The organism is Amycolatopsis sp. NPDC051373 (assembly GCF_040689465.1).
GTDB lineage: Bacteria > Actinomycetota > Actinomycetes > Mycobacteriales > Pseudonocardiaceae > Amycolatopsis.
In genome coordinates this window covers 169009-282197 of record NZ_JBFBAE010000006.1, presented here as the reverse complement: position 1 = coordinate 282197, position 113189 = coordinate 169009, and the positions used below count along the sequence as shown (strand labels likewise).

Below are 113189 nucleotides of genomic sequence, written 5' to 3'. Positions count from 1 at the left end.
CGTCTTCGGGGTGACCGAGACGGGTTCGGCCGACGCGAGCGGCCTGGTCGCCGGGTTCGCCGACGCTACCGGCCGCTTCCTGCCGCTCACCGCCGCCCTCAACGCCGCCCGCGTGCTCACCGCGGGCGCGGCCATGCTCGGCGTCGACCTCGCCGAGTTCGACCGCCTCGCGCTCGCTGCCGAAGTGGGCGCCGGCGGGCTCACGCTCCTCCCGTACCTCGACGGCGAGCGCACCCCGAACCTGCCGGATGCCACGGGCTCGCTCTACGGCCTGACCAGGGAAAACATGACGCCGGAGAACCTGGCCCGCGCCACTGTCGAGGGCATGCTGTGCGGCCTGGCCGCGGGCCTCGACGCCGTGCGCGCGCAGGGCATGGACGTCCGGCGCGTGCTGCTGATCGGCGGCGGCGCGCAGTCGGCGGCCGTGCGGGCCGTGGCGCCGATCGTGCTCGGCGTGCCCGTGGTGATCCCCGAGACGGGCGAGTACGTCGCCCTCGGTGCCGCGCGCCAGGCCGCCTGGGCGCTGGCCGGCACCGCCGAACCACCCGCGTGGGTGGCCGAAGGACCTGGAAACCGGCTCGTGCTGGACGAGCCGGCCGAGGCGCAACGCGCCGCGGGCAAGGAGATCCAGCGACGCCACCTCGAAGCGCGCGAAGCCGCGCACGGGGTTCCCGCGAAATTCGGAGAGGACTGACCGATGGCCACCATCACCTACGACAAGGCGACCCGGCGCTACGCCGGCACCGACCGACCTGCCGTCGACGCACTCGAGCTGGAGATCGCCGACGGCGAGTTCCTCGTGCTGGTCGGCCCGTCGGGTTCGGGCAAGTCGACCGGGCTGCGCATGCTCGCGGGCCTGGAGGACGTCGACGAGGGCTCGATCTGGATCGGCGACCGCGACGTGACGCAGCTGCCGCCGCGTTCGCGCGACATCGCGATGGTGTTCCAGAACTACGCGCTGTACCCGCACATGACCGTCGCGCAGAACATGGGCTTCGCGCTGAAAATCGCGGGCCGTCCGGCGTCGGAGATCAAGCAGAAGGTGCTCGAGGCCGCGAAGCTGCTCGACATCGAGGATTACCTCGACCGCAAGCCGAAGGCCCTCTCCGGTGGCCAGCGCCAGCGCGTCGCGATGGGCCGCGCGATCGTGCGTGAGCCGCAGGTGTTCCTCATGGACGAGCCGCTGTCCAACCTGGACGCGAAGCTGCGTGTGTCCACGCGTACGCAGATCGCCGCGCTGCAGCGCCGCCTGGGCGTCACCACCGTGTACGTGACGCACGACCAGGTCGAGGCCATGACGATGGGCGACCGCGTGGCCGTGCTGTCCGACGGTCTGCTGCAGCAGTGCGACACCCCGCGCGCGCTCTACGACCACCCGGCCAACGTGTTCGTCGCCGGCTTCATCGGCTCGCCCGCCATGAACCTCGTCTCGGCGAAGCTCACCGCCGACGGCGCCGAGATCGGTGGCGCGAGCGTCCCGCTGGCGGCGTCGATCCGCTCGGCCGCCGACGGCGACACCGTGACCTTGGGCTTCCGTCCCGAGTCGCTCGAAGCCACCACCGACACCAACGGAACGCTGCCCATCAAGGTGGACCTGGTCGAGGAGCTGGGTTCCGACGCGTTCGTCTACGGCAAGCTCGCCGGCGGCGCGGGTGACCTGGCCGCCGAGGGCGCGTCGAAGAACGTCGTCGTGCGCGTGGACCCGCGCCAGACCCCGTCGATGGGCGACACGCTGCACCTGCGGATCCGTCCCGACGAGCTGCACGTGTTCTCGGGTACCAGCGGGCTCCGCCTGCCCTGACGCACAGCACTCTCGGACCCGCGTGGGAAACTGGCGGTCGCTATGACTGCCAGTTTCCCGCGCGCGGAGGTCGTGATCGACCTCGACGCCGTGCGCCACAACGTCGCCCTGCTGGCCGGCCGCGCCGCCGGTTCGGCCGTGATGGCCGTGGTCAAGGCCGATGCGTACGGGCACGGCGCGGTGCCCGTCGCGCGGGCTGCGGTGGAGGCCGGCGCCACCTGGCTGGGCACGTGCTCGCTCGGTGAGGCGCTGGACCTGCGCCGCGCCGGGCTGTCCGTGCGGCTGTTCAGCTGGCTCGACGTGCCGGAAGTCGACTTCGGGCCCGGCATTCTCGCCGACATCGACCTGGGTGTGAGCTCCGTCGACGAGCTTCGGCGGATTGTTTCGGCGGCGCGGCAGGTCGGTCGCCGCGCTCGGGTGCACCTCAAGATCGACACGGGCTTGTCGCGCAACGGTTGCCAGCCCGCCGAGTGGCCCGAGCTGGTCGCGGCCGCCGCGGCTTCGGCCGACGTGGACGTGGTCGCCGTGTGGTCGCACCTCGCGTGCGCCGACGAGCCGGGCCACCCGTCGATCGACATCCAGGCCAAGCGCTTCGCCGACGCGTACGACGCCGCGCGCGCCGCCGGTCTGGACCCGCTGCGGCACCTGGCGAACTCCGCGGCCGTGCTGACGCGGCCCGACTTGCACTTCGACCTCGTGCGGCCCGGCATCGCGATGTACGGGCTGAACCCCGTGCCACAGCACGAAGACCTGCGGCCGGCGATGACGTTCCGCGCGGCCGTGGCGCTCACGAAACGCCTGCCCGCCGGCGAGTCCGTCTCCTATGGACACACGTGGACGGCCGAGCGCGACACCACCGTGGCGCTCGTGCCCGCCGGATATGCCGACGGTGTGCCGCGGTCGCTGTCGGGCCGCATGGACGTGTGGCTGGGCGGGCGGCGCCGGGCGGTCGTCGGGCGCGTGTGCATGGACCAGCTCGTGGTCGACTGCGGTGACGACGCCCCGGCCGTCGGCGAAGAGGTCGTGTTGTTCGCTTCCGGTGCGAGCGGTGAGCCGACCGCGCGCGAGTGGGCCGACAAGCTGGGCACGATCGACTACGAGATCGTCACGTCGATGTACCGCCCGCGCGTGCAGCGGCGGTACCTGGGGGAGAGGCCGTGAGCCCTTCGGCTCGGTTGTGGGCCATCGTCGGCGGTCTCGGCGCGGTGGCCACGGGTACGGCCGCCGCGGCCCTCGTCGCGGCGCAACAGCGCAGGCAGAGTGAGGACCAGTACGTGGACGAGCAGCTGGGCGAGCTGAAGCCCGACCGCACGTCCACGGTCGCGGCCGAGGACGGCACGCCGCTTTCGGTGGAGGAGATCGACCCCGAGGACGGCGGCGAGCCCGAGCTGACGCTGGTCGGCGTGCACGGGTTCGCGTTGTCCCGCAAGTCCTGGCACTTCCAGCGCCGCGCGATCGCTTCGCTGCGGCTGCCGCGCGTGCGGCAGGTGTATTACGACCACCGCAGCCACGGCCTGTCCGGCGCGGCGACGGCCGAGACCAGCACCATCGAACAGCTGGCGCACGACCTCGACAGCGTGCTGCGCGCGATGGTGCCCGAAGGGCCGATCGTCCTCGTGGGACATTCCATGGGCGGCATGGTGATCATGGAGCTGGCCGCGGAGAACCCTTCGCTGTTCGAGGATCGCGTGTGTGGCGTCGCGTTCATCGCGACGGCTGCGGGCGAGGTGGGCGCGCGCGGGCTGCCGCGTTCGCTGCTGTCGAAGTACAACCCGTTGACGCGCGGCGTCGGCAACCTCGCGGGCTGGCAGCCGGGCCTGGTGGAGTTCGTGCGGGCGGCCGGTGGGCAGCTGGAACGGCAAGCCGTGCGGCGCCTCGCGTTCGGCAGCCGCGACGTCTCGCCGCGGCTGGTGGACTTCATGATCGAGATGCTCGCCGTGACGCCCGTGCGGGGCCTGGTGAACTTCGTCGACACGCTCGGCAGCCACAACCGCTACGCCGCCCTGGCGGGCCTCAAGCACACCCAGGTCCTCGTGATCGGCGGTGACTCCGACCGGTTCACGCCGTTCTCGCACGCCGAGCGCATCGCGGCCGAGCTGCCCGAGGCCGAGCTCGTGCGCGTGCGCGGCGCGGGCCACATGGTGCAGCTCGAACAGCCCGACCTCGTCACGGGCCGGCTCATCGATCTTCTGCAGCGCTGTTCCGGGAGCGCCGCACCCAACCGGCGGAACTGGTGGTGGACACGGTGACGTTCCTTCTCGCGACCCCCGACGACACGATGGCCTTCGGCAGGTCCCTGGGCGCGTCCCTGCGCGCGGGCGACCTGGTGCTGCTCGCGGGCCCCCTGGGCGCCGGCAAGACCACGCTCACGCGCGGCATCGCCGACGGCCTCGGCGTCGGCGGCCGCGTGAGCTCCCCGACGTTCGTCCTGGCCCGCGTCCACGCCGCGGGTCCCCTCGGCGTGCCCTTGATCCACGTCGACGCCTACCGCCTCGGCGGCGACCTCGCCCAGCTCGACGACCTGGACCTCGACACGGACCTGGAACGCTCCGCCGTCGTGGTGGAGTGGGGCGAGGGCTCGGCGGAACGACTGTCGTCCGACTACCTGGTGGTGCGGATGTCCCGTCGGGACGACGACGTGCGCGAGGTTTCGCTTGAGCCTCACGGATCTTGGGCGGCACGGATGTCGGCGTTGCCGTCGGCTTAGGTGGCTCCGGCTCCGGCTCCGGCTCCGGCCCCGGCTTCGGCTTCGGCCCGGCCCCGGCGCGCCGCCGCACGTCCGGCGAGGTGCCAGGCCAGGGGTGGGTGGCTTCGCCAGTGGCAAGGTGCCCGGCTTCGTGGCAAGGCTGCCAGTCGTGCGGCAAGGCCATACCGCGGATGGCAAATCTCATCGGTGATCGGCAAGTCTCGCTGGCGGGTGGCGTCTTGTCGCGCCGGTGGCAGGCCGGCTGCGGCTGCGCCGCGCCGCCGCACGTCCGGCGAGGTGCCAGGCCAGGGGTGGGTGCCTTCGCTGGTGGCAAGATGCCCCTAGCCGCACAGCACACCACGGCGTCGACCTGCGGCACCGCGCGGAACAGCGCCTCGATCGACGAGGTGTCCTCCAGATCCACCTGCACCGGCCCCCGCCGCGACGCTCGCACGACCCCGTGCCCGGCCGCCTCCAGCGCCGCGGCGACCGCGCTGCCGACGGTCCCGCTCGCCCCCACCGCGATGATCTTCACGCCCCCATTATCACCGCGGGCGCAACACCGTTTCAGGCTTCCACGATCCCCCGCGCCAAGCCGAGTTCGACGAGGTCCTGAGGCCGTAACCGCAGCTGGTCGGCCGTGGCCGGAACCTCCGTCATCGGGCGTTTGAGGATCGCGGCGGCAGCCTCGGGCGAGGTGACGGAGAAGTAGGCGTCCGGCGCGATCCACGTGTTGTCCGGTGCCGCGAAGGCCAGCGCGCCGCCGGAGCCGCCCTCGCCGATGACGAGGGTGGTGATCGGGACGGCCGCGGTGGCGATCGCCTCGAACAGCGACGCGATGGCAGGGCCGGCGCCGCCCTCTTCGGCGTCGGCGTCGTTGGCGGCGCCCGGGGTGTCGACGAGCGTCAGCACGGGAATGCCGAGCCGCGAAGCCAGGCGCACGAGGCGGGCGGCCGTGCGGAAGCCCGCCGGACGCGTGGCGGTGCCGCACTGCGCGGCGAAGGCCACCGCACGGCCCTCGCGCAGGCCGAAGCCGCAGAGGACGCCGTCGTCGACCGCGCCGGTACGGTCGCCGCGAAGGGTTTCGTGCCAGTCGAAGTACGCGTCCACGTACGAAGCCGCGCGGGGGCGGCGCGATGACCTCGCGGCGCGGACAGCGTCCCACCCCGTCTCCGGCAGCGGTACTGAACGCAACGCGCCCGGGGGAGCAGCCGCCGAGGAAGAACGGGAAGTCAGCAACACCAGCCACCGCTCCAGCACCGACGCCAGCGAAGACGGCGACACCAGCTGATCGACCTGCCCCCACTCGTACTTCGCCTCGACCGTGTAGGCCTCCGAAGGCGACGTCGCCGGCCGCACGCGCGAGCCCGCGAACCCCACCTGCGCCAGCGGCAGCCCCAGGACCACGTCGGCGCTCGCGCCCAGCGTCGCCCAGCCGCCGCCGGTCGTCGGGTCGCGCAGCACGGAGATCTGGGCGACGCCGTCCGCCCGCGCCGCCGCCGAAGCGCGCGCGATCCGCTGCAGCTGGGACAACGCGCGCATGCCGTGCTGCATGCGGCTGCCGCCCGTCGCGATCAACGCCACCACCGGCAGTTTCCGCGACCGCGCCCAGGAAAAAGCGGCCTCCACCCGGTCACCGGTCCGTCGCCCGATCGACCCGCCGAGGAACCCGAATTCCCACACCACCAGCACCGCGGGCGTCGCACCCACCAGCGCCTCGCCGACGACCACGGACTCCGTCTCACCCGTCCGCGCCACGGCCGCCGCGTGGGCCTCGCGGTAGCCGGGCCAATCGAGGGGGTCGTCCACACCACTATCCACATCGGACAACTCAGTGAACCCGGTCGACACCTGCGCGATGACCTCGCGGGCCGAGGGCCTCACCCCAGCGCTCGCTTCAGGATCTTGCCCATGTCGTTGCGCGGCAACGCGTCCAGGTATCGCACGACTCGTGGCCGCTTGTGCGGCGCCAGCAGTTTCGCCACGTGATCCGCCAGCTCCGAAGCCGACGGCCGCGCACCGGCAGGCACCACCCACGCCACGATGCGTTCACCGAGATCGTCGTCCGGCTCACCCGTCACGGCCGCCTCGGCGACGCCTGGGTGCTCCAGCAGCGCGTTCTCGATCTCGCCGGCGCCGATCTTGTACCCGCCGCTCTTGATCAGGTCGGTGGCCTTGCGCCCGACGATCTTCACGTAGCCGTCGGCGTCGCGCGTCGCCATGTCGCCGGTGCGAAACCAGCCGTCGGCGAGCGCGGCGGCCGTCGCGTCGGGGCGGTTGAGGTACTCGGTGAACAGGTTCGGCCCGCGCACGTGGATCTCGCCGACGGTCTCCAGCTCGGTGATTCGGGAGCCCGCCTCGTCGACCAGCCGCAGCTCGACGCCCGCCAGCGGCACGCCGACCGTGCCCGGCTTGCGCTCGCCGTCGGCGCGGACGCTGGTGTTCATCAGCGTCTCGGTCATCCCGTAGCGCTCCACGACCTGCTGCCCGGTCGCCGCCGTGATGCGCTGGTGGTCGTGCACGGGCAGCGCCGCCGACCCGGACACCAGCAGCCGCGCGCCGCGCAGGGCCGAGGCCAGCTCGGCGTCGCCCGCCACCGTCTCCGCGATCCGGTGGTACATCGTCGGGACGCCGAACATCATCGTCGCGCCGCTGGTCAGCTCACGGGCGACGCCCTCGGTCGAGAACCGCCCGAGGTGCCGCACCGAGCCGCCCCGGCGCAGCGGGCCGAGGATGCCGAGGATCAACCCGTGCACGTGGAACAGCGGCAGCCCGTGCACCAGCACGTCGTCGCCGGTCCACTCCCACGCGTCCTCCAGCGCGTCAAGCGTGGACGAGATCGCGCGGCGGGGGAGCACCACGCCCTTGGGCGGGCCGGTGGTGCCGGAGGTGTAGACGATGAACGCGGGCGCCTCGGCGTCCGGCTCGTCAGCGGGCACGGACCCCGACCCGGTGAGCGGGATGTCGCGCCGCTCGAGCCCGGCCAGCCCCTCAGGCAGCTCGGCGCCGGCCTCGGCCAGCACCAGCGCCGGCGTGCTGTCGGCCAAGATGTGAGTCAGCTCGCGTTCACCGATCTTCGGGTTCAGCGGCACCACGGGCACCCCCGCGAGCAGCGCGGCGACCACGGCGACGCTGGTGTGCAGCGTCGGCGTCGCCCACACCGCGACCCGGCCGGCGGGCAGCTCGTTCGCCAGGGAACCGGCGACCGCGCCCAGCTCGGCGTAGGTGAGCGCCTGGTCACCGAAGCGCACCGCCTCCTTGCCAGAGCCGTCGGTGATCGCGGGGAACAGCGGATCGGGCACGGTGAGGACCTCCTGCGGCGCGGCGTCGGCGGGCGTCTCACCGGCACCGTACCGCGCCGTGACCTCGGCCACCTGCGACGCGATTCACACGGTTGCGGGGTTGCCCCTTCGGCCCGCCAGCCTGTCACTTCGAGACTGGACGTAAGCTGGGAAACCGTGCTGGTACTGGCGATCGACACCTCGACCCCGGCCGTGACCGCGGGCATCGTCGCCGTGGACGAGTCGGAACTGACCACCCGGGCCGACCGCGTCACGGTCGACCCGCGAGCCCACGGCGAGCTCATCACGCCCCACGCCCTCGCGGCGGCCGAAGCAGCGGGGGTGACCCTGCGCGACCTCGACGCGATCGTGTGCGGCGTCGGCCCCGGCCCGTTCACGGGCCTGCGCGCCGGCATGGCCACGGCCGCGGCGTACGGCCACGCGCTCGGCATCCCCGTCTACCCGGTCGGCAGCCTCGACGCGATCGCCGCCGAGGTGGTGCGCACCGACAAGCCGTTCCTCGTGCTCACCGACGCCCGCCGTCGCGAGGTGTACTGGGCCGAGTACGACGCGGCCGGCACGCGCGTGAGTGGTCCCCACGTTCAGCGGCCCGCCGAGGTCGAGACCACTTCCCGCGTCGCCGCGGGTGACGGTGCGCTGCAGTACGCCGACGCGATCGGCGTGGTGCCCATCGAGCCGCGGTTCCCGTCGCCGTCCGGGCTGGTCCGCGTCGCCCGCGAAGCCCTGCTCGCCGGCGCGACGCCCGAGCCGCTGACGCCGCTGTACCTTCGCCGCCCCGACGCCGTCGAGCCGACGGCCCGCAAGCGGGTGACCTCGCCGTGAAGCTCGACCGCCTGCGCCGCAGCGACCTGAAGCGCTGCGCGGAAATCGAGCAGGTGCTCTTCCCCGGCGACGATCCGTGGAGCGCCCGCGCGTTCCACTCCGAGCTCGACCAGGGCCACTTCTACCTGGCCGCGCGCACCGACGACGGCACCGAGCTGCTCGGCTACGGCGGCGTCGCCGTGGTCGGCCGCCGCGGCGAGTACGAGGCGGAGATTCACACCATCGGTGTGGTGCCCGAGGCGCAGGGCCAGGGCATCGGCAAGGCGCTGCTGCGCGCCTTGCTGGACCGCGCCGACGAGGTGTCGGCGCCCGTGTTCCTCGAGGTGCGCACGGACAACGACACGGCCGTCGGCCTCTACGAACGGCACGGTTTCGAGAAGCTCGGCATCCGGAAGCGCTACTACCAGCCCTCCGGCGCCGACGCGTTCACCATGGCCCGCCCGGCGCGGACCCCGGCACGAGATGAGGTGGCCGGCTGATGTCGCGCGTCATCATGGGTATCGAGAGCTCCTGCGACGAGACCGGCGTCGGCCTCGTCCGCCTGCACGACGACGGCGCGGTGGAACTGCTCGCCGACGAGGTCGCCTCCAGCGTCGAGCAGCACGCTCGCTTCGGCGGTGTGGTGCCCGAGGTCGCCAGCCGGGCGCACCTCGAAGCGATGGTGCCCACGGCCGAGCGGGCGTTCGCGACGGCCGGGCTGAAGCTGTCCGATGTGGACGCCATCGCCGTGACGGCGGGGCCTGGGCTCGCCGGTGCGTTGCTGGTCGGGGTGTCGGCGGCGAAGGCCTACGCGTCGGCGCTCGACGTGCCGCTTTACGGCGTGAACCACCTGGCCGGGCACATCGCCGTGGACACGGTGCAGCACGGGCCGTTGCCGTCGCCGGTGCTCGCGCTGCTGGTGTCCGGCGGGCACACGCAGCTGCTGCGCGTGGACGACATCGCGTCGAAGATCACCGAAATCGGGTCCACTGTGGACGACGCCGCCGGTGAGGCCTACGACAAGGTCGCCCGCGTGCTGGACCTGCCCTACCCGGGTGGGCCGCCGATCGACAAGGCGGCTCGGCTGGGCAACGGCTCGGCCATCGCGTTCCCACGCGGGATGACCGGCCCACGCGACGCGAAGTTCGACTTCTCGTTCTCCGGCTTGAAGACCGCGGTGGCGCGGTGGGTGGAGAACGTCGAACGCGACGGTGGCGAGGTGCCGGTGAACGACGTTGCGGCTTCGTTCCAGGAGGCCGTGGCGGACGTGTTGACCGCGAAGGCCGTGAAGGCGGCGAAAGAACAGGGGATCGGGACCATCGTTATCTCCGGCGGCGTCGCGGCGAACTCACGGCTGTCGGAGCTGGCGGCCGAACGCTGTGCCGCGGCGGGCATCGAACTGCGCGTGCCGCGGCCCCGGCTGTGCACGGACAACGGCGCGATGATCGCGGCGCTGGGCGCCCACGTCGTCGCGGCCGGGCGGCCGACGGCGCCGTGGGAGTTCTCCGCCAACCCCGGGCTTTCGGTGGAGATCGTGTCACTCTAGTAATCCGGCCAAAAGCAGGCCGACCCCCACGCGGCAGGTAACTGTTGCTACGAAGCCATTCGGCCGTGACTGTGGTCGGATTACTAACGATCGGCACAGTAGGAGCGGGCCTGCTCCAGCGCGGTTTCGACGCCCAGCAGGCGCTCGATCGCGATGGTGGCCTTCTCGGCGGCATGGCCGTCGCCATAGGGGTTCGGCGTCTGCGCGGGGCACAGGCTCCCGGCCAGCAGCCGGGTCGCGGTGCCGATGATCTTCTCCGGATCCGTGCCCACCAGCCACGCGCACCCGGCGTCGACGGCCTCGCCGCGTTCCGTGACTTCGCGCAGCACCAGCACGGGCGTCCCGAACGTCGGCGCCTCCTCCTGGATGCCGCCTGAATCCGTGAGCACGAGCGACGCCAGCCGCAGCGCGCGCACGAGGTCGGGGTACTCGAGCGGCTCGGTGATCGTCACGCGCTCGACACCGCCGAGCGTCGCGGTGACCTGCGCCCGCACCGCCGGATTGGGGTGGACGGGGTACAACACCTGCACGTCCGGATGGGTTTCGACGATCCGCCGCACGGCGCTCAGGGTCTGGTTCAGCGGCTCACCCCAGGACTCCCTGCGGTGCGACGTCACCAGCACCAGCCGCTCCCCGGCCTCCGCGATCTCCATCTCCAGCAACGCCAGCGCCGGATCGTGCGCGGGCAGGTCGCGCGCGGTGATCGCCAGCACCGCGTCGACGACCGTGTTCCCGGTCAGCACGATCTTCTCCTCGGCGATGCCCTCCGCGCGCAACGCCTTCGCCGCGGCTTCGGTCGGCGCCAGGTGCAACGCCGCGATGCGTGCCACCATCTGCCGCGTGCCTTCTTCGGGGAACGGCGCGGTGAGATCGTTCGTCCGCAGCCCGGCCTCCAAGTGCACCACCGGGATCCTCAGCCAGAACGCCGCGAGCGCCCCCGCCAGCCCCGTCGTCGTGTCCCCCTGGACGACCACCGCCGCCGGCAGGAGGCTCCGCAACTGCGCGTCCAACGCCGGCAGCAGCCCGCTCACCAGCTCCGCCTGCGTCCCGCTCACCCGCGCCGGCACGTCCAGCCACGCGTCCACACCCAGCCCGAACGGCACCAGCGCCTGCTCCACCATCCCCTGGTGCTGGCCGCTGTGCACCAACACGGGCCGCACCCCGTCGCGCCCCTCGAGCGCCACAACCAGCGGCGCCAGCTTCACCGCCTCCGGCCGCGTGCCGGCCAGCAACATCACGTCCACGTGTCCCACACTTTCGAGTGTCCCGGAAACCCCAGCCCACCGACGTTCGAGCGAACGGCCGGGTCTTTCACCGCGCGCCACACACGCGTCGCAGCGAGGTGCGGCTGACGGGGGTTTTGTGCTGTTCGGTTGTGCGTCCTGCTGCCGCGCGCCCTGAGGCTCCGCGGTTCGCGCCGTTGCCGGGCGACCGGCGGGTGCCGGTCGCCCGGGTCCTGCCGGTTGCCTGCGCCCACGCTGCTTGCGACGACTGCGCCGGTGGTCGCCGAGGTGGCCTGGGAAGGTTCCCCAGGTTCGTATCCACCCCGGGACGATCGGCGCGTGCCGATAGTCGGCGCGCGGCGCCGGTCGATGGCGGCCACGGTGGTACCGCCGTTGCGATCACGTGCGGGCGTTAGTTGTGGTCTTCGGTTCGTTGCCGTCGCATCGGCCCGGGAGCGCCGCGTGGGTTGCGCCGGCTCTGCGCAGCCGACGGTGGCGCCGCGATTGCTGTCGCTTGTGGCCGGTCGCCCTCTTTTTGTAGCTCGGCCTGTGAAGTGGCGCCGGGCTGCCCGTGGGGGCGAGCAGCCCGGCGCACGTATCGCGCAACCGTGGGCCACCGGCTGGATCCGGTGGCCCACGGCGCTGCTAACCGCGGGCGAACCGCCGGTTGCGGCGGTAGGCGGCGATCACCGCGACGGTCCCGAGGACCACGAGGAGCGCGCCGACCGTGATCCACCAGCCGACGTCGGCGCCGGTGGCAGCGAGGGTGCCCACGCCGCCACCGGCGACGCCGACGCCCGCACCTGGCATCTTGTACATCAGTCGATCACCCCGGACCGGTCAGGCGACCGAGCGACGACGGGTGAACCGCAGGCCGACCGGCACGGCGACGGCCGCGAGCACGCCGAGGCCCACCCACAGGCCGGCGCCCGACGCGAGCGGCATCGGCGGAGCGGCCGGGCCGCAGGTCGCCGACGACACGATGACGTCGCCGCTGCCGAGGGCGCCGACGACGCCGCCCAGCAGCTTCAGGTGCAGCGCGTTGACGGTGAGGCTGCCGTCCTTGTTCTTGATCTGCTCGTTGAGGATCAGCGTCGCCACGTTGACCGGGCCGAGGCCGACCTTGATCTGCGTGTTCGGCGCCGGGTTCGAGTCGACGTCGCCGACGCTGCCCAGATCGGCTCCGACCAGCGTGGAGCTGCCCTTGACCCCTTCCTGGGTCGCGGTGCAGACGGCCTCCACGGCCTTGATCCCGACGTTGCCCAGAGCCGCCTTCAGCAGCGGCAGCCCGACGTTGGCGGTGCTCGCCTTCGCCGTGACCGCGCCCGAGTTGTCGTCGCGGACGGCCGAGGTGTTGATGACCCCGGCGGTGAGGATCCCGGCGGCGTTGGCGCTGACCGTGCTGTTGCTCGTCGGTCCGTCGGTGTTCGCCGCCGCCAGCGGGCCGAGCTTGACCGCGGACGCGCCGAGCAGCTTCACGTCGACGTTCACGCCGTAGGCGGAGCCGTCACCGGGCGCCGCCGAAGCCGGAACTGCTCCGGCGAGGGCGATGCTCGCCACCACAGCGGCGAGCATCCCGCCTCGTCGCAAGAGGTGTTTCTTCACTGGTCCTCCGATTTTTGTCAGGGCGAGCCGGTGCACGGACGAATCCCGCTGAACAAGAGTCGGCACGCTGACCGAATATCGGTGGCGTTGCCGGAAATGGCACACAATTCCGGGGAGACCACCGTATCGGGTGGTTTCGCCGGACCGGTCCCCACGTCGGTGCGGGCATCACCTGAACGGCCTAGCAAGGTTCTCGCCATTCGTGCCGAAAGGCGCTGGGAGATCCCTGATAAGGGGGATACCTGTCGAAAGTTCCGGCACCCCTGTCCTACGCTGGCGCCGGGGTCCGCCGTTCTTCCGAACGTTTCCGGCTGAGAGGGTCGTCGTGGCAGTAGCGAACACACCTGTGTCCCCCGTCTCCCCGTTTCCGCTGCGTATGGCGGTTCTCGGGGTGGTCGCGTTCGGCGTGGTCCTCGTGCTCGTGGAGCGGTCCTACCGCGAACTGGAAGTGCAGCTCGCGGGCGCGATACTGAGGGTCATCACCTCATCGGGTGTTTATGTGGCCGGTAGTCGCGAATCTGTGTACTTCGGGTTGACCGGCGCTACTCCGTTCGGGTTGAGAATGACCCCGGAATGCTCTTCTGTATTCCTCTTACTGCCACTTCTGCTCGTGACCGCGGTGCTCCTCTACTTCCGCCCGCAGAATGCGCGACGACTGTTTCTCTCGCTGGTAATTTCCGCGATCGCCGTCATTCTCGTGAATCAGTTGCGTATTCTCACCATCGTCGGTCTGGTCCACGCACTGGGCACCGACGAGGGCTACTACTGGGGCCACACCCTGCTCGGCTCGATGGTCAGCGTCCTCGGCGGCGCGGTGTCGCTCGTGCTGTTCGTCTGGCTCGCGACCCGCAGGACGAAGGCGGAGAAGAACCAGGGCACCGCCGCGTGAACGACACCGGCTTCAAGGTCCTGCTCTCGATCACCCAGGCGTTCGCGCTGACGATGAGCGTCGCGTTCGTCGTCTACGTCGCGATGATCGTGGTGCCCTACCTGCGCCGAAAACCGGCCCCGGTGGGCAACCCCGAAGCGTTCGCCTGGCACTTCTTCGTGCCGTGCCGCGACGAGGAAGCCGTGATTCGGGAGACCGTGCGCTACCTGCGCACCACCTTCCGCCGCGCGCACGTGTGGGTGGTCGACGACGACTCCGACGACCGCACCGCCCGCGTCGTCCGCTCGGTCTGGCGGCGCAACGGCGGCTACGACCCCAACCTGCACCTGGTGGCGCGCAAGCGCCCCGAGGCGCGCACGGGCAAGGGCGACGCCCTCAACGCCGCCTACCAGGCCCTCAACGAATGGCTCGAGCCCGGCACCGATCGCGACCGCGTGGTCGTGGTGGTCGTCGACGCCGACGGCCGCCCCGCCGCCAACTGCCTCGAAGTCTGCGCGGCCGAGCACCTCTTCGGCGACGAGAAGATCGGCGCGGTGCAGCTCGACGTGCGCATGAGCAACGTCCGCACCCGCCCGCCGGGGCACACCTGGTTCGCGCGCGCGTTCGGGCTCAAACTGGCGCAGCTGCAGGACCTGGAGTTCCGCACGGCGATCGCCGCGATCCAAACGTCCCGCGGCTTCACCGGCACGATCTCCATGGGCGGCAACGGCCAGTTCACCCGCCTCGCCGCCCTCGACTCCATCGGCGGCGACGAGCACCAGCCCTGGCGCGGCTCCCTGCTGGAGGACTTCGAGCTCGGCGTCCACCTGCTCACGGCCGGCTGGCGCACGGGCTTCACCCCGGATTCCCATGTGGCGCAGGAAGGCCTCTACAGCCTGCGGCGTTTCCTCGTGCAGCGCACACGCTGGGGCCAGGGCACGATGCAGTGCTCGCGGTACCTGCGCCGCATCTGGGACTCGCCGCACGTGTCCACTTTGGGCGCTGCGGAGATGATGTACTACCTGGCGCAGCCGTGGATGCAGCTGCTCGGCTCGCTGCTCTACCCGGTGCCGTTCATCCTCCTGCTGGTGACCACGGCCGGCGACCCGTCGCAGGTCTGGACCTGGTTCACCGGCGGCGCCTGGATCCTCTTCGCCATCTACGGCTCGTTCGGCCTGCTGCCGTTCGTGGTGTGGGGCCCGATCTACCAGATGAAATGCCTGGGCAGCACGAACATCTTCCGCGGCCTCGGCATGGGCCTGCTGTACGCGGCCTACATCTACACCTTCTACATCACGTCCTGGCGCGCCGTGATCCGCCTCGTGCGCGGCCGCAACGGCTGGTCCAAGACGCGGCGCAACACCGAGGTCACCAGCGGCGTGAAGGTGGCGCTGGACAGCTGAGACGAGAGAAGGGCCCCTCCGCGGAGGGGCCCTTCTTCGTTGTGCAGACTCAGAAAGCCGGCTTCAGCACCACGTCGTCGAGGTTCACGTACTCGACGCGGTGTCCGAACTGCACTTCCACGTACTTCATCTTGCCGCGCACCACCACGTGGTCCGACACGTCGAACGTCGTCGCCGAGTAGTACTCCGACGGAACGACGCCGCCGACGGAGTACTTCTGGCCCGCCGCGAACGTGTAAGGCATGGGCGCCAAGGCCTGCACCGCGACGTTCGCCGGGTAGGCCGACGCCTCCGGGAACGCCCGCCCGTACACGGGGATCGTCGCCTTGCCGGGTTTCGGCGTGGCCACGAGACCGCTCGCCGGGACCACGGTGTTGCTCGGCAGCCAGCCCTTCTGGCCCAGATACCAGATCGCGGTCCAGCCGCCCTGGCGTCCGGCCACGGCGTACTGCTGGCCGGTGGCCACGCGGCTGCCGACGTCGGAAACATCCATAGTGGACGGTCCGGTTCCGTGCAGCCCGGCGTCGGACAGCAGGGGAGACGCGGCGTCCGGCGCGGTGTGCAGCACCACGGCCTCCGAACCGCGCGCGGCGCACGGGGTGCCGGAGCCGATCTTGTCGCAGCCGGTGAACACGGGCTGGTTGGCGGCGAACTTCGGCGCGATCGTCACCATCGGCGAGCCGGCCCGGCCGGTGGCCTTGATCGGCGCGCCCAGCAGGTCGAAGTAGTGCGACCAGTCCCAGTAGGGGCCTGGGTCCCAGTGCATGCCGGCGATCGTGGCGGGCGTGGTGCCCGGCACGTTGTCGTGGCCGATGATGTGCGCGCGGTCGAGCGGCACGTCGTAGCGCTTCGCCAGGTAGCCGACGAGCTTCGCCGACGACCGGTACATCGCTTCGGTGTACCAAGTGCCCTGCGCGGCGAAGCCCTCGTGCTCGACGCCGATGGACTTCGCGTTGACGTACCAGTTGCCCGCGTGCCAGCCGACGTCCTTCGTCGGCACGTGCTGCGCGATCAGGCCGTCCTGCGAACGCACGGTGTAGTGCCACGCGAGGTAGGTCGGGTCCTGCGCCAGGGCGAGCGCGTCGTCCCAGTAGCCCTCGGTGTCGTGGATGACGATCGTGTTGATCTTCTGGCTCTGCGGGCGGTTCGCGATGTCGTGGTTGCCGTAGTCGCCGCCGGGCAGCTCCTGGTAGGGCGCCGGCACGGACTCGCAGGCCACGGACTTCGGGCATTCGGTGGCGGGCGGGGCGTCTGTGCGCAGGCCCAGCCGCTCGGCCTGTGCCTTGTCAGGTGCGACGCCGGGGGTCGCGGCGAGCGTGACGGCCTGGCCGTCGTCTGTCGTGCGCGTCTCGCCGGTGGCGATGGTGCTGTAGACCTCGTCGGCGAAGGTCTGTGCCGCCGTCACGTCCTCCGAGCCGCTGTACGCGGCGACGGCGCCATACCAGTCCTTCGCGTCTTCGCTGCGTACGCCGAGCTTGCGCTGGTACTCGGCCAGCAGGGCCGCGCCGCCGCGGACGTTCTGCTTCGGGTCGGTGCGCAGCGTCGCCGCGTCCGTGTGCAGCAGGGCCGCGGCCTGGTCCACGGTCTGCAGGCCGGGCGGGATGGCCGCGGGCTGCTGCGTCGGCTTCGGGTGCAGCGCCGGCCGGGCGTCGTCGCCGCGCGGGTCTTCGCCGTTCTGGTCGAACTCACTGGTCACGACGCCGGCCGTGCGCAGATCCGTGAGGTGCATCGGCCCGTAACCGGCGGCGGTGCTGGGCGTACCGGCGTTGTAATCCCAGCGAGACTCCAGGTACGAGACGCCGAGCAACACGTCCAGCGGGACGCCGAACTCCTGCGCGGCGCTCGCGAAGTCCTGCTGGCGCTGTTGGTTCGCTGGTTGGGCTTGGGCAGGTGCCGACGTCGCCAACGCGACCGCCAGCAACCCCGCCCCGCCCGCGACGGCCAGCCGCCGCGTAACGGAGTGGAACATCGGTGGGACCCCCAGGTGTCGGTGCTTTTCCGGCAAAACTTAACCAGAAACGGCGGCGCCTCGTAAGCCTCCGCGACGGCGGTTTCGCCCAGCGGTCGTCAGCGGCTGATCACGAGCACGAGGAAGCCGTCGAACGCGGGTTGCTCCTTGAGCGCGCCGTACTTCGCGGCCCAGGTCCCGTCGGCGAGATCGCTGGTCAGCTTGCGGGTGAAGCGCTCCTCGGCCGCTTCGTCGACAAAGCTCCACGCCGAACACGCCTGACGCGCCGCCGGCTCCAGCAGCATCTCCGGCCGCGCGAAGTACGCCTCGTTGAACCCGTCGACGCAGTCGTGCGGCACCGGCACGGGCACGACCACGGTGTCGCCCAGGTACTTCGCGATCTCGCCGATCGCCGGGTACCTTCGCGCCTCCGTGTCGAGTACTTCCGGGGCGTACTCGTACAACCAGAAGTCCCGCACCCGATCGGGATCGCAGGTCAGGATCACGACGGGACCCTTCGTGACGCGCCGGACCTCGCCCAGCCCCTTCGCGAGATCCGGCCACTGGTGCACGGTGAACGTCGCCATGGCCGCGTCGAAACTGTTGTCCTCGAACGGAAGATCCTCCGCCGTCGCATCCACCGCGGGCCGGTCCGCGCGCCGCAGTGCCCGCATCGACGCGGATGGCTCCACGGCGGTCACTCGGCGGTCGGCCGGCTCGTACGACCCCGCGCCGGCCCCGACGTTCAGCACGGTCTTCGCGGCCCCGAGCGACGCCAAGACCGCGGCGGCGATGCGGGGTCGGGGTTGCGGAACCCGGTGTAGACCTTGCCGATCTCGCCGTAGTCCGCGTCGCCGGCGCTGCCGTCGGCCAGCCTGCTGCTCACGGGCGCGAGCCTAGCGATCTTCGGCCGCGCTCAGGCGATATTCGTCCAACAGCCGGAAGAACACGTCCAGCGGGTCCGCGTCCCCGGCGTGCCTCTCGATCGCCGCGGCCCAGCCCAGTGACATCGACCAGCCGGTTCGCCCGCGCACCCACTCGGCGAACGGTCCCGTCGGCTCCATCACGAACTCCTCGTCCACCCCGTGCACGAACAGCGCCGCGCTGTACCCGACGAGGTAGGTCTGCAGCTCCTGCAACGACCCCTTCCGCACCCACATCCGCGGCCGCAACCGGACCTGGTCGAGCAGGTCCTGCGCGTTCCGGCACTCTTCGAGGAGCTTGGGCCGCCCGCCGCCGTAGGAAAGTTCCCGGACGAACGCCTTCACGCGGCTCCGGATCTCGTCGCGGATCACGCGGACCTCGGCGAGGGTTTTGCCCGCCGGATCGTCGAGTTCCCAATCGCGGTAGGACTTGCCGGGGAACACGGGGCAGGCGTCGCCGCAGCCCATGGTGATGACGACGTCGGACGCTTGCACCGCGTCGGCGGTGAGGACCTTCGGCGTCTCCGCGGTGAGGTCGATGCCGACCTCCGCCATGGCCTCGACCACGACGGGGTTGAGGCTGTCGGCCGGTGCGGACCCGGCCGAGCGCACCTCGACGAGGTCACCGCCGAGGTCCGCGAGGAACGCGGCGGCCATCTGCGACCGGCCCGCGTTGTGCACGCAGACGAACAGCACGGACCGAGTCATGACAGGGCCTCCTGAGGGGTACGGGCAACGCGGAACAACAGCGCGACGAGTCCGATGCCGACTGCGGCGCCGACGACTTGCGCGGCGACGAACGGACCCACCGAACCTGGCGCGATCCCGGCGAACGTGTCGGTGAAGGCGCGCCCCACGGTCACCGCCGGGTTCGCGAACGACGTGGACGAGGTGAACCAGTAAGCGGCGCCGATGAACGACGCCACCGCCACCGGTGCGTGGTGCCCGCGTCCGGTGCGGTCGAGCCCGAAGATCAGCACGAGCAGCCCCGCCGTCGCCACCACCTCGCCGAGCCACAGATTTCCGGTCGCACGGTCGTGCCCGGACCACTGAACGAGCGGGCGGGCGAACATCGCGTTGGCCAGGATCGCGCCGCCGATGCCGCCGGCAAGCTGCGCGGGCACGTAGGCCGCGACGTCGCGCAACGCGAACCCATCGCGACGGGTGAGCCAGGCCGCCAGCGAGACCAGCGGGTTGAAATGCGCGCCGGACACCGGCCCGAACAACGCGATCAGCACACCCAACCCGAAAACGGTGGCCAGCGAGTTCGCGAGCAGCTGCACACCGACGTCACGCGACAGCTCGGCGGCCTGGGCGCCGGAGCCGACGACGACGGCCGCCAGGGACGCCGTTCCGATGGCCTCGGCGACGGACCGCCGCCAGACCGACGTGGTCACCGTTGCGGCGCGCGCAGAACAGCCGCGAGACGCTCCATTGTGGACGGAAGAGCCCAGTAGTACACCCACGTCCCTCGTCGCTCGCAGTCGATCAAACCGGCCTGGCGCAACAGTTTCAGGTGGTGCGAGATCGTCGGCTGCGCAAGGTCGAACGCGGGCGTCAGCTCGCACACGCACATCTCGCCGCCCTCGCGGGAGGCGATCATCGACAGCAGCCGCAGCCGCACCGGGTCGCCGAGCGCCTTGAACACGCGGGCCAGCTCGGCGGCTTCGGCTTCGGCGAGCGGTGCGGAGGTCAGTCCCGCGCAACACCCCGCGGACTGGTCGACCAACTCCTGCATTGACATCTTTCTATATTGACATCCGCCGATCCAAGGCACAAGCTTATTTCCACAAACATCGATACAAGCTGATCCAGCAAGGAGAAGCACGATGACCGACCTGCGCGAAACCGTGCGACAGCGCTACGCCGCGGCCGCTCTCGAAGTCACCTCAGGTGGGGCCGGGTGCTGCGGCCCGTCGCCGGTCGAGGTGGACGAGAAGTTCGGCTCGACCCTCTACGCCGCCGACGAACGCGACGCACTTCCCGCCGATGCCGTCGCCGCCTCCCTGGGCTGCGGCAACCCGACCGCCGTGGCCGACCTCCGACCCGGCGACCACGTCCTCGACCTCGGCTCCGGCGGCGGCATCGACGTCCTGCTGTCGGCCCGCCGTGTCGGGCCCACCGGCAAGGCCTACGGGCTGGACCTGACCGACGAGATGCTGGCGCTGGCCACCGCCAACGCCGCCAAAGCCGGCGCCACGAACGTCGAGTTCCTGCGCGGCGCGATCGAGTCCATCCCGCTGCCCGCGAACACCATCGACGTCGTCATCTCCAACTGCGTGATCAACCTGTCCACCGACAAACCCGCCGTCTTCGCGGAAACCTTCCGCGTCCTCAAGCCCGGCGGACGGATCGGGGTGTCCGACGTCGTCTCCGACGACACCCTCAGCCCGACCCAGCGCGCCGAACGCGGCGACTACGTCGGCTGCATCGCGGGCGCCCTGTCCTTCGCCGAATACCGCCATGGCCTCGAAGCGGCCGGCTTCACCGGCATCGAGATCGCCCCGACCCACCCCATCGCCGACGGCATGCACTCCGCGATCATCCGCGCCACCAAACCCGCCTGACCGACCGGATCCTGGCACTGTCGCAAGGGTGAACCTGACCGTCGTCGGCCAGGCCGTGGGCCTGTTCGCCGTGACCAACGTCGACGACCTCCTGGTGCTGGCCCTGTTCTTCGCCCGCGGCGCGGGCCTTCCCGGCGCGACCCGAGCCGTCGCGATCGGCCAGTACCTCGGGTTCCTGGCGATCCTCGCCGTCGCCGTGGCGGCCGCATTCGGGGTGACGTTCCTGCCGGCCGGCTTCGACCCGTACCTCGGCCTGCTGCCGATCGCGCTGGGGATCCGCGCCGCCGTCCGAGCCTGGCGCCACCGCGGCGACGACGGGGAAACCAGCCGGCCCGGCCGCCCGCGGGCCCTCGAAGTCGCCGCCGTCACGTTCGCCAACGGCGGCGACAACATCGGCGTCTACGTCCCCGTCTTCGCCACCGCCGGACCGGGCGGCACGATCGTCTACGCGGTCGTGTTCCTCGTGCTGGTCGCCGCCTGGCTCGCCGCCGGCCGCCACCTCGCCACGCGCCCCGCCGTCGCACGGGCGCTCGCGCGCTGGGGCCACATCGTCCTGCCCGCCGTGCTGATCGGCATCGGCCTGCTCATCCTGACCGACGGCGCCTAGCCGCGGGTGGCGGAACCAGTGCGAAACAACCCCCGGTCAGCCCGCTTCGCCGAGGATTCCCCCACGTCAGATGGACCCTCCTTGCAATGCTGGCACTCCCATGGCTAGAGTGCTAATCGAACGGCCCGAACACGCCCGGCACCCGCGACGGCGGGGGTGGTAGGAGCCGTAAGTCATCCTGCCGACGCTTTCGACGACCGTGGAGGTCAACCCGGTGAGCGTGAACATCAAGCCGCTCGAGGACAAGATCGTTGTCCAGACGAGCGAGGCCGAGGAGACGACCGCTTCCGGCCTCGTCATCCCCGACACCGCCAAGGAAAAGCCCCAGGAGGGCAAGGTTCTGGCCGTGGGCCCGGGCCGGATCGACGACAAGGGCAACCGCGTGCCGCTCGACGTGGCCGTGGGCGACGTCGTGATCTACTCCAAGTACGGCGGCACCGAGGTCAAGTACAACGGCGAGGACTACCTCATCCTCTCCGCCCGCGACGTGCTGGCCGTCATCAACTGACGTCCGCTCGAAGCGCATGACGCCCCGGGCCCCGCACAAGCCGGGGGACGGGGCGTTCTTGCGTTCAAAAACCCCTGAAAGGTAAGCGGAACACGCTATGCCCAAGCAGATCAGTTTCGACGAGGACGCTCGTCGCGCGCTCGAGCGCGGGGTGAACAAGCTCGCCGACGCCGTCAAGGTGACCCTCGGCCCGCGTGGTCGCCACGTCGTTCTGGACAAGAAGTTCGGCGGCCCGACCATCACCCTCGACGGCGTGACCGTCGCCCGTGAGATCGAGCTCGACGACCCGTTCGAGAACCTCGGCGCGCAGCTGGCCAAGAACGTGGCCACGAAGACCAACGACGTTGCCGGTGACGGCACGACCACCGCCACGGTGCTCGCCCAGTCGCTGGTCAAGCACGGCCTTCGCAACGTCGCCGCCGGCGCCAACCCGACCTCGGTCGGCAAGGGCATCGAGGCCGCGGCCGAGAAGGTCATCGAGGTCCTCAAGTCCAAGGCCACCCCGGTCAAGGGCCGCGAGAACATCGCGCAGGTCGGCACCGTCACCTCCCGCGACGCCACGATCGGCCAGCTGCTCGGCGAGGCCGTCGAGCGCGTGGGCGAGGACGGCGTGATCACCATCGAGGAGTCGTCGACCCTGGCGACCGAGCTCGTGATCACCGAGGGCGTGCAGTTCGACAAGGGCTTCCTGTCGGCGCACTTCGCGACCAACCCCGAGGACCAGAAGGCGATCCTCGAGGACGCCTACATCCTGCTGTCCCGCGAGAAGATCTCGGCGCTGGCCGACCTGCTCCCGGTGCTGGAGAAGGTCGTCGAGGCCAAGAAGCCGCTGCTGATCATCGCCGAGGACGTCGACGGCGAGGCGCTGTCCACTCTCGTGGTGAACTCGCTGCGCAAGACGATCACCGCCGTCGCGGTCAAGGCGCCGTTCTTCGGCGACCGCCGCAAGGCGTTCCTGGACGACCTCGCGTTCATCACCGGCGGCGAGGTCGTGTCCGCCGAGATCGGCGTGAAGCTGTCCGAGATCGACCTCAGCTCGCTGGGTCGCGCGCGCCGGATCGTCGTCACCAAGGACGACACCACGATCGTCGACGGCGCGGGCTCCAAGGACGCCATCACCGGCCGGATCGCGCAGATCCGCAAGGAGATCGAGACCACCGACTCCGACTGGGACCGCGAAAAGCTGCAGGAGCGGCTCGCGAAGCTCGGCGGCGGCGTGGCCGTGATCAAGGTCGGCGCGGCCACCGAGACCGAGCTCAACGAGCGCAAGCACCGCATCGAGGACGCCGTGGCGTCCACGAAGGCGGCCGTCGAGGAGGGCATCCTCCCCGGCGGTGGCTCGGCTCTGGTCCACGCGGTCAAGGAGCTCGAGGGCGACCTCGGCCTGACCGGTGACGAGGCCACGGGCGTCCGCATCGTCCGCGACGCGCTCACCGCCCCGCTGTTCTGGATCGCGACCAACGCGGGCCACGAGGGCGCGGTCATCGTGAACAAGGTCCAGGAGCAGAGCTGGGGCCAGGGCTTCAACGCGGCCACCGGTGAGCTCACCGACCTGATCGCGGGCGGCATCGTCGACCCGGTCAAGGTGACCCGCTCCGCGGTCGCCAACGCCGCGTCCATCGCCCGGCTCGTGCTCACCACGGAGAGCGCCGTGGTCGAGAAGCCGGTCGACGAGGAACCCGACGCCGGCCACGGCCACGGTCACTCGCACTAGTTCCACCAGCACGCCGAACCGGGGCGGTACTCCCTTCCGAGGGGGTGCCGCCCCGGTTTCGTGTGCGCCAAGGGATCTGCCGTGAACCTCGCCACTTCGCTCGACGTCGACGGCGACCGCGCGACCTACGAGGTCCGCACGAATGTGCAGCTCTACCAAAATCGCTTGGTGCACCTGGGTTTCGCGCCCGCAGGCGACCGGTTCCTGCGCACGCTGTCCGCCACCGGCGACGTCCGGCGCACACACGCCAACTTCGCCCGCCACCTCGAGGAAATGCTGCTGCAGAGCGTCCGCCGCCGCCCGGTGCCGTGGGAGGACGCGCTGGAGATCTTCCTCGATCGCGTCGAAGGCAGCCGCCTGAGCTGGTTCCTCTACGGCTCCGGCGCCTTGGCCGTGCGCGGGATCGACGTCGGCCCCGGCGACCTCGACTTCTCCGTCGTCGACGCCCACCTCGCCGGCAGGCTCTTCGAAGACCTGCTCGTCGAGCCGGTCACCGAGTTCACGGGCTGGGTCGCCGACCGTGGCGGGCGGGCGTTCGCGGGCTGCGTGATCGAGTGGATCGCCGGCGTCCACGAGACGGGTGAGCCCCACGAGCAAAGCCCCACCGGTCGCCTCGACCACGTGCGCCGGCGCGGACACGACGTGCCGGTCGCGCCGCTCGACCTGCAGCTCGCCGTCAGCCGGCGCCGTGGCCTGACCGATCGCGTGCGGAAGATCCTGGCCGCCGGTTTTCCCGACGCCGTCCAGTAGTCTCAATGTAACTACTGGAGGCGCCGATGACTTCGGGAACGCGAGAGCTTTCCGCCACGGCCTACGTGGTGCTCGGCATGGTCGCCCAGCTCGGCGTGACCACGCCGTACGCGGTGAAGCAGGCGTTGCGCCGCTCGATCGGGCGGTACTGGCCCATCCCGCACGCGCAGCTGTACGCGATTTCCGGCCAGCTGCAGGAACAAGGCCTGCTCGAAGGTGCCCAGGAGACGTCCGGCCGCCGCCGCAAGACCTACTGCGTCACCGAAGCTGGCCATCGCGTGCTGCGGGAGTGGCTGAGCCGGCCCGACGCCGAGCCGGCCGAGATCCGCGGCGTGGCCTGGCTCAAGCTCGCGTTCAGCGACCTCGCCGACCCCGAGAGCCTTTCGCTGCTCGCGGCCGAACAGGCCGAGCAGCACCGCAGCCGCATCGCCCGGCACGGCGCCGCCGCGTCCGACCACGCCACGCAGCTGGCCCTCGAGCTGGACCGCGCCGCCCTCCGGTTCTGGACCGGACTGGCGGCGCGGCCACGGTGAGCGCCGGCCGGAACCGGCGCCCCGCGGCTCAGGCGGTGAACCCGCCGTCGACCGTGATCGCCGTGCCCGTCAGGTAGCGGCCGTCCGGGCCCGCCACGTGGGCCACGGTCGCGGCGACGTCCGCCGCTTCCGCGTAGTGACCGAGTGCGATGTGCGGCACCTGGGCCGCCGAAGCGGGACCGTCGACCGGGTTCATGTCGGTGTTGGTCGAGCCCGGGTGGACCACGGTGGCGGTGATGCCCCGCGGCCCGAGGTCGCGCGCCAGGCCGCGGGTGAAGCCGATCAGCGCCGCCTTGCTCGCCGAGTACAGGCTCATGCCGGGGAACGGCACGCGCTCGGCAAGGTCGCTGCCGATCGAGACCACGCGGCCGCCGCGGGGGAGGTGCTTCAGCGCCGCCTGCGTGGCGACCAGCACGGCGCGCACGTTCACCGAGAGCGTGCGGTCGATGTCGTCGAGCGAGAGCCCGTCGAGCGGCCCCGCGATGGAGATGCCCGCGTTGTTGACCAGGATGTCGAGCCCGCCGAGCTCCTCGGCGACACGGTCGACGGCCGAGGTCACCGCGGCGGCGTCCGCGGAGTCGGCCTGCAGCGCGAGGCCGCGCCGGCCCTGTTCCTCGACCTCGGTGACGACCTTGGCCGCCTTGTCCGCCGAGCGTTCGTAGGTGATGGCGACGTCGGCGCCGTCCGCGGCCAGCCGCTTCGCGATCGCCGCGCCGATGCCCCGGCTGCCGCCTGTCACCAGGGCGACCTTGCCGTCCAGCGTTCCCATCAGAAGGTTCCTTTCTGTATCGATGACTACATAAAAGACGCCGTACGATGGCGTCGTCAAGTTTTTCTGTATCGCTCACTAAAGAAGGTGGTCCATGTCACCGCGCGGCCGGCCGCGCGCGTTCGACCGGGAACGCGCGCTCACCGAGGCCATGTTCGTCTTCTGGGAGCGCGGCTACGAGGGCGCCTCGCTGGCCGACCTCACCGGCGCGATGGGCATCAACCCGCCCAGTCTGTACGCGGCCTTCGGTGGCAAGGAGGCGCTGTTCCGCGAAGCGGTGGAGCAGTACAGCGCCACCTACGGCAGCCACACGCCCCGCGCGCTCGCCGAAGAGCCGACGGCCCGCGCCGCCGTTGAAGCGATGCTGCGCGACAACGTCCGCGTGTACGTCGATCCTGCGCACCCCACCGGCTGCATGGTCGTGCTCGCCGCCACGAACTGCTCGCCCGCCAACCGGCCCGTGTGCGAGCTTCTCGGCGAGGCCCGCGCCCACGTCCGGGACCTGATCCGCACCCGGCTGAGGCGCGGCGTCGAGGCCGGCGAGCTGCCGGAGACCACCGACGTCGAAGCGCTCGGCGGCTACTACGCGACCGTCCTGTTCGGCCTGTCCGTGCAGGCCCGCGACGGTGCCGGCCTGCCGGAGCTCACGGCGGTCATCGACACCGCCCTCACGTGCTGGCCGGAAAACCCCGGAAACGACACCGGGGCGATGTCCGAAGTGGACACCGCCCCTGTCGCGAGTTCGTGATCGCGCTCAGCCGCCGGACATGCTCAGCACTCGTTTGTCCTGTTTGATCAGGTTCTCCCGCTCGGACTCGGACAGTCCGCCCCAGATCCCGTAGGGCTCGTGCACGGCCAGTGCGTGCCGCCGGCACATGTCCAGCACCGGGCAGGCCAGGCAGACCGCCTTCGCCCTGGCCTCGCGGCGTGCCCTAGCCGGCCCCCGCTCGCCGTCCGGGTGAAAGAACGCCGCGCTGTCCATCCCCCGACACGACCCCTCCAGCTGCCAGTCCCACATGTCCGCGTTGGGACCGGGAAGCCTGCGCGTGTCTGCCATCCTGACCGCCTCCGTCATCCGGTCGATGCCATTAGCTGCTCTGCTGTGGTGCCGATACTCCATTCGGTGCAACGGCGGTAACGTTAGAAGCGCGCCAATAGTTGTTCAAGGGCTTCGGGATGATTCAGCCGTTAGGCATCCCCCGGAATGGTGAGCAGGGGTTTTGGCTCCGGTTGCCGTGACTCTCGCGGGCCTGGATATTGGCCGGGTGGGATCCGGAGCGCGTGAAGGAGAACCCACCCTGCCGGTGGCCTCGGTCGCTCGCCGGCTCGGGGTCGCCCCGTCGACCCTCCGTACCTGGGACCGTCGCTACGGGCTGGGCCCCAGCCGCCACACCGACGGCCGGCACCGCCGCTACGGCAGCTCCGACATCGACCGCCTCGAGCTCATGCAGCGCGCCCTCCTCCGCGGCGCCTCGACGGCCGAAGCCGCCCGCTACGCGCTGCAGCAGATGCCGCGCGCGGAGATCGTCCAGCCCGCTGACGAACTCGCGACCCCGGCACACGCCGCGCCCGCCGACGGTGAGGTCCCGTCGCGCCTGGCCCGGCGCCTGAGCACGGCCGCGCTGGCCATGGACGTCGGCGCCGTGCAGCGCATGCTGGCCGAGGCGCTCGACGAGCTAGGCGTGCTCGCCGCGTGGTCGGGCGTGGTCGAGCCGGTGCTCACGGCGCTCGGCGCGCGCTGGCGCGGGGTCAGTGCCGGCGCCGAGGTCGAGTACCTGCTGGCCGAGTGCGTGTACGCGGCGCTCGTGCGCGCGACGCCCGTGCTCGACGCGCCGCTCAACCTGCGTCCGGTGCTGCTCGCGTGCGTGCCGGAGGAACGGGACACCATGCCGGTCTACGCGCTCGCGGCCGCGCTGGCCGGGCGGCGGATCGGCGCGCAGCTGTTCGGCGTGCCGCTGCCCGCGGAGGTCCTGGCGGTGGCCGTGCGACGCAGCGCGCCCGCCGCGGTGGTGCTGTGGGCGCACCGGCGCGATGTGGGGGACCCGCGGCTGTTCGCGCGGGTGTCGCGCGGCCGCCAGCGCAGCCGGTTGTTCGCGTGCGGGCCCGGCTGGGACGTCGCCACGCTGCCCGACAAGGTCGAGCTGCTCGCCGATCTGCCCGCCGCCGCGGGCCGCGTCGAGCACGTTCTTGTCGGGGCGGGGCGCTAGAAAGGTCCCGTGCTCCGAACCTCTCTCGTCGAGCTCGCGTTCGGCGATCTCGTGCCGCCGCTGGTGCCGGTCACGGCGCCGCGCTCCGCCGCGCCCCGGCACCGGCTGCTGGCCGCGGTCGTGCTCGGCGCCCAGGGCCGCTACGCCGCCGCGGCCACCGCGCTGGCCGACCTGCGCCGGGGTGCCGACCCGGTGGTGGCCTCGCTGGCCGCGACCACGCTGGCGTCGCACCGCCGTCAGCTCGGCGGGCACGTCGCCGCGCGGGCGCTGGACGGGGAGGCGCTGGTGGCCCTCGACGGTGCCGGCGCGACTCGCGTGGATCCGGACGGCCTCGACGCGGCCGGCGCGCGAGCCGACGCCCTGCTCGGCCTGGCCGCCGACAACCTCGCCCTGGGCCGCCTCGCCGCCGCCCGGCGTCTGGCGGCCCGCGCGGCGGAGGCCGACGACCGGTGGCGCGCGACCGTCCGCGGCGGCTGGGTCGGGGCCGAGATCGAGCTGGCCGCCGGCCGCCCGCGAGAAGCGATCGCGCCCGCGCGGCGAGCTGCGGAAACCGCGCGGGTGCGCGGCTCGTCTCGCCACGTCGTCAAATCCGACATCGTGCTCGGAGTCTCACTCGCGACGGCCGGGGAACCGGAGCAACGCGCTACTGCACTCGACGTCGTCACAAATGCCGCCATGGCCGCCGAGAAATACGAACTCCATTCACTTATTTGGGTGGCGACACGCGTGGCGGCCGATCTGGACCCCGGACACGCCGAGAAGTATCGATTCAGAAGCCTTGAGGTGTTGCACGCAGTGTTACGGCACGCAGATCCTTGCGTGATGCGGATCGCAGAGGATTCACCATGGGTGCCCGAGAGGCCGGGTTGAGCCCTCTGGAAACGCCGTTCCGGCATCCGGGCTAAGAAACTTCAAAAAAAGCCACCGGATCGTGTCAAGGTTCGGGCTAAAGCGTCCGATAGGGGAAGTGGAATGTCACCCGGCTGCAGGAAGGAAACCCCGTGACGACGGTCTTGATCTGCGACGACCGACGCAGTGTCCGCGAAGGGCTCACCCGTGTGATGTCCGCGGTCCCTGGGGTCAGTCGCATCGACTGCGTAGCGCACGGTGACGAGCTGTTGGCCCGGTACACCCGTCAGCCGGTCGACGTCGTGCTGGTCGGGACGCAGCGCGCGGTCCCGACGGGCGTCGAAGCCACTCGGCGGCTCGTCTCCGCGAACCCCCAGGCGAATGTCATCGTCTTCGGTGCCCCCGACGACGCCGGCAGCATCGCTGCCGCCATCGCCGGCGGTGCCCGCGGCTACCTCCGCTGGGACGCCTCGCGCCCCGAGCTGGTCGCCGCACTGGCCCACACGCTCGCCAGCACCTCGGTTCCGGCGCCGCGCCAGCCGTCGGACCCCGGCGTGCAGCTCACCGAGCGCGAGCTGCAGGTGCTGCGCGGCATGAGCCAGGGCAAGAGCAACGGCCAGATCGGCCGTGAGCTCTATCTGTCCGAGGACACGGTGAAGACGCACGCGCGGCGGCTGTTCCGCAAGCTCGGCGTCCGCGACCGCGCCCAGGCCGTGGCCCACGGTTTCCGCCGTGGCCTCGTGTCCTGAGCGCTGCGTCCTGAAATCAGTAACTGCTAAACCACGCTCCGCGTGACAGGTTGTCCGTTCTGACGCCACGGTGACGACGGGCCAGGGTTGCCGCCCTGGCCCGTACCTGTGTCCTCGGGTCTTGACCCGTGTCATCGGTGACAAATGTGTCACCTGTCACGTTCGTCGCCTTCGTCCCCACCGCTCGGGCAGGCTCCCCAGCCGGCGCCACCCTCCCGGGCAGCAAGCCGTACCCCGCAGGTCAGCCGCTCGTTGGTCTTCTGGTCGACATGTGCGGTGCGGCCGGGTCCACGGACGCGGCACACCGGTGACCACCTCTGGCGGTTGTCGGAAAGGTCGCCGACGGTACGGTAACTGTCACCGGCGGGCGGGGCACGATGACCACGCGCCGGATTCTTTGCACGCCTACACGTAACACTGGGACTGTTGTCTGCGATGGCCAATGTGGGGGACGGATTGGATGAGCCGGTCGCCGCTGCCGTGGAGGGAGACCCCCAGGCAGTCGATCGGCTGCTGGCGGCCATCCGCCCCCTGGTAGTGCGGTATTGCCGCGCTCGAGTTGGCAGGCAGGAGCGTTCGTTCGCTTCGGCAGACGATGTTGCGCAGGAGGTGTGTCTCGCGGTGCTCACGGCATTGCCTTCGTACCGTGAACAAGGCCGCCCGTTCCTGGCTTTCGTCTACGGCATCGCCCAGCACAAGGTCGCCGACGCGCACCGCGCGGCGGCCCGCAACCGGGCTGAACCGGTGGCCGAGGTCCCCGACGAGGTCGAGGTCGGCGTCGGTCCGGAACAGCGCGCGTTGCAGGGCGAGCTGAACGAACGGATGGCGCAGCTGCTGCAAGTGCTCCCCGACAAACAGCGCGAGATCGTCGTGCTGCGCGTCGTGGTGGGCTTGTCGGCGGAAGAGACCGCGGAGGCCGTCGGGTCGACCCCGGGTGCCGTTCGAGTGGCCCAGCACCGAGCGCTTGCTCGCCTGCGTAAGGTGCTCGCCGCCGAGGAGGTGATCTGAGTGACCGATCACGACGACGATCGTGACCTGTCGCCGTCCGCGTTCACGAGCGGCATGACGGCCTACGACCCGGAGGCCGACGGTGATCTCACGGCCATCCAGGCCGACGACGCACTGCTCGACGCACTCGGCGGCACGGACCCGGCCATCGCCGACGGGCTCGGCGACCAGGATCTCAACGCGCTGCTGCTCGCCTGGCGCCGCGACATCGACAGCGAGCCGCTGGCCGAGCTGGTCGACGTCGACACCGCCGTCACCACGGTGAAGACGGCCTCGCTGGCGCGCAAACGCGCCGACCGCAGCCGACGGCGCCGCATCCTGGTGCCGGTCGCCGCCGCGTGCGCCGCGGTGGCCATCGCGTTCGCCGGCACCGGCCTCGCCGCACGTGACGCCCAGCCCGGCGACACGCTGTGGGGCCTGACGAAGGTCCTTTACACCGACCACGCCCACTCGGTCGAAGCCGCCGCGGCGGCGAAGCTCGACCTCGAGAAGGCGAACCTCGCCCTGGCCGACAACCGCCTCGCCGACGCCCGCAAGGCCCTCGACGACGCGCAGGCCGCCCTGAACCAGGTCACCGACGACGAGAACCGCGACCAGCTGCTCGAGCAGCACCGCCAGCTCGCCGCCCAGCTCGGTGCCCCCGCCGTGCCCACCACGGGCCAGAACCCGCCGAACGACCCGTCCACGCCGCCGCCGGTCAACAACCCGGCCAACACGGCGTCGCAGCAGTCGAGCGGCCAGCCGACGTCCCTGCCCGGCACCGGCTCCACCAGCCAACCGGACACGACCAGCGTCACGGCGCCGCCGCCCCCGCCTCCGCCGCCCCCGGACACCACCACCGACACGCCCACGCCGCCCACGACACCCACCGACGCCACGGGCAACGCGACGGGCAACGACCCCGGCAGCGGCGGCGTCAGCCCCCGCAACGAATCCTCGGAAAGCGGGAGTGCCGGCGGTCAGAACAGCTCGTCGGAGAACCCGTAAGACCTCACCTCGAAAACGCCCTGGCTCCGGCCGGGGCGTTTCTCGTCTCCGGCCCGGCTCGGCCCTGCCGCAGACGAGAGCGGCCCTGGTGAGCAGTCTCACCAGGGCCCGTTCAACGCAACCACAAACCTCAGTACGCGCTCTCGTTCGCCGTCACACCGTCGGCGAAGCCGCGGCAGTAGTCCCAGCTCACGTAGTCGCCGGGGTTCGGGTCGAAGGCCGGCTCGTGGGGTCGCATGCGGCCGTCCGCGAGGAGCTGTTCGAGGCTGGCACGCAGGAGGTGCCAGTCGTGATAGTGGGGTTCGTCGCATTCGCCGCAGTCCACGACGATGCCGCGGACGCCACGAGGCTCCAGGAGGGCTTGGTACACCGCCAGGTCGGAGAGGTCGGCCAGCAGCTCGGTGCGTTCGTCCGGGCTGATGGGCTCGTCCAGCTGGTCTTCGGGATCGAGGAACGCCCGAGCCGGATCGTCCGGGTCGTCCGCGAAGGGGTCGGGGGGCAACACGTCGTGCGGCACGGCCTGCACGGTACCCGCCGTGTGGCGCCCGTCCCCACCCACCCGGGTCAGGGGTGAACCCCGGATATCATGAGGGGAAGGCTCAGCCAGCCCCTCGGCCAGATCGCTCACCCCCGCCAGGAAGGCCCTTCGCCCGCTATGACCAGCGAAAGCATCACCGCCCCCGTGCCCAGCAAGTTCGCGATGCTGGGCCTGACCTTCGACGACGTGCTGCTGCTGCCGGCCGAATCCGACGTGGTGCCCAGCGGGGTCGACACCAGTACCCGCCTCACACGCAACATCACCCTCAATGTCCCGCTGGTCTCCGCCGCCATGGACACCGTCACCGAAGCCCGCATGGCGATCGCCATGGCGCGCCAGGGCGGCATCGGCGTGCTGCAGCGCAACCTGCCAATCGACGAGCAGGCCGCCGCCGTCGAGGTGGTGAAGCGGTCCGAGGCCGGCATGGTCACCGACCCGGTCACCTGCTCGCCCGACGACACGCTCGCCGAGGTCGACGCCCTGTGCGCCCGCTTCCGCATCTCCGGCGTCCCGGTCACCGACGCGTCCGGCTCGCTCGTGGGCATCATCACCAACCGCGACATGCGGTTCGAGGTGGACTACACGCGCCTGGTCAGCGAAGTCATGACGAAGGCGCCGCTGATCACCGCGCAGGTCGGCGTCACGGCCGACGCCGCGCTCGGCCTGCTGCGCCGGCACAAGATCGAGAAGCTGCCGATCGTCGACGGCGCGGGCAAGCTCCGCGGCCTGATCACGGTCAAGGACTTCGTGAAGACCGAGCAGTACCCCAACGCCACGAAGGACACCGACGGCCGCCTGATCGTCGGCGCGGCCGTAGGCGTCGGCGCCGACGGGCACAAGCGCGCGATGACGCTGGCCGAGGCCGGCGTCGACGTGCTGATGGTCGACACCGCCCACGGCCACTCCCGCGCCGTGGTCGAGACCGTCAAGCTGCTGAAGAAGGAGCTGGGCGACACCGTCGACATCGTCGGCGGCAACGTCGCCACCCGCGCGGGCGCGCAGGCGCTCGTGGACGCGGGCGTGGACGGCGTGAAGGTCGGCGTGGGCCCGGGCTCGATCTGCACGACGCGGATCGTCGCCGGTGTCGGTGTGCCGCAGATCTCCGCGATCTACGAGGCCGACCAGGCCTGCCGCCCGGCCGGCATCCCGGTGATCGGCGACGGCGGCATCCAGTACTCCGGCGACATCGCCAAGGCCATCGCGTCCGGCGCGTCCAGCGTGATGCTCGGCAGCCTGCTCGCCGGCACCGCCGAGTCGCCCGGCGACCTGATCCTCGTCGGCGGCAAGCAGTTCAAGGTCTACCGCGGCATGGGTTCCCTGGGTGCGATGCAGTCGCGCGGCCAGGGCAAGTCGTACTCGAAGGACCGCTACGCGCAGGACGACGTGCTCAACGAGGACAAGCTCGTCCCCGAGGGCATCGAAGGCCGCATCCCGTTCCGCGGGCCGCTCGCCAACGTCGTGCACCAGCTCGTCGGCGGCCTGCGCGCCGGCATGGGCTACGCGGGCGCCGAGACGATCGCGCAGCTGCAGGAGGCTCAGCTCGTGCGCATCACCGCGGCCGGGCTGAAGGAGAGCCACCCGCACGACATCACGATGACCGTCGAGGCCCCGAACTACTCCGCGCGGTAACTCCGCCCGAACGGATCTTCCCGACATCCCGCCCGTCCCGGCACTCTTCGAGACGTTGATCTTTCTCGAAGGGGACGGGCGGGATGTCGGGCAAGCCGGACGCCGACACCGACCTCGAGCAGATCCGCACCGACTACAAGAAGCTGCTTTCGACAGGAGCCGGTGCTGCGCACGGATTCCGTGGAGCGCGTCTCCTTCTGACGCGGTTTTCGGGGCCCTGAGCGCCGAGCGGCATTTGTCCCCTCACGGCGACGGCCGCGGTGCGGCTGAGTGGTGCGGTGAAAGCGGATCGTCTCGCCGAGTTGTTCGTGGTCGTCGTCGGCTTCGCCGTGCCGGCGACCGTCGCGGCGGGTCTTGTGGTGGAGTACGGAGGACCGGCGCACGTCGAGGCCGCGCAGGTCGTGAGCTGCCGCGAAGTGCCCGGCGCCGGCGACCGCACGATCCGGTACGTGGTCCGGTTTACCACCCAGATCGGCGAAGACGTCGAGGTCTCCGGCGACGACCCGGGCCTCGACGCCGGCGTCGGCGCCTCCGTGGAGCTCACCCGGGCCGACCACTCCGGCGCGGTGCGCGCGGTGCGCAGCGGCGGCGAGACGACGATCGTGCGCACCTCGTTGTTCGTCGGCCCCGTCTGGGGCGGCGTGATCGGGGTGATCGTGCTGGCCTACGCGGTGTTCCTCATGGTGCGGGGCGGGAAGCGGGCGCTGCGGGTGTCGCTGGTGGTGGGCCTGCTTTCCGCGGTCGTGGGGGCCGTGGCGGGCGCGACGTTGTTCTGACCCGCCACAGCAGCACGGGCGTGGCCAGCATCAGCAGCCCCGCCAGGCCGATCGCCTCGCGCGTGCCGAGCCACGCGCCGAGCGCGCCCCACACCAGCATCAGCGCGGCCCGCGTCGCCCCGCCGGTGATGCCCCAGGCGGACAGCACGCGGGCGGCGCGCGAGGTCTCCGTCTCCTGCAGCCGATAGGTGGCCGAAACGGGGTTGAAGATGCCGATCGTGAGGATCAGCCCGAACTCGACGAGCATCACGAACCCCAGCCCCGCCGGCCCGTGCGGCGTGAAGGCGAGTGCGACCGGCCAGATCACGCGTAGCGTCCCCGTCACCAGCAGCACGCGCTCAGGGCCGAAGCGCGCGGTGATCCGGCGCGACAGCCGCGAGCCGAGCAGCCCGCCGAGGCACGGCACGCCGAACGCCAGCCCGTACTGCCACGCCGCGAACCCGAGCTCCCGCAGCAGCAGGATCGCGAGCAGCGGTGACGTCGCCATGATCAGGCCGTTCACCAGCGTCGTGTTGAGGAACAACGCGCGCAGCCGCGGGTGGCCGAGGATGTAGTGCCAGCCGTCGAGGACGTCCCTGGTCCGGACCGTCGCGGGGCGCGCGGTGGGCGGCGGCTCGGGCGTGCGGATGGCGCCGATCGCGAGCGCGGAGAGCAGGTAGCTGACGCTGTCGAGCACCACCGTCGTGAGTGGTCCGAACACGCCGATCAGCGCCCCGCCCGAAGGCGGGCCGACGGCTGTGGCGGTCCACTGCGTGGTCTCGAACCGGCCGTTGGCAACGAGCAGGTCCTCGCCCGTCGCCATGCCCTTGAGGTAGGCGCCGCTGGCCGCCGTGAACACGATGTTCGCGGCCGCCACGACCACCGACACGGCCACGAGCTGCCCGAACGTGAGCCCGCCCAGCGCGTAGCCGAGTGGCAAGGTCAGCAGTGCGACGAAGCGCACAGCATCCATCGCCACCAGCACCGGCCGCTTGCGCCGGAACTCCACCCACGGCCCGAGCGGCACGGCGATCAGCGCGCCGACGGCCAGGCCCGCGGCGGCCAGCACCGAGACCTCCGTGGTGCTGCTGTGGAGCACCGTCACGGCGATGAACGGGAACGCGTCGAGCGCGAGCCACGTGCCCGCGGTGCTCGTGGCGTACGCCAGCCACAGCCGTCGGAAGTCCTGCCCCAGCGCCACTCTGGTCCCCCTGTCGTCGTCCGACGCATCCAACAGCGCGCGAAACGGCGGTGGCAAACAACCTCGTGACGCGGTGCACAACCTGCGGTTGTCAGCCCCTTGCCAATCCGGCCAAAAGTAGGCGGACGCCCAACCGGACGTGCTTGTGCAAGCCGGCGGTCTCCGCTGTGGCTGTGGTCGGATTGGCAAAAACAGCGCAGTACGGGCCCCGTGCGTTGGTCACCCACGCGGACTAGCGACAATGGACGGCGTTGTCGTCGGTGCGAGAAGGGACATCACGTGCGGGATCTGGTCGAGATCGGGATGGGTCGCACCGCGCGGCGGGCGTATGACCTCGATGACGTGGAGATCGTGCCCTCGCGGCGCACGCGGTCGTCGTCGGTGGTGTCGACCTCGTGGCAGATCGACGCCTACCGCTTCGACCTGCCGCTGGTCACGCATCCGACCGACGCCATCGTGTCGCCGGGCACGGCCGTCGCGATCGGCGAGTTGGGCGGTCTGGGCGTGCTCAACGCCGAGGGCCTGTGGGCGCGCCACGCCAACGTCGAGGACGCCATCTTCCGGCTGGTCCGCGCCGCGGAGGACACCGAGGACCCCGCGGCCGTCGTCCGCGAGCTGCAGGAGCTGCACGCCGCGCCGGTCCGGCTCGACCTGCTGAGCGAGGCCATCAAGACCGTCCGTGAGTCGGGCGTCACGGTGGCCGCGCGCGTGAGCCCGCAGCACGCCGCCGAGCTCACCCCCGACCTGCTGGCCGCCGGTGTCGAGATCCTCGTGGTGCAGGGCACGATCATCTCCGCCGAACACGTGCAGCGCGACGCGGAACCGCTCAACCTCAAGGAGTTCATCGGCCGCCTCGACGTGCCGGTGATCGCCGGCGGCGTGAGCGACTACCGCACGGCCATGCACCTCATGCGCACCGGCGCGGCGGGCGTGATCGTCGGCCACGGCTACACCTCGGGCGTCACCAGCACCGACCGCGTGCTCGGCATCGGCGTCCCCATGGCCACCGCCATCGTCGACGCCGCCGCCGCCCGCCGCGACTACCTCGACGAGACCGGCGGCCGCTACGTCCACGTCCTCGCGGACGGCGGCATGACCACCTCGGGCGACATCGCCAAGGCCATCGCCTGCGGCGCCGACGCCGTGATGCTCGGCGCGCCGCTGGCGACCGCCTCCGACGCTCCCGGCCAGGGCCTCTACTGGACCGCCGCCGCGGCGCACCCGTCGCTGCCCCGCTCGCGCGTCGTCGCCGGCCCGGACTCCGACTACGCGGTGGACCTGAAGACGCTGCTCTTCGGCCCGTCCTCGGACGCCGAGGGCGTGGTGAACCTCTTCGGGGCCCTCCGTCGCGCGATGGCGAAGACGGGGTACTCGGACCTGAAGGAGTTCCAGCGGGTCGGACTGACCGTCCGCCGCTGATCGTCGCTTGCCGAGGCCCCCGCGTCCTGGACGTGGGGGCCTCTTTCACGACTTTCAGGACGCCGTGCGAGACGCCCAGTGCCGGCCTCGGCGCGGGGTGCGCCAGTGCCGTCCACGCTCGGGGCGCAGGGGACCGCGCCCGGCCGGCTGGTGCGCGGCGAACCGGGCCGCCGTGAGTCCCATCAGGACGGGATACCGCACTTCCCCGTGGCGCAGCTCGGTGTCGCGCGGCCGGCCTTCCTCGCGGAAGCCGAGTTCTCCGTGCAGCGCAAGGGAAGCGAAGTTGGCGCCGTTCACGCTCACCACGCACTCGCGGTAGCCGTGCTGCTCGAACATGACCGTGAGCAGCACGGTGACGGCGTCGGCGGCATATCCGCAACGGCGGTGCTGCGGGCCGATCCCGATGCCGTAGCTGAAGCGGCGCGTCGCCGGATCGGCCTGGATCCACATGGACCCGACCACTGCCCGGCTGTGCCGCGCCTCGATGGCGAAGTGGAAGTCGTCGCCTGAATCTGCGGCGCGGCCCCGGTGCGCGGCCCAATGCCGGTAGCCGCCGAGGCGCAGGTCGTGGCCGCGTGCCGCGTCGCGGTCGAACCCGGCGAGCACGCGGTGGTCGGCGGGACGGATCTCCCGCAGGCGCACCTTCACGCCGGCCTGGCTCGCCGCGCCGGCCCGCCTCCGGGCTCGGACCGAATTCACCGTCATCGGCGGGCATCGTATCGGTTGGCCGAGCTCGGCTTCCGCGGTTCGGCGATGTAACCGGCGAGTAACTTACCTCTGGTCAGAAGGACATCGCCGGGTTACGCTCGGACCTGTGACTGCCAGTAACACCACCACAGCGCAGGGCGGGCCCGACTACGACGTCGTCGTGGTGGGGTCCGGGTTCGGGGGCAGCGTGGCGGCGCTGCGGCTCACCGAGAAGGGCTACCGCGTCGCCGTGGTGGAGGCGGGGCGGCGGTTCGCGGACGACGAGTTCGCGAAGACGTCGTGGGACCTCAAGCGGTACCTGTGGGCGCCGCAGCTCGGCTGTTACGGCATCCAGCGCATCCACATGCTCAACGACGTGATGGTGCTGGCCGGCGCGGGCGTCGGCGGTGGGTCGCTGGTGTACGCGAACACGTTGTACCGCCCGTTGAAGCCGTTCTACGCCGACCGCCAGTGGGCGCACATCACCGACTGGGAGGCCGAGCTCGCGCCGCACTACGACCAGGCGAGCCGGATGCTCGGGGTGGTCACGAACCCGACGATGACGCCGTCCGACGTGGTGATGCGCGACGTCGCCGAGGACATGGGCGTGGGCGAGTCCTTCCACCCGACGCCGGTGGGGGTGTACTTCGGCAAGCCCGGCGAGACCGTGCGCGACCCGTTCTTCGGCGGCGCCGGGCCTGACCGCGTCGGCTGCACCGAGTGCGGCGCCTGCATGACGGGGTGCCGCGTCGGGGCGAAGAACACGCTGGTCAAGAACTACCTGTACCTCGCCGAGCGGGACGGGGCGAAGGTCATCCCGCTCACCACCGTCGCGTCGGTCGAGCCGGCGGGCGACGGTTACCGAGTGACGCTGCAGAAGACCGGCACGCGCTCGAAGCGCTTCCGCACCACCGTGACCGCGGGCCAGGTCGTGTTCGCCGCGGGGACCTGGGGGACGCAGAACCTGTTGCACCGCATGAAGGACACGGGCGCGCTGCCGAGGCTGTCGCGGCGCCTAGGCGAGCTGACGCGCACGAACTCCGAGGCGATCATCGGCGCCGCGCGCACCGCGGTGGACTCCGCGCGCGACTTCAGCCGCGGCGTCGCGATCACGTCGTCGATCCACCCCGACGAGAACACCCACATCGAGCCCGTGCGCTACGGCAAGGGCAGCAACGCGATGAGCCTGCTGCAGACCGTCTCCACGGACGGCGCTTCGCCGGTGCCGCGCTGGCGGCAGGCGCTGACGTTCCTGGTCAAGCACCCGCTGCAGTCCGCGAAGCTGCTCAACGGCTACCGCTGGAGCGAGCGCACGGTGATCCTGCTGGTGATGCAGAGCCTCGACAACTCCATCACCACGTACACGCGGCCCGGGCTCTTCGGGCGGCGCAAGTACACGTCGAAGCAGGGCCACGGCGAGCCCAACCCGAGCTTCATCCCGGCCGGGCACGAGGCCAACGTCCGCACGGCCGAGCGCATCGGCGGGATGCCGGGCGGCACCTGGGGTGAGATCTTCGACATCCCGCTCACGGCCCACTTCATCGGCGGCGTGCCGATCGGGGACAGCGTGGAATCCGGTGTGATCGACCCGTACCACCGGGTCTACGGCTACCCGGGACTGTCCGTTGTGGACGGTTCGGCGATCACGGCGAACCTGGGCGTGAACCCGTCGCTGACGATCACGGCGCAGGCGGAGCGGGCGTTCTCGTTCTGGCCCAACAAGGGTGAGGCGGACCAGCGCCAGGGGCAGGACGCGGCCTACGCGCGGCTCGACGCGGTGGCACCGAAGAATCCCGCTGTTCCCTCCGACGCCCCTGCCGCACTCCGTCGATAGCTCCTACGATCGCCGGGTGACGACAACGGCGTTGACCCGCGTGCAGGAACTGCAGGACGAGTGGGCCCTGGTCATCGGCTCCCTCGACGAGACCGCGGTGCGCGCGCCGAGCGCGTTGCCCGGTTGGACACGCGCGCACCTGCTCACGCACCTCGCTCGCAACGCCGACGCCGTCGGCAACCTCCTGACCTGGGCGTCCACCGGGGTCGAGCACCCCATGTACGGCCCCGGCACGGCCCGCGACGACGACATCGCCGCCGGCGCTGCCCGCGGCTCGGCCGAGATCCTCGCCGACGTCGTCGCGTCGGGGGAGCGGCTCGTGGACCTGGCTTCGACGCTGCCGGACCACGCGTGGACCGCGCCCGTCCGCGGCCGCGGCGGCCAGCCCATCACCGGCGCCGACGCCCTGACGCTGCGCCTCGCCGAGACCACCATCCACCTCGTCGACCTCGACGCCGGCCACGACTTCACCAGCGCGTGCGCCCTGCTGGGCGGCTACGTCGACGACGTCGTGGCCAACATGATCCGCATGTACCTCGGCGACTTGCCCCCGATCCGTCTCACCGACGGCACCCACACGTGGACCATGGCCGACGGCTCGGCCGGCCTCGTCACGGGCACCCCCGGCGACCTTCTGGCGTGGCTCTCGGGCCGCGGCCCCGGTGACGCGTTGGCGGGCCCCGTGCCGGAGTTCAAGTCCCTGGTGTGAGGCGGTTGGCCTACCACTGGGTGGGCGAGTTCTGCAGCGGCCCTTCGGCGGCGTTTGCCGGCCCTCAAGAACACCGGCTACAACGACATCCCCTACGGGGCCATGGCCGACGCGACCCCCGCCGAGCGCCAGAAAGCCCAGCAGAGCGCCGTGCAGAACCTCAACACGCTGGTCGACGTCGTTCCAACGCGGCCGCCGTGACCAGCGCGGCGCCGAGCCCCACGCGCGACCGCCTGACCGGCGTGTACACCCAGTTGCGGACCGACCTCCTCGGCATCCAGCAGCGCGTCACCGCCCTGTCGCCCGCGGCCGCCGCCACCTTCGGCCCCCGGCTCGCGGCCGCCGCCGGCCAGGTCCACGCCGCTTTCGAAGCGGCGCGCCAGGTCCTCGCCGCTGAGCCGGGCACGGCGCGGTTCCTGCGCGACCACCCGGTCTGCTCGTGAGAACGGCCTGGTGGTTGCCGATCGTGGTCGTGCTGGCGGTGGCCTCGGGTTGCGCAGCGAGTCCGCCGCCCGCCCCGCCCGAGCCCTCGGCGCCGACCCTTTCGCCGGCCGAAGACCTGGCCTGGCATTGGGTGGGTGCCCTCTGCAGCGCGCCCAAGGCCGACCGGGCGGAGCTGACGAACCTCGGCACGCGGGCGGCCTACACGCAGGGCGAGCTGACCAGCACGTTCGCCCAGCGCGAGCAGGACAAGCAGAGCGCCGCGCAGTCACCGACGACCTGGTCCAGACCGTGCACGGCAACGCGGCCAAAGTCGCCGCCGCGCCGCCCAGCGCGGCGCGTGATCGGCTGGTCGCGACCTACCGGAAGCTGGAGGACGCGCTGACCAAGGCCGCCACCACGTGGACCAGCTGCCGGACACCGAGATCACCCAGTTAGGCACCGCGCTACTGGCGATCTCGAAGGAGGTTGAAGCCGCGCTGCAAACCGCGCGGAAGACCATCGGCGCCGACTCGGCCACCCAACGCTTCATGGCGACGGCCGGTACCTGCCTCCTCTGATCACCGGCAGCGGTGACGTGCTTCACTGATCAAGTGCGGAAAGTGCAGTGGATGCACCTTGGTCCGGTCGTGACCGTGCTGGTCACGGTGCTGGCCGGTTCGGCCTGCTCGACTCCCGCACCACCCCCGCCGGCCGCACCGCCGAAGCCGTCGCCCGTTTCCAGCGCGCCGCCCGCCGATCCCCGTGCCCGGCAGTGGGTCGACGACTTCTGCACGCACCCGAGAAACACCGAGCAGTACCTGTCGTTCCTGCCGGCCGCGACGGACATGTACCCGTCGTCCACGACGTCCGGGATGGAGTCGACGAGGGCCATCGCCGCGCAGAGCGTGCGGAGTATCGCCACCTACCTGCGTGAGAACGCGGCCCAGGTCGCCGCAGCGCCGGCCGGTGCCGTGCGCGACCGGCTGACCGCGATCTACACCCAGCTCGACACCGCCCTCGACCAGGCGCAGCAGACGACGCAGAACCTGCCCACCACCGACTACGACCAGTTCAAGCGCGCGCTGCACGCCGCGGCCGACGAGGTGCACTCCGACGTCGAGCGGGCCCGCAAGGCGATCGAGGCCGACCCCGATCTCGGTGGGTTCCTGGCGGATTACCCGATCTGCTCCTGACACCCGCTCGGGCGACGGAATGAACCACCCTGGTGTCCGGAACGTCTGATCAATATGACTGTCGGGAGAAGGACGTTGCTGCGGGCCGCCGGGCTCACCACGCTCGGCGCGGTGGCGGCAGCGTGCGCGCCGAACTCCGCGCCGCCGCAGCAGCCGCCGGCGAGGACAACGCCGACGACAACAGCACCGCCGCCGTCGACGAAGCCGTCCGGGCCGCCGGACTGGAACGCGTTGAGGAGCAAGCTCAGCGGTGACCTCGTGCTGCCTGCCGACAGCGGCTTCGGCAACGCCAAGCGCGGCTTCAACCCACTGTTCGACGGCCACACCCCGGCCGCCGTGGCGAAGGTGCAAAAGCCCGAGGACGTGCAGGCCTGCTTCGGCGCGGCGGCGGGAAGGTTGCCGATCGCCGCGCGCAGCGGGGGCCACAGCTACGCCGGCTACTCCGTGCCCGACGGCGGCCTGATCGTCGACGTCGGCAGCATGTCGAGCGTCCAGGTCCAGGGCGACCAGGTCGTGATCGGCGCCGGCGCGCGGCTGGGTGACGTCTACGCGGCGCTCGCCAAAGCCGGCCGCTGCCTGCCCGCCGGCTCGTGCCCGACGGTCGGCATCGCCGGGCTCACCCTCGGCGGCGGTATCGGCGTCGTGGCGCGCAAGTACGGCCTCACCTGCGACCATCTCGTCTCCGCCCAGGTCGTGACGCCGGACGGCAAGCTGCGCACGGCGAGCGCCGACTCCGAGCCCGACCTGTTCTGGGCCCTGCGCGGCGGCGGGGGCGGCAACTTCGGCATCGTCACGTCGTTCACCTTCCGCACCGACCCCGCGCCCGGCATCACGGTGTTCTCGCTGCACTTCCCGGGCGGCTCGGCGGGCGACGTGCTCGACGCGTGGCAGCAGTGGCTGCCGACGACCCCGCCCGAGCTCTGGTCGAACCTCGTCGTATCGGGCGGTTCGCCGGTCGCGTGCCGCGTCGGCGGCGCGTTCGTGGGCGGCACCAGCGAGCTCACCGCGTTGCTGGGCAAGCTCAACGCGTCGCCGTCCAGCCGCACGATGAAGAGCCTCAGCTACGGCGGCGCCATGAACTACTTCTCCGGCAGCTCCGCGCGCCAGACGTTCGTGGCCTCGTCGCGGATCATCACCGACCCGGTGGCGGGCGGGAAGGTCAGCGACCTCGCCGCCGGCCACAAGGGCATGGACCTGCTCATCGACGGTCTCGGCGGCGCGGTCGCCGACGTCGCCCCGGCCGACACCGCGTTCCCACACCGCAAGGCGCTGGCCAGCATCCAGGTCTACGCGCCCGCCACCACCGGCAACCACACCACCGTCGCCAAGTCCGTGTCCACTGTGGTCAGCGGCCTCGCCGACGCGGGCGCCGGCGGCGGCTACGTCAACTACCTCGATCCCGCCATGCCCGACTGGAAAACCGCCTACTACGGCGACAACGCGGACCGGCTCGAGCAGGTCGCCAAGACCTACGACCCGGACGGCGTGCTCAAGTTCGCCCAGTCCGCGTAACGAGCTCGTGGGTGCCGGCGCGAGACCGGCACCCACGAGTCCTACAGATCCACCCCGGTGAACACCGTCACCCGCTCCTCGGTGAGGTCGTTCATCGCCGACAGCACGCCCTCGCGCCCGACGCCCGAGCCCTTCACGCCGCCGTACGGCATCTGATCGGCGCGGTACGACGGCACGTCACCGATGATCACGCCGCCCACTTCCAACTCGGCCGACGCGTGGAACGCCAGCTGCACGTCGGAGGTGAACACGCCGGTCTGCAGCCCGTACGCGGAGTCGTTGACCGCCGCGAAGGCCTCGTCCACACCGTCCACAACGGACACCACCAGCACCGGCCCGAAGACCTCCTCCGACCACACGCGCGCTTCCGGCGGCACGTCCGTGAGCAGCGTCGGCGCGACCTGGGTGCCCTCGCGCGTGCCGCCCGTGAGCACCTTCGCACCCGCGGCCACGGCTTCCTCGACCCACGCGATGATCCGCTCGGCCGCGGCCTCGTCGACGACCGGGCCGACGTCTGTGTTGCGGTCGTAGGGATCGCCCGTCTGCTGCGCCTCCACGGCCTCCACCAGCGCGGGCACGAACTCCTCGGCCACCGCCGCGTCGACGATCACGCGCTGCACCGAGATGCACGACTGCCCGGCCTGGTAGTTGCCGAACGTCGCGATGCGCTGTGCCGCGCCCTCGGGGTCGGGCCAGTCGCGCAGGACCACGGCCGCCGCGTTGCCGCCGAGCTCCAGTACCACGTGCTTGCGCGGCGCCGCGTCGGCGATCGACCAGCCGACGGGGCCCGAGCCGGTGAACGACACCACGGGCAGCCGCGGGTCGGCCACCAGCGCCTGGGTCTCCGCGTTTCCCAGCGGCAGCACGGAAAACGCGCCGGCCGGCAGGTCCGTCTCGGCCAGGATCTCGCCGAGGATCAGCGCCGACAACGGCGTGCGTGGCGCCGGCTTCACGATGATCGGCGCGCCGACCGCCAGCGCCGGCGCGACCTTGTGCGCCACCAGGTTCAGCGGGAAGTTGAACGGGGAGATCCCCAGCACAGGCCCGCGCGGCACCCGCCGCGTGAGCGCCAGCCGCGCGTCGCCCGACGGGTCGGCGTCGAGCCGCTGCACGTCACCGCTGAATCGCCGCGCCTCCTCGGAAGCGATGCGGAACACCGAAACCGCGCGGCTGACCTCGGCTTCCGCCCACTTGAGCGGCTTGCCGTTCTCCGCGGTGATCACCTCGGCGATCTCCTCGGCCCGCATCCGCAACCCGCGCGACACGTGCTCCAGCGCCGCCGCGCGCTCGTGCGCGGGGGAGCGGCGGAACTCCCGCGCGACGCCCGCGGCGGCCGCCACGGCGCGCTCCACCTGCTCCGCGCCAGGCACCGCCACGGTCGCCACTTCGCTGCCGTCGACCGGGTGCCGCACGACGAGGGTCCCGGCCCCCTGCTCCGCCCGTCCGGCGACCCACGCGGGCCGCGGCTCCGGGGTGATCATGTCCATGCGTACCAAGGTATGGGGGCCCGGTGCGCGCCGTGTGAACCCCCACCCTTACGGGGCTCACACGGCGCGTCGGTCACGGCGTCACGAGCTCACGGCTTCACGAGGACTTTCAGCGCCTCGCGGTCGGCCATCGCCTGGTAGCCCGCGGGCACGTCGGCCAGCCCGATCGTCCGGTCGAACACGCGGCCCGGCTGGTAGCGGCCCTCGAGCACGTCCGGCAGCAGCTGCGGGATGTAGTGGCGCGCGGGGGCGACGCCGCCGGTGATCGTGATGTTGCGCGTGAACACCGGGCGCCCGATCGGGCCCTCCGGGTACTGCGGCACGCCCACGCGGCTCAACGCACCGCCTGCGCGCACCACACCGAGGCCCATCTCGAACGCCGCCTTGGTGCCCACGCACTCCAGCACGGTGTGCGTGCCGTGGCCACCGGTCAGCTCGCGCACGCGCGCGATGCCCTCCTCGCCGCGCTCGGCCACGACATCCGTCGCGCCGAACTCGCGGCCCAGGTCGGTGCGCGCCTGGTGGCGTCCCATGAGGACGATGTGCTCGGCGCCGAGGCGCTTCGCGGCCAGCACGGCGGACAGGCCCACCGCGCCGTCGCCGATCACGGTCACCGCCTTGCCCGGCGCGACGCCCGCGGTCACGGCCGCGTGGTGGCCGGTGGAGAACACGTCCGACAGCGTGAGCAGTGAAGCGAGCAAGTCGTCGGAAGTTTCTTCAAGTGCCAGCGGGAGTTTCACGAGAGTGCCGTCGGCCTGCGGTACGCGCACGGCCTCGCCTTGACCGCCGTCCACGCCGTCGACGCCCCAGTTGCCGCCGTGCAGGCACGAGGTCTGCAGCCCCTCGCGGCAGAACTCGCACGTGTTGTCCGAGTACACGAACGGCGCCACGACCAGGTCGCCCTTGCGCACGCTCGTCACGTCGGCACCGGTTTCCTCCACGACGCCGAGGAACTCGTGGCCGATCGGCCTGCCGTTCTCCTGCGCGGGCATGCCGCCGTACGGCCACAGGTCGCTGCCGCAGATGCAGGAGCGCACGACGCGGACCACGGCGTCCGTCGCCTGGGCCACCTTCGGGTCGGCCACCGTCTCCACTCGGACGTCGCCGGCGCCGTAGATGAGTGTCGCTCGCATAAAGATCCTTTCCGGGTTTTCGCGGTCATCTGTTTCGAGTCATCCGGGCCGGGATTCATTCCTCATGACGCATGCCCCGGCCGTGTCATGACAAATGTCCGGGGTGCTCAGCCGGGTCTCCACCTACGTTCAGAGCATGACCAACCCGACCTCGGAACGCTGGCACAGCAACCCGTTCGTGGCCGTCTTCGACCGGATCGGCCCGCGCCGGGCTCCCGTCCTCACCGGCGCGGTGTTCCTCGTCACGGCGGCGGCGCTCGTCGCCCAGCTCGCGGTGCCGGGGCTGCTGGAGCACGTCCGGCGCGACGGCGCGGCGATCGACACCGGGCAGTGGTGGCGCCTGCTCACCGGCATGTTCTTCCAGGACGGCGGACTGCTCGGTGGCGTCTTCAACCTGGTGGTTTTGGCGATCTTCGGCACGCTGGCGGAGAGCTACTTCGGCCGCGTGCGCATGTTCGTCCTGTACTTCGGGTGTGGGCTGTTCGGCCAGTTCATGAGCTACGTCTGGCTGCAGCCGGTCGGCGCGGGCAACTCGATGTGCGTCGCTGGTCTCATCGGCGCACTGGCCGTGGCGCTGCTGCGGGCGCCGGCACGCCACGGCGTGCAGTTGTCGACGCAGGCGTTCGTGGTGCCGATCCTCGTGGCGCCGCTCGCGGTCGTCGACACGCTCGTGCACGACAACCACGGCCTGCCCGCGTTGCTGGGCATGGCGCTCGGATTCGCGCTCCTGCCCAAGGTGCGCGGCTAGCTCGGGGCACTGGGGGTACGACGGCCCGGTCGGGGGACCGGCCGTCGTCGGGTCACTTGCTCCGGTAGAGATCCCGCAGCAGCAACACTTCCGCGCAGTGGTGGATGGTTTCGCGGTTGATGTGCAGCACGAGCGCGGCCATCGGGTACTCGGCGAACGGCCCCTCCGCCTTGCCCACCGGACGCGCGAGCGCTTCGGCGTCGAGCCCCCGCACGCCCTTGATCCAGCTGTCGTACGCGGAGTCGAGCTGGTCGAGCGCCTCGGCCGCGGTGCCGGCGTAGGGGAAGGTCTCGTAGCTCATCGCCGGCCCGCCGAAGTGCGACGCGGCGCGCATGCCGAGCACTCCGACGATGACGTGCGAGAGCCGCCACGCGATCGTGGTGACGGGCGGTGGCACCGGCTCCGGGTACGCGAAGTCGACGGTGAAGTCCCCGGTCCCGGGCCCGTCCGGCTTCTCCGCACGCGGGCGCACGGTCCAGCAGTTCGGCACCGGTTGCCAGAAGTACTCGTCGTCCCCGAGCCCGTCGAGGCGCGAACGCACGTGGTGCTGCCAGTGCCAGTCGAGTTGGTCGTGCAGTTCGGTGGTCCATTCGACAGTCATGGGGGAACCGTAGGACGCTTCGCGGACAGGTGCGGTCCTCATTCGGGGGCCAGTCACGGGGTGAGGGCGGCGTGACCCAGCCCACCTGGGACGATGGAGGCAAAAGCGCTCATTCGCCTGGAGGTCGTAGGTGGCCAATCCCACCGGTCCGGTACTCGTCGTCGACTTCGGGGCGCAGTACGCGCAGCTGATCGCCCGCCGCGTGCGCGAGGCGCAGGTGTACTCCGAGGTCGTGCCGTCGAGCTCGACCGCCGAGGACCTGCTGGCTAAGAACCCGTCGGCGATCATCCTGTCGGGCGGCCCGTCGAGCGTCTACGTCGAGGGCGCCCCGGGCATGGACCCGAAGCTGGTCGACGCCGGCGTGCCGATCCTCGGCATCTGCTACGGCCACCAGCTGCTCGCGCGGGCGCTCGGTGGCGTCGTCGAGCCCACCGGCGTGCGCGAGTTCGGCCGCACCGACGTGCGCGTGGTCGGCGAAGGCGGACGGCTGCACGCCGGTCTGCCCGGCCACCAGACGGCGTGGATGAGCCACAACGACAGCGTCACGAAGGCGCCCGAGGGCTCCGTCGTCACCGCCAGCTCCGACGGCGCGGCCGTGGCCGGCTTCGAGGACGTCGACCGCGGCTTCGCCGGCGTGCAGTACCACCCGGAGGTGGCGCACTCGCCCCACGGCCAGGAGGTGCTGCGCCGGTTCCTGTCCGAGATCGCGGGCATCAAGCCGCAGTGGACCACGTCGTCCATTGTGGACGAACAGGTCACGCGCATCGCCGAGCAGATCGGCGACGGGCGGGCGATCTGCGGCCTGTCCGGCGGCGTCGACTCGGCCGTCGCTGCGGCGCTGGTGCAGCGCGCGATCGGCGATCGCCTCACGTGTGTGTTCGTGGACCACGGGCTGCTGCGCGCGGGCGAGCGCACGCAGGTGGAGCAGGACTTCGTGGCGGCCACGGGCGTGAAGCTCGTGACCATCGACGCGCGGGAACGCTTTCTCGGCGCGCTCGCCGGCGTGACCGACCCGGAGGAGAAGCGCAAGATCATCGGGCGCGAGTTCATCCGCGTGTTCGAGCAGGCCGAGCGCGACCTCAAGGCGCAGGGCGACTACAAGTTCCTCGTGCAGGGCACGCTCTACCCCGACGTCGTCGAGTCCGGCGGCGGCGAGGGTACGGCGAACATCAAGAGCCACCACAACGTCGGCGGTCTGCCCGACGACCTGCAGTTCGAGCTCGTCGAGCCGCTGCGCCTGCTGTTCAAGGACGAGGTGCGCCGCGTGGGACGCGAGCTGGGGCTGCCGGAGACGATCGTGCAGCGCCAGCCGTTCCCCGGCCCCGGCCTGGGTATCCGCATCATCGGCGAGGTCACGGCCGACCGGCTCGAGACGCTGCGGGCAGCCGACGCCATCGCGCGCGAGGAGCTCACGTCCGCGGGCCTGGACCAGGAGATCTGGCAGTGCCCGGTGGTGCTGCTGGCCGACGTCCGCAGCGTCGGCGTGCAGGGCGACGGCCGCACCTACGGCCACCCGATCGTGCTGCGTCCGGTGTCGTCGGAGGACGCGATGACCGCCGACTGGACGCGGCTGCCGTACGAGGTGCTGGAACGCATCTCGACGCGCATCACCAACGAGGTGCCGGAGGTCAACCGCGTTGTCCTCGACGTGACGAGCAAGCCGCCGGGCACCATCGAGTGGGAATGAGCTGAACGCGAAGGGCCCCGTCGGGATTCGACGGGGCCCTTCGCGTTGAGTGGTGCTCGGTGTCAGTACCGCTTGCGCCGCAAGGAAGCCGCCAGCAGCAGCACTCCGATGAACACCGCACCGCCCGCGACGACCCAGCGGAAGTCGAAGGTGGGCAGCCAGCTCGCGCCGTCGGAGAGCACGTAGCCCGAGACCAGCAGGGTCGCGAGGCCGACGATCAGGGTGATCACGTCCACGCCTCGGCGGCGGGTCGGGATGTTCGAGTTGTCAGCCACGGAGCACCTCCAAGCTGCCGGCACCGTTGGTCACGTTCAGGGTGATCTTCTGCCCGCCCGGCCCGTCGTCGCCGAAGTCGGTGCCGGTCAGCGCTGCCTGGCCGACGCCGCTCGTGGAACGGTCGAGGCAGTCGACGTCGCCGGCGGAGTTCTTGCAGGTGTAGGTGACGTCGGCCGTCGCGGGCACGGTCACCCGGGTGTCGCCGGCGCCGTTGCTGACCGAGGTGGTGATCGGTTCGCCGGCCGGCAGCTGCGTCAGGTCGAGGTCGATGTCGCCCGCCGCGTGCCGATACACCGGCTGCAGCTCAGCGACTGAGTGCGGGGTCGCGTCGAGGTCGCCGACGCCGCCGCGCAGGTCGATGCTGTTGAACGCGCTGGTCGTCATGATCATGCCGACGATCGCGAGCGGCAGTGCCAGTGCGATGAGCCCGCGTGAGCCGCGGACGAACGCGCCCGCCACCATGCCGACGCCGAGCACGCCCAGCACCAGGCCGATGATGTGGCGCACCGAGAACCAGTCGACGCCGTTGAGGTTCAGGACCACGCCCACGCCGGCCACGACCACGGCAGCCGCCATCGTCACCGAACCGATCTTCGACCGCGGCTGCCGCGGCTGCGGGGTCGGATCGTCGGACTCGTAGTGGTAGGGGTTCTCCGGCGGCGTCGGCCCCGCCGGGTCCGGCAGGTCCCAGCCCGCCGGATCGGCGGCCAGCGGGTCCCAGCCGGGAGCGGCGGCGCCCATGGGCTCCGTCGTGGTGTCCGTCATCGTGAAGGCTCCGGTTCCGGGCACGGCCTGGGCCGTCTCATACGCGGGGTACGCGACGACCGGCGCCGGGCGGTTGTCCTGCCCGCGGCTGCGGTGCAGGAGGTAGAGGCTTGCCGAGAGCAGCGCGAACCCGATGAGGCCACCGCCGTCGAACCAGCCGTTGCCGAACGTGAGACCGACCGCCGGGATCAACGCGAGCGTCAGGACCACGGTGAACGCCTTCGACATCGTCGAGCGCCCGCGGCCGATCATCGCCTCGAAGCCCGAGGTCTCGTCGCCCTCGTTCGGGAACAGCAGCCAGCCGAGCAGGTAGAACACCAGCCCGAAGCCGCCGAACACCATCGCCGCGACCAGCGCCACCCGGATCACGACCGGGTCGATGCCGTACCGGTTCCCGAGTCCCGCCGCGACCCCCGCGACCTTGCGCCCCACGTGCGGCCGGCGCGGCCGGCTCACCCAGAAATCCTTCACCGTCTCCTCGAAGCCGTTGAAAGGATTCGACTTCGGGCTCGGCGCCTCGTTCGCACCACTCATACGGCAAAGCATGCGCGACCCGCGGCGGCGCCACATCGGGGACGTTCCCTGAGGTTTCCCCTGAGTGCCGCCGGTGTCCGGGTCGTGATCAGGGGCTTCCCCGATGTCAGAACTGCTCGCGGCGTGTGACGATGGACGGCGTGCAGGACTTCCTCGACCTCGGCGCCGCCGGGCAGGTGAGCGACCCGGCCCGGGGGCCGGTGCCGGCTGCCGTCATGACGGCCATCGTGGCTTCCGGGGCCCCGGGGACTACCGGGGGTTCCGGGGCTTCCGAGGTCGCCGGGCAGCCGGGGCGGCCGAAGATGCACCGGCGCCGCAGCGGACGGGCCGTGGCCGGCGTCGCGGGCGGGCTCGCGGACCACCTCGGCGTGCCCGTGCTGTGGGTGCGCCTGGCGTTCGCGCTGCTCGCGGCCCTCAACGGCGCCGGTTTGCTCGCGTACGGGCTGCTCTGGGTCTTCGTGCCGCAGCAGGCCGAGGACACCGCCGAGGTCGACAGCAAGAAGGCCGCGAAGGAACGTCAACAGGCGTTCGGCCTCATCGCGCTCGGGATCGGCCTCGCCATCGCGAGCGGCACGCTGTCCGGCACCATCCGCGGCTGGGTCGCCGTGCCGCTGGCCATCGCTATGCTCGGCGCGGCCGTGGTCTGGCGCGAGGCCGACGAATCACAACGCCGGCGCTGGCGCACGGGGGCGCGCGACGGCGTCACGGGCGCGTTCGTGGGCGGCGGCGGCCGCAGCGCCGCGATCATCCGGATCCTCGCCGGCGTGGCGCTCGTGGCCACCGGCATCGGGGTTGTGGTCTTCCGAAGCGGCAGCTTCGACCAGGTCAAGTTCGCCCTCATCGCCGTGCTCGCCACGCTGGTCGGCGTGGCCGTGCTGACGATCCCCTTCTGGCTGCGTCTGGTCCGCGACCTCGGCGACGAGCGCCGCGCCCGAATCCGCACCGACGAGCGTGCCGAGATCGCCGCGCACCTGCACGACTCCGTGCTGCAGACGCTCGCCCTGATCCAGCGTCAGTCCGACCAGCCGCACGAGGTCGCGCGGCTGGCGCGCGGCCAGGAGCGCGAGCTGCGCGGCTGGCTCTACGGCCCCGGCGGCTACGGCAAGCCGAGCGACAAGAAGTCGAAGGAGCAGGAAGAAGGCGCCGTCCCGCTGTCCGAGGCGCTCGGCGCCGCGTGCGGCGAGGTCGAGGACACCTTCGCGATCTCCGTCAGCCAGGTCGTGGTCGGCGACGTCGAGATCGACGGACCCCTCATGGCCCTCGTCCAGGCCGCCCGCGAAGCGCTGGTCAACGCGGCCAAGCACGCCGGCGTCGACGAGGTCAGCGTGTACGCCGAGGTCGAACCCACCGAGGTCACCGTCTTCATCCGCGACCGCGGCAAGGGCTTCGACCCCGACGTGGTCCCCGCCGACCGCCACGGCCTCGCCGACTCGATCCGCGGCCGCATGGAACGTCACGGCGGCACCTGCAAGCTGCGCACCGCGCCGGGCGAGGGCACCGAAGTCCAGCTGGCCATGCCGCTCAAAGCGGCCAAGGGTGCGGCGTGACCTCGCTATGCTCAGGCTGGGCGACAACGAGCGAGGGAGCAGCACGGTGACGGAGACCCAGCGCGAGCCGGTCAAGGTGTTCCTCGTGGACGACCACGCGCTCTTCCGCGCCGGGGTCCGCACTGAGCTCGACTCGATCACCGACGAGGTGCAGGTGGTCGGCGAGGCCGGTTCGGTGGCCGACGCCGTCGCCGGCATCGCGCGCACCAAACCGCAGGTCGTGCTGCTCGACGTGCACATGCCCGACGGCGGTGGCGCCGAGGTGCTGCGCCGCGTGCGCCCGGAGCTGCCCGACGTCGTGTTCCTCGCGCTGTCGGTGTCCGACGCCGCCGAGGACGTGATCGCCGTGATCCGCGGCGGCGCGCGCGGCTACGTCACCAAGACCATCTCGTCGAAGGAGCTCGTGCGCGCGATCGTCCGCGTGGCCGACGGCGACGCCGTGTTCTCCCCGCGCCTGGCCGGCTTCGTGCTCGACGCGTTCGCCGACCGCCCCGGCTCGGCACCGATCAACGACCCCGAGCTCGACCTGCTCACCCCGCGCGAGCGCGACGTCCTGCGCCTGCTCGCGCGCGGCTACGCGTACAAGGAGATCGCGTCGGAGCTGTTCATCTCGGTCAAGACGGTGGAGACGCACGTGTCGAGCGTCCTGCGCAAGACCCAGCTGTCCAACCGCTACGAGCTCTCCCGCTGGGCCTCGGACCGCCGGCTCGTCTAGGCGGCGGGCTCCGCGGCCACCAGCGGCTTCGGGGCCACGGCCTTCTTCCGCTGCACCCGCGTGAGCGCGACGCCGCCCAGCACCACGACCATGCCCGCGATCACGCGGAAGCTCAGCTGCTCGTGCAGGAAGATCGCACCCAGCGCCACCGACACGATCGGCAGCAGGTACCCGACCACCGACGCCGCGACGGCGCCTTCGCTGGCCAGCAGCTGGTAGTTGAGGGCGAACGCGATCCCGGTCCCGCCGATGCCGAGGATCACCACGGCGAACGCGGCCAGCGGCGTCAGGTGCACCGGCGAGAGCCCGCCGAACGGCACCACCAGCACGAGGAAACCGGCGGCGATCATCATCTGCCCGCCGGAGAGCGCGTAGGGCGAGTCGCCGGTGTCCGACAGGTAGCGACCCTCGTAGACGAACGCGAAGCCGTAGCTCGCCGCCGCCGCGAGGCAGGCCAGCGCGCCCCAGCTCAGCAGCCCGGACGCCTCCCACGGCGCGAAGATCAGCAGGATTCCCGCCAGGCCCACCACAAGTCCGGCCGCGCGCATCGCCGTCATCCGGTGGCGGACCCCGAGGAACGGCGCCACCACGAGCACCCACAGCGGCGTCGTCGAGTTCAGCACGCCGGTGATGCCGGAGTCCACAGTGGTCTCACCGATCGCGAAGAGCAGGAACGGCAACGCGTTGTGGAAGAACGCGGCCACGGTGAGGTGGCGCCACGTGCGCTTGTCCGTCGGCAGCCGACGGCGCCCGAGCCGGCACAGCGCCACGAGCACCACGGCGCCGAGCACCAGGCGCGCCAGCACCAGTTGCACCGGCGAGAACGCCGCGAGCCCCAGCTTGATCCAGAAGAAGCTCGAACCCCACATCAGTGCCAGCGCGGCAATCCTGAGCAGGGTCTTCGTCTCGCCCACCCCAGTTCCTCCTTCTCGGCCGACGTTCAGCCTGGCCCCGCCCAGACGTAAGGACAAGCGAAAATAACTGCAGGAACGCTTAAGCAGAGCTGTAGAATTCGGCCATGCTCGACGTGCGGCGAATGCAGGTTCTGCGCGCGGTGATCACCAGCGGGTCGATCACCGCCGCGGCGCGAAACCTCGGGTACACCCCGTCGGCGATCAGCCAGCAGCTCTCGGTCCTCGAACGCGAGGCGGGCACCGAGCTGCTCGAACGCGTCGGCCGTGGCATCCGGGCCACCCCTGCGGGCGTGCTGCTGTCGGAGCACGCCGAGACGCTGAGCGCGGAGCTGGCGCGCGCCGAAGCGGCGCTGACCGAGCTCAAGGAGGGGCGCACCGGCAAGCTGGCCATCCGCTACTTCGCCACGGCCGGCGCTTCGGTGATCCCGCACGCCGTGGCCGCCGTCCGCCGCGAGCACCCCGGCGTGTGGCTCGACCTCAAACTCGTCGACCCCGACGACCCGATGCCCGAGGTGGAGGAGGGCCGCGCCGACGTCGCGATCGTCGTCTTCCCTCGGCCCGCGCCGCCGGCGAAGGGGATCGAGCTCGTGCACCTGCTCGACGACCCGTATCGCGCGGTGCTCCCGCGCGCGCACCCGCTGGCGCGCAAGCGGGTGCTCGACCTGACCGACCTCGCCGACGAGCCGTGGGTGGGCGTGGACCCGATGCCCGGGATGTGCCGCGCGATCCTCGACGGCGCGTGCGCCTCGGCCGGGTTCGCGCCCAACATCGTGGTCGAGTCGGAGGACTACCTCACGGCGCAGGGCTTCATCGCGGCCGGGCTGGGCGTGGGGCTGGTGCCGGAGCTGGGTGTCGGGCCCGCACACCCCGGCGTGGCCGTGCGGCGGATCCGCAACCCCGAGCCGTGCCGGATCATCCACGCCGCCATCGCCGCGCGAGCCGTCGGAAACCCGGCCGTGCGGACGCTGATCGACGCGATGCGTGAGGCGACGGCGAAGGTCGCCTGACGGCTCAGACGGCTCAGACGGTTCTGACGACTCGGACGGCTCAGACGAAGAACAGCTCGGAAACGCCGATCCCGATCAGCACCGCGCACAGGATCGCGGCGACCGTGAGGATCAGCTTCCGGCGGGCGGCCGCCTTCTGCCGCAGCTCCGCGGCCGACACCGCCTGCTGAGCCGCCGACGGCACGAACCGCGCGGACGGCGGCTGCAGGGGCTGGTGCTGTAGCGGCTGCTGCTGGGGCGGGATCTGCTGCGTGGGCTGGGCGGCCATCGGCTGCTGCATGGGCTGCGGCGCGGCCGGCGCGTAGGGCACCTGCTGCACCGGCATCTGCATCAACGGCCCCGGCTGGCCCGGTTGCTGCGGGGGCAGCGGCCACGACGCGGGCATGGTCGGCATCGCGGGCGCCGTCGGCGGGATGAACGCGGTCTGCTCGCGGCCCTCGGTGATGGCGCTGAGCGCGGCCACCGTGTCGGCCATCGTCGGACGCGCCGTCGGGTCCATCCGCAGCATCTTGCGCAACGCGCCGGCGAGCACCCCGGAGTTCTGCGGCGGCCGCTCGGACGCTTCGCCGTCCTCACCGAACGGCGGCACGCCCTCCACGGCCGTGTACAACGTGGCGCCGAGCGAGAACACGTCGGCCGCCGGCGAGGCCGGGGCACCGCGGGTGACCTCGGGCGCGCGGTAGGCGGGGTGCGCCCCGCCGCCGGTGATGCCGATGTCGGTGAGCTTCACGCCGCCGTCGTCGGCCAGCAGCACGGTGCCGGGTTCGAGCGTGCGGTGCACGATGCCGGCCGCGTGGATCGCCGCCATCGCGTCGCCCAGCATGATCCCGAGCGACGCCGCCTGCTCGGGCGTGAGCCGCCCGTGCTCGGCGAGGAACGACGCCATCCCGCGCGACGGGATGTACTCCATCACCAGCCAGACGTCAGGTCCGTCGGGCAGCACGTCGTACACGGTGATCGCGCTCGCGTGGTCCACGCGAGCCGCGTCCTTGCCCTCCTGCATCACCGCGGCACGCGCCTGCTCGGCGCGGTCCGGCGGCAGGCCGACGGGCAGGTACATGCGCTTCATCGCGACCGTGCGGAACAGCCGCGTGTCGAACGCTTGCCACACGATGCCCGCGCGGCCGCGGCCGATCGGCTGGTCGAGCCGGTACCGGCCGCCGACGATGGTGCCTTCTGAACTCAAATCTGATCCTGGATCAACTGTTCGACGACGGCGGACTGCCCGTAGACGTGGATGTCGTGGTGTCGGGAGGGTTCGACTTCGAAGTGGACGACTTTGTCGGAGTCTCCTGCTCGGACGACGTCTCTCGCGACGGAGTGTTCCGCGCGGAGGTCCGGCGAGACGTCGTCGTCTCCTCCCGTGAAGAGGTCTCCTCCGAAGAGGACGTCTCTTCTTCGCTCGTGGTTGCTTCTTCACTCGAAGGAGCCGTATCTGTGGTCGGAACCACAGCCGACGACGTCGCCGGGGGAGCGGGCTGCTGCGAAGCGTCGGGCGGGTTGTTCGAGCTCAGCAGCCACACACCGAGCGCCACCAGGCCGACCACCACGATCGCGCCGATGATCGCCGGCTTCTTCCACGCGCCGGGCTTCTCGTCCTCGTTGTCGGTGGGGCTGGTCTGGGCCCGCGGGGGCGGTGGCTCGTCGTAGCCGTCGTCATACCCGTCGTCGTACTGGTCGTCGTCGTAGACGTCGTGGGTCGGCACGGACCGGGTGGCGGCCAGGCCGTTGCGGCCCGGGTCGCCGTACAGCGGCGGCTCGCCCTGGTACTGCTGGTCGTACCGGTCGTAGTCGTTCTCGGGGTACGCGGCGGCCGCCGGGTACTCGGCCTCGTCGTCGTAGTACTGCTGCGCCGGGCCGGGCGCGTCGAGCAGCGTGCCCGAGTGCGCGGCGTCGTCCATGTCTTCTTCGGGGAACAGATGCGTGGCGGCCGCGCCGGCCACGGCGGCAGCCCCCAGCGTGCCGGCCGAGGCCACCATCACGGTCTCGCCGGCCGGTCCGCCCAGCGGCGTTTCGCCCCGTGCGACGGAGGCCAGCAGCTCTTCGCACTCCTCGGCGGTGGGCCGGTGGTGGATGTCAGGGTGCAGCAGCACGGCGAGCACGCTGGCGAGCGGGCCCGACTGCCGCGGCGGGTTGATCTGCCCCGCGGCGACGGCGTGCAGCAGGCTCAGCGTGTTCTCCGACAGCCCGAACGGCGGCTGGCCCTCGCACGCGGCGTACAGCGTGGAGCCGAGCGAGAACACGTCGGACTCGGGGCCGGGGTCACCGCCGATCGCGACCTCGGGCGCGAGGTAGGCGGGCGTGCCGGCGATCATCCCGGTCTTGGTGACCGTGACGTCGTCCTTGGCGCGCGAGATACCGAAGTCGGTGATCTTCACGGTGCCGTTGCCGGCCAGCAGGATGTTGCCCGGCTTGATGTCGCGGTGGACGATGCCGACGGCGTGCGCCTCGCGCAGCGCGGCGGCCACCTGCGCGCCGATCCGCGCGACCTCCAGCGGCGGCAGCGTGCCGCGTTCCTGCAGGACCTGGGCCAGGCTCGTGGAGTTGAGGTACTCCATGATCAGGCACGGCTGCCCGTTGTCGTCGGTGACGACGTCGAACACCGAGATCGCGTTGGGGTGGTGCAAGCGCGCGGCGATGCGGCCCTCGCGCATGGTGCGCTGCCGGGCGTCTTCGGCGTCGTGCTCCTCGAGGCCCGGCTGCATCAGCAGCTGCTTGACGGCCACCGTGCGGCCCAGCACCTCGTCGTGTGCCTGCCAGACGGCACCCATCGCGCCCGTGCCGATCCGGCCGATGATGCGGTACCGGCCGGCGACCAGACGACCCTCGTCGCTCACGCGACCTCCCTTTGGGGCTCCGACTGCCCGGAGCGGGACGTGCCCACCCCGCAGATGCGACCTCGAACCGGCCGCAGCACCGCAGCGTAGGCACCTGTCGTGGGCCGTGTGCCGGTTTTCCCGAGACCGGCCCGCGACAAGGCTAGGCGTTCACTCTGTGCACACACACTCGGCACGGTCTGATCGTCTACCCGGAACAGGATCGTCGCAGGTCACGAGAATGCGACGGCGGAGAGCAGTCGCGCTTCGGAGATGACGTCGCGCTCCACGACGTCGAACAGCTGCGTGACGCGAAGCAGTGTTCCGTCGGTCTGGTGCAGCACCGCGACGGCGACGACCGAGCCGTCGTCCTGCACGCGGGTCTCCTGGACGTCGATCGAGCGGGCCGCGCTCCACGCGCGGACCAGGCTGCCGGCTTCGCCCTGGGCGAGTCCGGGAGCGAGCAGCGCAAGCGCGCTGTCGGGGTTCTTGTCGATCGAGGAGTAGAAGGCCTTCACGGCCCGCAGCTTGTCGGCGTCGGACATGGTCTCCGCGCCCGTGGACTCGGCGTGCTCCGACGGCGGCGTGCTGCTCGGCGCGGACGTGCTGGGCGTGCCGGCCTGCTCCGTGGTCGAGCCGGTGTCGCGCGTGGGCTGCGTGGTGCCGGCGCCGGACTCGACCTGCGTGCCCTCGCGGTGCCCGGACGTGGTACCTCCGGCGCCGTGCTCCTGCGGACCGGGCACAGCCTGGCCACCGAGCGCGGCGGCGCCGCTGAAACCGGTGGGGATGGTGTCCTCGGCGACCGGCGTGGTCGGCCGGGGTCCGCCGCTGAGCAGCGCCGCGGTGACCACGGCGCCCGCGACGAGCGCGCCGGCGCCGACGAGGCCCACCTGCTTGGCGCGGCGGGCGAAGCGGCTCTCGGGCTCCTCGGCCGGCTCGGCGGATCTGGTGGCCTCCGCGCGGTGCGCCGGGTCCATGCGGTGTGACCGTGGCGGCAGGTACTTCTGCGGCTCGCGGAAGACCTGCTCGAGGTAGTCGCGGTCCGCGTCGCCGACGCCGTCGAGCAACTCCGGAGGGATCACGTCCTCGACGCGGACGGCAGTGACCTCGCGGGTCTCACGCCGTGTGCGCTGCCGATCAAGCACGAATGTCCTCGCTCTGGGGTTCGGGGGACGACGGTACGGCCGTTCGGTCGTACGCCGCTGGCCCGGATGGCCGACTCGTGGTCGGTTCCGGATCCGCTGTCGCCAGGTAACCCTGTGGCGACGGGCACCCGCCAGGCTCAGTCGCCGGAATGCCGTCGTCATACGACGAGCGGCAGCTTATGTCACCCACCCGGACCAAGTTCAACCGCTTACCGCACCGCACGTGCATCGGAACGGGCAGTCTGCACTTGCACGAAACGGTAGGCCCTTGCCGGACGATCATGCCTGGTCAGGCGCCGTCGTCGGCGATCTTCTCGTCGTCGCCGAAGGTGAGCGTGCGCTGCTCGATGGTCTTGGTGCCGTCGGTGTGGGTCACTTCGAGCGTGTTGACCGTGGTGTTGTTGTCCGGGTCGATCTCGACCTTCTTGACCTCGAAGTACGCGACGTTCGCGTAGCGCTGCCGCAGGCCCTGCGAGCCCTCCTGCTTGAGGTCCCCGGTGGTGACGGCCGCGGCCTCCGAGGGGTCGGTGGTGACGTTGTTGAAGAACTTCTCGGTGTTGTCCCCCATCGCCTTGGGGTCGGGGGAGGCCGTGTAGAAGACGCTGGTCGGCGAGGTCTCGCGCTGCGCCGGGGTGATCGGCGGCTTCGCGGGCGGCCCGGCCGGTGTCGACTTCGGCCCGGTGGTGACGGGGTCCGACGAGTCGCCGCCGGACGACGAGTCCGTCGGCGACTCGTCTTCGCTGGTCTCGGAGCCCACGGCGTTCTGCGGGTGAGTGCTCGGGTCGTCGCCCCGGGTGCCGGAGCGGCCGCCGCCGGAGCTGCTGCTGTCCTGCGGGCCGCCGCCCGTGCCGCCCTGCTGGCCGAGCGATGGGTCCGGGAGGATCAGCGGGTTGCCGCCGTTCTGCCGGCCCGGCCAGCCGCCGCCGAGCGCGTCGGTGGTCGTGGTGGGTCCGCCGACGAGGAAGGTCCCGGCGAACAGCAGCCCGACCACCACCGCGCCCGACGCACCGGTCGCGAACCACGCCGCCTTCCGCCACGTCTTGGGCGGGGTCACCGACGCGGGCACGGAGCCGAGGTCGAACTTGCCGAGCCCGTCGAGCAAGGGAGCGGCGTACACGCGCACTTCGTCGTCTTCGTCGAGCGAAGCCTCGTCGAACGGGCCGCGCACCCGCGGCTTGGCCGGGGCCCGCAGCGTGACGCGCTGACGCTGCGGGGGCTCGGGCTTCGCCGGCTGCTCGGCGGCGGGCTCCCGCGGCGCGCTCAGCTCGACGTGTTCGCGGGCGAGCTCGGCGTCGTCGTGCTCCGGGGGCTGCGGCTGGGCCAGCGTGGCCGCGGTCGCCGCGACCCGCTCGCGCCTGCTGCGGCGCACCTGCGGCCGGCCGAGTCCGTCGTGCATCGGCATGTCGGCGAGCGAACGCGTGGTCCCCGGCGCCGCCCAGGCGCGGTCGATCTCGCTCACGGGCTGGGGGACCGGCACCACGGCCAGTCCGGTGGGCGGGCGCCGCTCGTCCTGCGCGAACTCCGGTGCGCGGTCGCCGGACTGTGGCAGCACGGCTTGCCCGGCGAACGCACGCGGTTCTGTCTGCGGAGAGGGTTCGGCGAGGTCGTCGGTCCGCGGAAGCACGGTGTGTCCGGCGGGCCCCCGTCGTTCGGTCTGCGGGGACTCCGGCGCCGCCGCCTCGGCGAGGTCGCCGGACCGAGCTCCGCTCCAGGGCGACTCGGGTTCGGGCGCCGGCGGGCCGTCGATCGGGCCGGCCTCGTCGAGCCGGCCGGCGGTGAAGCCCCGGTCGCCGTGGCCGGGCTGTGGCAACTCGGTGCGGCCTCGCGTCGGCGGTGCGTACGGCCCGCGTCCGTTCAGCGCGTGCTCGGGGAGCGCGTCGTAGGCGCGGTAGTCCTCGTGGACGCGGTGCTCGTCGCGCGGCTCGTCCGGCCTGCGCGTCGGCTGCGGGAGCGGGATCGGGCGGCGCGAGTGCGTCGGCCGGGCCTGCTGGGGCTGCGGCAGGAGCACTCCGGGCCCTGGCACGGGCAGAGTCCCCTGCGTCGGCGCGAACGTCGAGCGCGGATCGGCCGCCCGCCGGCGAGGTGGGGGCAACGGCAGGGCGCGGGCCGCCGCGTCGACGCTCTCGCCGCCGGGCCGGTGGCGGTGGTGACCTCCGCCGTGCGGCGGGACCACGGGCGTCCACGTGTCCGTGTCCTGAAGACTGCGAGCCCGGTGCCTGCCCGGCACCGTGACCTCCGCGGCCGTCACCGTGTCCGGGTGGCTCGAGCTGCTCGACCCACCCATCGCGTTTCCCGTCATGCCCGTCCGACCCCTCCCCGGTGTGGGCGTGACGGCGCCGGCACTCCGATCAACCCGATCGGAGCAGAGGCGCGAACGGAGTCACTTGCGTCCACACTTGCGAACTCCCGCGCATCTGCACGCGCACGCGGCAGTGGGCGCGCGGAGCCGCAGCTCCCGCGCGTCCTCCGGGCCTCGCCCCACCCAGACGCATGGGTCCTCACGAACCCAAGAGTAGGAAACCGCCAGGCGAAAGTCTCGGGGCAACCTGCAACTTGCACAGGTTTCACTCTGTCGGGGACGACCGAACGGGCGTGAGGTCACGCTACGCAGTGCGATCGCGCCAGGCAGGGCCGGTCACCCTCCGCTGCGGTACTTCTCCCGGGTCGTCTGGAGAGCCTTCGTCGCCACAGCACCGCTACCGACAGCAATCACGATGGCGATGATGTCGGCTACGCCTCCCCCGGAAGTGAGCAGCCACGCGAACAGTGATGCCGCCGTGGTACCACCGGCGACCGCCCAGCGGCTGCGCACGTACTGCGCGACGGGCGCACCGCCGGCCCGCTTACCCGCTGCGTTGTTGAGCAGCGCCAGGTAACCGACATGGCCCAGTGCCGCCAGCACGCTCGCGATCGCGATGATGACGGCGATGACGTTAATCATGGGTCCAGTCTGCCCGTTTTCGCGGACCGGCGGATCGGGGAAGTCCCCGATGTGGCCGTAAGTTCATCGGCCGAGGCGGCCGCGGCCCAGGTTGAGCAGCGCCATCGCGAGCTGGCGGCCCTCCGGACCCAGTTCGCGGTAGCGCGCGAGCACGTCCATCTCGCGGTTGTAGACGATCCTCGTGCCGCCGGCGGCCATGCGGGCCGCGCCGATCGTCTGCGACACCTCCACCCGGCGTTTCACCAGCCGCAGGATTTCGGCGTCGAGCCAGTCGATCTCCTTGCGCAGCGAGGAGATGTCCTCGCCGGCGACGGTGTTCTCGGCGGGCTGTCCGTCGGCGTTCTGAGTCTGCGCGTTCATCGGGACCTCTCTGAAGTCCGGACTCCCAGTGGCCCCTGGGACGGCGAAAGCCCCGGGTCCGTGGACTCCGGGGCTGCGGGTGATGGCGGGTGGGGCACTACGCGATCACGGGAGCCGGAGTCCGGGTCCCGTAGAAAAATCGCTCACTGCTGTGCCGCACGGGGTCAGTATGGCACAGGAGTTTCACCGCGCCGCCGGAAACTCCGCACCCGCGCGTGCACCACGAGGGTGACGAACAGCCAGAACAACGGCATCGCCGGCCAGAAGAACCCGACGCCCAGCACCGCCCACCGCACGATCAGCAGCACCGCCAGCGCCACGACGATCGCGGCGTGGATCCGCAGCGCCGGGTGCTCGCGCAACGCGGCGCGGGTGAGCGGCCAGCCGGATCCCGGCCGTCGCGCGACTTCCGGGCGCGGCAGGTCGGTGGTGAGTGCGCCGAGCTCGTCGACGTAGCGCGTCGCGTAGACCGCGCCGAGCCGTTCCTCCACCTCTTCGAGCGTGAGCCGGCCTTCGGAACCGGCGGATTGGATGGTCGCTGCGACGCGTTCTCGGTCGCTGTCGGATGCCCTCAACCGGGCGGGAATCTTGTCGTCCATACCGTTCGATGCTCCGCGCGCGAACGCCCCGGCGCGTCGGACAGGAGGCGACACCGCGGCGTACGTCGACAGGCGCAGTTGCCTCTGACGAACCTGTCGTACCCCAGGGGTAGCGTGGTCAGGCGATGGACACCCTCTTCGATCTTCCCGCAGAAAAGCCCGCGCCTGCCCGGAAGGCCGCCGCCGAGCTGCTCGAGGACCTCAATCCCGCGCAGCGCGAAGCGGTCATGCACGCCGGCGGGCCGCTGCTCGTCGTCGCCGGCGCGGGGTCGGGCAAGACCCGTGTGCTCACGCGCCGCATCGCGTACCTTTTGGCGGAGCGGGGGGTGCACCCCGGCGAGATCATGGCGATCACGTTCACCAACAAGGCCGCGGCGGAGATGCGCGAGCGCGTCGCGTCGCTCGTCGGCCGCCGGGCCAACGCGATGTGGGTGTCCACGTTCCACTCGATGTGCGTGCGGATCCTGCGCCGCGAGGCGAAGACGCTGGACATGTCGTCGAGCTTCTCCATCTACGACTCGGACGACACCAAGCGCCTCATCACACTCGTCGCGCGCGACCTCGACATCGACCCGAAGAAGTACGCCGCGCGCACGCTCGCGGTGCACATCTCGAACCTCAAGAACGAACTGACGGACCCCGACGCGGCCGTGGCCAACGCCGCCAACGACCTGGAGCGCCGCGTCGCCGAGGTCTACGTCGAGTACCAGCGCCGGCTAGAGGCGGCCAACGCGTTCGACTTCGACGACCTGATCATGCGCACGGTCTCGCTGCTGCAGGCGTTCCCGGACGTCGCTGAGTACTACCGCCGCCGGTTCCGCCACATCCTCGTCGACGAGTACCAGGACACGAACCACGCGCAGTACACGCTGGTGCGCGTGCTGGCCGGCACTGAAGCCACGGACACCGGGATCGACCCCGCGGAGCTCGTGGTGGTCGGTGACGCGGACCAGTCGATCTACGCCTTCCGCGGCGCGACGATCCGCAACATCGAGGAGTTCGAGCGCGACTTCCCCAACGCGCACACCATCCTCCTGGAGCAGAACTACCGCTCCACGCAGACGATCCTCTCGGCGGCCAACGCCGTGATCGAGCGCAACCCCAACCGGCGCGCGAAGCGGCTGTGGACGGATTCGGGCGACGGCGAGAAGATCGTCGGCTACGTGTCGGACAACGACCACGACGAGGCCGCGTTCGTCGCGGGCGAGATCGACGCGTTGGCGGAGAAGGGCGAGGCGGACTACTCCGACGTCGCCGTTTTCTACCGCACCAACAATCAGTCGCGGGTGTTCGAGGAAATCTTCATCCGGCTCGGCCTGCCGTACAAGGTCGTCGGCGGCGTGCGGTTCTACGAGCGGCGCGAGGTGCGCGACATGCTCGCGTACCTGCGGGTGCTGTCGAACCCGGACGACACGGTTTCCTTGCGCCGCATCCTGAACGTGCCCAAGCGCGGCATCGGCGACCGTGCCGAGGCCGTGGTGGCCACGCACGCGGAGCGCGAGCGCATCACCTTCGCGGCCGCGTTGCGCGATGCGGTCGAGGGCAAGGTGGCGCTGCTGAACCCGCGGTCGGCCAAGGCGATCACCGGGTTCGTGTCGCTGCTCGACGACCTGGGCGAGCTGGCGGCGTCGGGTTCCGAGGTGCACGACCTGCTGGAGGCCGTGCTGGAGCGCACGGGGTACCGCGCGGAGCTCGAGGAGTCGGACGACCCGCAGGACGCCTCCCGCGTGGAGAACCTCACGGAGCTCGTCACGGTGGCGCGCGAGTTCGCGGAGTTCACCGCCGAGGTCCAGCAGGACGAGAACGCCGAGCTGGTGCTCGACGACGGCGTGCCCGCGCCCGGTTCGCTCGCCGCGTTCCTGGAGCGCGTGTCCCTGGTCGCCGACGCCGACTCGATCCCGTCGCCCGACGGCGGCGACGAGGGCGACGGCGGCGCCGGGGTCGTCACGCTGATGACCGTGCACACCGCGAAGGGCCTCGAGTACCCGGTGGTCTTCTGCACGGGCTGGGAAGACGGCGTCTTCCCGCACATGCGCGCCCTCGGCGACCCGACGGAGCTCGCGGAGGAGCGCCGGCTCGCGTACGTGGCCATCACGCGCGCGCGGCAACGGCTCTACGTCTCGCGCGCGCTCGTGCGGTCGGCGTGGGGCCAGCCGCAGATGAACCCCGCTTCGCGCTTCCTCGACGAGCTGCCCCCGGATCTGGTCGACTGGCGCCGGTTGGAGCCGTCATCGCCGGGCTTCGGCAACTTCGGATCTTCCTCGGGCTCGTCGTCCTCGGGCCCGCGCGCGGCGACGACGTGGGGCCGGCGGTCTCCCTCGTCTTCGTCGACGACTTCCTCGTCGCCGTTCGGCAAGGGCTGGAAGGACACGGTGGCCCTCAAGCTCGACGTCGGCGACCGCGTCAGCCACGACAAGTACGGCCTCGGCACCGTCATCTCCTGCGACGGCGTCGGCCCCCGCGCCACGGCCACCATCGACTTCGGTGCATCCGGCAAGGTCCGCCTCATGCTGATCGGCAGCGTGCCGATGGTGAAGCTCTGATTTTTGTCGGACCCCTCGGTTAGGCTCCCTCCAGTCGAACACAAGTTCGAATGAATGAGGTAGGCTGGTGCTCGTTCGCCGGCCGCCTCGGGAGGGAGCACGAGGGTGTGGACGCGATCTTGTTTGGGGTCCTGGCCGCGGGGGTACAGGACTACTTACGGGGAGTTCTGGGGACCACGGGGGGCTCCGGCGGTTCTGCCGGTTCGGGGTGCGGCTCGCCGATGCTCGGTTCGGCCGAGTCTGCGGAACCCGGCTCCGGGTGTGCTTCGGGGGAAGCCCACCGCTTGGCCGCCGCGTGGCGCGCCCTGCTCCGCCACCACGACCTGGGCCCCGACGGCCACTGCCAAACCTGCGGAGCGGGTGGCCTGGGCCGCTGGCTACTCCGCCGCCGCCCGGCAAGCCTCTGCACGGTCTGGCAGGTCGCTGTCGCGTACTTCATCCGCCGCGCACCCACCGGTGAGCGCTAGAGCTGTCTCCGGCGGTCGAGAGGACGCACGGGCGCCGTAGCCACTTCTTCGGGCGGTGCGTGGAAGGGCTTGCGAAACGCACTCGGCCACGGAGAGCGCGGGGGCGCCGACCGTGGCCGAGTGGAACAGTTCGAAACCGAAGAACAGAGTCGAAACCAAAGAGCAATAAGGGAGAGCTAGCCGAAACTCAGACGACGATGCCGCGAGCGGCGAGCCACGGGCGCGGGTCGATCTTCTTCGTGCCGTTCTGCCAGACCTCGAAGTGCAGGTGCGGGCCGGTGCTCTCGCCGCGGTTGCCGATCTCGGCGATCTGCTCGCCGCACTTGACCTTCTGGCCTTCGTGGACGGAGAAGCTGTTCATGTGGCCGTAGACCTGGATGGTGCCGTCGTCGAGCTGGACGCGGACCCAGAGGCCAAAGCCGCTGGCGGGGCCGGCCTGGATGACGGTGCCGTCGGAGGCGGCGTAGATCGGGGTGCCGATCGAGTTCGCGATGTCGATGCCGAGGTGGCTGCTGCCCCAGCGGGCGCCGAAGCCCGAGGTGAACGTGCCGTGGGCCGGCAGGCAGGTCTTGGGGCGCTCGGCTTCTTCCTTGGCCTTCTGCGCGGCCGCGGCTTCGGCCTTTTCGCGGGCTTCGGTGACCTTCAGGCTGTCGGCCATGCGGGCGGCCTCGGCGGAGGCGTCCATCGAGTGGCCGACGGGCAGCAGCTCGGGGGCTCCCCCTGAACCCGCGCTGCCGAGGGTGAACGAGGCGCTCGCGTCCTGGGCGTTGGCGAGCGGGGTGACGGCGGTGTCGGAATCGGTCGTCACGGTTTTGAGGGTCTGGCCCGCGGCGGCAGCGGCGAACGCGCCGGCCGCGACAGCTGCGACCACGACCCGCCCACGCAGGGCGGAGGACGGCGGGGCGATGCGGTGCGAACCCCGCACGCGGATGACCGCACCGTCCAGTGCGTCCTTCAGCGCCGGGGAAGGGGCTTGGCCGCCGGGGGAGCGGTGTGAAGCCAAGACAGGGCCTTCCATCGTCGGGGAGCCGGGTCGTCGCGTGACTACGGGCGGGGGATCCCGTTGAGCCGACCTCGGGGGTGGTTGGCTCGGCGTTGCGCTTCGTGACCTGACTGTAATGGGGACCGTGGGACAGTAACGAAGGGGCACCGTTGTCAGCAAGGTGCGCCCGCCGTTTCGGCCGAACGGGCGGCTCCCATCACGCTGCTAGCTGTAGGGATTACCTAAAGTTAATCCGAAACTACTCCGATCGGTGTGATCTCTGTTACAGGACTTTCGGGCATTCGCGCCCCCAAACGGCCCCGTCGCACACCCCGCCGAACGGCCCCACCGTTGAAATAAACGTTTGCGGTCCCGTGTTGAAGGGAATCCACGCTCGCCCATGTGGCGCCGGTCACTCGTCTCCCCGGGTGATCACCCGATTGACCGATCAACCCGCCGACGAAGGGCCGACACTCCGCCGCCACCGGTTGCGACCTCCGCGAAGCCGTGGCCCGCCCCCGGCTGCCGCAGTCCTGCGGATGGCAAGGCGCATGGGCCGCTCGCTGTTGGGCTCGCGGTGCTCTGGTTCCCGCAGCCTGCGGTTGTTGCGGGCTGCCACTGCCGTGTCGCCGGAGTGGTTGGGCTGCTTCGCGTTGACTGGCTTTCGCGCCTTCGGCTCCCGGTCGCCGCCGGCTGCCGTAGTCCCGTGGATGGCAAGGCGCATGGGGCCGCTCGCTGTTGGGCTCGCGGTGCTCTGGTTCCCGCGACCTGCGGTTGTTGCGGGCTGCCACTGCCGTGTCGCCGGAGTGGTTGGGCTGCTTCGCGTTGACTGGCTTTCGCATCTTCGGCTCCCGGCCGCCGCCTGCTCTACCAGCGCCGATGCCCGCCCTCGCCTTGCCGGCCGCTCTGCCGCCGTCGCACTGCGGGGGCCGCGCGGTGTCCGACTTGCTAGCGTCGCGTCCGATGACTTCGTCCGAAGGACCCCACGACGGGGACTCCTCCCCGGCCCGTTCCGGCTCCGACCCGGACAGCCCCAGGCCGCCCGCCGGCCCCCGACGGCCCAGCCTCGCCGAGCGCAAGGCCGCCGCCCGCGAGCGCGCCCGCGCCGAGACCCGCCGCGAGCGCCGCACGGGCGGCCGCGGGTCCGCCGGCAGCCCCGGCGCCGCGGCCGGCCTCGATGCCACCGGCGGCGTCTCGTCCCGCGCGAACGGCAACGTCCCCGCGAACGGCACGGCTCCCGCCGATGCCGGCGACGACCCACCCGCCGCCCGCGGCGAGGCAGGGGCCTCGGCCGGTAGCGCCCGTGGTGCGGGCCGCGAGCAGCGCACTGTGAGCGGCGAGGTCCGCGCCGGCGAGCCGAGCATCGCGACCGGCGGCACCGATACCGCGCGGCAGCGAGAGCGCAGCAGCGCGCACGATGAACTCGGCACGATCGATCGTGAGGCGAGTGCCCGAAGCGGAGCCGGGGCTACGAGTCATGGCACTCGTCGCAAGGAGAGCGCGGCGGCCGGCGGTGGCGTCACCCGCACCAAGCCCGGCAGCGCCACGACCACCGAACCGGACCAGGCCCCCAGCCCCCACTTCGACCTCGACCTCGAATACACCGACCGCGCCCCCTCCCCGCAGCTCAAAACCGCCGTCGCGCTCCTGAGCATCGGCGCTCTCGCCCTGACGGCCGGCGCGATCCTCCCCGTCTCACCCGACGCGAACCCCGGCTACCTCGCCTGGCCCCTCCTCGCGCTCCTCGCGCTGGTCCCCGCGGGCATCGTCGCCGCAGCGGCCTACAGCGGCAGGCACGGTCTGGCCGCCGGCCTCACCGCGGGCCTGGCCGCCCTCGCCCCCGGCCGCCTCCTCCTCGACCTGCAGTTCTTCGCCAACGGCTCCAAAACCGTCCGCCCCGAGCTGTACCTCCCGGACCGCCTGCTGGACCGCAGTGCGGTCGGCGCGGGGTTCTGGCTGCTCCTCGCCGGCCACGTCCTCACGATCGCCGCCGGGATCGCGGCCGGGCAGGTGGCGCGGCAGCTCAACGAGGTCGCGGGCGACGACGGCGGACGACGGCGCTGGCGGCTGGTCGTTCCGCTGCTCACCATCGCCGCGGGCGTCGGCCTGCTGATGGCGCCCGTCATCTCGGACAACCCGTTCTTCCCGGCGCACTCAGCGTTCGAAGGTCCCGGCCTTGCACTCACCGGTTACGTCGTCATCGCGGGCGCGCTGCTTCTCGCTGTCGTGCTCGGGTTCGGCGCGGCGTCCGACGGCGTGGCGCGCGGGACGCTGGGCGGTGCGGCCGCGGCGACGTTCGCCGTGGCGCTGCCGCCGTTGGTCGGCGGGCTGGCGGTGGGCGGACTGCATCTCGCGTGGGGACCGGTTGTCGCCGTCGCGGCGATGCTGGTGGTGCTCGTCCTGGCACCCCTCGCGACGCCTCAAATCGCCCAGGTCGAACGCACCGATCTGGCCGGCGAAGCACGCGTCCCGAGCCTCACGCTGTGGCGCACCGCCACGGCCCTGCTCGCCTTGCTGACGGCAGTCGTCGGAGTTGTGGGCGCGCTCGCCCCGCAGCTCGACACGGCCACCGCGACCCAGAGCCCCGCCCGCTGGCTCCTGCTCACGGCCGCGATCCTCGTCGCCCTGCCGACGCCGTTCCTGTTCGCGTACAAAACCGCCCGCGGCATCCTCGCCGTCCTCTGGGCCGGCGTCGTCCTCGCCGGCACGGCCGTGCTCAGCACCGCCATCACCGCGTCGCAAGCGACCGGGCTGACGGGGCTGGACGGTCTCGGCGGCACCATCAGCTACCACCTCGGCGCCGGCGCCGTGTTCACCGCGATCGCGCTCGGCCTCGCCGGGCTCACGGCGCTCGCGGCCGCTGTCACCGGCGTCGTCGAGCGTGACGACGAAGGCACCGAAGGCCCGCGCCCCCGCGTACTGCTGCCCGTCGCTGCGGCCGCGATCCTGTCCGTCCTCGCCTTCGGCACGCCGGTCTTCACCGCGCCCGACTACCCGTCGCCCGGGCTCTGGTCCGATTTCGACACTCCGTCGTGGGGACTGCTCACCGCGCTGCTGGTCGTTCTCGGCGTGCTCGCGCTGAGCGTCCGCTCACGGCCCGGGGCCGCCGCGGCCGCGCTCACCGGGGCGGTGCTCGTGCTGGCCGTCCACGTGGCACAGCTGCCGCTCGTCGGGATCGCCGGACGGACGCCCGCGCTCGGGTTCTGGTTCGGCCTCGCCGCGATCGTCGTAACGGCAACAGCCGCCGCGACGGCCGCCGCCGAGGGCGAAAAAACGGCCCCGGTGGGCGGACTCACACCCCCTGACCGCGCACGGTGACCGACTTCACCAGGTGCGGAGTCCCCTGCTTCTGCGCTGGTCGCTAACCTCGACTGGTCCGACAGCGCGGTTCGGTAACGGACCACCACAGTGGCGTGTCGTCAGGAGACTGGAGTAGTGGACCTCTACGAGTACCAGGCGAGGGATCTCTTCGCCGCCCACGGAGTACCGGTTCTGCCGGGCTCGGTGGCAAACACCCCCGAAGAAGCCAAGGCCGCCGCGGAGCAGATCGGCACCCAGGTCGTCGTCAAGGCGCAGGTGAAGGTCGGCGGTCGCGGCAAGGCCGGTGGCGTCAAGCTGGCCCAGACGCCGGACGAGGCCAAGGAGAAGGCGGAAGCCATCCTGGGTCTCGACATCAAGGGCCACATCACGCGCCGCGTGCTCGTGGCGGAAGCGTCGGACATCGCGTCCGAGTACTACTTCTCCTTCCTGCTGGACCGGTCCAACCGGACCTTCCTGGCGATGGCGTCGTCCGAGGGCGGCATGGAGATCGAGCAGCTCGCCGTCGAGCGCCCCGAGGCGCTCGCCAAGATCCCGGTCGACTCGGTCACCGGCGTCGACAAGGCGAAGGCGCTCGAGATCCTCAAGGTGGGCAACTTCCCGGCCGACATCATCGACGAAGCCGCCGACGTGGTCGTGAAGCTCTGGGAGACCTTCGTCTCCGAGGACGCCACCCTCGTCGAGGTCAACCCGCTGGTGCGCGACCCCCAGGACAAGATCATCGCCCTCGACGGCAAGGTCACCCTGGACGAGAACGCTTCCTTCCGTCAGCCGGGCCACGAAGCCCTGGTGGACAAGGACGCCGAGAACCCCCTCGAGGCGAAGGCCAAGGCCAAGAACCTCAACTACGTCAAGCTCGACGGCCAGGTCGGCATCATCGGCAACGGCGCCGGGCTCGTCATGTCCACTTTGGACGTGGTGGCGTACGCGGGTGAGAAGCACGGCGGCGTGAAGCCGGCGAACTTCCTCGACATCGGCGGCGGCGCGTCGGCGGAGGTCATGGCGGCCGGTCTGGACGTCATCCTCAACGACACCGACGTGAAGAGCGTCTTCGTCAACGTCTTCGGCGGCATCACCGCGTGCGACGCGGTGGCCAACGGCATCGTCGAGGCCCTGAAGATCCTGGGCGACGAGGCCACCAAGCCGCTGGTCGTCCGCCTGGACGGCAACAACGTCGTCGAGGGTCGCCAGATCCTGGCCGACGCGAACCACCCGCTCGTGACCGTGGTGGACACAATGGACAACGCGGCCGACAAGGCTGCCGAGCTCGCCGCGGCAGGTGCGTGAGATGTCGATCTTCCTGAACGAGAACAGCAAGGTCATCGTGCAGGGGCTCACCGGCTCCGAGGGCATGAAGCACGCGACCAAGATGCTGAAGTCCGGCACGAACATCGTGGGTGGCGTCAACGCCCGCAAGGCCGGCCAGACCGTGACCATCGAGGGCAAGGACCTCAAGGTCTTCGGCACCGTCGAAGAGGCGATCAAGGAGACCGGCGCCGACGTGTCGGTCATCTTCGTGCCGCCGAAGTTCGCCAAGGACGCCGTGATCGAGGCCGTCGACGCCGAGATCCCGCTCGCCGTGGTGATCACCGAGGGCATACCGGTGCACGACTCGGCCTACTTCTGGGCCCACGCCGTCGCCAAGGGCAACAAGACCCGCATCATCGGCCCGAACTGCCCGGGCGTGATCAGCCCCGGCAAGTCCAACGCCGGCATCATCCCCGCCGACATCTCGGGCCCGGGCCACATCGGCCTCGTGTCGAAGTCCGGCACGCTGACCTACCAGATGATGTACGAGCTGCGTGACATCGGCTTCTCCACCGCCGTCGGCATCGGCGGTGACCCCATCATCGGCACCACCCACATCGACGCCCTCGAGGCGTTCGAGAAGGACGCTGACACCAAGGTCATCGTGATGATCGGTGAGATCGGTGGCGACGCCGAGGAGCGCGCCGCGGCCTTCATCAAGGAAAACGTCACCAAGCCGGTGGTCGGCTACGTCGCGGGCTTCACCGCCCCCGAGGGCAAGACCATGGGTCACGCGGGTGCCATCGTGTCCGGTTCCTCCGGCACGGCGGCCGCGAAGAAGGAGGCCCTCGAGGCTGCCGGCGTCAAGGTCGGCAAGACCCCGAGCGAGACCGCCGTCCTCGCGCGCGAGCTGTACAACAACCTCTGACCTGCATAAACGCGGGTCACACGGGCCGGGCACCAGAATCGGTGCCCGGCCCGTGGCGTTTCCGGCTGCAACCGAACGGGCATCCCGTGCGTCCAACGGCCCGGACGGGGGACCCTCGGATGCGCTAGCGTTCGGCGACGCGGCCGTCACGTGATTCGTCCGGGTGCCACCTTCCCCCGGAGTTGCCGGCGAACGACAGGAGAGCTTCCGATGACCTTCCCCAGCGGCGGGCCTGGCTACCCCCAGCAGGGCGGTGGCCAGCAGCAGCCCCAACAGGGACCGCCCCCGTCGGGCGGGTTCCCGCAACAGCAGCCGCAGCAGGGACCGCCGCCTTCGGCCGGTCCGGTGCTGCCGCAGAACCTTCCGCTCGTGCTCGCGCTCGTGGTGACCGTGCTGGGCGTCGTCCAGTACTTCATCGGCTTCTCCGACGAAGCGGGTGACGTCGGCCAGGACACGATCTTCCTGCTCACCGGTGGCCTGCTCGCGGCGCTGCACGCGCTGCCGAAGGCGCCGCGCGTGCTGCCGTTCGCCGCGCTGTTCAGCGTGGTCGGCGCGCTCGGGACGCTCGACACGGTGGTGGCCGAGCAGAGCACGCCGGGCATCGTCACGGTGGTACTGATCCTCGGCATCGTGCAGATGCTGGTCGCGGTGGCCGCGCTGCTGATGGAGTACGGCGTGCTCAAGCCGCCCGCACCGAAGCCCGCCGTGCCGCACTACCAGCAGTACGGCCAGGCGGGGCCCTACCAGCCGCAGCAGCAGCCGGGCCAGTTCTCGCAGCAGCCGGGCGCGACGCCGCCGGGCCAGCAGGCGACCACGTACGCGCCGCAGCAGGGCCAGTTCTTCCAGCAGCCGCAGGGAGAGCAGGGCAAGCCCCCGGCCACGCCGCCGGGCGGTTTCGGCCAGCAGGGCTGACCCGGCGCCGGCCCGACCGCCCCAACACGGCGTTCGGTGCGCTTGTCACCTCGTGAAAACACCCGCTGTGACTCTCCGTGTCACAGCGGGTGTTTCTTGTGTTCGGGTGCCCCCGACCGGGTGGGTTAGCTTCGCCACGCCCGGGGTGGGCGGCGTGCCTCACCCGAACGGTCCAGCACGGGTGTCAAGGTGCGAAGCATGCAGCAGCTCACCAGTTCTCAACGCCCGCCGGGCGGCGAGCCGGTGGGCGACACCGTCGAACTCGACGCCGAGGTCGCTCCGGCCACCCGGGTGCGGGTGTTGCTCACCGCCGCCTTCGGCCCGCTGATCACGGAGTACGCCGTGGTCGCGACGCTGGTCGCGCTCGTCGCGCTGACCGCCGAACGCACCGCGTTCTCCGCCGTCGGCGTGCTGCTCTCGGCCGGCCCGGGCTGGCTCGCGGGGTTCCAGGTGCAGCTCGGCATCGGCGGCCACCCGCTGGGCGTGCTGCCGCTGCTGCCGACGATCGGCGCCGTGCTGCTCGTGGCGCGCACCGCGTCCGGCGCCGCGCTGCGGCTCGGCTGCACGACGCTGCGGCAGGCCGTTCCCCTGATCTCCGTGATCGGCGCCGCGCACGCGTTGTTCGGCCTCCTGATCGGCCTGCTCTCGCTCAGCGCGCCGGTGCGGGTGAACCCGTTGCTGGCGTTCGTGGTGCCCGGCGTGTTCGCCGTGCTGGCGGCCACGGGCGGTGCGGTGCGCCGCTGCGGCCTGCCCGCGGCGGTGGCCGAGCGACTCGACCCGTCGGCCGTGCGCGGCCTGCGCGCGGGCGCGCTGGGGCTCGCGGCGCTGCTGGCCGTGGGCGCGATCGTGTTCACCGTCGCCACGGTGGCGTCAGTGTCCACTGTGGACGATCTGTTCGGGCCTTCGTTCGGCAACAGCTTCGGGCTGTTCCTGCTTTCGGTGGCGTACCTGCCCAACGCCGTGGTGGCGGCGCTGTCGTTCGTCAGCGGACCCGGTTTCACGGTCGGGTCGCTCGACGTCAGCCTCGTCGGCTACCGCGGTGGCTCCGTGCCCGCGGTGCCGCTGCTCGGCGGAATCCCCGAGCACACCGCCGCGTGGTGGCCCGTGCTGCTGGTGCTGCCGGCGGCCGTCGGCGCGCTGGTCGGCTGGTCGGTGCGCCACGCGGACGACGACCCTGCCGGCCGGATCCGGATCGTCGCCGTCGCGGGTGCCGTGGTCGGGTTCGGCTGCGTGGTGCTGGGGACGCTCGCGGGCGGACGTCTCGCCGACGGCCCGTTCGACCCGGTGAGCGTGCCGGTCGGGGTGGCGTCGATCGTGGCGTTCTGCTGGATCGTGATCCCGGGTGGGTTCGTGGCGTTCTTCGCCGGTGAGCACGCGCCGGCCGCGCCGCCGGACACGCTGGAGGTCGAGGACGCCGGCGAGTTCGTCGGCGAAGAGGACCTGGCTGACGAAGACCTGGCCGAAGCTTCCGACGAGTCCGACGAGTCCGAAGAAGACACGGACGAGCCGGGCGAGGAAGACGTCGACGAGGTCGATCCCGAGCTCGATCCCGAAGAGGCGCTGGCCGACGTCGACACCGAAGAGTTCGACACCGACGAGTTCGAGGCCGAGTTCACCGAGCCGGAGCCGGAGCCCGGAACCGCTCCCCGGCCCCGGCAGCCCGAGCCCGACTACGACGAGTACGACGCCGAAGCCGAGGCCGAACTGGGCCTCGAGCTGCCCGAAGACGTCGCGCTCGACCAGCCGGAAGCCGGCCCGGACCGGGCTTCCGACGGGCCCGGAGCTGTGACCGAGTCCACCGACGGCTCCGGTGAGGACGAGGGCCGCGAGCGCGACCGTTAGGGTTGGGGTGACCTGGTGAAGCGCGGTGCGCCCGAGGTGCGCCGCCGCCGTGCAAGGAGCCCGTTCTGGCCAGCCGCTTGGACCTGCCGACCCCGGTGAAGATCGTCGTGCTCGCGTCCGGTTCGGGCACGCTGCTGCAGGCGGTGCTCGACGCCGTTGCCCGCCCCGCCTTTCCGGCGCGGGTCGTGGCCGTGGGCGCCGACCGCACGGGCATCGAGGCGCTGGCGCGGGCCGAGCGCGTGAGCGTGCCGTCGTTCACCGTCCGCGTCGCCGACCACCCCGACCGCGACGCGTGGGACAAGGCGCTCACCGACGCCGTGGCCGCGTACGAGCCCGATCTGGTGGTGTCGGCGGGGTTCATGAAGATCCTCGGCGCGCAGTTCCTGTCGCGCTTCGCGAACCGGGTGATCAACACGCACCCGGCGTTGCTGCCGTCGTTCCCGGGGATGCACGCGGTCGCCGACGCGCTGGCGGCCGGCGTGAAGGTGACCGGGTCGACCGTGCACTTCGTCGACGCGGGCGTGGACACCGGCCCCGTCATCGCCCAGGAGGCGGTGGTCGTGGAGGCCGACGACACCGAAGACGTCCTGCACGAGCGGATCAAGGCCGTGGAACGCAGGCTGCTGGTTGAAACGATCGAGCGACTCGGCCGTGGTGGCTGCACCGTGGACGGACGAAAGGTGAGGTTTTCGTGAGCACTCCAGAGGGACGACGCCCGGTCCGGCGCGCGCTGATCGGCGTCTCGGACAAGGCCGGCCTGCTCGAGCTCGCGACCGGTCTGCACGCCGCGGGTGTGGAGATCGTGTCGACCGGCGGTACCGCGAAGGTGATCGCGAACGCCGGGGTGCCCGTCACGCCGGTGGAGCAGGTGACCGGGTTCCCCGAGTCGCTCGACGGCCGCGTGAAGACGCTGCACCCGCGCGTCCACGCGGGGCTGCTGGCCGACCAGGACAACCCCGACCACGTCGAGCAGCTGCGGAAGCTCGAGATCGCGGCGTTCGACCTGCTCGTGGTGAACCTGTACCCGTTCACGCAGACGGTGGCGTCGGGCGCGAGCCCCGAAGACTGCGTGGAGAACATCGACATCGGCGGCCCGGCGATGGTGCGCGCGGCCGCGAAGAACCACGGCAGCGTCGCGGTGGTCGTGGACCCGTCGCGTTACGCGTGGGTGCTGGAGCAGGTCGCGGCGGGCGGCTTCGAGCTCGTCGACCGCAAGCGGCTCGCGGCGCAGGCGTACGCGCACACGGCGGCGTACGACACGGCTGTCGCTTCGTGGTTCGCCAATGTGTACGCGCCGGCGGACGACTCCGGTTTCCCCGACTTCCTGGGCGCCACCTGGGATCGCGCCGACGTGCTGCGCTACGGCGAGAACCCGCACCAGAAGGCCGCGCTGTACCAGAGTGCGCAGCCGGGCCTCGCGCACGCGGAGCAGCTGCACGGCAAGGCCATGTCGTACAACAACTACGTCGACACCGACGCCGCTCGCCGCGCCGCGTTCGACTTCGCCGACCCCGCCGTCGCGATCATCAAGCACGCCAACCCGTGCGGCATCGCGGTGGGCGTGGACATCGCCGAGGCGCACCGCAAGGCCCACGCGTGCGACCCGGTTTCGGCCTACGGCGGCGTGATCGCCACGAACCGGCCGGTGACCGTCGACGCGGCGGAGCAGATCGCCGAGGTGTTCACCGAGGTCGTGCTGGCCCCGGACTTCGAGCCGGAGGCGCTGGAGATCCTGCAGCGCAAGAAGAACGTGCGGCTGCTGAAGCTGCCCGTGATCGAGAACCCGGCGCCCGTCGAGCTGCGCCCGATCTCCGGCGGCGTGCTGGTGCAGACCGTCGACGCGATCGACGCGCCCGGCGACGACCCCGCCAACTGGCAGCTCGCCACGGGCACGCCGGCCGACTCGGCGACCCTGGCCGACCTCGCCTTCGCGTGGCGCGCGTTGCGTGCGGTGAAGTCCAACGCGATCCTGCTGGCCCACGACGGCGCGACCGTCGGCGTCGGCATGGGCCAGGTCAACCGCGTCGACTCGTCGCGGCTCGCGGTCGCGCGCGCGGGCGACCGGGCGAAAGGTTCCGTCGGAGCGTCCGACGCGTTCTTCCCGTTCCCGGACGGGCTCGAGGTCCTGCTCGAGGCCGGCGTGCGCGCCGTCGTGCAGCCCGGCGGCTCCATCCGCGACGCCGAGGTGATCGCGGCGGCCGAGAAGGCGGGCGTCACCCTGTACCTGACGGGGACGCGCCACTTCGCACACTGAGGTTTTCTTGGGGGCCGGCTCTCTTTCGAGGGCCGGCCTTCTTTTTATTCGCGAAGGCGCGCGTATACGACTTCGTCACGGTAAGCGCCGTCTCGCCAGGTCACCTGGCACATCAGGCCCTCGCGGTGGAAGCCCGCCTTCTCCAGCACGCGCTGCTCGGCGAGGTTCTCGCTGTCGGTGAACGCCTCGAGCCGGTGGGCGCGCGTGAAGCGGAACAGGTGCTCGACCAGCAGGCGATGGGCCTTCGTGCCGAGGCCGTGGCCGCGGTGGTCGGGCAGCAGCGTCACCCCGATCTCGAAACAGCCACCCGCCGGCCCACCTCGATCGGCGGCCTCCCAGCTCGCCATCCCGGCCACCACCCCGTCCACGCTCACCGCGAGGGCCGTCGACGCGTCCCCCACGAACCCGTCCTCGGCGAACCGCCGCCGGCGCTCCTGCGTGCTGCCGAACCCGGCCCACTGGAACGCGCCCAGCACCTCGGGCTCCACGGCGAACCGATCGAGCACCGGCAGATCTTCCTCGGCGAACGGCCGCAGGGCGAGGTGTTTCATGCTTGTCTCCACCAGCTTCGCTCGGACGTGGTACGGACCGGTGGCCCCGTTCGGCCCAGTGTATCGCGGACACCGAGCGTGTTGTGGTTGTCGCGCTTCGGGTTCTGTTGTTCTACTTAGGACGGTTGCGTGCGCAACGGGCGGAAGAACTCGCGGATCTCGGTGACCAGCTCGTCCGGTCGCTCCAGAGCTGCGAAGTGACCACCGTCGTCGAATCGGGTGAATCGTGTCAAGTTGTACGCACGCCGGACCCACTCCTCGGGCGGGGTGAAGTTGTCCCCTGGCGAAGGAGGCGAAGCCGGTGGGCGTGGCGACGTGACCGGGGTGTTGCGGCCCAGCATGCCTTCGGTGTGCATGGTTTCGTAGTACAGGCGGGCGGAGGTGGTGATGGTGCCGGTCAGCCAGTAGAGGGTGATGTCGGTGAGGAGTTCGTCCTTGCTGAACACGGACTCGACGTCGCCGCCGCAGTCGCTCCACTCGCGGAACTTCTCGACGATCCACGCGGCCAGCCCGGCGGGGGAGTCCGACAGCGCCGCGGCGAGGGTGGCCGGCTTGGTGCCCTGGAGCTGGGCGTATGCGCCTTCGGCGGTGAAGAAGTGTTCGGCCTGGGCGAGGAAGGCTTCTTCGGCGGAGGCGAGCGGGGTGCCGTCGAGCGCCGGCGTGGCGCCCATCAGGTCGAGGTGGATACCGATCAGGTGGTCGCCGTGGTCGCGCCCGAGGCGGCTAGTGATCTGCGCGCCGAAGTCGCCGCCCTGCGCGGCGTAGCGCGAGTAGCCGAGGACGTCGGTCATGAGCCGGTCGAACGGGTTCGCGATGGCCGTCGGGTTCATCCCGGGTGTGCCGGGGTGCGGGGAGAACCCGAAGCCGGGCAGGCTCGGGGCGATGACGTCGAACGCGTCGGCCGGGTCGCCGCCGTGTGCCGCGGGGTCGGTGAGCGGGCCGATGATCTTCGTGACTTCGAAGAACGAGCCCGGCCAGCCGTGCGAGAACAGCAGCGGGACCGGCCGGGGCCCAGTTCCTTGGTGTGGACGAAGTGCAACGTGGTGCCGCCGACGTCGGCGAGGAACAGGGGCAGCGCGTTGAGCCGGTTTTCGGCCGCGGGCCAGTCGAATTCGGTACGCCAGTAGTCGATGAGCTCGGCCAGGTAACCCGGCGGTGTGCCGTGGGTCCAGTCGCGCCCGGACAACGTGGGTGCGAAGCGGGTTCGGGCCAGGCGGTCTTTCAGGTCGGTGAGCTGTTCTTCGGTGGTTTCGCTGCGGAACGGGCGTAGCACTCGGGGGTCTCCTTCGCGGTGATCTCCCTTCGAGGATGCGGTCGTCGCGTGGGCGAGGCTGGCAGGAATTCGACATCAGACCCGGCTTGACACGGCTGCCGGATCCCGGTGTACTTGAGACATCGAACAGGTGTTCGATGAAGGGTGTCGAGGGCCGCCTTCCCCGCGGTGCGTCGGTGCTCGTCCTGTGGGGCCCTGGCCTGGGCCTGCGGTGAGGGTGGGCGCCGGCTTGTGCGTGGAGGGGAGGGGTGTGCGGTGACGGCAGTGGTGGAGCCGGTGGCTCGGCTCGCTGCGCTGCCCGGCGTGAGCACGGCGAGCCGGGTCGCGGAGCAGGCGGAGCACGCCAGGACGACGGGAAGGGTGCTCCCGGTGTCCCCGGCGTTGGCCGGCCTGCTGCCCGACGCGGGGCTCCGGCGCGGGAGCACCGTGGCGGTCCACCGCTCCCCGTCGCTGCTCCTCGCCCTGCTCGCAGAGGCCACCGCCGCCGGGTCGTGGGCGGCGGTGGTCGGCGTGCCCTCCCTGGGCATCGCCGCGGCGGCGGAGCACGGCGTCGAGGTGTCGCGCCTCGCCCTCGTGCCCCGCCCGGGCGCCGAGTACCCGTCCGTGGTCGCCGCCCTCCTCGACGGCGTCGACCTGGTGGTCACCGAGCCCCGCTCCGTCCGCCCCGCGGTCGCCCGGCGCCTCTCCGCCCGCGCTCGCCACCGCGGCACCGTCCTGCTCACCCTCGGCCCCTGGCCCGCGGCCGACGTGGAACTCCACTGCGTCCCGGGCGAGTGGGCGGGGTTTCTCGGCTCTGGGGCGGGGTTCCTGCGATCCCGGCCCGCCGAGGTCCACGCTCGCGGGCGGGGTTCCGCTGCTCGGCCCCGATCGGTTTCCGTCGCCTTGCCCGGCCCCGAGGGTCGTGCGCTTCCGGTGGAGCCGCTCGTGGTTCCGGTGGGTCTTCCGCTGCAGCGGCTTGACGAGGAGGCCGTGGGATGACCGCCGTCTGTGTTTCGCCACGTGGATCGCTGGGACAGCGACTACGCGATTCACGTCGTTTCGCTCCGGACTTCGCGCGGGATGGTCGTGCGAAGGTTGACAGGGGCCGTGGCGCCGCCTGCGCGGGTTTCGCACTCGCCGTAGTGCCGCGTGGGTCGGCTTTGCGCCGGCGTGCGCCCGGGTCGCACGTCCTGTCCTTTTCGGCAACCGCCGGATCCGGATCGTGGTCCGTCGCCGGAAGTGGATCGGCGCCGGTCGCCGAGCCGAGCCGCGGAACTCGCGTGACATCCGTCCACATCAGACACTCCGAGGTGGCCGGATGACCATCACCGAAGAAACCCCCAGAACCACCACCCTCCCCGCCCGGATGCTCGTCCTCTGGTGCCCCGACTGGCCCGCCGTCGCGGCGGTGGCCGCGGCCGGCGCGCCGCTCACCAAGCCGGCCGCGGTGTTCCTCGCCAACCGTGTCGTGGCGTGTACCGCGGTGGCGCGCAAGAACGGCGTGCGGAGGGGGATGCGGCGGCGGGAGGCGGAGTCGAAGTGTCCCGAGCTGGGCGTGTTCGGCGTGGACGACGGGCGGGACGCGCGGCTGTTCGAGAACGTCGCGCGCGCCGTGGAGGAGCTGGTCGTCGGGCTGGAGGTGGTGCGGCCGGGGCTGATCGCGGTGCCGGTGGCGGGCGCGGCGGGCTACTTCGGCGGCGAGCACCCGCTCGCGGAGAAGTTGCTGGACCAGGTGGCCGCGGTGGCGGGCGTCGAGTGCCAGGTCGGGGTGGCGGAGGGGCTGTTCGGGGCCACGATCGCGGCCCGGCACGGTGAGTTCGTGCCGCCCGGGGAAACGAGACAGTTCCTCGCACCCCTGCGCATCACCGAGCTCGACCAGCCCGACGTCGAGCGCAAGGAGCTCGTCGACCTGCTCACACGCCTGGGCCTCAAGACACTCGGGGCGTTCGCGGAGCTGACCGAACGCGATGTGATGTCCCGCTTCGCCCTCGACGGCGTGCTCGCCCACCGGCTGGCGCGCGGGCTGTCGGAGCGCCCTCCGCTGCGCCGCAAACCGCCGGCCGACCTCACCCTCACCGAGGAGTTCGACCCGGTGCTGGAGCGCATCGACGTCGCGGCGTTCCTCGCCAAGAACCTCGGCGCGCGGTTCCACGCGGCGCTGGCCGATCGCGGCCTGGCGTGCACGCGCCTCGGCATCTACGCCACCACCGAGGACGGCGAGCAGCTCGGCCGCGTCTGGCGTTGCGCGGAACCCCTGACGCCCCAAGGGGCCGCCGACCGCGTGCGGTGGCAGTTCGAGGGCTGGCTGAAGGGCAACCGGCCCACCTCGGGCGTCGCGCGGCTGCGGCTGGAGCCGGAGGAAACCGTCGAGGGCAAGTCCCTGCAGCTCGGCCTCTGGCACGGTGGCAACCGCAGTGAGGACGACGAGCTCACCACCGAACGCGCCGCCCGCGCCTTCGTCCGCGTGCAGGGCCTGCTCGGCCCCGAAGGCGTCGTCACCCCGATTCTCGACGGCGGCCGCGACCCCGCCGGCCGCGTCCGCCTCATCCCGTGGGGCGACCCGCGCGAGCCCGTCTCGCCGCCGGACGCCACGTGGCCGGGCCGCCTGCCCGCACCGTCACCCGCGACGGTGCTCGAACAACCCGTACCGGTCAAGGTCGTCGACGAGCAGGGCGTGCCCGTCGGCATCACCAGCCGCAAGCAGCTCACGGCACCGCCGTGCCGGCTGAGCGTCGCGGGCGCCCCTCCGCGGATGGTCCTCGACTGGGCCGGCCCGTGGCCCGTCGCGGCCAGCCGTCGCGTGGCCACGCCGCAACAGGCCCGCCTGCAGCTGCTCCTGGCCGCCGCCGGAGGAGACGACGCCGACGAAGCCGTGCTGGTCCTGTGCTCCGGCACCGAAAATCCTGTGTGGACAGTGGAAGGAATCTACGACTGATGGACGACGAGACCGAAACCGCCTCCGTGCGCCGGGAACCCCCGCTCATCCCGGGGCCCCGCAATTCCCCCGAAAACGACTAGATGGGCTGGAACAACCCGCCCGTCCCCTGGCAGGACCTCGCGCGGGCCCTGTCCGGCGACGGCGACGTGCCGCCCGGCGACCACGGCGACAGCCCGGCGTGGGGCCGTAAACGCGATGTCTACCGCCGCCCCGCCGACGTGCCGCCGCCGCGCAGCGAGGTCGAGTCCGGTCCGCGCGTGCCGTACGCCGAGCTGCACTGCCACTCCAACTTCAGCTTCCTCGACGGCGCCAGTCACCCCGAGGAGCTCGTGGAGGAGGCCGCGCGGCTCGGCCTCGACGCCATCGCGCTCACCGACCACGACGGCATGTACGGCGTCGTCCGTTTCGCCGAAGCCGCGAAGGAGCTGGGCGTTGCCACGGTGTTCGGCACCGAGCTGAGCTTCGGCCTCTCCGCCCCGCAGAACGGTGTCGCCGACCCCGAAGGCGAGCACCTGCTCCTGCTCGCGCGCGGCGACGACGGCTACCGCAGCCTGTGCCGCGCCATCACCGCCGGCCAGCTGCGCGGCTACGACGGCGTCGTCGGCGAACGAGCCGAAAAAGGCCGTCCCGTCTACGACCTGCGCGCCGTCGCCGAAGAGGTCACCGGCCAGTGCGCCGTGCTCACCGGCTGCCGCAAAGGCTCCGTCCGGCAAGCACTGCTGGGCGACGGCCCGGCCGCCGCGGCCACCCAGCTGAGAAAACTCGTCGAGCTCTTCGGCCGCGACAACGTCTACGTCGAGCTCTTCGACCACGGCCAGCCCCTCGACAGCACCCACAACGATCTTCTCGCCGAGCTGGCGAACGACTTCGGCCTGCCCACCGTCGCCACCACCGCCGCGCACTACGCCCGTCCCGAACGCGGCCGCCTCGCCGACGCCGTCGCCGCGATCCGCGCGCGCCGCGGCATCGACGACCTCGAAGGCTGGCTGCCCAGCGACGGCGCCGCTTTCCTGCGCTCCGGCACCGAAATGGCCGAGCGTTTCCGGCGGTACCCCGGCGCGGTCCAACGCTCGGCGCTGCTCGGCGTCGAATGCTCGTTCAAGCTGGAGCTCCTCGCGCCCGAGCTGCCACCGTTCGACGTGCCGGAGGGCCACACCGAGACGACGTACCTGCGCCACCTCACGATGAAAGGCGCCGAAGCGCGTTACCTCGGCAAGGAGGATGAAGCCGCCGCGTACGCCCAGATCGAGCACGAGCTGAAGATCATCGAAGACCTCGGCTTCCCCGGCTACTTCCTGATCGTCTGGGACATCGTCCGGTTCTGCCGCGACAGCACCATCCTCTGCCAGGGCCGGGGCTCGGCCGCGAACTCCGCCGTCTGCTACGCGCTGGGCATCACCAAGGTCGACCCGGTGAAGTACAAGCTGCTCTTCGAACGCTTCCTCGCCCCCGACCGCGACGGTTACCCCGACATCGACCTCGACATCGAGTCCGACCGTCGCGAAGAGGCCATCCAGTACGTCTTCGCCAAACACGGCCGCCTCAACACCGCGCAGGTCGCCAACGTGATCACCTACCGCGCCCGCTCCGCGATCCGCGACGCCGCCCGCGCGCTCGGCTACTCACCCGGCCAGCAGGACGCGTGGAGCAAGCAGATCGACCGCTGGGGAGCGTTGCGCAGCACCGAAAAGGACCACGACCACGACATCCCGGACGACGTCGTGCAGCTCGCGTTCGCCCTCGAGGACTTTCCGCGCCACCTCGGGATCCACTCCGGCGGCATGGTGATCTGCCAGGAGCCGGTGAGCCAGGTCTGCCCGGTCGAGTGGGCGCGGATGGAGAACCGCAGCGTGGTGCAGTGGGAGAAGGAGGACTGCGCCGCGGCCGGGCTGGTGAAGTTCGACCTGCTGGGCCTGGGCATGTTGTCCGCGCTGCACTACATGCTCGACCTCGTCGAGGAGTACAAGGGCGAGAAGATCGACCTGGCTGACCTGGATCTGAAGGACCAGAACATCTACCGGATGCTCTGCCGCGCCGACGCGATCGGCGTGTTCCAGGTGGAGAGTCGCGCACAGCTGGCCACGCTGCCGCGGCTGCGGCCGGAGGAGTTCTACGACCTGGCCGTGGAGGTCGCGCTCATCCGCCCCGGTCCGATCCAGGGCGGCTCCGTGCACCCGTACATCCGGCGCAAGCAGGGGCGCGAGAAGTGGGAGTACGACCACCCGCTGCTGGAAAACGCGTTGCACAAGACCAAAGGCGTGCCGCTGTTCCAGGAACAGCTGATGCAGATCGCGCTCGACGTCGCGAACTTCACCGCCGCGGAGGCCGACCAGCTGCGCCACGCGATGGGGTCAAAGCGTTCCGAGCGGAAGATGGAGCTGCTGCGTCAGCGGTTCCTCGACGGCGCGGCAGCCAACGGCCTGGAACCGGAGCTCGCGGAGAAGATCTTCCTGAAGCTCAAGGCGTTCGCGAACTTCGGTTTCCCCGAGAGCCACGCGCTGAGCTTCGCGTACCTGGTGTTCGCGAGCGCGTATTTCAAGTACTACCACCCGGACGCGTTCTGCGCGGGGCTGCTGCGCGCGCAGCCGATGGGGTTCTACTCGCCGCAGTCGCTGGTGGCCGACGCGCGGCGTCACAGTGTCACGGTGCTCGGCCCCGACATCAACCGCAGTCTGCCCCATGCGACACTGGAACCGTTGCCGGACAAGGGAAATCTGCACGCGGTCCGCGGCGGCCTCGGCACCGTGCGGCTGATCGGCGACGAGCTGGCGGAGAAGATCGTCGCCGAACGGTCGGGCGGCCCGTTCGCGAGCATGTCCGACCTCGCCCGCCGCGTGCGGCTCACCGCGCCGCAGCTGGAGGCCCTCGCCACGGCCGGCGCCTTCAGCTGCTTCGGCGGCGACCGCCGGCAGGCCTTGTGGTCCGCGGGCGCCGTCGCCCAGGACCGCCCGGAGAAGCTGCCGGGCACGGCTCCCGGCGTCGACGCCCCGACGTTGCCCGGCATGGACGAGCTCGACCTCGCCGCCGCCGACGTGTGGGCCACGGGCCTCTCGCCGGACAGCTACCCGACGGAGTTCGTGCGCGACCACCTCGACACCCTCGGCGTCGTCCCGGCCGCCCGCCTGCTCGACCAGCCCGACGGCGCCCGCGTCCTCGTCGGCGGCGCCGTCACGCACCGCCAGCGCCCCGCCACCGCCGGCGGCGTCACCTTCATCAACCTCGAGGACGAGACGGGCATGGTCAACGTCGTCTGCACTCTCGGCCTCTGGCAACGCTTCCACCGCGTCGCGCGCTCCAGCACCGCCCTGCTGGTCCGCGGCGTCGTCGAGAAGGCGGACGGCGTGGCGAGCGTGCGGGCTCAGAGGCTGGAGCCACTGCCGTTGCGGATCACGGCGAAGTCGCGTGACTTCCGGTGACCACGGCGGGGGCCCGGCGGGCGACTTCTCCACGCACGATCGGCGCCACCTCTGTACCCAGCAACTCGATGGCCCGCAGCAAATCCCGGTGCGAGACCGAGCCGATGCCCAGCTGCAGCAATCTCCGGTCGTGGCCGAAAAGCTCGTGCTGGTACAGGATTTTCTCCGCCACGGCCGCCGGCGAGCCCACCGCGTAGGCGCCGGTGACGGTGGTCTTCGCGGTGAACTCGGCGCGGGTCATGGGTGGGATGCCACGCTCGGCGATTAGAGGTCGGCCGCGGCCTGCGAAGTGTCGGCGACGAAGCCGTGCAGCGTGATCGCCATGGGTTGCGCGGCGTGGCCGTAGTGGGTGAGCGCGCGGAGGTGGACTTCGATCAGCGGGGCGAACTGCGGTGCCTGCCCGCCGAGGACGCCGAGCGCGAACGGCAGGCCGAGCCGCCCGGCGCGAACCACGGACGCGGGGCTGCCGCGAGGCACACCGGCAGCGGCGACTGCACCGGCCGGGGCAGGATCGGCTCGTCGACCAGCTGCGAGCGCATGATCGAGTCATTCGACACGGCCGCGACCACCGACGAGCTCCCCGCGAGAGCTTCGGCGCGGGCCATGTTCCGCGGCATGCGCCAAGCCCGCTGAAGCCGTGTGACATCCTGTTGGGGTGATCGAGACCGGTGAGGACTACCGCGACGCCGTGCTTTCCGGGCAGTGGTGGGAAAAGCGTCAGTTCACGGGTTGCGACTTCACCGAGGCCGACCTGCGTGACCTGCGCACGCGCGGCTGCACGTTCGACAACTGCGACTTCACCAAGACCGACCTCGCCGGCTCGCGCCACGACGCCTCGGCCTTCCGCAGCTGCACGTTCGACCGCACGGTGCTCGCCGACAGCAGGTGGTCGTCGTGCTCACTGCTCGGTTCGTCCTTTGTGGACTGCCGATTCCTGGGCATCGCGCTCACGGAGTGCGACCTGTCGCTGGCGTCTCTCGCCCACGGCCGGCTGCGCAAGCTGCACCTGTCCGGCCTGCGCATGCGCGAGGTCAACCTCACCGAGGCCGACCTCACCGACACCGACCTGCGCGACTCCGACCTCACCGGCGCCCGCCTCCTCGGTGCCAAGCTCTCCGGCGCCGACCTGCGCGGCACCCGGCTCGACGCCAACGCCCTCGTGCAGGCCGACCTGCGCGGCGCCTACGTCGACGTCGAGACGGCCATCGGGTTCGCCGCCGCCCACGGCCTCATCGTCAAGTAAAACCGGGCACGAAAGTGGCCGCCGCGCCGGGAGCCGGGACATGATGGGCGCGTGCAACCCGACGACGTGATCCAGGCCTACCAGGCGTTCTTCGCCGGCGAGCGGCGTCCTCTCGACGTCGTCGACTTCTTCCACGACGTGGTGGCCACCGTGCCCGCGTACCGGAAGTTCCTCGCGGCCGCCGACGTGGACCCCGAAACCGTCCGGAGCGAGGACGACTTCCGGCAGCTCCCGCTGACGTCGAAGGCCACCTACCAGAGCCAGTACCCGTTGCCTGAGCTCTGCCGCGACGGCCGGCTCGACGCCTGCGACATGATCGCCGTCTCCTCGGGTTCGTCCGGCACCCCGACGATCTGGCCGCGGTCCCTGGCCGACGAGCTCCACGTCGCCGAGCGCTTCGAACAGGTCTTCCGCACGTTCGAAGCCGACACCCGCAGCACGCTCGCCGTCGTCTGCTTTCCGCTGGGCACGTGGGTCGGCGGCCTGTTCACGGCCGCGTGCGTGCGGCACCTGGCGGCGAAGGGTTTCCCGATCACCACCGTCGCGCCGGGCAACAACAAGGCCGAGATCCTGCGCGTGCTGCCGGAGCTGGCGCCGCACTTCGAGCAGGTCGTGCTGCTGGGCTACCCGCCATTCGTGAAGGACGTGGTCGACAGCGGCACCGGCTGGGCCGACCACGTGATCAAGATGGTGTTCGCCGGCGAGGTGTTCAGCGAGGAGTGGCGCGACCTCGTCGCTGCGCGCGCAGGAGTCGTGGATCCCGTCAGCGCCATGGTTTCCCTCTACGGCACCGCCGACGCCGGCGTGCTCGGCACCGAAACCCCGACGTCGGTGTCGATCCGCCGGTTCCTCGCGGGACGACCGGAACTCGCCCGCGAGCTCTTCGGCGAATCTCGCCTCCCGACCCTCGTGCAGTACGACCCCGCCAGCCGCTTCTTCGAGGCCGACAACGGGACCCTGCTCTTCTCCGGCGACAACGGCGTGCCCTTGATCCGCTACCACATCGCCGACGAAGGCGGTGTCCTCTCGCATGCCGACCTGCTGGAGTTCTGCTCCCGCAACGGTTTCACGCCCGCCGACGGCCCGGACCTGCCGTTCGTCTACCTCTTCGGCCGCTCCCTGTTCACGGTCTCCTTCTTCGGCGCCAACATCTACCCGGAGAACGTGACCGTCGGCCTCGAACAGCCAGAAGTCAGCGGCTGGGTCACCGGCAAGTTCGTGCTCGAGACCTACGAGGACGCCGACCGCGACCGGCGCCTGCGGATCACCGTGGAGCTGGCGCCCGGCCACGACGGCGACGCCGCGCAGCTCGCCACCTCGATCCGCGCCCAGCTCCTGCGTCTCAACAGCGAGTTCGCCCACTACGTGCCCGCCGAACGGCAGCTGCCCGAGATCGTCCTGCGGCCGGCCGGCGATCCCGAGTACTTCCCGGTCGGCGTCAAGCACCGCTACACCCGCGGCGCATGAGAAAGGGCGGGACCCGCAGGCCCCGCCCCTTCAGCACGCAACTCGATCACCGAACAACTCAGTCGATCGGCGGTTCACCCGGCTCCAGCTCGAGCAGATCGCCCTCGGCCAGCAGCTCCTCGATCGACGCGGGCAGCAGGTACGCCGAACCCCCGCCGGGCTGGTTGAACCACGGGATCGCGACACCGGCGAGCGTCTCGAGCGGACGCTGCACGCGGTACACGTGGTACGGCCGGTTCACCCACTCCGGCACCAGCGAACGCTCCTCGAACGGCGTCCCCGCCGCGTAGGTCAGGTTGCCGCTCGGGCCGCCGAAGCGGTCGAGTTCGCTGCCCGCGGGCAGTTCACGTATTTCCTTGCCGCGGAACAACGTCAGCGGCGGCTCACCCGACAGCGGCCCGATCGGCCACTGGTTGTTGCCACCGCCACCGCCACCGGCTGCGGCTCGCGGCGCTCCGTTGGCTCGCGCCGGCTCCTCCCGACGCGGCGGCGCGACCGGCGCACCCGGTCCACCGGGGCCACCAGGACCGGCCGGACCACCGAGACCAGGACCGCCAGGCCCACCGGGTCCACCAGGCCCACCCGGTCCACCGACGGGAGCACCCGGCGGCACACCGGGCCCGGTCGGCAGGCCCAGCCCGCCACCCACAGGGGGAGCGGGCGGCATCGGCGGCTCCCGGCGCTGCAGCGGCTGAACCGGCGGGGTCACCTGCGTCGGCGGCTGCGGGGGCGGGGGTGGCGGGACCTGTCGCTGCGGCGGCTCTTCGGCCTCGGGCTCGTCGCCCAGCAGCTCCTCGGCCGGCGTGAACGCCGTCTGCTCCTGCGGCGGCACGGCCTCGCGCGGGCGCACCGGGAACGACCCCGTGGCGACCTCCGGCGAAAGCGTCGCCACCACCGGCGGCTTCGGGGCTTCGGCCACGGGCTCTGCCGGCGGCGCGGGCGGCTGCTCCTCGGCGGGCTCGTGGCCGTCGGGGTGCAGCAGGACCTTGCCGAGCATGAACGCGGCGGCGTCGTCGGAGTCGCCGAACACGGCCGGGTTGATCAGCTCGCCGTCGTACCAGCCGACGCGCCAGCCCTCGTCCACCTGCTCTACGGTCCAGCCGCGCTCGGTCGGCGTGCCCAGCTGATAGGCGGCGTCCGGCACGTCCAGCTCGTCGAGGCGCGTCTGCAGCTTCGCCAGCGCGGGTTCGGCCGGCAGCTCGCGGCGCGGCCGCCTCGGCGGCTGCTGGGGCTGCCGCGGCGGGGCCTGCGGTTCCGCGGCCGGCTCCGGCCGGGCACCGGCGCGCGGGGGCACGGGCAACTCGGGCACCGGCAGGGCACCCGGCACCCCGTCGTCGGGCGTGATCATCGTGGTCGGCGGGCCCGAGTCGAAGTCCGGTTCGCGGCCGGCGGGGACGCCACCGTCGCGCGGCTGGTCGCCGTACTGGCCTTCGCCGTATTGGAACTCGCCGTACGGCTGCTCGTCGTAGTGCTCGTCGTCCTCGTACTGCTCGTCCTGGTACTGGCCCGACTGGTCGTACTGGCCGTCTTCGAAGTGCGGGCCGTTCTCGAACGTCTGCGTGTTCTCGAGCGGCTGGCCACCCTCGAACGACCGCGCGTCCTCGAAGGACTCGGCTTCTCCGTACTGCTCCTCGCCACGGTCGGCCGGGGCGTACAGCGCGGTGTGCTGCTCGGCCGGCTCCTCGTGCCGCGAAGGTTCATCAGCGTGGGTGAACAGCACCGGCTCTTCCTCGAGCGGCTGCTCGGCCGGAGCGGCGTCGACGGGCGCGTACAGCGCCGTCTGCTCGGCGTCCTCCTCCGGCGGGGCGGCGTTCGGGTCGACCGGCGCGTACATCGCCGTGCGCTGATCGTCGTGCTGCTGCTGCGGTGGTGCGGCGCTGGGGTCGACGGGTGCGTACATCGCTGTGCGCTGTTGCTCTTCGTGCGCGGGCGGGGCGGCGTTCGGGTCCACGGGCGCGTACAGCGCGGTCCGCTCGGCGATCGGCGTCGGGTTGTCGGCCGCGGCGCCGTTCGGCGGTGCGCCCGCGTTCGACCCGGCGGCGTTGGGGGCCTGGTCGTGGGCCGGTTCGAAGCCCTCGTGCCGCTGGTCCTCGAAGTGGTCCTCGCCGCCGAAGCGGTCGCCGAACTCGTCGTAGCGCTCGTCCTGGTACTGCTCGTTCTCGAAGCCCGGGCCGTCGTCGTGCTGCGAGCCGGAACCGTCGAAGACCTGCTCGAACGGAGGCTCGGCCGGGGCCGCCGGCTCGGCGGGCGGCGTGTGCACGGCGAGCGGCACGTCGACCGGCGCGGGCGGAGCGGCTTCGGGAGCCGGGGCCGGCGGCGCCTGGGCGGCCGGGGGAGCGGGCGGCATGGGCGGCTGTTGCGGCTGCTGCTGTTGCGGCGGCGGGCCCGGGCGCTGCTGCTGGCTGCCCCGCGTGAGGTATGCGGTGGCGCCCTGCAGCGCGAGGTCGTCGACCTGTGGCAGCTGGAAGCCGTTGGACCGGATGTGCTCGACCAGGTCGGGCTCGGGCGATACGCCGTACTGGCGCAGGTAGAAGTTCACGGCCGCGGGCCAGATCCACTGCCCGTCGCTGTGGAAGGCCACGGGCACGGTCGCCTCGGGCGACGGCGCGAGGCGGTCGATGTCGTAGCCGCGGTCCTGCACCACCACGGGCGCGTGGTCGAGGTAGTCGAGCAGGCGGTCCTGCTCGGCGACGTCGAGGTCGGGCCGGTTGATGACCGGACGCCCGGCGGGACCGATCGTGTCGAAGATCCGCGCGATGCGGAAGTGCGGTCCGGGCTGCTCGGGGCTGAGGCCGGACAGGCGCCGGATCAGCCACTCCGGCACGTTCTCCTCTGTTCGGGGGAACATGCGCAGCTCGTCCTGGTACGCCTGGGGCGGCGGCGCGAGGTGCCACGTGGGCTCCTCGCGGTTGTACTCGAGGTTGTAGCTGGACGGGTGGTCAAGCTGGTAGCGCGCGTTGAACCACGTGCCGCGGCCGTCGCGGTACATGCCCGCGCGCAGCCGGCCGAAGAGCGTCGCGATGTCGTGGGTGGCGACCCACTCCTGCCCGGTGCCGTCTTCGGTGCGGATCTCGCCCGTCAGCTCGTGGTACCTGCCGACGGCCCGGTACTCCACCGTGACCTTGCGCCAGTCGCGTGGTGCTGCGCGCAGCAGGGCGAGTCCGATCTGCTTGACCAGTGTGTCCTGCTCGGTCGCGTTCAGCTGCGTCGTCGGTTGTGCCACGGGAACATTTTGACTGTTCGCGCGCGCGAACGCACCCCGCATAGGTCTTTTGCCACTCAGGGGCGGTCTGACCTCGGTCGACGCGCGATGCTCAAGATCACACACCCGTGCGGGCTGGGACTGGGCTCCGGCGTTGGGGTGACGACGAGTCTACGTCCGGTGGCCCTGCGCGTCCGATCACGACGCGCGGGCCGATCGGGTGGTGTGGCGAGCACGCTGCGTATACGCCCCGGGCGAGGTCCGGGCGCGGGCGGCCCTTTGCGAGAATGGTCACCGTGACGGCGAAGATTCTGGACGGCAAGGCCACGAAGGACGCCATTTTCGCGGAGCTGCGCCCGCGGGTGGCCGCGCTCGCCGAGCGGGGCGTCGTCCCCGGGCTGGGCACGGTGCTGGTCGGCGACGACCCGGGCTCGCACTCGTACGTGAAGATGAAGCACGCGGACAGCGCGAAGATCGGTGTCAACTCGATCCGCCGCGACCTGCCCGCCGACATCTCGCAGGAGAAGCTCGAGGCCGTCATCGACGACCTCAACGCCGACCCGGCGTGCCACGGCTACATCGTGCAGCTTCCCCTGCCCAAGCACCTCGACGCCAACCGCGTCCTCGAGCGCATCGACCCCGACAAGGACGCCGACGGCCTCGCGCCGACGAGCCTCGGCCGCCTCGTCCTCGGCCAGCGCGGCCCGCTGCCGTGCACGCCGTACGGGATCATCGAGCTGCTCAAGCGCCACGGCGTCGAGCTCAACGGCGCCAACGTGACCGTGGTCGGCCGCGGCATCACCGTCGGCCGCACGATGGGCTTGCTGCTCACGCGCCGCAGCGAGAACTCCACCGTGACGCTCTGCCACACCGGCACCCGCGACCTCGCCGCCGAGGTCCGCCGCGCCGACATCGTCATCGCCGCCGCCGGCGTCCCCGGCATCATCAAGCCCGACATGGTGGCCCCCGGCGCGGCCGTGCTGGACGTCGGCGTCTCCCACGTCGACGGCAAGCTCACGGGCGACGTGGACCCGGGCGTGGCCGAGGTCGCGGGCTGGCTCTCGCCGAACCCGGGCGGTGTCGGCCCCATGACCCGCGCGATGCTCGTGTCGAACGTCGTCGAAGCCGCCGAGCGCGCGGTCGCGAGCCGGTGACCATGACCGCCGACCGGCCCCGCACGAAACGGTCGTGGACCGTCCACGTGCCCTTCGGGCTGGTCATGCTGCTGCTGCTCGCGGCGGCGCTGCGGATCCTGCAGTACCACTGGCGCGAGGGCGCGGTGCTGGTCGGCGCCGCCCTGCTCGTGGGCGGGCTGTTGCGGCTGCTGCTGCCGGAGGACCGCGTCGGGTTGCTGGCGATCCGCCGCAAGGTCGTGGACATCGTCACGTACGCGGCTCTGTGCGCTGCCGTGTTGTACATCGCCTTCACGATCACGGGCGGTCCGTTCGACGCCACGTCCTGACGGCTTGTAGCCCCGGAACGCGAAGCGGCCCCGCACCAAGCACTGGTGCGGGGCCGCTTCTGTCAAAACCTCACGACGCCAGGGCCAGCTCCCGCTGCTCCTCGGCCCGCGCGTCCCGCCGGTCCGAGGTCCCGGAAACCGCCGCGATCGACAGCCCGAGCACTGCCAGCGTCGCGCCGACCCAGTTGGGCGCCACCAACCCGAGGCCGCCGGCGATCACCAGCCCGCCGAGGTACGCGCCGATCGAGTTCGCGATGTTGAACGCCGACTGCACGGCCGCCGACACGAGCGACGGAGTTCCGCCGGCCTTCTGCATGATCCGCGTCTGCATCATCGGGCCGATCATGAAGCCCGCGACACCCACGAAGAAGATCGTGATCGCGGCGCCGACCTTCGACTGGGCCGTCAGCGTGAAGATCCCCAGCACCACCGCCAGCGACAGCATCGCCGCGTACAGCGAAGGCATCAGTGCGCGGTCGGCGAGCCGGCCGCCCAGGTAGTTGCCGACGGTCATTCCGACACCCGCGAGCGACAGCAGCAGCGTCACGTCCGCGGGCGAGTAGCCGGCGACGTCCGTGAGCATCGGCGCGATGTACGACATGCACGCGAACACCCCGCCGAGCCCGAACGTCACGATCGCCAGCGCCAGCCACACCTGCGGCCGCCGGAACGCGCCCAGTTCACCGCGCAGCGACGCCTCGGCCGGCCGCCCCTGGTGCGGCACCAGCTTGGCGATGGCAGCCGCGGCGAACAGGCCGATCACCGCGACCACCCCGAACGTCGCCCGCCAGCCCACCTGCTGGCCCAGCAACGTCCCGAGCGGCACGCCGACGACGTTCGCCAGCGTCAGGCCCATGAACATCATCGACACGGCCTTCGCGCGGTCACCCGGCTTCACCAGGCTCGACGCGACCACCGCGCCGGCGCCGAAGAACGCGCCGTGCGGCAGGCCGGCCAGGAAGCGGAACGCGATGCCGAAACCCTGGTTCGGCGACAGCGCGAACAGGGCGTTGCCCAGCGTGAACAGGCCCATCATCGCGAGCAGCATGGTCTTGCGCGGCAGCCGCACGGCCACCGCGGTCAGCAGCGGGGCGCCGATCACGACACCGAGCGCGTAGGCGGAGATGAAGTAGCCGGCGGTGGGGATGTCGATGTGGAAGTCCGCGGCGGCCTGGGGCAGCACACCCATCATCACGAACTCGGTGGTCCCGATGCCGAAGGCACCGATGGCGAGCGCGAGCAACGCGACGGGCACGGCTCTCCTTCCTTGAGAAATCGATTACTCAGCCCGGGGCGACCCCGTTCTGAAGCGCTTTAGACGAAGGGCAAAAAATAAGACAGCCGTGTGCGGCCCCGACGCCGTCGTGCTGTCTGCACCCAGTTCAACCGATGGGGCGTGCCTTTGTCATCCCGGTATCCGGGTGAGGCTCTTCACGTAGCGCGACCGTCAGCGGCGCGCGGCGAGCACTCCGTCGAGCAAGCCCGGCGCCAGCTCGTCAAGATCGTTGCGGCGCAAGGAGTTGAACCGCGTCGTGCCCTCCTGGCGGCCGGCGATCACGCCCGCGGCGCGCAGGATGCCGAGGTGGTGCGTGAGTGTGGACTTGGTCACCGGCACCTCGAGCCCGCCGCACGACACCTCGGCTTCGGTCCGGGCCAGCTGGCGCACGATCGCCAGGCGCACGGGGTCGGCGAGCGCGCGCAGCACCGACTCGACGGTCATCTCGTCGCGCTCGGGGTGGACGAGCGGAGTCAGGTGCGTGGTGGCGGCCATGCGTCCATAGTACGACGTTCCTCGAAATTGTCAGGCCCGCGGTGTACGGTTGTCATCGAACTACGACGTTCGTCGAACCAATCCCGTTCACCTCTTGGGGGCACCACCATGTCCAGCGTCTCCACCTCTGGGAGCTCGCGCAACGCCGTGCTGGCGTTCGGGGCTTTCGGGGTCGGCACCAGCGGCTACATCGTCGCCGGACTGCTGCCGTCGCTCGTCGCGGAGCTGCACGTTTCGGCCACCGCCGCCGCGCAGCTCGTCACGTCGTTCGCCATCGCGTACGCGATCGGCTCGCCTCTGTTCGCCGCTGTCACCGGGCGCTGGGAGCGCCGGACGCTCCTGGTTGCCGCGCTCGTCGTCACCGGTCTCGGCAACCTGCTCGCTGCCGTCGCGCCCGGCTACACCACGCTGCTTCTCGCGCGGGTTGTCACGGCCGTCGGCGCCGCTGTCTTCACCCCGGCCGCCAGCGCCGTGGCCGCGGAGCTGACCACGCCGGAACGCCGCGGCCGCGCCGTCGCGATGGTGTTCGGCGGGCTCACGGTCGCGTTGATCTTCGGGGTCCCGCTCGGCAGCCTGGTCTCGCAGCAGTGGGACTACCAGGCCGCGTTCCTGCTCGTCGGCGTGCTGTCGCTGGCCGGCGCGGTCGCCGTGCGGCTCGTGCTGCCGCGGGTCGCGCCGCCGCCCGCGGTGCGGCTAACCGAACGCTTCGCGGTGGCGCGCGACAAGCGCGTGGTCGCGCTGCTCGTCACCACGGTGCTCGCGTGCCTCGGCGCGTTCATGGTCTACACGCTCTCGTCGCCGCTGCTCGCCGTGACGGCCGGGATCACCGGAGGCACCGTCACCGTGCTGCTGTTCTGCTACGGCATCGGTGGCGCCCTGGGCAATTACCTCGGCGGCCGCGCGGCCGACCGGTGGGGCGCGCGCGTGCCCGTGCTGCTGGTGCTGGGCGGGATGACCGTCGTACTGGCGCTGCTGCCGTTCACGTCGGTGACCGTGGCCGGCGCGGGCGTGACGTTCTTCGTGTGGGGCACGATCACGTGGGCGATCAACCCGCCGATGCAGCACCGGCTCATCGAGCTTTCGCCCGGGCACGCCGGCCTGGCCCTCTCGCTCAACGCGTCGGCGATCTACCTCGGCGTCGGGCTCTCCGGCATCGTCGGCGGCGCCGTGCTGACGTCGGCCGGGCCGACGGTGCTGCCGGAGATCGCCGCGGTGCTGAGCGCCGTCGCGATCGCGGTGACGGTGTTCTTCTGGGAGACGCGTCGCGCTCGTCGCGTGACGGCCCGGGAAGAAGTGGCCGTCGGCTAGTCGCTGAGGATCTCGCAGTCGGGCCCGGGGTACAGCAGTGCTTCGTGTCCGTCGGCGAACCTGACCACGTACGGTGGTGAGCCGTCCGGGCCTCGCACCTCGAGGATCTCGGCGCGCTGCTCGGCAGCTCCCACCGTGCGCCCGTGGACCTGGATCTCGTCTCCTACCGTCGCGTGCATGGGGTTTCACCTCCGTGGTTGAGAGTAGGAGCGCTTCGCGGCCGCGTACAGAGCAGTTGTGCGAAGCTGACGGCGTGGCTGAGGTTCTGGACGTGGCCCGCGGGTCGGGCGGTGAGCTCGTGCTCCGCCGCGAAGGTGCGGCGCTCGAGGTGATCGAGAACGGTGTGTTCCTGATGGACACCCGAAACGGCGAATCCGAACGGCTTCTCGTGACCGGGGCCGCCGACTTGCTCGCGCCGGGCGCCCGCGTGCTCATCGGCGGCCTGGGGGTGGGTTTTTCATTGCGGGCGGCGCTGGATCACCCGCACGTCGGGTCGGTTGTGGTGGTGGAGCGCGAGCCGGCGGTGATCGCGTGGAACCGCACGGGCCCGCTTCGCGCGGTGCACGGTGCGGCGCTGGAGGATCACCGGGTGTCGCTGGTGGAGGCGGATCTGGTGACGTGGCTGCGTTCTTCGGGGGAAACCTTCGACGCCCTGTGTCTCGACACCGACAACGGTCCCGAGTGGACGGTTACTGAGGGCAACACCACGTTGTACGGCGAGTCCGGAGTGGACGGTCTGGCTCGCCTGCTGCGCCCGGGCGGTGTCCTGGCGGTGTGGAGTGCCGGCGCTTCTCCTGCGTTCACGGATCGGTTGCGGGGGCGCTTCGCTGACGTACGCGTGGTGGAAGTCCCGGTGCCGCGCGGTGAACCGGACGTGCTGTGGTTCGCCCGTTGCTGAGGGCGGCCGTTTCGGAGAACGCGGCCTGGTGCGATGTTTTCTGCCGCATCGGCGGCGTTTCCGGCGTCTTCGGCCCGCACGCGTGGACTTCGCCCGCGCGCACACCCGAGTTCTACCCCGACGCGGTGACCTTGTCGCCGGACGCCACCGCCGCCGACATTTTGCCGTTCGTCGACGCTTCGGCCGGCTGCTCGGTGAAGGACAGCTTCGCGTCACTTGAGCTGCCGGGCTTCGAGGTGCTGTTCTCGGCGACGTGGTTGCAGTTCCCGGTGCTGTCGTCGTCGGGGTGGCCCTCGTCCGCGTCACCGGACCCGTCGTTCGTCCACCTCCGAGGCCCGACCATTGCCCACCGCGGCGCGACCGCGGTCGGCCTGTGGAACTTCACCGGCGACGACTGGGCCGGCGCGGTCGCCGGCGCCGCCGCCGCGTTCCCGGGCCTGCCGATCGTCGGCTACGAACACGGCGACGAGCTGGCCTCGGCGCTGGCCTACGGCGCCACCCCGCTCGGGGAGCTGCGCGTCTGGGTCACGACCTGCCAAAATGGACCGCATGACGCGTGAAGTGCACCTGAGCGGCGACGCCGAGGCCGACAAGCTGCTGAGTGAGGACCCGGTCGCGCTGCTCGTCGGCATGCTCCTCGACCAGCAGATCTCCATGGAGGTCGCCTTCCTCGGCCCGCGCAAGATCGCCGACCGCATGGGCGGCTTCGACGTGCGGCGCATCGCGGAGGCGGACACGGAGGAGTTCGTCGAGAAGTGTGTGACGCCGCCTGCCATTCACCGCTACGGCGGGTCGATGGCGCGCCGAGTGCAGGCGCTGTGCCAGTTCATCATGGAGCACTACGACGGCAATGCCGAGGCGATCTGGACGGAGGGGCGGCCCAAGCCGGACGGGCCGGAGGTGCTCAAGCGGCTCAAAGCCCTGCCTGGGTACGGGGAGCAGAAGGCCAAGATCTTTCTTGCGCTGCTGGGGAAGCAGTACGGCGTCCAGCCCAAGGGCTGGCGCGAGGCGGCTGGTGCGTATGGGGATCGTGGGTCGCGGCGGTCTATCGCTGATGTGGTGAACGCGAAGACGTTGGCGGAGGTTCGGGCTTTCAAGAAGGAGCAAAAGGCGGCCGCGAAGAAGTAGCGCCGCGCCGGCCCGGCCGAACGGCCGATCTCTTGCCCCGCTGAGCGGTTATCCGCCCAACGGCCGCTATCCCTGGCGGCTCTGGCGTTGGAAGGATCTTCGTCGGTGCTGCAGGAGCAGCACGTCCAGGGGAGGGGAATTCCATGATCTCGAGCCGGGTGTTGATCGTCGCGGCCACGGCGTGTGTGTTCGGTACCGCGGGCGTCGCGGTGGCTCAGGCGGATCCACAGGACGCCTTCACCTACACGTCCGAGGCCGGCGCGCACGCGTTCGTGGGCAGCTACTCGTGGGGTGCGGACCAGCTGACCGCGTGGGAGTCCAACGGTGCCGTGAAGGTCGACGCCGACGGAGGCTGGGACTGGGCGCGTCTGGAGCTCAGCGCGCCCGCCGGCGGGCAACTGCAGGAAGGCACCTACACCGGCGCGCGGTTCCGGGGCCAGTCTGCGCCGCAACTCGACACCCCGGGCTTCGCCGCCTTCCGGGGCACCCAGGCGGACGGCACCCAGGTCTGCGCAGACGTCGCGGACGACGCCACCGCCGACTTCACCGTCACCCGCCTCGCCCGCGCCGCCGACGGCACCATCACCGACCTCGACACGACCTTCACCCTCCACTGCTCCGGCCCCACCGGTCCCGCCACGACTGGTGCGGTCCATTTCCACCACTGATCGAACACAAGCTTCGCTTCGGCGGGCCCCGGCCATCGGGCTTTGGTGGCCGGGGCCGCCGTTCCGATCAACCGCGGGTAAGCAGCTACCGAACCGCCCTCACCGCGAACACCGACCGCTCCCGTCCTCCGAGGTGGGCCTTCACCGTCTGACCCTCCGCCGACGAGAATCCCGCCGCCGTGGCCAGCGCGGCGGCCTCCTGCTCCGAGCCCGGAATCCGCAGGTCCCGGGGCATCAGCTCGGCCATCGGCCCGTCCCGCTTGAAGCGCGCCGACGAAGAGATGCTGAAGGCCAGCACCCCGCCCGGTCGCAGCACCCGCGCCCAGTCGGTCAGGGCTGTGGCGCCCAGGAAGTGCAGCGCCGACGCGCACACCACCGCGTCGGCGGCGCCGTCGGCGACCGGCAGGGGCACGGCGGGACCCACCTGCCACGAGATCACGCCCGCCGGATCCAGCGAAGTGGCCTTCGCGCGTGCCCGCTCGATCATCAAGGTGGAGAAGTCCACCCCGAGCACCGACGAGGGCGAAAGCCCCAGCGATGCGAACGCCGCGGCGCCCGTGCCGGTGGCGGCGTCGACGAGCAACGCGGGGCGCGGGGGTAGGAGGGAGATCAAGGTTTCCGCCACCAGGGGGTGGAAGAGATCGTCGTCGTAACCGGCGGCCTGTTCGTCGAAGATTGAGGTCACGACAAGCACCGTACCGGCCCTGACCAGCGGTTTTTCAGCTCAACCGCCGGCGCCCCGCGAAGCCGAGGTCGACGCGGTGGTACCAGGCGAGCTCGCGGTCGCCCTCGAGCCAGCAGAGCAGGACGTCGTCGCCGTTCAAGGACGCCGGGAAGTCGACCAGAAGGGGTGCGAAGCCCTTCAGCTCGGCGCCGGTGCGCTGGACGGTGGTCATCAGCTCGTCGAGGCGGGCCTGCGCGGCCTTCCACTCCGGCAGGCCGCCGAGGGGGGTGTCGCGGCCGCCCGGGCGCAGCGACGCAGCGAGCTCGGCGGCGTCGGCGCGCACGCGGACGAGCTCGGCGAGGACCGGGAGCAGCCGGGAGAGCTCGGCGCGCGCCTCGGCCACGGTGAACAGACCCATGTGACGATGTTCTCACTGTGTCCCGAACCCCATCACCGCCCAGGACGCCGCCGCGCCACCGTCGTCGCCAGACCCGTGCCCACCAGCAGAAACCCGGCCGCGAGCAGCGCACCGGAGAACAGCCACGACGTCAACCCGAACGAGAGCCCGCCGTGCGGGAGACCGTTCAGCAGGTCGAAGCCCCATTCCGGCATCGCCAGCGCGATCACGCCGGGCAGCACGCCCCACACGAGCCCGCCGAGCAGCGGCCCCGAGGACGACCACGCGCCCAGCGCCGCGACACCCAGTAACAGGATCGCGCCGGCCGCCATGAGGGCGATGCCGAGCGCGTCGCGGCGCGCGGCGAAGGCCTCCATCACGATCACCTGCTGCCGGTAACCCCCGGCTGCGAGCAGGCCCAGGGCCACGGGCGTGAGGACGAGGCCCAGCAGCCCGCTGAACACCCGCGCCAACGCCCGGCTCGGCGGCGGTGGCTGGTAGGCGGGCGGTTGAAAGGTGGTGTACGGGTCGGAGTACGACATAGCGTGACCTCCCGAGTGGCTGGTTCCCCGATGGGATGGTCGCGGACCTCACCCGGTTCCGCGACCGGCGAACGCGTGGTGTGCCCACCCGTCGGGGCCTCGCGCCAGGGGTGGAGACTTGATGCCGACCACTTCTGGAACCATCCAGCTCCGGCAAGCAGTACGCTTGTACCGCTACCGACGAAGTCGAAGAAGTAACGCGAAGATCCGCGGAAGGAGCACCGCTGCTCATGGCCAAGATCAAGGTCCAGGGCACCGTCGTCGAGCTCGACGGCGATGAGATGACCCGCATTATCTGGCAGTTCATCAAGGACAAGCTGATCCACCCGTACCTGGACGTCAACCTGGACTACTACGACCTGGGCATCGAGGAGCGGGACCGCACCGACGACCAGATCACCATCGACTCCGCGAACGCCATCAAGAAGCACGGCGTCGGCGTCAAGTGCGCCACGATCACGCCCGACGAGGCGCGCGTGGAGGAGTTCGGCCTCAAGAAGATGTGGCGGAGCCCCAACGGCACCATCCGCAACATCCTCGGCGGCGTGGTCTTCCGCGAGCCGATCATCATGCAGAACGTGCCGCGTCTGGTACCCGGCTGGACCAAGCCGATCATCATCGGCCGCCACGCCCACGGCGACCAGTACAAGGCCACCGACTTCAAGGTCCCCGGCCCCGGCACGGTCACCATGACCTACACCCCGGCCGACGGCTCCGAGCCGATGGAGTTCGAGGTCACCAACTTCCCCGAGGGCGGCGGCGTCGCCATGGGGATGTACAACTACCGCAAGTCGATCGAGGACTTCGCGCGCGCGTCGCTGCAGTACGGCCTCGACCGCGGCTACCCGGTGTACCTCTCCACCAAGAACACGATCCTCAAGGCCTACGACGGCATGTTCAAGGATGTGTTCCAGGAGATCTTCGAGGCGGAGTACAAGGCCGACTTCGACGCCAAGGGCCTCACCTACGAGCACCGCCTCATCGACGACATGGTCGCCGCGGCGCTCAAGTGGGAGGGTGGCTACGTCTGGGCCACCAAGAACTACGACGGCGACGTGCAGTCCGACACCGTGGCCCAGGGCTTCGGCTCGCTCGGCCTGATGACGTCGGTGCTGCGCACGCCGGACGGCAAGACCGTCGAGGCCGAGGCGGCCCACGGCACGGTCACCCGCCACTACCGCCAGCACCAGCAGGGCAAGCCGACCTCCACGAACCCGATCGCGTCGATCTACGCGTGGACCCGGGGCCTGGAGCACCGCGGCAAGCTCGACGGCAACGCGGAGCTCATCGGCTTCTCGAACACCCTCGAGCGCGTGGTCATCGACACCGTCGAAGGCGGCAAGATGACGAAGGACCTGGCGCTGCTCGTCGGCAAGGAGCAGGCGTGGCAGACCACCGAGGAGTTCCTCGGGACGCTCGACGAGAACCTGGCCAAGAAGATCGCCCAGGGCTGATTCGAAGGCCGCACCAGCCACCGGCTGAACTGCCTTTTCCCACCACCGCGAAGGGGCACCTCGGAGGAGTCTTCCGAGGTGCCCCTTCGTCGTGACTACCGGTTGTCACCAGAGGGTGACGCGGTTGGCGCCTCCGGGTGGTCTGCCCGGCCGGACCTGTCGGGCGGACCGACTCCGTGTCTACCCTGGTGGAGCCCGATTTTTCGCGACTGACTTTGGTGACGGAGGAGCGGCCGTGATCCTGGGGTTGATACCGAAGAAGACCCTGATCATCATCGGTGTGATCGTTGCCGTGATCGTGATCTACGTCTTGAACCAGAAGGGCCAGGCCGACGCCCAGGGTTCCCCGACCGGGTGCAAGGTCGCGGTGACCGCCGACGTGCTCAACGCCCGCGAAACTCCGGACGGCAACGGCAAGATCGTCGGCAAGTACCTCAACGGCGCCGAGTTCGACGCGATGCCGGTGCAGCAGAACGGATTCCGCGAGGTCGCCAAGGACAAGTGGGTGGCGAGCAGCTTCGTGAAGCCGGTCGAGGGTTCGAAGTGCTGAATGGTTTTCGGCGCTGACGGGCGCTGAAGGGCTAGAAGCCCGCGAAGTCCAGCGCCACCGTGACCACGCCTGAAAGCGCCGCGATCAGCGCCAGCGTGCGCGCCTTGCGCCGGTCGCGCTTCGCCGCGGCCCGCCAGTAGAGGCCGATCCCGACCACGAGCAGCAGGACCTCCACAGTCATCGACACCGCCGGCAGCCGCCACAGGCCGAAGCCGAATGTCGGCAGGTTGCCCGCGTTGCCGGGCAGAATCGGCAAGTCGGCGCGGTGCACGACGAGGTCCAGCAGCCAATGCGAGAACGCCACCGCGCCGAGCGTGACGCCGGCGCTGCGCCCGAGCCACCGCGCCGCGACCAGGCCGAACAGTGCGGAGAGCACGAGCGCGCCGACGAGCGAGTGGGTGTAGTCGGCGTGGATCACACCCTCGCCGTAGCCCGTGCCGCCCGACTGGTCGATGGTCTCGATGCCGGTCAGGTAGAGCGGCGTGAACACGATGTCGAGCCACGCGGTGGCCGGCATCATCGTCCACACGGGAATGGCGGGCCGGCCGGCTTTCACGGCGGCGGCGAGCCCGAAGTGCCCGGCGATCATCTGCCGGCCTCGCTCTCGACGGGCGTGGCCTTGGCCTTGGCCTGCCAGGGGAACCGCGCGTCGGGGATACCGAGCGCGACGGTGAACAGCAGAACGGCGAGGACGAAGGACATGGTTCTCCTCAGCTGGCGTAGTCGGTGATGCCGCGGACGAGCATCGTTTTCAGGAGCGTGAAGCTGGCATCGACGTCTTCGGGCCGGCCGAAGCCGCCGGACGCTTCGAGGCTCGCGAAGCCGTGCACGGCCGCGCGCAGGCATCGCGTCGCGTGCGCGGTCTTCGCCTGGTCGAACCCGTACGGGCGAAGCACGGCGAAGGCGACTTCGGCGACGCCGAGGGTGGCCTTCGCGAGCTCCTCGTCGCCCGCGTCGGGCGCGGTTTCCAGCGCGGCGACGCGGTGGGGGTGGGCGCGCAGGTACGCGCGGTAGGCGTCGGCGAGGGCCTCGATCGCGTCGTCACCGGAACGGCCGGTCGCCGCACCGCGCAACGCCTCGGTCATCTCGGCGACCACACGCAGGTCGACCAGCCGGCGCAGGGCGGCGAGCCCGCCGACGTGCTTGTACAGCGAGGGCGTGGCGACGCCCGCGCGTTCGGCGACCTTGGCGAGGCTGAGCGCGTCGGCGCCGTCGGCGTCCACCACCTCGAGGGCGAGGGTGACGACGGCGTCCGGCGTGAGGCCGGCCCTAGGGGACATCAGGTTGGCTAACTATCATAGCTTTAAAGCTAAGCCTGTTAGCTAGTGGGCGTCAATCTCGACGGTCAGGCCTTCGTCCGCGACGAGCACCTCGCCGTCGAACTCCCGGCGGGCTTCCGCGGCGGACACGGAACGGTCGGCGCCGGGCCAGAAATGGGTCAGCAGCAGGGTTCGGACGCCCGCCTCGGCCGCCGTCCGCCCGGCCTCCGCGGCGGTGAGCAGCCGGCGCGGCTCGTCCGGCGGCTCACCTTGGAGGGTGGCTTCGCAGATGAGCAGATCGGCGTCGCGCGCCAGCTCCACGAGCAGCCGCGACGGGCCGGTGTCGCCGGAGTACGCGACGGTGCCGCGCGGCGAGCTCAGCCGCACGCCGTGGTTGGGCACGTGGTGGGGCAGCGGCGTCGAGGTGAGCTGCCAGGGGCCGACGGTTTCGGGCCGCGCGAAGGTGCGGATGTCGAAGATCGTGGCCGGGTGCGGGCGCGGCTCGGCGGCTTCGAGGCGGCGCAGCACGCCGGGGGGTGCAGTGCAGCGGCAAACGCTGGTCCTCGACGGTGTCGTGCCACGCGCGGCCGAGCGCCGTGAGGTCCGCGATGTGGTCGGGGTGCTCGTGGGTGATCACGACGGCGTCGAGGTCTTTCGCGGCGACGTGCGTGAAGAGCCGGCTCGCCGCGCCGTACCCGAGATCGAGCACGATGTGATGGTTTCCTTGTGAGAGAAGGAATCCCGCGCACGCGCGGCCGGGTTCGGGCCAGGCGCCGCAGCTGCCGAGCACGGTGAGTCGCGCCATGGGCGCAGTCTGGCACAGGATTGTCGGACCCGGCGGGTAGCGTGCGCGGGGTGCTGACCGTCTCCACCGTGAATGTCAACGGCCTGAGGGCCGCCGTGAAGAAGGGCTTCGTCGAGTGGCTCGCCACCACGAAGGCCGACGTGGTCGCCTGCCAGGAGGTGCGGGCCGAGGCCGCGCAGCTGCCCGCGCACGTCGTCGAACCGGAGGGTTGGTTCGCCGCCCACGCGCCCTCGGTTGCGAAGGGGCGAAACGGCGTCTCGCTCTACAGCCGCGTCGAGCCCGACGAGGTACGCGTCGGCTTCGGCGAGCCCGAGTTCGAGGACAGCGGGCGCTACCTCGAGATGCACCTGCCGGGTGTCGTCGTGGCGAGCCTGTACCTGCCGAGCGGCGATGTCGGCACCGAGCGCCAGGACGAGAAGGAGCGCTTCATGGCCGCCTTCCTGCCCTACCTCGGCGAGCTGCGCGCCAAGTCAGCCGCGGCGGGCCGCGAGGTCGTGGTGGTGGGCGACTGGAACATCGCCTACGACACCGTCGACCTGAAGAACTGGAAGGGCAACCACAAGAACTCGGGCTTCCTGCCCGAAGAACGCGCCTGGCTCGGCCGCGTCTTCGAAGAGGCCGGCTACGCCGACGTGCAACGCCGCCTTCACGACGGCCCGGGCCCCTACACCTGGTGGTCCTACCGCGGCCAGGCCTTCGACAACGACTCCGGCTGGCGCATCGACTGCCAGCTCGCCACCCCGGCCCTGGCCGACGCCGTGCAGTCGGTCGTCGTGGAGCGCGCCGCCACCTACGCCGAACGCTGGTCCGACCACGCCCCCGTCACGGCGACGTACGACGTGCCTTTCCCGCGCTGATTCCCCGCCGAAGCGCGGTGCAGCCCCGGCGCCGGTCGTGCCGCCGCCGGGGCTGATTTCCTTACCGCGCGGCGCCGCCGGCGTGCGGGGCTCCGCGTGGTTCCCGGTCTCGGCGCGGCGTCGAACGCGGGTGTCGCGGTGGTGGGTGCACTCGGTTGTGCCCGGGTTGCGGAGCATGCGCGGTAATACCTCGGCACGCGGCGCGCTCGCTCGCCGAGCGGCGAGTGCGTTGCTGCCCGGTTTACGGCGCCGTCGCGCGTGCCGGCGCCGTGGGCGGGTGTGCAGGGTCTTGAGTTGCCCGCCGAATCCGATAACCGGGCGCGGCGTGGCGGCTCGACGAGACCACGCCACACCGCACCCGTGTTGAATTCCTTACCTGCCAAGCAGAAGGGCCCCTCGGCCGCCACCGAGGGGCCCTGCCGGCAACCTCGACAGCCTCAGCAGCTGAGGTTGCCACCCGGGTCGACGCCCAGGATGCCGGTGATCTTCCGGTACGCGTCGATGCGGCTCTGGACCTGGGCGGGGTTGCCGCCGTTGCATTCGATGGAGCCGTTGATGCTGCGGATCGTCTCGCCGAAGCCGCGGCCGTTGACCATGGCGTCGTGCGGGGTCATGGTGCCGGGGCCGGACTGGGTGTTCCAGTACCAGAGGCCGGTTTTCCACGCGACGGCCGAGTCGTTCTGCACGAGGTTCGGGTTGTTCAGCAGGTCGATGCCGAGCGCGTCGCCCGCGGCTTTGTAGTTGAAGTTCCAGCTGAGCTGGATCGGGCCGCGCCCGTAGTACGCCGCGGTGCCCGCGGGGCAGCCGTACGACTGGCTCGTGTCGCAGTAGTGCGGGTAGTTCGCGGTGTTCTGCTCCACGATGTACACCAGGCCACCGGTTTCGTGGCTCACGTTCGCGAGGAACGCCGCGGCTTCCTGCTTCTTCACTGTGTCACTGCCGGAATTCGCGAAGCCGGGGTATGCACCGAGCGCATTGGTCAGTCCACTGTAGCTGTAGAACGAGTTCCGGCCCGGGAACATCTGGTTGAACTGCGACTCGCTGACGACGAAGCTCGCGGCCGGCGCGGCATTCGCAACCGTGGTGGCCGGCACGAGCACCGTGATCGCGGCCGCGGCGGCCATCCCGACGGCGGTGAGGATCCTTCGGAGAGACATGGGCTCACTCCTATGTTAGCCCCTGAAGTGGTCTACACCATAGAGGTATAGACCAATCTCGGGAGAGAAAACAGAGCCCAGTGTCGGGAGCCGGTCAAAAAGACGCGATCAGACCAATAGAGTTGGTGAATAACTTGCTTTCCGTAGTTCGTCGCCGCCAAACGGGTGAACGTTTTTCACGTTTTGCTCGCGCCGCGCGATCGGAACCGGACCAAGCCGACACTCGTGACAGTCGTTCGAGCGACCTCGGCAGCACGAAAAACCGGCGAGAGAGCGCTGACCACCAGTGACACCGTCAGCCCGGGGGTGGTCACCGGCCTTCCCCGGACGGGCGCTAGTCTCGGCGCCCGAGTTGATCAGAACCGACAGGTCTTGACACGCTCGGTAGTTTTTTCACTGTATGACTCATCCTTACGGGTGAGAGATCTCGCCAGGAACATCACTTCGCGGGAGGCACTCCGGTGCGCAACCCAGGTCATCTCCTGTTGCGGCCCACGCTGCGCTCGGCCCGGTCGGCGACGCTCGTCGTGCTACCGGCCGTCCTGCTGCTCGCGGGCAGCGGCACGGCGCTCGCCGACGACGGCGTCGTCCGCGCGGAGACCCCTTCGGCGGGCTTCGGCATCCTCGGCCCCGTCGGGCTGGTCGCCGTGGCGCTGGGCATCGTCGGCATGGCCCTCGGCGTCCTGCGTCAGCGCCGCAAGGCGCGCGCGGCGACCGCGACGGCCCTGCCTACCCCTGAGCCGGTCGACACCGAGGAGCCCACCCGGCCCCTCGCGCCGATCCAGAACCCCTAGCAAAGCCCTGGAAGCCTGCCCGGAAGCCTCACTGAGAACCCCCGCCGAGCACTCCAGGGAGACCTCCCTGTGACCCGCCTCTCCGGCTCCTGAAAGAATCGCCGACGTGTCCGACGAACAGAACGGGCGCCTGCGGGTGCTTTCCGGGATCCAGCCGACGGCCGACTCGTTCCACCTCGGCAACTACCTCGGCGCCCTGCGGCAGTGGGTGAAGCTGCAGGACACGCACGAGACCTTCTACTGCGTCGTCGACCTGCACGCCATCACGGTGGAGCAGGACCCGAAGGTGCTGCTGGAGCGCACGCGCCGTTCGGCCGCGCAGCTGCTCGCGATCGGCGTCGAACCTGACCGAAGTGCCCTGTTCGTCCAGAGCCACGTGCCCGAGCACGCGCAGCTCGGCTGGGTACTCGAGTGCCAGACCGGCTTCGGCGAGGCCAGCCGGATGACGCAGTTCAAGGACAAGTCGGCCAAACAGGGCGCCGACCGCGCCAGTGTGGGCCTGTTCACGTACCCGGTCCTGCAGGCCGCCGACATCCTGCTCTACCAGGCCAACGCCGTGCCGGTCGGCGAGGACCAGCGCCAGCACCTGGAGCTCACGCGCAACCTGGCGCAGCGCTTCAACAACCGCCTCGGCAAGACGTTCACGGTGCCCGAGCCCTACATCGTCAAGGACACCGCGAAGATCTACGACCTGCAGGACCCGACGGCGAAGATGAGCAAGTCGGCGTCCGCGGCCAACGGTCTCGTCGAGCTGCTCGAAGACCCCAAGCGCTCGGCCAAGAAGATCCGCTCCGCCGTGACCGACACCGGCCGCGAGGTCAAGTTCGACGCGGAGAACAAGGCCGGCGTCTCCAACCTGCTGAGCATCTACTCGGCGCTCACCGAGCGCTCGATCGCCGACCTCGAAGCGGCGTACGAGGGCAAGGGCTACGGCGACCTGAAGAAGGACCTCGCCGAGGTGCTCGTCGAGTGGGTCACGCCGTTGCAGGCCAAAGTCCAGTCCTATTTGGACGACGTCGCCGAGCTCGACAAGGTTCTCGCCCGCGGTGCGCAGCGCGCCCGGGAGGTGGCAGCGCCCACGCTCGCCACCGTGTACGAGCGGCTGGGCTTCCTGCCCGCCTCTCGCTGATCGATCTTTTGTCGGTGGACAAAAATTGAAGAAAAGTCTGTCTATTTTAGCTGTCCTGGTGCTGCCCGCCGGCTGCGGTGAGTCCACTCCGGACAGCCAGACGGCGTCGCCGGAAGGCGACGGTCAGACCACGCAGCGGCCCGGCTACGAAGGCTCCGACTACCCGGATGCCGCGCCGCTGAAGGAACTGCCTGACGCGCAGGGCGTTCAGGTCGGTGGGAAGCCGGTGATCGAGGCCTGCAACCTGTTGTCACTGAACGACTTGAAGGACCTCGGCATCAAGGTCGGCTCGCGCCCGGACCCGAACGTCGTCAACTTCGAGCGCACCTACCTGGTGGGCGACGGCAAGGGCCCGCTCGAGACCTCGTTCGGCACCTACTCGAAGGCCGACGGGCTGGCGGTCGACAAGTGCGCCTACGCCCTGGAGCCGAAGGACGGCACGCTGCAGGAGAGCCTGGCCGTCGCGGTTTCGCAGCCCGCGTACGTGTCCGGCACCGCCGAGACCGCCGCGGCGTTCGTCGGTGCCCCGGCGAGCATCACGCTCGGCCAGGTGCAGGGCGACGGCAGTGCCGGCAAGATGCAGGACATCGCCAAGCGGCGTGATGCAGACCTCGAGAAGCAGACGAACGCGCTGGCCGGGCCGAGCACCGTCGGCTACTCGAGCCCGGTCTTCCCGAAACCGGTCGCGCAGCCGTGCCCGCTGCTCACGGCCGACGTGGTGAGCCCCGCCATCGGCACCGACGCGTCGCCGCTGGTCTCGGAGATACCGGGCACGGCCGTCGGCGACATCGCGTTCCCGCACGACCCGCAGCCGCGCAACTACGTGCAGCTCGAGTGCGGGCGCGGCACCGGCGAGGACGACCCGCTCTCGCGCAAAGCGCTGTCGCTGACGGCGACGAGCTTCCTCACCGAAGACGCCGCCAAGGGATACGTCGACAACACCGCGGGCGCGCACGGCGGCCAGGCACCGTCGGCCGCGATCGGCGACGAGTCACGGATCATGACCGACACGATGTCGATGAGGACCCAGGGTGTGCTGATCTTCCGCAAGGGCCGCTTCGCCTTCGAGCTCTACCTGGTCGACCACGACGGCCACCCCATCGGCAGCACCCTCGCCGAGGCCAACAGCCTGCTCGTGCCCGCCGGCCAGAAGATCGCCCTGGCTTTTCAGGGGACGTAAGTGCGGCTGATCGTCCTCAACGGACCGCCCGCCATCGGTAAGTCAACGCTGGCGGAGCGGTTCGCGCAGGCCCACCCGCCGACCCTGAACCTCGACGTCGACCGCGTGCGCTCGCTTGTCGGCGGCTGGCGCGCGCAGCCGAAAGAGTCCGGCTTGGCGGCGCGCGCCTTGGCTCTCGCGGCCGCCCGCGCGCACCTCACCGCGGGCCACGACGTGATCGTGCCGCAGCTGCTCGCACGCCCGGATTTCCTGCTGCAGCTGGAAGAACTGGCCCACGACGTCGGCGCTTCGTTCCATGAACTCGTGCTCTGGGGCACCCGCGAAAACGTCCTCAGCCGCTTTGCCTCACGAACGCCCGGGACGCAACACCACGACACCACTGCGGCCGACGTCGCCGCGTTCCACGACCGCCTCGAATCCCTCCTCGCCGACCGGCCGCGGGCGCGGATCATCACGACGTCGGCCGGACACGTCGACGACGCCTACCGAGCGGTGCTCGCCGCCCTGGACTGACCCCCGAGTACCCGCTCGCGTTGCGGCTATCACCCACCGTGGTTAGCGTTTTACGGTGGCGAACAAGACTGGTGACCAGGAAAAGCTGCTGCCTCGGCTGCGGCGGAAGTACCCGTGGCTGGATCACCTGATCCGAGCCAACGAATCCTTCGGCGAGAACTACGGCAACCACTACGCCGCCGCCATCACGTACTTCAGCGTGCTGGCGGTGTTCCCGATCTTCATGGTGGCGTTCGCGATCGTGGGCATGGTCGTGGGCGGCGACCAGGCGGTGATCGACCAGATCACCAACGGCATCAAGAGTTCCGTGCCGGAGGCATTGCAGGGACTCGTGACGCAGATCGTCGACGCGGCGATCAAGTCGGGCAGCGGCATCGGGATCTTCGGTCTGCTCCTGGCGCTCTACTCCGGCATCGGCTGGATGTCGAACCTGCGCGACGCGCTCACAGCGCAGTGGGGGCAGGAGAAGAAACCGCAGCCGATCGTGTCGACGACGATCAAGGACCTGCTGTCGCTCGTCGGGCTCGGCGTGGCGCTGATCGTGTCGTTCGCGGTGACGGCCGCGGGCGGCGGGGTGGGGCAGTACCTGCTCGAGCTCGTCGGCCTGGAACACCAGACGTGGGCGGTGTGGGTGCTGCGGGTGGCCACGATCATCCTCGGCCTGGCGGCCAACACGCTCGTGTTCATGTGGGTCATCGCGCGGCTGCCGCGTGAGCACGTGGCCATGCGCAGCGCGGTGAAGGGCGCGATCGTCGCCGCGATCGGGTTCGTCATCCTGCAGCAGGTGGCGTCGATCTACCTGGAGAGCGTGACGAAATCGCCGGCGGCGGCGATCTTCGGGCCGATCATCGGTCTGCTCGTGTTCGCGAACCTCGTCTCGCGGTTCCTCCTCATGGTCACCGCGTGGACGGCGACCGCGAAGGAGAACCAGCGCAAGGTCGTGCGGCCGCCGGCGCCGGTGCTGCTGGAGCCGCGCGTGACGGTCCAACGCGGGTTCGGTCTGAGCGCGGCCGCGGGCGTGTTCGGCGTGGGTGCGCTGCTCGGCTGGATGGGGCGACGGCGGGACTAGGGCGTGTCTGACAAACATCGTGGGTGGCGGTTGTGATGCTGCCGGTGTGTCGCGGTTTCAGTTGTTGTCAGATGAGCAGTGGGTGTTGATCCTCACGCTCGATCCGCGGGCAGTTGCGCGCCCGCGGTATCACCGCCGTGATCCCCGAACCAGCTGATCCGTCACGCCGTGATCACCTGGACCAGCGCATTGTCAGACGCTGGACTAGCCCTGATCTACTGCTGGACCTGCTTCTTGCGCTGGTGGCCGATCACGAACCCGCCGAGGATGATCAGGGCGACCACCAGCGTGAGGATCCAGCCCGTGGTGCCGAACGGATCTTCCGTCGCCGGGGCGGCCGACGAAGCGGCGCCGGCGGCGACGTTCGCCGGGGGAGCGGGCGGCGCCGTGGCCACGAGGGCCTCGTACGCGATGCGCCCGACGGGCTCGGCGTGGTCGGCTTCGAGCGCGAAGCCGTAGTCGAGCAGCTTGCCCGCCTGGTCGACGACCTTCGTGGGCCGCTGCTCCGCGCGCATCATCACCACGGCGAGGCGGCGGCCGTCCTTCTCCGCCGCACCGACGTAGGTGTGGCGGGCGTCGTCGGTGAAGCCCGTCTTGCCGCCGAGGAAGCCGGGGTAGACACCGAGGAGCTTGTTGTCGTTGAAGACCGGAATGGCGGGTTTGCCGCCCGCCGCCGGAATCGTGTACGACTTCGTGGCCACGGCCTGCGCGATCTCCTGCTGCTTCATCGCGTAGTGGAAGATCAGGCTCAGGTCGTAGGCCGAGGTCGACATCCCGGGCCCGTCGAGGCCCGACGGCGTCGCCGCGCGCGTGTCCGTGGCGCCGATGCGCTTGGCCAGCAGGTTCATCTTCGTGGTCGCGATGTCGACCCCGCCGAGCGCAGTCGCGAACGCGTGGGCGACGTCATTGCCCGAGTGCATCAGCAGGCCGTGCAGCAGCTGGTCGACGGTGTAGCTCGCACCCGCCTCGATGCCGACGCAGGTGCACTCCTGCTCGGCGTCCTCCTTCGTGGGCACCACGATCTGGTCGGGCTTCATCTCGCTCATGACGACGAGTGCGAGCAACGTCTTGATCAGCGACGCCGGCCGCTCCCGCGCGTGCGGGTTCTTCGCCGCGATGACGTCGCCGGTGTCGAGGTCCTGCACCACCCACGACGCGGCCGTGTTGCCGTCCGGCGGGTTGAGCGCGCCGTCGGGCAGGATCATCCCGCAGCCGCCCATGCGCAGCCCCCCGACGGGCTCCACGGGCACCGGCAACGGCGGCGGGGCCGGCTGCCCGGGCGCCGGCTTCTCCGACGTGTCCACCGGCGCGGGCGGTGCGGCCTGGTCCTGACAGGGCTGAGCCTGGGCTACCGCTGCCGTCGGGCCGATTCCACCGCCGAACAGCCCAACGGCCACCACTGCGACGAGAACCGGGAGCGACCGGGAGAAAACGCTGTGCACCCACGCAATCTAGCGTCGCGAGCCCGGTTGCATACTCAGGGGCATGCGCATTTCGCGAGGTACTGCGGTCTTCCTGCTGTTGTTCGGCGTGTGGTCCTGGATCATCTGGATCACCTTCGCCAAGAACCTCTGGGCCAGCTCCCAGTCCTGGTCAGCCGATGGTTCCCCCACGGCCTACTTCATCGTGCACGCGGTGCTCACGGTGGTGTCGTTCGTGCTGGGCACGATCATCGGGGTGCTGGGCTGGCGGGCGCTGCGCTCCACCCGATCGAAGGAACGATCTTAGTCCGATTCCTGAGCCGGAGCGGGTGGCTCGGCGTTCGCCGGATACGGCCGTACGCCGGTATGACAGGGGCGCGCGAATGGAGTAGTGTCAGCGCTCACGCGAGCCCTTCCAGCGTTGGCTCGCATTACCCGAATGGAATTCGTATGTCCGGCGGTTCCGAAACGGGTGGCAACTGATCGGTTGTTCCGGTCGCACACCCGAAAAACCCGGAGTCCGCACTCCGGGTTTTTTTATGACCGTCACAAATCAGGTGAGTAGTCGGCGATGAATCCCATGTACTGAGACATCTTCGGATTCGCCGCGGAGAACTCCACGATCACGTCCTTGCCCTGCCGGAGCCGCCGCAGTCCTTGTGCGCCCTGGTTTCGCACGACGAAGGCTGAATCACGCTTGACGTTGCGGAAGATCACCCGGTGCTCGAACTTGCTGATTTCCTTGCGGAACATCACGTCGAACGATTCCGGCTCGGCGCCCGACATCAGATCCACCGAATACCTCGGCCAAATCCATTCCACGGTGACCACGTCGCCTTCCTGAACGATCGTGCCGAGGTGGATGTAGATGTCCAGTTTCGGTTTCCCGTTCGCGGAGGTGGACCAGATCGAAGTCGCGTTGGCGCGGGTCTTCTGGTCGACGTCTTCAGGCCCGGCGTGGAAAGCCTTGTACTGCACCAGTCGACGGGCCCGCTCGGACAGCGGTGTGGTTCCGTAGTACACGAGATTCACGGACAGGTAACGCGGGACGTTGTCGTTCGCCTCGTGGAG

Annotated in this window: 112 protein-coding genes and 3 pseudogenes (2 of these 115 only partly in view); 66 read left to right on the top strand and 49 right to left on the bottom strand. The window is 71.0% G+C overall.

All coding sequences use genetic code 11. From position 1 onward, the window contains the following. The 5 genes in view from xylB to tsaE are tightly spaced (at most 42 nt apart) and all read left to right on the top strand, a layout consistent with a single transcriptional unit that may run on beyond the window. On the top strand, window positions 1-694 hold the 3' end of the coding sequence (gene xylB / locus AB0383_RS13810; protein WP_366187245.1) for a xylulokinase. Its footprint begins 770 nt before the window's first position; the window shows 694 of its 1464 coding nt (coding positions 771-1464); its start codon lies beyond the left edge, outside the window; its stop codon occupies window positions 692-694. Between the two features lie 3 nt (window positions 695-697). Next, the gene (gene ugpC / locus AB0383_RS13805) at window positions 698-1801 is read left to right on the top strand and encodes a sn-glycerol-3-phosphate ABC transporter ATP-binding protein UgpC (RefSeq protein ID WP_366187243.1); all 1104 of its coding nucleotides are present in this window, start codon (window positions 698-700) and stop codon (window positions 1799-1801) included. A 42-nt stretch (window positions 1802-1843) separates the two neighbouring features. Continuing rightward, window positions 1844-2962, top strand: coding sequence for an alanine racemase (alr, locus tag AB0383_RS13800; RefSeq protein ID WP_364183299.1), 1119 nt, complete (start codon window positions 1844-1846; stop codon window positions 2960-2962). After that, the gene (locus tag AB0383_RS13795) at window positions 2959-4050 is read left to right on the top strand and encodes an alpha/beta hydrolase (RefSeq protein WP_364183297.1); all 1092 of its coding nucleotides are present in this window, start codon (window positions 2959-2961) and stop codon (window positions 4048-4050) included. Before alr ends, AB0383_RS13795 begins: the two co-directional genes overlap by 4 nt. Further along, complete coding sequence (gene tsaE, locus AB0383_RS13790) at window positions 4035-4508, top strand: tRNA (adenosine(37)-N6)-threonylcarbamoyltransferase complex ATPase subunit type 1 TsaE (protein ID WP_364183294.1); 474 nt, start codon at window positions 4035-4037, stop codon at window positions 4506-4508. Before AB0383_RS13795 ends, tsaE begins: the two co-directional genes overlap by 16 nt. 328 nt (window positions 4509-4836) lie before the next feature. Here the strand turns inward: tsaE and AB0383_RS13785 are convergent. From AB0383_RS13785 to AB0383_RS13775, 3 genes and pseudogenes are all read right to left on the bottom strand, one after another. Further along, window positions 4837-5007, bottom strand: a pseudogene (locus AB0383_RS13785) (NAD-dependent epimerase/dehydratase family protein); the annotation flags it as partial. A gap of 47 nt (window positions 5008-5054) precedes the next feature. Then, window positions 5055-6371: a carboxyl transferase domain-containing protein gene (locus AB0383_RS13780; protein WP_364183288.1), complete on the bottom strand. Its 1317-nt coding sequence runs from the start codon at window positions 6369-6371 to the stop codon at window positions 5055-5057. Then, on the bottom strand, window positions 6368-7789 hold the full coding sequence (locus AB0383_RS13775) for an acyl-CoA synthetase (protein WP_366187391.1): 1422 nt from the start codon (window positions 7787-7789) through the stop codon (window positions 6368-6370). The genes AB0383_RS13780 and AB0383_RS13775 overlap by 4 nt, the downstream gene beginning before the upstream one ends. Window positions 7790-7945: 156 nt before the next feature. Between AB0383_RS13775 and tsaB the strand changes: the two genes are divergently transcribed. From tsaB to tsaD, 3 genes are read left to right on the top strand one after another with little or no spacing between them, the layout of a single operon-like run. Next, the gene (gene tsaB, locus AB0383_RS13770) at window positions 7946-8611 is read left to right on the top strand and encodes a tRNA (adenosine(37)-N6)-threonylcarbamoyltransferase complex dimerization subunit type 1 TsaB (protein WP_364183285.1); all 666 of its coding nucleotides are present in this window, start codon (window positions 7946-7948) and stop codon (window positions 8609-8611) included. Next, entirely contained in the window at window positions 8608-9090 is a 483-nt protein-coding gene (gene rimI / locus AB0383_RS13765) for a ribosomal protein S18-alanine N-acetyltransferase (protein WP_364183283.1), read from the top strand. The genes tsaB and rimI overlap by 4 nt, the downstream gene beginning before the upstream one ends. After that, complete coding sequence (gene tsaD / locus AB0383_RS13760) at window positions 9090-10136, top strand: tRNA (adenosine(37)-N6)-threonylcarbamoyltransferase complex transferase subunit TsaD (protein WP_366187239.1); 1047 nt, start codon at window positions 9090-9092, stop codon at window positions 10134-10136. Before rimI ends, tsaD begins: the two co-directional genes overlap by 1 nt. 83 nt (window positions 10137-10219) lie before the next feature. Here tsaD and wecB read toward each other — a convergent pair whose 3' ends face one another. The 3 genes from wecB to AB0383_RS13745 all read right to left on the bottom strand — a co-directional run bounded on the left by wecB (window position 10220) and on the right by AB0383_RS13745 (window position 12964). Further along, on the bottom strand, window positions 10220-11380 hold the full coding sequence (gene wecB / locus AB0383_RS13755; RefSeq protein WP_366187389.1) for a UDP-N-acetylglucosamine 2-epimerase (non-hydrolyzing): 1161 nt from the start codon (window positions 11378-11380) through the stop codon (window positions 10220-10222). 624 nt (window positions 11381-12004) lie between these two features. Next, complete coding sequence (locus AB0383_RS13750; protein ID WP_364183276.1) at window positions 12005-12178, bottom strand: LPXTG cell wall anchor domain-containing protein; 174 nt, start codon at window positions 12176-12178, stop codon at window positions 12005-12007. 21 nt (window positions 12179-12199) lie between these two features. Beyond that, window positions 12200-12964, bottom strand: coding sequence for a choice-of-anchor P family protein (locus AB0383_RS13745; RefSeq protein ID WP_364183273.1), 765 nt, complete (start codon window positions 12962-12964; stop codon window positions 12200-12202). Between the two features lie 376 nt (window positions 12965-13340). On the opposite strand from AB0383_RS13745, the gene xrtP reads away from it, so the two are divergent. Together xrtP and AB0383_RS13735 are read left to right on the top strand one after the other, a co-directional pair. Continuing rightward, window positions 13341-13853 (top strand): exosortase P, encoded by a 513-nt coding sequence (gene xrtP / locus AB0383_RS13740; protein ID WP_366187387.1) that lies wholly within the window; start codon window positions 13341-13343, stop codon window positions 13851-13853. 53 nt (window positions 13854-13906) lie between these two features. Further along, window positions 13907-15235 carry a glycosyltransferase gene (locus AB0383_RS13735; protein WP_366187385.1) on the top strand — a complete coding sequence of 443 codons (1329 nt, stop codon included), beginning with the start codon at window positions 13907-13909 and terminating at the stop codon, window positions 15233-15235. A gap of 49 nt (window positions 15236-15284) precedes the next feature. Here the strand turns inward: AB0383_RS13735 and AB0383_RS13730 are convergent, their stop codons facing one another. The 6 genes and pseudogenes from AB0383_RS13730 to AB0383_RS13705 all read right to left on the bottom strand — a co-directional run bounded on the left by AB0383_RS13730 (window position 15285) and on the right by AB0383_RS13705 (window position 19850). Next, complete coding sequence (locus AB0383_RS13730; RefSeq protein ID WP_364183268.1) at window positions 15285-17204, bottom strand: N-acetylmuramoyl-L-alanine amidase; 1920 nt, start codon at window positions 17202-17204, stop codon at window positions 15285-15287. A gap of 98 nt (window positions 17205-17302) precedes the next feature. Next, window positions 17303-17962 (bottom strand): class I SAM-dependent methyltransferase, encoded by a 660-nt coding sequence (locus AB0383_RS13725; RefSeq protein WP_366187236.1) that lies wholly within the window; start codon window positions 17960-17962, stop codon window positions 17303-17305. Beyond that, a complete protein-coding gene (locus AB0383_RS13720; protein ID WP_366187234.1) occupies window positions 17929-18069 on the bottom strand; it encodes a hypothetical protein in 141 nt (46 codons plus the stop codon). Before AB0383_RS13720 ends, AB0383_RS13725 begins: the two co-directional genes overlap by 34 nt. A gap of 358 nt (window positions 18070-18427) precedes the next feature. Continuing rightward, window positions 18428-18814, bottom strand: a pseudogene (locus tag AB0383_RS13715) (arsenate reductase ArsC); the annotation flags it as partial. Further along, entirely contained in the window at window positions 18811-19503 is a 693-nt protein-coding gene (locus tag AB0383_RS13710) for an MIP/aquaporin family protein (protein WP_364183260.1), read from the bottom strand. The pseudogene AB0383_RS13715 and the gene AB0383_RS13710, both read right to left, overlap by 4 nt. Continuing rightward, window positions 19500-19850 carry a metalloregulator ArsR/SmtB family transcription factor gene (locus AB0383_RS13705; RefSeq protein WP_364183257.1) on the bottom strand — a complete coding sequence of 117 codons (351 nt, stop codon included), beginning with the start codon at window positions 19848-19850 and terminating at the stop codon, window positions 19500-19502. Before AB0383_RS13705 ends, AB0383_RS13710 begins: the two co-directional genes overlap by 4 nt. 85 nt (window positions 19851-19935) lie before the next feature. Here AB0383_RS13705 and arsM point away from each other — a divergent pair, with 85 nt between their 5' ends. The 6 genes from arsM (at window position 19936) to AB0383_RS13675 (ending at window position 24785) form a co-directional block, all read left to right on the top strand. Continuing rightward, window positions 19936-20673, top strand: coding sequence for an arsenite methyltransferase (gene arsM, locus AB0383_RS13700; protein WP_364183255.1), 738 nt, complete (start codon window positions 19936-19938; stop codon window positions 20671-20673). A 28-nt stretch (window positions 20674-20701) separates the two neighbouring features. Continuing rightward, window positions 20702-21280 carry a cadmium resistance transporter gene (locus tag AB0383_RS13695; RefSeq protein WP_364183253.1) on the top strand — a complete coding sequence of 193 codons (579 nt, stop codon included), beginning with the start codon at window positions 20702-20704 and terminating at the stop codon, window positions 21278-21280. 214 nt (window positions 21281-21494) lie between these two features. Further along, window positions 21495-21788 (top strand): co-chaperone GroES, encoded by a 294-nt coding sequence (gene groES / locus AB0383_RS13690; RefSeq protein ID WP_009072407.1) that lies wholly within the window; start codon window positions 21495-21497, stop codon window positions 21786-21788. Window positions 21789-21885: 97 nt separating this feature from the next. After that, a complete protein-coding gene (gene groL / locus AB0383_RS13685; RefSeq protein WP_364183250.1) occupies window positions 21886-23502 on the top strand; it encodes a chaperonin GroEL in 1617 nt (538 codons plus the stop codon). An 81-nt stretch (window positions 23503-23583) separates the two neighbouring features. Beyond that, entirely contained in the window at window positions 23584-24252 is a 669-nt protein-coding gene (locus AB0383_RS13680; RefSeq protein ID WP_364183247.1) for a hypothetical protein, read from the top strand. 26 nt (window positions 24253-24278) lie between these two features. Next, entirely contained in the window at window positions 24279-24785 is a 507-nt protein-coding gene (locus AB0383_RS13675; RefSeq protein ID WP_364183244.1) for a PadR family transcriptional regulator, read from the top strand. Window positions 24786-24813: 28 nt separating this feature from the next. Here the strand turns inward: AB0383_RS13675 and AB0383_RS13670 are convergent, their stop codons facing one another. Beyond that, complete coding sequence (locus tag AB0383_RS13670; RefSeq protein ID WP_364183241.1) at window positions 24814-25554, bottom strand: 3-oxoacyl-ACP reductase family protein; 741 nt, start codon at window positions 25552-25554, stop codon at window positions 24814-24816. Window positions 25555-25648: 94 nt separating this feature from the next. Between AB0383_RS13670 and AB0383_RS13665 the strand changes: the two genes are divergently transcribed. After that, complete coding sequence (locus tag AB0383_RS13665) at window positions 25649-26302, top strand: TetR/AcrR family transcriptional regulator (protein WP_364183238.1); 654 nt, start codon at window positions 25649-25651, stop codon at window positions 26300-26302. Between the two features lie 6 nt (window positions 26303-26308). Here AB0383_RS13665 and AB0383_RS13660 read toward each other — a convergent pair whose 3' ends face one another. After that, window positions 26309-26629 (bottom strand): WhiB family transcriptional regulator, encoded by a 321-nt coding sequence (locus AB0383_RS13660; RefSeq protein WP_364183236.1) that lies wholly within the window; start codon window positions 26627-26629, stop codon window positions 26309-26311. Between the two features lie 190 nt (window positions 26630-26819). On the opposite strand from AB0383_RS13660, the gene AB0383_RS13655 reads away from it, so the two are divergent. The 5 genes from AB0383_RS13655 (at window position 26820) to AB0383_RS13635 (ending at window position 31354) form a co-directional block, all read left to right on the top strand. Further along, entirely contained in the window at window positions 26820-27761 is a 942-nt protein-coding gene (locus AB0383_RS13655) for a MerR family transcriptional regulator (RefSeq protein ID WP_364183234.1), read from the top strand. A 9-nt stretch (window positions 27762-27770) separates the two neighbouring features. Next, complete coding sequence (locus tag AB0383_RS13650; RefSeq protein ID WP_364183231.1) at window positions 27771-28631, top strand: hypothetical protein; 861 nt, start codon at window positions 27771-27773, stop codon at window positions 28629-28631. A 131-nt stretch (window positions 28632-28762) separates the two neighbouring features. Beyond that, window positions 28763-29359: a response regulator transcription factor gene (locus AB0383_RS13645; RefSeq protein ID WP_020662719.1), complete on the top strand. Its 597-nt coding sequence runs from the start codon at window positions 28763-28765 to the stop codon at window positions 29357-29359. Window positions 29360-29794: 435 nt separating this feature from the next. After that, window positions 29795-30367 (top strand): sigma-70 family RNA polymerase sigma factor, encoded by a 573-nt coding sequence (locus tag AB0383_RS13640; RefSeq protein ID WP_220247347.1) that lies wholly within the window; start codon window positions 29795-29797, stop codon window positions 30365-30367. A gap of 54 nt (window positions 30368-30421) precedes the next feature. Next, window positions 30422-31354 (top strand): anti-sigma-D factor RsdA, encoded by a 933-nt coding sequence (locus AB0383_RS13635; protein ID WP_364183540.1) that lies wholly within the window; start codon window positions 30422-30424, stop codon window positions 31352-31354. A 130-nt stretch (window positions 31355-31484) separates the two neighbouring features. Here the strand turns inward: AB0383_RS13635 and AB0383_RS13630 are convergent, their stop codons facing one another. Further along, a complete protein-coding gene (locus tag AB0383_RS13630) occupies window positions 31485-31880 on the bottom strand; it encodes a DUF5319 domain-containing protein (protein WP_220247349.1) in 396 nt (131 codons plus the stop codon). A gap of 129 nt (window positions 31881-32009) precedes the next feature. On the opposite strand from AB0383_RS13630, the gene guaB reads away from it, so the two are divergent. Together guaB and AB0383_RS13620 are read left to right on the top strand one after the other, a co-directional pair. After that, complete coding sequence (guaB, locus tag AB0383_RS13625) at window positions 32010-33521, top strand: IMP dehydrogenase (protein WP_220246151.1); 1512 nt, start codon at window positions 32010-32012, stop codon at window positions 33519-33521. Window positions 33522-33799: 278 nt separating this feature from the next. Further along, complete coding sequence (locus AB0383_RS13620) at window positions 33800-34297, top strand: hypothetical protein (RefSeq protein ID WP_364183228.1); 498 nt, start codon at window positions 33800-33802, stop codon at window positions 34295-34297. Here the strand turns inward: AB0383_RS13620 and AB0383_RS13615 are convergent. Beyond that, window positions 34200-35477, bottom strand: coding sequence for an MFS transporter (locus tag AB0383_RS13615; RefSeq protein ID WP_364183225.1), 1278 nt, complete (start codon window positions 35475-35477; stop codon window positions 34200-34202). The genes AB0383_RS13620 and AB0383_RS13615 overlap by 98 nt on opposite strands. Before the next feature lie 279 nt (window positions 35478-35756). Between AB0383_RS13615 and AB0383_RS13610 the strand changes: the two genes are divergently transcribed. Then, window positions 35757-36896: a GuaB3 family IMP dehydrogenase-related protein gene (locus tag AB0383_RS13610; RefSeq protein ID WP_364183222.1), complete on the top strand. Its 1140-nt coding sequence runs from the start codon at window positions 35757-35759 to the stop codon at window positions 36894-36896. A 54-nt stretch (window positions 36897-36950) separates the two neighbouring features. Here AB0383_RS13610 and AB0383_RS13605 read toward each other — a convergent pair whose 3' ends face one another. Further along, window positions 36951-37538 (bottom strand): GNAT family N-acetyltransferase, encoded by a 588-nt coding sequence (locus AB0383_RS13605; RefSeq protein WP_364183538.1) that lies wholly within the window; start codon window positions 37536-37538, stop codon window positions 36951-36953. Window positions 37539-37710: 172 nt separating this feature from the next. On the opposite strand from AB0383_RS13605, the gene AB0383_RS13600 reads away from it, so the two are divergent. The 7 genes from AB0383_RS13600 to AB0383_RS13570 all read left to right on the top strand — a co-directional run bounded on the left by AB0383_RS13600 (window position 37711) and on the right by AB0383_RS13570 (window position 43254). Further along, window positions 37711-39417, top strand: a complete 1707-nt coding sequence (locus AB0383_RS13600; protein ID WP_366187225.1) for a GMC family oxidoreductase — start codon at window positions 37711-37713, stop codon at window positions 39415-39417. Between the two features lie 16 nt (window positions 39418-39433). Then, a complete protein-coding gene (locus AB0383_RS13595; RefSeq protein WP_364183216.1) occupies window positions 39434-40126 on the top strand; it encodes a maleylpyruvate isomerase family mycothiol-dependent enzyme in 693 nt (230 codons plus the stop codon). A gap of 197 nt (window positions 40127-40323) precedes the next feature. Further along, window positions 40324-40569, top strand: a complete 246-nt coding sequence (locus AB0383_RS13590; protein WP_364183213.1) for a hypothetical protein — start codon at window positions 40324-40326, stop codon at window positions 40567-40569. Further along, on the top strand, window positions 40566-40952 hold the full coding sequence (locus tag AB0383_RS13585) for a hypothetical protein (RefSeq protein WP_366187222.1): 387 nt from the start codon (window positions 40566-40568) through the stop codon (window positions 40950-40952). The genes AB0383_RS13590 and AB0383_RS13585 overlap by 4 nt, the downstream gene beginning before the upstream one ends. A 16-nt stretch (window positions 40953-40968) precedes the next feature. Beyond that, the gene (locus AB0383_RS13580) at window positions 40969-41127 is read left to right on the top strand and encodes a hypothetical protein (protein WP_366187220.1); all 159 of its coding nucleotides are present in this window, start codon (window positions 40969-40971) and stop codon (window positions 41125-41127) included. A gap of 33 nt (window positions 41128-41160) precedes the next feature. Next, window positions 41161-41742, top strand: coding sequence for a hypothetical protein (locus AB0383_RS13575; protein WP_366187218.1), 582 nt, complete (start codon window positions 41161-41163; stop codon window positions 41740-41742). A gap of 54 nt (window positions 41743-41796) precedes the next feature. Further along, window positions 41797-43254, top strand: coding sequence for an FAD-dependent oxidoreductase (locus AB0383_RS13570; protein WP_366187216.1), 1458 nt, complete (start codon window positions 41797-41799; stop codon window positions 43252-43254). A 41-nt stretch (window positions 43255-43295) separates the two neighbouring features. Here the strand turns inward: AB0383_RS13570 and AB0383_RS13565 are convergent, their stop codons facing one another. Both AB0383_RS13565 and AB0383_RS13560 read right to left on the bottom strand, forming a co-directional pair. Continuing rightward, entirely contained in the window at window positions 43296-44741 is a 1446-nt protein-coding gene (locus AB0383_RS13565; protein WP_366187214.1) for an aldehyde dehydrogenase family protein, read from the bottom strand. A gap of 89 nt (window positions 44742-44830) precedes the next feature. After that, a complete protein-coding gene (locus AB0383_RS13560) occupies window positions 44831-45874 on the bottom strand; it encodes an alcohol dehydrogenase catalytic domain-containing protein (protein ID WP_366187212.1) in 1044 nt (347 codons plus the stop codon). A 136-nt stretch (window positions 45875-46010) separates the two neighbouring features. Here AB0383_RS13560 and AB0383_RS13555 point away from each other — a divergent pair, with 136 nt between their 5' ends. Beyond that, a complete protein-coding gene (locus tag AB0383_RS13555; RefSeq protein WP_366187210.1) occupies window positions 46011-46622 on the top strand; it encodes a rhomboid family intramembrane serine protease in 612 nt (203 codons plus the stop codon). A gap of 52 nt (window positions 46623-46674) precedes the next feature. Here AB0383_RS13555 and AB0383_RS13550 read toward each other — a convergent pair whose 3' ends face one another. Then, window positions 46675-47223 carry a DinB family protein gene (locus tag AB0383_RS13550; RefSeq protein ID WP_364181840.1) on the bottom strand — a complete coding sequence of 183 codons (549 nt, stop codon included), beginning with the start codon at window positions 47221-47223 and terminating at the stop codon, window positions 46675-46677. Between the two features lie 130 nt (window positions 47224-47353). Between AB0383_RS13550 and guaA the strand changes: the two genes are divergently transcribed. Next, window positions 47354-48910, top strand: a complete 1557-nt coding sequence (guaA, locus tag AB0383_RS13545) for a glutamine-hydrolyzing GMP synthase (protein ID WP_366187208.1) — start codon at window positions 47354-47356, stop codon at window positions 48908-48910. Window positions 48911-48972: 62 nt separating this feature from the next. Here the strand turns inward: guaA and AB0383_RS13540 are convergent, their stop codons facing one another. Next, window positions 48973-49185: a hypothetical protein gene (locus AB0383_RS13540; protein WP_364181835.1), complete on the bottom strand. Its 213-nt coding sequence runs from the start codon at window positions 49183-49185 to the stop codon at window positions 48973-48975. Continuing rightward, window positions 49178-50485 (bottom strand): PspC domain-containing protein, encoded by a 1308-nt coding sequence (locus AB0383_RS13535; RefSeq protein ID WP_366187205.1) that lies wholly within the window; start codon window positions 50483-50485, stop codon window positions 49178-49180. Before AB0383_RS13535 ends, AB0383_RS13540 begins: the two co-directional genes overlap by 8 nt. 302 nt (window positions 50486-50787) lie before the next feature. Between AB0383_RS13535 and AB0383_RS13530 the strand changes: the two genes are divergently transcribed. Continuing rightward, window positions 50788-52032 (top strand): PspC domain-containing protein, encoded by a 1245-nt coding sequence (locus AB0383_RS13530; RefSeq protein ID WP_366187382.1) that lies wholly within the window; start codon window positions 50788-50790, stop codon window positions 52030-52032. Between the two features lie 7 nt (window positions 52033-52039). Then, entirely contained in the window at window positions 52040-52747 is a 708-nt protein-coding gene (locus AB0383_RS13525) for a response regulator transcription factor (RefSeq protein ID WP_255638645.1), read from the top strand. Here AB0383_RS13525 and AB0383_RS13520 read toward each other — a convergent pair. Next, window positions 52744-53661 carry a DMT family transporter gene (locus AB0383_RS13520; RefSeq protein ID WP_220246169.1) on the bottom strand — a complete coding sequence of 306 codons (918 nt, stop codon included), beginning with the start codon at window positions 53659-53661 and terminating at the stop codon, window positions 52744-52746. The genes AB0383_RS13525 and AB0383_RS13520 overlap by 4 nt on opposite strands. 104 nt (window positions 53662-53765) lie before the next feature. On the opposite strand from AB0383_RS13520, the gene AB0383_RS13515 reads away from it, so the two are divergent. Continuing rightward, the gene (locus tag AB0383_RS13515) at window positions 53766-54668 is read left to right on the top strand and encodes a LysR family transcriptional regulator (protein ID WP_285970576.1); all 903 of its coding nucleotides are present in this window, start codon (window positions 53766-53768) and stop codon (window positions 54666-54668) included. Window positions 54669-54708: 40 nt separating this feature from the next. Here AB0383_RS13515 and AB0383_RS13510 read toward each other — a convergent pair whose 3' ends face one another. From AB0383_RS13510 to AB0383_RS13480, 7 genes are all read right to left on the bottom strand, one after another. Continuing rightward, on the bottom strand, window positions 54709-55854 hold the full coding sequence (locus AB0383_RS13510) for a serine/threonine-protein kinase (RefSeq protein WP_364181827.1): 1146 nt from the start codon (window positions 55852-55854) through the stop codon (window positions 54709-54711). A gap of 13 nt (window positions 55855-55867) precedes the next feature. Further along, on the bottom strand, window positions 55868-57505 hold the full coding sequence (locus tag AB0383_RS13505; protein ID WP_364181824.1) for a serine/threonine-protein kinase: 1638 nt from the start codon (window positions 57503-57505) through the stop codon (window positions 55868-55870). A 212-nt stretch (window positions 57506-57717) separates the two neighbouring features. After that, complete coding sequence (locus AB0383_RS13500) at window positions 57718-58629, bottom strand: hypothetical protein (RefSeq protein ID WP_364181821.1); 912 nt, start codon at window positions 58627-58629, stop codon at window positions 57718-57720. 289 nt (window positions 58630-58918) lie between these two features. Further along, window positions 58919-60928, bottom strand: coding sequence for a hypothetical protein (locus AB0383_RS13495; protein ID WP_366187201.1), 2010 nt, complete (start codon window positions 60926-60928; stop codon window positions 58919-58921). A gap of 336 nt (window positions 60929-61264) precedes the next feature. Beyond that, window positions 61265-61570: a hypothetical protein gene (locus AB0383_RS13490; protein ID WP_366187199.1), complete on the bottom strand. Its 306-nt coding sequence runs from the start codon at window positions 61568-61570 to the stop codon at window positions 61265-61267. Between the two features lie 63 nt (window positions 61571-61633). After that, window positions 61634-61930: a chorismate mutase gene (locus tag AB0383_RS13485; protein WP_366187197.1), complete on the bottom strand. Its 297-nt coding sequence runs from the start codon at window positions 61928-61930 to the stop codon at window positions 61634-61636. A 164-nt stretch (window positions 61931-62094) separates the two neighbouring features. Next, window positions 62095-62529, bottom strand: coding sequence for a DUF1707 domain-containing protein (locus tag AB0383_RS13480; protein ID WP_364181810.1), 435 nt, complete (start codon window positions 62527-62529; stop codon window positions 62095-62097). A gap of 125 nt (window positions 62530-62654) precedes the next feature. On the opposite strand from AB0383_RS13480, the gene pcrA reads away from it, so the two are divergent. Continuing rightward, complete coding sequence (gene pcrA / locus AB0383_RS13475) at window positions 62655-65072, top strand: DNA helicase PcrA (RefSeq protein WP_364181808.1); 2418 nt, start codon at window positions 62655-62657, stop codon at window positions 65070-65072. A gap of 654 nt (window positions 65073-65726) precedes the next feature. Here the strand turns inward: pcrA and AB0383_RS13470 are convergent. Then, entirely contained in the window at window positions 65727-66410 is a 684-nt protein-coding gene (locus AB0383_RS13470; RefSeq protein WP_364181864.1) for a M23 family metallopeptidase, read from the bottom strand. Between the two features lie 1074 nt (window positions 66411-67484). On the opposite strand from AB0383_RS13470, the gene AB0383_RS13465 reads away from it, so the two are divergent. From AB0383_RS13465 to purH, 7 genes are all read left to right on the top strand, one after another. Further along, window positions 67485-69839, top strand: a complete 2355-nt coding sequence (locus tag AB0383_RS13465; RefSeq protein WP_366187194.1) for a hypothetical protein — start codon at window positions 67485-67487, stop codon at window positions 69837-69839. A 117-nt stretch (window positions 69840-69956) separates the two neighbouring features. After that, complete coding sequence (sucC, locus tag AB0383_RS13460; protein WP_366187192.1) at window positions 69957-71126, top strand: ADP-forming succinate--CoA ligase subunit beta; 1170 nt, start codon at window positions 69957-69959, stop codon at window positions 71124-71126. A gap of 1 nt (window position 71127) precedes the next feature. Beyond that, window positions 71128-72015 (top strand): succinate--CoA ligase subunit alpha, encoded by an 888-nt coding sequence (gene sucD, locus AB0383_RS13455; RefSeq protein WP_364181800.1) that lies wholly within the window; start codon window positions 71128-71130, stop codon window positions 72013-72015. Window positions 72016-72225: 210 nt separating this feature from the next. Then, complete coding sequence (locus AB0383_RS13450; RefSeq protein ID WP_364181797.1) at window positions 72226-72927, top strand: DUF5336 domain-containing protein; 702 nt, start codon at window positions 72226-72228, stop codon at window positions 72925-72927. A 198-nt stretch (window positions 72928-73125) separates the two neighbouring features. After that, window positions 73126-74769: a DUF6350 family protein gene (locus AB0383_RS13445; protein WP_366187189.1), complete on the top strand. Its 1644-nt coding sequence runs from the start codon at window positions 73126-73128 to the stop codon at window positions 74767-74769. Between the two features lie 77 nt (window positions 74770-74846). Further along, window positions 74847-75464: a phosphoribosylglycinamide formyltransferase gene (gene purN, locus AB0383_RS13440; RefSeq protein ID WP_220246183.1), complete on the top strand. Its 618-nt coding sequence runs from the start codon at window positions 74847-74849 to the stop codon at window positions 75462-75464. Further along, window positions 75461-77023 carry a bifunctional phosphoribosylaminoimidazolecarboxamide formyltransferase/IMP cyclohydrolase gene (purH, locus tag AB0383_RS13435; RefSeq protein ID WP_364181792.1) on the top strand — a complete coding sequence of 521 codons (1563 nt, stop codon included), beginning with the start codon at window positions 75461-75463 and terminating at the stop codon, window positions 77021-77023. The genes purN and purH overlap by 4 nt, the downstream gene beginning before the upstream one ends. Before the next feature lie 44 nt (window positions 77024-77067). Here purH and AB0383_RS13430 read toward each other — a convergent pair whose 3' ends face one another. From AB0383_RS13430 to AB0383_RS13420, 3 genes are all read right to left on the bottom strand, one after another. After that, entirely contained in the window at window positions 77068-77574 is a 507-nt protein-coding gene (locus AB0383_RS13430) for a GNAT family protein (protein ID WP_364181790.1), read from the bottom strand. Window positions 77575-77690: 116 nt separating this feature from the next. Continuing rightward, on the bottom strand, window positions 77691-78518 hold the full coding sequence (locus AB0383_RS13425; RefSeq protein ID WP_366187380.1) for an alpha/beta hydrolase: 828 nt from the start codon (window positions 78516-78518) through the stop codon (window positions 77691-77693). Next, window positions 78401-78847 carry an epoxide hydrolase N-terminal domain-containing protein gene (locus AB0383_RS13420; RefSeq protein ID WP_366187378.1) on the bottom strand — a complete coding sequence of 149 codons (447 nt, stop codon included), beginning with the start codon at window positions 78845-78847 and terminating at the stop codon, window positions 78401-78403. The genes AB0383_RS13425 and AB0383_RS13420 overlap by 118 nt, the downstream gene beginning before the upstream one ends. Before the next feature lie 255 nt (window positions 78848-79102). On the opposite strand from AB0383_RS13420, the gene AB0383_RS13415 reads away from it, so the two are divergent. The 3 genes from AB0383_RS13415 to AB0383_RS13405 all read left to right on the top strand — a co-directional run bounded on the left by AB0383_RS13415 (window position 79103) and on the right by AB0383_RS13405 (window position 85180). After that, complete coding sequence (locus AB0383_RS13415) at window positions 79103-79825, top strand: hypothetical protein (protein ID WP_364181784.1); 723 nt, start codon at window positions 79103-79105, stop codon at window positions 79823-79825. Between the two features lie 367 nt (window positions 79826-80192). Then, complete coding sequence (locus AB0383_RS13410; RefSeq protein ID WP_364181861.1) at window positions 80193-81761, top strand: DNA polymerase Y family protein; 1569 nt, start codon at window positions 80193-80195, stop codon at window positions 81759-81761. Window positions 81762-81844: 83 nt separating this feature from the next. Beyond that, window positions 81845-85180: an error-prone DNA polymerase gene (locus tag AB0383_RS13405; RefSeq protein ID WP_366187186.1), complete on the top strand. Its 3336-nt coding sequence runs from the start codon at window positions 81845-81847 to the stop codon at window positions 85178-85180. Here the strand turns inward: AB0383_RS13405 and AB0383_RS13400 are convergent. Further along, complete coding sequence (locus AB0383_RS13400; RefSeq protein WP_364181779.1) at window positions 85152-85421, bottom strand: hypothetical protein; 270 nt, start codon at window positions 85419-85421, stop codon at window positions 85152-85154. The genes AB0383_RS13405 and AB0383_RS13400 overlap by 29 nt on opposite strands. Window positions 85422-85444: 23 nt before the next feature. Next, window positions 85445-85657, bottom strand: coding sequence for a hypothetical protein (locus AB0383_RS13395; RefSeq protein ID WP_364181776.1), 213 nt, complete (start codon window positions 85655-85657; stop codon window positions 85445-85447). 178 nt (window positions 85658-85835) lie between these two features. On the opposite strand from AB0383_RS13395, the gene AB0383_RS13390 reads away from it, so the two are divergent. Next, the gene (locus tag AB0383_RS13390) at window positions 85836-86423 is read left to right on the top strand and encodes a pentapeptide repeat-containing protein (protein WP_364181774.1); all 588 of its coding nucleotides are present in this window, start codon (window positions 85836-85838) and stop codon (window positions 86421-86423) included. Window positions 86424-86474: 51 nt separating this feature from the next. Next, window positions 86475-87890, top strand: coding sequence for a phenylacetate--CoA ligase family protein (locus AB0383_RS13385; protein WP_364181771.1), 1416 nt, complete (start codon window positions 86475-86477; stop codon window positions 87888-87890). Between the two features lie 58 nt (window positions 87891-87948). Here the strand turns inward: AB0383_RS13385 and AB0383_RS13380 are convergent, their stop codons facing one another. Further along, window positions 87949-91113, bottom strand: coding sequence for a glycohydrolase toxin TNT-related protein (locus tag AB0383_RS13380; protein WP_366187183.1), 3165 nt, complete (start codon window positions 91111-91113; stop codon window positions 87949-87951). A 275-nt stretch (window positions 91114-91388) separates the two neighbouring features. Between AB0383_RS13380 and AB0383_RS13375 the strand changes: the two genes are divergently transcribed. Next, entirely contained in the window at window positions 91389-92246 is an 858-nt protein-coding gene (locus tag AB0383_RS13375; protein ID WP_366187181.1) for a bifunctional methylenetetrahydrofolate dehydrogenase/methenyltetrahydrofolate cyclohydrolase, read from the top strand. Window positions 92247-92248: 2 nt separating this feature from the next. Beyond that, a complete protein-coding gene (locus AB0383_RS13370) occupies window positions 92249-92554 on the top strand; it encodes a DUF3017 domain-containing protein (protein ID WP_366187179.1) in 306 nt (101 codons plus the stop codon). A gap of 70 nt (window positions 92555-92624) precedes the next feature. On the opposite strand, the gene AB0383_RS13365 is transcribed toward AB0383_RS13370, so the two are convergent. Together AB0383_RS13365 and AB0383_RS13360 are read right to left on the bottom strand one after the other, a co-directional pair. Then, window positions 92625-93809 (bottom strand): MFS transporter, encoded by a 1185-nt coding sequence (locus AB0383_RS13365; protein ID WP_366187177.1) that lies wholly within the window; start codon window positions 93807-93809, stop codon window positions 92625-92627. 192 nt (window positions 93810-94001) lie between these two features. Continuing rightward, window positions 94002-94325 (bottom strand): metalloregulator ArsR/SmtB family transcription factor, encoded by a 324-nt coding sequence (locus tag AB0383_RS13360; RefSeq protein ID WP_364181757.1) that lies wholly within the window; start codon window positions 94323-94325, stop codon window positions 94002-94004. Between the two features lie 108 nt (window positions 94326-94433). Here AB0383_RS13360 and AB0383_RS13355 point away from each other — a divergent pair, with 108 nt between their 5' ends. Next, on the top strand, window positions 94434-95633 hold the full coding sequence (locus AB0383_RS13355) for an MFS transporter (protein ID WP_366187174.1): 1200 nt from the start codon (window positions 94434-94436) through the stop codon (window positions 95631-95633). On the opposite strand, the gene AB0383_RS13350 is transcribed toward AB0383_RS13355, so the two are convergent. After that, window positions 95630-95812 (bottom strand): DUF1918 domain-containing protein, encoded by a 183-nt coding sequence (locus AB0383_RS13350; RefSeq protein ID WP_364181751.1) that lies wholly within the window; start codon window positions 95810-95812, stop codon window positions 95630-95632. The two genes, AB0383_RS13355 and AB0383_RS13350, sit on opposite strands and share 4 nt — an antisense overlap. Before the next feature lie 74 nt (window positions 95813-95886). On the opposite strand from AB0383_RS13350, the gene AB0383_RS13345 reads away from it, so the two are divergent. The 4 genes from AB0383_RS13345 to AB0383_RS13330 all read left to right on the top strand — a co-directional run bounded on the left by AB0383_RS13345 (window position 95887) and on the right by AB0383_RS13330 (window position 98327). Beyond that, complete coding sequence (locus tag AB0383_RS13345) at window positions 95887-96531, top strand: spermidine synthase (protein ID WP_364181749.1); 645 nt, start codon at window positions 95887-95889, stop codon at window positions 96529-96531. After that, window positions 96525-97091 carry a hypothetical protein gene (locus AB0383_RS13340; RefSeq protein WP_364181746.1) on the top strand — a complete coding sequence of 189 codons (567 nt, stop codon included), beginning with the start codon at window positions 96525-96527 and terminating at the stop codon, window positions 97089-97091. Before AB0383_RS13345 ends, AB0383_RS13340 begins: the two co-directional genes overlap by 7 nt. Next, window positions 97081-97659: an HhH-GPD-type base excision DNA repair protein gene (locus tag AB0383_RS13335; RefSeq protein ID WP_366187171.1), complete on the top strand. Its 579-nt coding sequence runs from the start codon at window positions 97081-97083 to the stop codon at window positions 97657-97659. The genes AB0383_RS13340 and AB0383_RS13335 overlap by 11 nt, the downstream gene beginning before the upstream one ends. Before the next feature lie 143 nt (window positions 97660-97802). Further along, the gene (locus AB0383_RS13330; RefSeq protein WP_366187169.1) at window positions 97803-98327 is read left to right on the top strand and encodes a hypothetical protein; all 525 of its coding nucleotides are present in this window, start codon (window positions 97803-97805) and stop codon (window positions 98325-98327) included. 85 nt (window positions 98328-98412) lie between these two features. Here the strand turns inward: AB0383_RS13330 and AB0383_RS13325 are convergent, their stop codons facing one another. From AB0383_RS13325 to AB0383_RS13315, 3 genes are read right to left on the bottom strand one after another with little or no spacing between them, the layout of a single operon-like run. After that, a complete protein-coding gene (locus tag AB0383_RS13325; RefSeq protein ID WP_366187167.1) occupies window positions 98413-99012 on the bottom strand; it encodes a class I SAM-dependent methyltransferase in 600 nt (199 codons plus the stop codon). A 34-nt stretch (window positions 99013-99046) separates the two neighbouring features. Then, entirely contained in the window at window positions 99047-99409 is a 363-nt protein-coding gene (locus AB0383_RS13320) for a DUF2203 domain-containing protein (RefSeq protein ID WP_364181736.1), read from the bottom strand. 32 nt (window positions 99410-99441) lie between these two features. Further along, the gene (locus AB0383_RS13315; protein ID WP_366187165.1) at window positions 99442-99930 is read right to left on the bottom strand and encodes a hypothetical protein; all 489 of its coding nucleotides are present in this window, start codon (window positions 99928-99930) and stop codon (window positions 99442-99444) included. 230 nt (window positions 99931-100160) lie between these two features. On the opposite strand from AB0383_RS13315, the gene AB0383_RS13310 reads away from it, so the two are divergent. Further along, window positions 100161-101384, top strand: a complete 1224-nt coding sequence (locus AB0383_RS13310) for an NADP-dependent isocitrate dehydrogenase (RefSeq protein WP_364181731.1) — start codon at window positions 100161-100163, stop codon at window positions 101382-101384. Between the two features lie 235 nt (window positions 101385-101619). After that, window positions 101620-101934 carry an SH3 domain-containing protein gene (locus AB0383_RS13305; RefSeq protein WP_364181729.1) on the top strand — a complete coding sequence of 105 codons (315 nt, stop codon included), beginning with the start codon at window positions 101620-101622 and terminating at the stop codon, window positions 101932-101934. A 31-nt stretch (window positions 101935-101965) separates the two neighbouring features. On the opposite strand, the gene AB0383_RS13300 is transcribed toward AB0383_RS13305, so the two are convergent. The 3 genes and pseudogenes from AB0383_RS13300 to AB0383_RS13290 all read right to left on the bottom strand — a co-directional run bounded on the left by AB0383_RS13300 (window position 101966) and on the right by AB0383_RS13290 (window position 103998). Further along, window positions 101966-102523 carry a permease gene (locus tag AB0383_RS13300; protein WP_366187162.1) on the bottom strand — a complete coding sequence of 186 codons (558 nt, stop codon included), beginning with the start codon at window positions 102521-102523 and terminating at the stop codon, window positions 101966-101968. A 121-nt stretch (window positions 102524-102644) separates the two neighbouring features. Further along, entirely contained in the window at window positions 102645-103214 is a 570-nt protein-coding gene (locus AB0383_RS13295) for a WHG domain-containing protein (protein WP_366187160.1), read from the bottom strand. A gap of 42 nt (window positions 103215-103256) precedes the next feature. Beyond that, window positions 103257-103998: pseudogene (locus tag AB0383_RS13290) on the bottom strand (MBL fold metallo-hydrolase). Window positions 103999-104039: 41 nt separating this feature from the next. On the opposite strand from AB0383_RS13290, the gene AB0383_RS13285 reads away from it, so the two are divergent. Beyond that, window positions 104040-104855 (top strand): exodeoxyribonuclease III, encoded by an 816-nt coding sequence (locus AB0383_RS13285; RefSeq protein WP_220246208.1) that lies wholly within the window; start codon window positions 104040-104042, stop codon window positions 104853-104855. Window positions 104856-105292: 437 nt separating this feature from the next. Here the strand turns inward: AB0383_RS13285 and AB0383_RS13280 are convergent, their stop codons facing one another. Beyond that, window positions 105293-106012, bottom strand: coding sequence for a chitinase (locus AB0383_RS13280; RefSeq protein ID WP_364181715.1), 720 nt, complete (start codon window positions 106010-106012; stop codon window positions 105293-105295). 461 nt (window positions 106013-106473) lie between these two features. Between AB0383_RS13280 and AB0383_RS13275 the strand changes: the two genes are divergently transcribed. From AB0383_RS13275 to AB0383_RS13255, 5 genes are all read left to right on the top strand, one after another. Continuing rightward, the gene (locus AB0383_RS13275) at window positions 106474-106806 is read left to right on the top strand and encodes a hypothetical protein (protein WP_366187157.1); all 333 of its coding nucleotides are present in this window, start codon (window positions 106474-106476) and stop codon (window positions 106804-106806) included. 106 nt (window positions 106807-106912) lie between these two features. Next, window positions 106913-107935 (top strand): tryptophan--tRNA ligase, encoded by a 1023-nt coding sequence (trpS, locus tag AB0383_RS13270; protein WP_366187155.1) that lies wholly within the window; start codon window positions 106913-106915, stop codon window positions 107933-107935. A gap of 25 nt (window positions 107936-107960) precedes the next feature. Continuing rightward, on the top strand, window positions 107961-109115 hold the full coding sequence (locus tag AB0383_RS13265; RefSeq protein ID WP_366187153.1) for a hypothetical protein: 1155 nt from the start codon (window positions 107961-107963) through the stop codon (window positions 109113-109115). After that, window positions 109116-109628 carry an AAA family ATPase gene (locus AB0383_RS13260; RefSeq protein WP_366187151.1) on the top strand — a complete coding sequence of 171 codons (513 nt, stop codon included), beginning with the start codon at window positions 109116-109118 and terminating at the stop codon, window positions 109626-109628. A gap of 55 nt (window positions 109629-109683) precedes the next feature. Then, the gene (locus AB0383_RS13255) at window positions 109684-110697 is read left to right on the top strand and encodes a YhjD/YihY/BrkB family envelope integrity protein (protein WP_364181699.1); all 1014 of its coding nucleotides are present in this window, start codon (window positions 109684-109686) and stop codon (window positions 110695-110697) included. Window positions 110698-110912: 215 nt separating this feature from the next. Here the strand turns inward: AB0383_RS13255 and AB0383_RS13250 are convergent, their stop codons facing one another. Beyond that, window positions 110913-112067, bottom strand: a complete 1155-nt coding sequence (locus AB0383_RS13250) for a D-alanyl-D-alanine carboxypeptidase family protein (RefSeq protein ID WP_364181859.1) — start codon at window positions 112065-112067, stop codon at window positions 110913-110915. Window positions 112068-112182: 115 nt separating this feature from the next. On the opposite strand from AB0383_RS13250, the gene AB0383_RS13245 reads away from it, so the two are divergent. Then, a complete protein-coding gene (locus AB0383_RS13245) occupies window positions 112183-112425 on the top strand; it encodes a hypothetical protein (RefSeq protein ID WP_364181696.1) in 243 nt (80 codons plus the stop codon). 239 nt (window positions 112426-112664) lie between these two features. Here the strand turns inward: AB0383_RS13245 and AB0383_RS13240 are convergent, their stop codons facing one another. After that, a protein-coding gene (locus AB0383_RS13240) for a hypothetical protein (RefSeq protein ID WP_364181693.1) crosses the window boundary here: on the bottom strand, window positions 112665-113189 show its 3' portion. 357 nt of this gene lie beyond the right edge of the window; the window shows 525 of its 882 coding nt (coding positions 358-882); its start codon lies off the right edge, out of view — the gene reads right to left on this strand; it ends in the stop codon at window positions 112665-112667.

What these genes read in the sequence shown, in the direction of transcription:
- ugpC (WP_366187243.1), top strand. Translation starts at nt 698, where the DNA reads ATGGCCACCATCACCTACGACAAGGCGACCCGGCGCTACGCCGGCACC.
- alr (WP_364183299.1), top strand. Translation starts at nt 1,844, where the DNA reads ATGACTGCCAGTTTCCCGCGCGCGGAGGTCGTGATCGACCTCGACGCC.
- tsaD (WP_366187239.1), top strand. Translation starts at nt 9,090, where the DNA reads ATGTCGCGCGTCATCATGGGTATCGAGAGCTCCTGCGACGAGACCGGC.
- AB0383_RS13750 (WP_364183276.1), bottom strand. Translation starts at nt 12,178, where the DNA reads ATGTACAAGATGCCAGGTGCGGGCGTCGGCGTCGCCGGTGGCGGCGTG.
- xrtP (WP_366187387.1), top strand. Translation starts at nt 13,341, where the DNA reads ATGGCGGTTCTCGGGGTGGTCGCGTTCGGCGTGGTCCTCGTGCTCGTG.
- AB0383_RS13735 (WP_366187385.1), top strand. Translation starts at nt 13,907, where the DNA reads ATGAGCGTCGCGTTCGTCGTCTACGTCGCGATGATCGTGGTGCCCTAC.
- AB0383_RS13730 (WP_364183268.1), bottom strand. Translation starts at nt 17,204, where the DNA reads ATGTTCCACTCCGTTACGCGGCGGCTGGCCGTCGCGGGCGGGGCGGGG.
- AB0383_RS13705 (WP_364183257.1), bottom strand. Translation starts at nt 19,850, where the DNA reads ATGTCAATGCAGGAGTTGGTCGACCAGTCCGCGGGGTGTTGCGCGGGA.
- arsM (WP_364183255.1), top strand. Translation starts at nt 19,936, where the DNA reads ATGACCGACCTGCGCGAAACCGTGCGACAGCGCTACGCCGCGGCCGCT.
- groL (WP_364183250.1), top strand. Translation starts at nt 21,886, where the DNA reads ATGCCCAAGCAGATCAGTTTCGACGAGGACGCTCGTCGCGCGCTCGAG.
- AB0383_RS13675 (WP_364183244.1), top strand. Translation starts at nt 24,279, where the DNA reads ATGACTTCGGGAACGCGAGAGCTTTCCGCCACGGCCTACGTGGTGCTC.
- AB0383_RS13670 (WP_364183241.1), bottom strand. Translation starts at nt 25,554, where the DNA reads ATGGGAACGCTGGACGGCAAGGTCGCCCTGGTGACAGGCGGCAGCCGG.
- AB0383_RS13665 (WP_364183238.1), top strand. Translation starts at nt 25,649, where the DNA reads ATGTCACCGCGCGGCCGGCCGCGCGCGTTCGACCGGGAACGCGCGCTC.
- AB0383_RS13660 (WP_364183236.1), bottom strand. Translation starts at nt 26,629, where the DNA reads ATGACGGAGGCGGTCAGGATGGCAGACACGCGCAGGCTTCCCGGTCCC.
- AB0383_RS13640 (WP_220247347.1), top strand. Translation starts at nt 29,795, where the DNA reads ATGGCCAATGTGGGGGACGGATTGGATGAGCCGGTCGCCGCTGCCGTG.
- AB0383_RS13635 (WP_364183540.1), top strand. Translation starts at nt 30,422, where the DNA reads ATGACGGCCTACGACCCGGAGGCCGACGGTGATCTCACGGCCATCCAG.
- guaB (WP_220246151.1), top strand. Translation starts at nt 32,010, where the DNA reads ATGACCAGCGAAAGCATCACCGCCCCCGTGCCCAGCAAGTTCGCGATG.
- AB0383_RS13570 (WP_366187216.1), top strand. Translation starts at nt 41,797, where the DNA reads ATGACTGTCGGGAGAAGGACGTTGCTGCGGGCCGCCGGGCTCACCACG.
- AB0383_RS13565 (WP_366187214.1), bottom strand. Translation starts at nt 44,741, where the DNA reads ATGGACATGATCACCCCGGAGCCGCGGCCCGCGTGGGTCGCCGGACGG.
- AB0383_RS13560 (WP_366187212.1), bottom strand. Translation starts at nt 45,874, where the DNA reads ATGCGAGCGACACTCATCTACGGCGCCGGCGACGTCCGAGTGGAGACG.
- AB0383_RS13555 (WP_366187210.1), top strand. Translation starts at nt 46,011, where the DNA reads ATGACCAACCCGACCTCGGAACGCTGGCACAGCAACCCGTTCGTGGCC.
- AB0383_RS13550 (WP_364181840.1), bottom strand. Translation starts at nt 47,223, where the DNA reads ATGACTGTCGAATGGACCACCGAACTGCACGACCAACTCGACTGGCAC.
- AB0383_RS13535 (WP_366187205.1), bottom strand. Translation starts at nt 50,485, where the DNA reads ATGAGTGGTGCGAACGAGGCGCCGAGCCCGAAGTCGAATCCTTTCAAC.
- AB0383_RS13530 (WP_366187382.1), top strand. Translation starts at nt 50,788, where the DNA reads ATGCACCGGCGCCGCAGCGGACGGGCCGTGGCCGGCGTCGCGGGCGGG.
- AB0383_RS13525 (WP_255638645.1), top strand. Translation starts at nt 52,040, where the DNA reads ATGCTCAGGCTGGGCGACAACGAGCGAGGGAGCAGCACGGTGACGGAG.
- AB0383_RS13515 (WP_285970576.1), top strand. Translation starts at nt 53,766, where the DNA reads ATGCTCGACGTGCGGCGAATGCAGGTTCTGCGCGCGGTGATCACCAGC.
- AB0383_RS13495 (WP_366187201.1), bottom strand. Translation starts at nt 60,928, where the DNA reads ATGACGGGAAACGCGATGGGTGGGTCGAGCAGCTCGAGCCACCCGGAC.
- AB0383_RS13490 (WP_366187199.1), bottom strand. Translation starts at nt 61,570, where the DNA reads ATGATTAACGTCATCGCCGTCATCATCGCGATCGCGAGCGTGCTGGCG.
- AB0383_RS13485 (WP_366187197.1), bottom strand. Translation starts at nt 61,930, where the DNA reads ATGAACGCGCAGACTCAGAACGCCGACGGACAGCCCGCCGAGAACACC.
- AB0383_RS13480 (WP_364181810.1), bottom strand. Translation starts at nt 62,529, where the DNA reads ATGGACGACAAGATTCCCGCCCGGTTGAGGGCATCCGACAGCGACCGA.
- pcrA (WP_364181808.1), top strand. Translation starts at nt 62,655, where the DNA reads ATGGACACCCTCTTCGATCTTCCCGCAGAAAAGCCCGCGCCTGCCCGG.
- AB0383_RS13465 (WP_366187194.1), top strand. Translation starts at nt 67,485, where the DNA reads ATGACTTCGTCCGAAGGACCCCACGACGGGGACTCCTCCCCGGCCCGT.
- sucD (WP_364181800.1), top strand. Translation starts at nt 71,128, where the DNA reads ATGTCGATCTTCCTGAACGAGAACAGCAAGGTCATCGTGCAGGGGCTC.
- AB0383_RS13450 (WP_364181797.1), top strand. Translation starts at nt 72,226, where the DNA reads ATGACCTTCCCCAGCGGCGGGCCTGGCTACCCCCAGCAGGGCGGTGGC.
- AB0383_RS13445 (WP_366187189.1), top strand. Translation starts at nt 73,126, where the DNA reads ATGCAGCAGCTCACCAGTTCTCAACGCCCGCCGGGCGGCGAGCCGGTG.
- AB0383_RS13430 (WP_364181790.1), bottom strand. Translation starts at nt 77,574, where the DNA reads ATGAAACACCTCGCCCTGCGGCCGTTCGCCGAGGAAGATCTGCCGGTG.
- AB0383_RS13410 (WP_364181861.1), top strand. Translation starts at nt 80,193, where the DNA reads ATGCTCGTCCTCTGGTGCCCCGACTGGCCCGCCGTCGCGGCGGTGGCC.
- AB0383_RS13405 (WP_366187186.1), top strand. Translation starts at nt 81,845, where the DNA reads ATGGGCTGGAACAACCCGCCCGTCCCCTGGCAGGACCTCGCGCGGGCC.
- AB0383_RS13400 (WP_364181779.1), bottom strand. Translation starts at nt 85,421, where the DNA reads ATGACCCGCGCCGAGTTCACCGCGAAGACCACCGTCACCGGCGCCTAC.
- AB0383_RS13370 (WP_366187179.1), top strand. Translation starts at nt 92,249, where the DNA reads ATGACCGCCGACCGGCCCCGCACGAAACGGTCGTGGACCGTCCACGTG.
- AB0383_RS13360 (WP_364181757.1), bottom strand. Translation starts at nt 94,325, where the DNA reads ATGGCCGCCACCACGCACCTGACTCCGCTCGTCCACCCCGAGCGCGAC.
- AB0383_RS13355 (WP_366187174.1), top strand. Translation starts at nt 94,434, where the DNA reads ATGTCCAGCGTCTCCACCTCTGGGAGCTCGCGCAACGCCGTGCTGGCG.
- AB0383_RS13350 (WP_364181751.1), bottom strand. Translation starts at nt 95,812, where the DNA reads ATGCACGCGACGGTAGGAGACGAGATCCAGGTCCACGGGCGCACGGTG.
- AB0383_RS13335 (WP_366187171.1), top strand. Translation starts at nt 97,081, where the DNA reads ATGACGCGTGAAGTGCACCTGAGCGGCGACGCCGAGGCCGACAAGCTG.
- AB0383_RS13330 (WP_366187169.1), top strand. Translation starts at nt 97,803, where the DNA reads ATGATCTCGAGCCGGGTGTTGATCGTCGCGGCCACGGCGTGTGTGTTC.
- AB0383_RS13320 (WP_364181736.1), bottom strand. Translation starts at nt 99,409, where the DNA reads ATGGGTCTGTTCACCGTGGCCGAGGCGCGCGCCGAGCTCTCCCGGCTG.
- AB0383_RS13315 (WP_366187165.1), bottom strand. Translation starts at nt 99,930, where the DNA reads ATGTCGTACTCCGACCCGTACACCACCTTTCAACCGCCCGCCTACCAG.
- AB0383_RS13310 (WP_364181731.1), top strand. Translation starts at nt 100,161, where the DNA reads ATGGCCAAGATCAAGGTCCAGGGCACCGTCGTCGAGCTCGACGGCGAT.
- AB0383_RS13300 (WP_366187162.1), bottom strand. Translation starts at nt 102,523, where the DNA reads ATGATCGCCGGGCACTTCGGGCTCGCCGCCGCCGTGAAAGCCGGCCGG.
- AB0383_RS13295 (WP_366187160.1), bottom strand. Translation starts at nt 103,214, where the DNA reads ATGTCCCCTAGGGCCGGCCTCACGCCGGACGCCGTCGTCACCCTCGCC.
- AB0383_RS13280 (WP_364181715.1), bottom strand. Translation starts at nt 106,012, where the DNA reads ATGTCTCTCCGAAGGATCCTCACCGCCGTCGGGATGGCCGCCGCGGCC.
- AB0383_RS13245 (WP_364181696.1), top strand. Translation starts at nt 112,183, where the DNA reads ATGCGCATTTCGCGAGGTACTGCGGTCTTCCTGCTGTTGTTCGGCGTG.